Below are 115343 nucleotides of genomic sequence, written 5' to 3'. Positions count from 1 at the left end.
AATCAAGTGATGGTCCTTTATGGTGGCAAGAAATTGATGTGCCAGAAAAAGGGCTTAATGTTGAAGTGCCTATTAATAAAGAGTGGGCAAGACATGACCTGTATCTAACATCTGTTGTTGTTCGACCGGGTGATACTTCTAAGCAAGCTACAGTAAAACGTGCTGTAGGTATTTTGCATTTACCTCTACAAGATAAAAATCGTCGTATCGATATTTCTCTTGATGCGCCAGAAAAAATTCGTCCAAATCAGGATTTAAAAATCCGCATTAAAGCTAATCCAATTGCAGGTCAACCGTTACCAGAAAATATTAATGTGCTGGTTTCTGCCGTTGATACGGGTGTGCTAAATATTACCGACTATAAAACGCCAAATCCTTATGATGCATTCTTTGGTCGTAAACGCTATAGCATCGATCAATATGACGTTTATGGTCAATTAATTGAAGGTGAAGGGCGTTTAGCTAGCTTGCGCTTTGGTGGTGATGGTGGTGAAGCAGCTGCACTATCTCGTGGTGGTAAAAAACCATTAACAGATGTACAGATCATCGCTCAGCAAACGGCTCCAGTAAAATTAAATGCCCAAGGTGAAGGTGAAGTTTCTTTACCTATTCCTGAATTTAATGGTGAAGTTCGCTTGATGGCGCAAGCTTGGACTGCGGATAAATTTGGTAGCCAAGAAGGTAAAGTTGTTATTGCAGCACCATTAGTGACACAGCTTTCATTACCACGCTTTATGGCGGGTGGTGATAGTGCATTACTCTCTTTAGATTTAACTAATTTAACAGATGATGCACAGGCAATTACCTTAAATTATACCGCTTCTGGTTTAGTTGGTTTAGCGGGTGCAGAGAGTAAAACGGTTTCACTAACCAAAGGTGAGCGTACTCAAATCCAAATCCCAGTAAAAGCAAAACATGGTTTTGGACAAGGTGAATTCTCACTCTCTATCTATGGTATTAAAGTGCCAGGTGAAGAGATAAAACCTTATCAAAATACATGGAAGATTGGTGTGCGTCCGGCTTATCCAGCTGAAACGCTGCATTATGCAAGTACTTTGCAAGATGGTGAGACTTGGAGTCTACCAACAGAGATATTAAATCGTTTTAATACCTCTACATTAGAAGGCGAGCTTTTACTGACGAGTCGTCCACCATTACAAATAGCGCGTTATGTCAGAGAACTATTTGCTTATCCTTATGGGTGTTTAGAGCAAACAGTAAGTGGTCTTTATCCTTCACTTTACTCAACAGAGAAAGAGTTAAAGCAACTAGGAATAAAAACACAAACTGATGCTGACAGAAAATTAGCCATTGAAACGGGGATCACTCATCTGTTAACAATGCAAAAAGCAGATGGCGGTTTCTCTTTATGGAGTCAAAGTGGTCGTGAAGAGTATTGGTTATCTGCATATGCAACAGATTTCTTATTCCGAGCTTCTCAACAAGGTTATTCAGTTCCTGCTGATGCGCTAAAACGTGCTAATGACCGTTTATTACGCTACCTGCAAGATAAGAATCTGATTAACTATGAATACGCGGTAAACCAAGATGCTGCGCGTTTCTCTGCAAGAGCTTACGCTGCATTAGTATTAGCGAGTCAGCAAAAAGCACCATTAGGTGAGCTGCGTCGTTTATATCTTGAACGTAATCAAGCAGGAAGTGGTTTAGCGTTAGTTCAATTAGGTATTGCACTAAAACAGATGGGCGACAATAGCCGTGCTGAAAGTCTAATTGCTGAAGGTGTTACAACAGAGCGTAAGTATAATTACGGTTTGGGCGATTACGGTAGTACTATTCGAGATCAAGCATTGATTATTGCGTTATTAAGTGAAAACAACCTTGAAACACAATCACGTGATGCAAGTGTGGTTACGCTGTCTGATAACTTAACTGGACGTGAATGGTTCTCAACCCAAGAGAGTAATTCTCTCTATCTTGCTGGTCGATTCTTTATCAATATGGCTGAGCAGCCTTGGGAAGTTGCGGTAAATCGTCAAATTCCGGCTATAAGCAGTGATCGCGCCGTAAATGAAGCGTTAACTGCAACACAATTACAAGAAGGGCTAGAGTTAAATAACCGAGGTGGTGCGACGATTTATTCACGAATGAATGTTGTCGGATATCCAAAAGTTGCGCCAGCGCCTTACGCTAATGTGTTGAATATTCATCGTAGCTACTATGATTTAAAAGGTAATCGCGTTCAGCCAAATCGCTTACAAAGTGGTGAGATGCTGGTAGTAAAACTGGAAGTCTCAGCCGATAGAGATGTGCCTGATGCTCTGGTTGTTGACTTGTTGCCAGCAGGTCTTGAAATTGAAAATCAAAACTTGGCATCAAGTAGCGCAAGCTTAAGCGATAGTGCAGCTGATTTGCAGGAGTTGATTGATGATATGGGGCAAGCAAATATCAAACATCTCGAATATAGAGATGACAGATTTGTTGCTGCAGTTTCTGTTGATAAATATCGCCCAGTAACTCTGCTGTATTTAGCTAGAGCGGTTACACCGGGAAGCTATCAAGTTCCACCACCACAAGTAGAATCAATGTATGTGCCTTACTGGCGTGCATTAGGAAGAACTGAAGCTAAAATTGACGTTGTTCCTTAATATTCTTAGTATTCCTAGCCCTTTCTTTGGAAAGGGCTTTTTCTTTGAGTTATTGAATGAAAATAGGATATAAACGGTTTATTGCCGTCGTTATTGTTTTTGTGTTAGCTGCGCCTATTCTGGTGTGGATAGCCGATAAAATTTGGCCTCTTCCTGATCCTGAACCACAAATAGCCACCATTGTGACAGCACAAGATGGAACTCCACTTTGGCGATTTGCCGATAAAAATGGGGTTTGGCGTTATCATGTTAAGCTTTCTGATGTTTCTCCTGAATATTTACAAGCCTTAATCACCTATGAAGACCGTTGGTTTTACCAACATCCTGGTGTTAACCCTATGGCAATATTACGTGCTGTATGGCAAGACGTGAGCTCAGGGCGAATAGTGTCAGGAGGAAGTACCTTATCAATGCAAGTGGCTCGCTTAATTGATCCCCATTCGCGTACATTAGGTGGAAAATTAAAGCAACTATGGCGCACTGCACAATTAGAGTGGTATTACTCCAAAGACGAAATACTTGAAATCTATCTTAACCGAGCGCCTTTTGGTGGCACGCTTGAAGGTATTGGTGCGGCGAGTTGGGCATATTTAGGAAAGTCGCCCGCTGATTTATCTACGGGTGAAGCAACGCTAATGGCAGTACTTCCTCAAGCCCCTAGCCGTTTACGACCTGATCGCTATCCTGAACGAGCCCAAGCAGCAAGAGATAAAGTATTAGATAGATTGGCTGAATACAAAGTTTGGTCACAAGAAAAAGTAGATGAAATAAAAGAGGAGCAGGTGCTTTTAGCACCAAGGCAGACTCCTCAACTAGCACCTTTACTTGCGCGTAGGATGTATAACGAAAAGAAAGCACCTGTTATCACAACAACCATTGATATTAATATTCAAAGGCAGCTTGAAGATATTGTGAATCAATGGAAATACCAATTGGCAGATAAAACATCCCTAGCAATACTTGTTGTTGATCATACGGACATGAGTGTAAAAGGATATGTCGGTTCTGCCGATTTTAATGATAATAAACGTTTTGGTCATGTGGATATGATTAGTGCATGGCGTTCTCCAGGATCAACATTAAAACCTTTTATCTATGGATTAGCATTGGATGAAGGATTGATACATGCAGAATCGCTGTTACAGGATGTTCCTCGTCGGTTTGATAATTATCGACCCGGTAATTTTGATTCTGGATTTAATGGTGCCGTGAGTGCTAGTGAAGCGTTAAGTCGTTCATTAAATTTACCAGCAGTACAGTTAATCGAAGTGTATGGTGCGAAAAAATTCGCCGCCAAATTACGCCATAATCACTTAGAAATGCGTTTTCCTTATGGCTCTGAACCTAATTTAGCACTTATTTTAGGTGGCACAGCAACTCGAATGGATGAGCTTGTTGCGACATTTAGTGCATTAGCTCGACAAGGAAAAACCGCCTCTTTGCGTTTTAAACCTGAGCAAATAATAGAAAATAGAGTATTAATGTCACCGGGTTCAGCATGGATTGTGCGCCGTATTCTTGCTGGTGAAGCACGTCCCCGTCCTGATAATGCTATTTCACCTGTAGTTCCGTTAGCATGGAAAACAGGAACAAGTTATGGTTATCGTGATGCATGGTCAATCGGTGTAAATGCACGTTATACCATTGGTGTATGGGTTGGTAGACCAGATGGTACACCTGTTGTAGGGCAATTTGGTTTTGCAACAGCCGTACCTATTATGAACCAAGTAAATAATCTATTAACAGGCTATATTTACCAAAATAAACAGCGTCCACCAACAGATTTAAGACCTAAAAGTGTTACTGCTGCAACTATCTGTTGGCCTACAGGTAAAGCATTATTAAAAGAAGATAGCAACTGCCGAGTTAGCCGCCGCAGCTGGATCCTCGATAACACCATTCCACCTACATTACTTAATGAGAGCCAAGAAGGTATTTTGGGTATCAACGAAAAAATATGGGTAGATAAAGACGGTAAGCGCACAGGACCAAATTGTCCGAATTCAGAGCTAAAAGATATTGCATTATGGCCGATAGCATTAGAAGCATGGCTACCTGAAAAAGAGCGTAGAGCAAAGCGCTTGCCTCCGATTTCTGACACTTGTCCTCCCATTAAAGAAGACAGTATCCCTCTGTTTATTTCAGGTATTCGAGCGGGTGATTTATTACGACCTTTACCAGGAGAAACAAGTTTAGAGTTGATTGTTGCTACACAAGGTGGAAGTGGTACTCAGTGGTGGTTTTTAAATGGAGAACAGATAGGCAGCACTGATAATGGGCAAACTTTCTCTTATTTGTTAGAGAAACGAGGCAAATATCAGCTTTCTGTGCTCGATTTAAGTGGACAAACGGATATGGTTAATTTTACTTTCCGTTAAACTAATAATGCTCAATAAAATAGAGTATCGCCATTTTTATATCTATTTTGGCGTCATTATCATGGAATATGATTTGTTATTAATGGAATAAATTTGCTCTATTTTATTTTGATTCTCTATTCAGTGAAGCTAAATAAAGGCAAAAATGTGATTAGATCGATAATTTATAACTTTTTTGCCACAGTTTTTTAAAAAAAGAGGGGGATTAATATGGGAAATTTGTTTTTATCCTCCTATAATCGGGCACTATTTTTGCAGGGAATGCGGTTTTTGATTCGTTCTTCCATGATCTGCGATAAAAAGAGACAACAAAAAGTCGTAATTAATAAAATAATCTGAGGTAAGACATGGCTATTCAGCGCACATTTTCTATTATCAAACCTAATGCAGTAAAGAAAAACGTTATTGGTGCTATCTATCACCGTTTTGAAAGTGCAGGTTTCAGCATTGTTGCCGCTAAAATGTTACATTTAACTCGCGAACAAGCAGAAGGTTTTTATGAAGAGCACAAAGGACGTCCTTTCTTTGACGGATTAGTTGAATTTATGACTTCAGGTCCAATCATGGTTCAAGTATTAGAAGGCGAAAATGCAGTTCAACGCCACCGTGATCTGATGGGTGCAACTAACCCAGATAACGCATTAGCTGGCACATTACGTGCAGATTATGCAGATAGCTTTACTGAGAACGCAGTACATGGTTCTGACTCAGAAGCTTCTGCTGCGCGTGAAATTGCTTATTTCTTCACTGAAGGCGAAGTTTGCGCTCGCTAATTTATTAGCATCTATATACGAAAAACTGTACAATGCGGCGCCCTGTTAGTGAATTAACGGGGCGTCTTTTTTTATAAAGTATCCAGTTAGCTAATTGGCTAACACAGGCCGCATAGTGTAACAACGAGGCAATGTCATGTCCCAATCTATAACTCCAGCGCCAAGCGCTTCTGTCGCTGTTTCTAAAGAAAATACTGTGAATCAAAAAGCAAAAATTAATCTGTTAGATTTAAATCGTAAACAGATGCGAGAGTTTTTTGCCTCTATGGGGGAAAAACCGTTTCGTGCTGATCAAATTATGAAGTGGATGTATCACTACTGTTATGATGATTTTGATCAGATGACAGATATTAACAAAGTGCTGCGAACCAAATTAAAAGAAGTTGCTGAAATTAAAGCACCTGAAGTCTCTGAAGAGCAACGATCAACTGATGGCACCATTAAATGGGCAATAACCGTTGGCGATCAACAAGTCGAAACTGTGTATATTCCAGAAGATGATCGTGCAACATTATGTGTCTCTTCACAAGTTGGTTGTGCATTAGAGTGTAAATTCTGTTCAACGGCACAACAAGGGTTTAACCGTAACCTAAAAGTTTCTGAAATTATTGGGCAAGTTTGGCGTGCAGCTAAAATTATTGGCTCATTAAAAGAGACAGGGCGTCGTCCTATCACTAACGTCGTTATGATGGGAATGGGAGAGCCACTACTTAATCTGAATAACGTTATCCCTGCACTTGAAATCATGATGGATGATTTTGGTTTTGGTTTATCTAAACGCCGAGTTACTGTATCAACATCCGGTGTTGTTCCTGCATTAGATAAATTAGGTGATGCGGTTGATGTCGCACTTGCTATTTCATTACATGCTCCAACTGATGATATTCGCGATGAAATTGTGCCAATTAATAAGAAATATAATATTGAAATGTTTCTTGAAGGGGTTCGTCGTTATATTGCGAAATCAAATGCAAATCAGGGGCGAGTTACTGTTGAATATGTCATGCTTGATCATATTAATGACAGTACCGAACAAGCTCATCAATTAGCAGATCTTTTAAAAGATACACCTTGTAAAATCAATTTAATTCCATGGAACCCGTTCCCTGGTGCGCCTTATGGTCGTAGTTCTAATAGTCGTATTGACCGTTTTTCTAAAGTACTTATGGAATATGGTTTCACAACGATAGTTCGTAAAACGCGTGGTGATGATATTGATGCTGCATGTGGTCAATTAGCAGGCGATGTTATCGACCGTACTAAACGTACACTGAAAAAGCGTCAACAAGGTGAACCAATTTCTGTTAAAGCAGTCTGATACTGGTGGACGTCTCTTTGTGTTATGCATAATGATAGAATTATCATAATACAAAGAGTTACAGGGATGAAAATACGTAAGGAATAGGCCGATGATAAGGATATCATCATTAGTAACAGCTATTGGTTTGATGTTGTTGGTATTAGGTTGTCAACCATCAGCCAATCAAGAGCGTGTTGCCGTTTCAACTCGCTTGCAGTTAGGTGAAGCTTATTTAGCAGAGCAGCAGTACCAAATAGCACAATACCATTTTCAAAAAGTGCTTTCAGTGATGCCAAAACATCCGCAAGCTAATGTAGGAATGGCATTATCATTTCAATTATCAGGCTATAAGATACAAGCGCTAGATTATTACAAATTAGCAATGAAGTCGAAGCCAGTAAATGTTAATGTATTAAGACTTTATGGCAAATTCCTTTGTGAACAAAATCTATTAGATAACAATAGAGTAGTAATTGAGGATATACCGCCAGAATATTTGGTTTGCCAGCAAAGTGAGACTGATATATCACAAAATTCGCGGTGATAACGTTAAGGTACTGGGTGCTTTACGTATTCATCAATGTTAAACATCCCATAGCCACAGTGCCTAGATTGCTAATGAATACTGAAAACAAAACCGAAGAAGTGAAATTAACAGCTGGTCAACTTTTACGTGAAGCTCGTGAAAGAATGGGGTTAACACAACAAACTGTTGCTGATCGACTTTGTTTGAAGTTATCAACGGTTCGTGAAATCGAAACAGATAATGTTTCCTCAGATATTGCACCTACATTTTTACGCGGATATATGCGTTCTTATTCTAAATTAGTCGGTGTTCCTGAAAGTGAAATTCTTGGATTTATCAATCAACAAGCACCCGTTAAGCAAGTTAGAGTTACCACAACTCAAAATTACTCATTAGGCAAAAGACATAAAAAACGTGAAGGTTGGCTAATGAAAATCACATGGGTTATTCTCATTGTAATGGTTGCGTTAGTCGGTGTTTGGTGGTGGCAAGGTCATCAAGCTGATCAACAAGAATTAGTTTCTATGGCATCTCAGAACATAGAACAAAATAATCAGGCAGAAAGCTCAAATTCAATAGATTCTCCGGTGATTACTTCAGATAATACACCTGTATCTGAGGGTGAAAATTTACAAGAGCCTGACTCTACAATAGTAGATAATCAGACTAATAAGGTTGTTAAACCATCAGTTACAGAAATTACGTCAGCAGCTGAAGTAAGAACTGTTCCATTACCAGTATCACCTCTAACAACATCAACCACTTCTCGTGCTCATGCCACTGATGAAACAGCATCTACATCAGTAGCTGTCGCTAATCAGCTTGTAATTATGTTTGATGGTGAATGTTGGTTAGAAATTCGTAATGCTCAAAATAAAATCTTATTCAATGGTATTAAGAAAGCAGGTGAGCGTCTGGAATTTAATGGTGAGCAACCTTATAAACTAAAAATAGGCGCACCTTCTGTAACTCGCTTACAGTTTAATGGCGAATCAATTGATTTAAGTCGTTTCACTGGCAAAATAGCAAAAATAACAGTACCAAGCGCTTAATCTGACTACCTATTTGAGCAAGCATGGAAGCGTGGGAGAATTAATAATGCATAAAGAATCACCTATTATTCGTCGTAAATCGACCCGGATTTATGTTGGTAATGTACCTATTGGCGATGGTGCTCCTATCGCGGTACAGTCGATGACGAATACACGAACGACAGACGTAGAAGCGACTGTTCGCCAGATTAAAGCTCTGGAACGTGTAGGGGTGGATATTGTTCGTGTTTCTGTACCAACAATGGATGCCGCTGAGGCATTTAAACTTATTAAGCAGCAGGTTAATGTTCCTTTAGTTGCTGATATCCATTTTGACTATCGTATTGCACTAAAAGTTGCTGAATATGGTGTTGATTGTTTGCGAATTAACCCAGGTAATATCGGTAACGAAGAGCGTATTAGACAAGTTGTTGATTGTGCCCGTGATTACGATATTCCAATTCGTATTGGTGTTAATGGCGGCTCTCTTGAAAAAGATATTCAAGAAAAGTACGGTGAGCCAACGCCAGAAGCGCTAGTAGAATCCGCAATGCGTCATGTCGATATCCTTGATAGATTAAATTTTGATAAGTTTAAAATCAGTGTTAAGGCATCGGATGTTTTTCTTGCTGTTGATTCTTATCGCTTATTAGCGAAGAAAATTGATCAGCCACTGCATCTTGGGATCACCGAAGCGGGTGGTGCAAGAGCAGGATCAGTAAAATCAGCAATAGGTCTTGGGATCTTATTATCTGAAGGTATCGGCGATACATTAAGAATATCGTTAGCAGCAGATCCTGTCGAAGAAGTAAAAGTGGGTTTCGATATTTTAAAATCGCTGCGCATTCGCTCCCGTGGAATTAATTTTATTGCTTGTCCAACTTGTTCGCGCCAAGAATTTGATGTTATCGGCACTGTTAATGAGTTAGAACAGCGCCTTGAGGATATTATCACACCAATGGATGTTTCTATTATCGGTTGTGTGGTTAATGGTCCTGGTGAAGCAGAAGTATCAACATTGGGTGTGACTGGTGCAAAAACACGCAGTGGTTTTTATGAAGACGGCATCAGACAAAAAGAGCGTCTTGATAACACGAATATGATTGATTTATTAGAAGCTAAAATTCGCGCTAAAGCATCAATGCTTGATGGCAATATGCGCATAAATATAAATCAATTGGACAAATAATGTTCAATTTACGGGCTCATTGTTCAATGAGCCCGTATTACTATTGATTTCAGATTGAATGCTGATTGATTTCGCTTCTATAATCAGTCTATTGATCAACGAATAACTATTAGAGAAAAAAAGTGGCACAAAAAATCCAAGCCATTCGTGGTATGAACGACTATCTACCTGCTGATACACGCGTATGGCAGAAAATTGAAAACACGTTAAAACAAATTTTAGCGGGTTATGGTTTTAGTGAAATCAGAACGCCTATCGTAGAGCATACCCCTCTATTTCAGCGAGCAATTGGTGAAGTAACCGATGTTGTTGAAAAAGAAATGTATACTTTTGTTGATCGCGGTGAAGGTGAAGATGCTCAAAGCTTAACATTGCGCCCTGAAAATACGGCAGGTTGTGTACGTGCAGGTATCGAGCATGGTTTACTCTATAACCAAGAACAGCGTTTATGGTATTTAGGACCTATGTTCCGTTATGAACGCCCACAAAAAGGTCGCTACCGTCAATTTCATCAGTTAGGTGCTGAAGTTTTTGGTCTTCAAGGACCCGATATCGATGCTGAGCTTATTATGCTAACAGCTCGTTGGTGGCGCGCTTTAGGAATTTCTGAGCATGTTACTTTAGAACTTAACTCAATTGGCTCTTTAGAGGCTCGTGCTAATTACCGTGAAGCGTTAGTTGCTTTCTTAGAGCAGCACGTTGATAAATTAGATGAAGACTGCAAACGTCGTATGTATTCTAACCCATTGCGTGTTTTAGACTCTAAAAATCCTGAAATTCAGACTTTATTGAATGATGCGCCTGAACTTTTCGATTATCTTGATGACGAATCAAGAGCGCACTTTGATGGTCTCTGTGCATTGTTAGATTCTGTCGGCATTACTTACCGTGTTAACCAGCGTTTAGTTCGTGGTTTAGACTATTATAACCGCACTGTTTTTGAATGGGTAACTAGCGCATTAGGTTCGCAAGGCACTGTGTGTGCTGGTGGACGTTACGACGGTTTAGTAAAACAGTTAGGTGGACACCCAACGCCAGCAGTAGGTTTTGCGATGGGTATGGAACGCATGATCTTATTAGTTCAAGCTGTTAATCCTGATTTTGTTGCTGAAACTAATGTCGCTGATGTTTATCTTGCATCTTTTGGTGACAATAGCCAAAGTGCAGCATTAATCCTTGCTGAAGAGATCCGTGACCAATTGCCTCAACTGCGTCTCATGACGAATCATGGTAATGGTAACTTTAAAAAGCAATTAGGACGCGCTGATAAACAAGGTGCTAAAATTGCGCTGATTTTAGGTGAAGATGAAATTAATGCGGGTACAGTTGCAGTTAAAGATTTACGTTCAGGTGAACAAAAAATCATTGCTCGTAATGAACTTGCCCAGCAACTGTCACTGTTATTAGGTTAAGGAGAGACTTGTGGAAGTTTATAGCTCTGAGAATGAACAAGTTGATGCAATTAAGCAATTCTTCAAAAATTATGGCTTAACTATCGTTTTATCAGTAGTCATTGGCTTTGGTGGGGTATTTGGCTGGAAATATTGGCAGTCACATCAAGTTAATCGCCTGCAAGAAAGTGCTGATGCGTTTGCCACAGTCAATGAAGGCTTAAGCAAAGTAACACCAGAAAGTATCGCAGCAGCGGAAAAGTTTGTTACTGAAACTAACGATATTTATGGTGCATTAGCGGCTTTAGAACTTGCTCAAATTGCTATTGAAGCTAATGACTTAGTGAACGGTGAACGTCACTTAACCGCAGCGTTATCAAAAGTAAAGAATGATGCTTTTGCTGACATGCTTAATCTTCGTTTAGCTCGCGTACAATTGGCATTAGATAAAACAGATGCCGCGTTAGTTTCGCTTGAGCAAGTGAAAAGCAAAGCATGGAATGGAATGAAAAATTATATCCGTGGTGATGTGTTAGCGAAAAAAGGTGATAGTGCAGGTGCAACAGCCGCATATCAAACAGCATTAACTGATGAAAATGCAGGTGCTATTCGCTCACTGGTTGAACTTAAACTCAATAATTTATCCAATTAAAGGGATCTTCAGACATGCAACTGCGTAAAACTCTCCTGGTTGGTCTACTAGCATCTGCTTTATTGGCAGGTTGTTCTAGTGAACAGGATAATGTGACAATGTCTCCATTACCTGAGGTGCAGAGCCAATTTACACCAACGGTTGTTTGGGACAAGTCAGTTGGAAATGGTATTGGTAAATACTATTCCCATTTGTCACCAGCATGGGATGGCTCAGTTGTGTATGTCGCTGATCGCCATGGTTTAGTGAAAGCATTAGAACTTGATACAGGTAAAGAGATCTGGTCACAAGATCTCTCAACTAAAACAGGCTTCCTTTCTTCTAATGAATCAGCGCTGCTTTCAGGTGGCTTAACGGTTTCTGGGACTCGCATTTTTGTGGGAACAGAAAAAGCTAAAGTTTATGCACTTAGTACTGACGATGGCTCAATTGATTGGGAATCTGATGTGGCAGGGGAAGCTATTTCTCGTCCAGTTGTCAGTGATGGATTAGTTCTTATTCATACTAGTAACGGTATGCTTCAAGGGCTTGATCTACTCAGTGGTGAAATTACATGGACAGTTAACTTAGATACACCATCACTATCAGTTCGTGGTGAGTCTGCACCTGCAGTTGCTTATGGCGCTGCTATTGTTGGTGCAGATAATGGCCGTGTAAGTGCGGTTGTGTTATCTCAAGGTCAGCTAATTTGGCAACAAAATATCTCGCAGGTAAAAGGCTCGACAGAAATCAGCCGTTTAAATGATGTTGATATCACACCTGTTATTGATGAAAATACTGTTTATGCAATGGCATACAATGGTAATTTAGTTAGCTTAGATATGCGTTCAGGTCAGATTTTATGGAAGCGTGATTTAGGCTCAGTTAATGATATGGTACTTTTAGGTGATAATATTTACCTTGTTGACCAAAACGACCGAGTTTTATCTGTTCGTAAATCTGATGGTGTGACATTATGGACACAAGAAGATTTGCTGCATCGTAATTTAACAGCGCCAGCAATTTTTGATGGTTATTTAGTTGTTGGCGATGCAGAAGGTTATCTTCACTGGATTGATACCAGCACAGGAAAATTTATTGCACAAAATGCAGTAAATAGCGCTGGTCTACTCAGTCGCCCTCAAGTTGCAAAAGATAAACTAATGATCCAAGCGCGTGATGGTAAGCTTTATCTTTATAGTCGGTAATTTATTGCAGACTAACCTATTTATTTTACGGCTCCTTTAAAGGAGCCGTTTCGTCTTTTTAGTATTTACATGTAAAATACAATCATAGATTTATAATTGTATTTTTATGAGGCATCAAAGAATGATACCCGTTATTGCCTTAGTAGGGCGCCCTAATGTGGGAAAATCCACATTATTTAATCGACTAACACGCACAAGAGACGCATTAGTTGCTGACTTTCCTGGATTAACTCGCGACCGTAAATATGGGCGCGCAGAGTTAGAAGGGGAAGAATTTATTATTATTGATACTGGTGGTATTGATGGTGCAGAAGAGGGTGTTGAAACCCATATGGCATCACAATCATTACAGGCTATTCAAGAAGCTGATATTGTTCTCTTCTTAGTTGATGCGCGTGCAGGTTTAATGCCAGCAGATCAGGGCATTGCTAAACATCTTCGTGGTGTTGAGAAAAAAACATATTTAGTGGCGAATAAAACCGATGGTATCGATACCGATACTGCACTTGCTGATTTCTATTCTTTAGGTTTAGGTGAAATTTTCCCTATTGCTGCTTCTCATGGTCGTGGTGTTGCACAACTTATTGAACAAGCACTATTGCCTATTACAGGTAAAGTGGTTGAAGAAGAAAAAGAGCTTACTGAAGAAGAAGAAAATGCCGCTTATTGGGCAGCGTTAGAAGCAGAACAAGAAGAGCAAGAGTTAGAAGATGAAGAAGATGATTTCGACCCTTCAACGTTACCTGTAAAACTTGCAATAGTTGGTCGTCCTAATGTAGGTAAATCCACATTAACTAACCGTATGTTAGGTGAAGATCGTGTGGTTGTTTACGATATGCCAGGCACCACTCGCGATAGCATCTATATCCCAATGCAGCGTGATGAGAAAGAATATATTCTTATTGACACTGCCGGTGTGCGTAAGCGCGGCAAAGTTAAAGAAACGGTTGAAAAATTCTCTGTTATTAAAACACTGCAAGCAATTGAAGATTGTAATGTTGCATTGCTAGTTGTTGATGCAAGAGAAGGTATCTCAGATCAAGATCTCTCTTTATTAGGCTATATCCTTAATGCAGGACGCTCATTAGTTATCGCTGTTAATAAATGGGATGGCATGACACAAGAAGACCGTGATCAAGTAAAAGATATGCTTGATCTTAAATTAGGTTTTGTTGATTTTGCTCGTGTTCACTTTATTTCAGCTCTACATGGTAGTGGTGTTGGTAACTTATTTGAGTCAATCCAAGAAGCTTACGTTTGTGCTACGCGTCGCGTAGGGACTTCCATGCTTACTCGTATCATGAAAATGGCAGAAGATGACCATCAGCCACCAATGCTTCGTGGACGACGTGTGAAAATGAAATATGCGCACGCTGGCGGTTATAACCCACCTGTCGTGGTTATTCATGGTAATCAGGTTTCTGATTTACCAGATAGCTATAAGCGCTATTTGATGAACTACTTCCGTCGTACACTGAAAGTGATGGGTACGCCAATCCGTATTCAATTTAAAGAGGGTGAAAACCCATATGCGGATAAGAAAAACAAGCTAACAGTATCTCAAATGCGTAAACGTAAACGTTTATTATCACATTTGAAAAAATCTAAATAATATCGTTAGCGACCTGTATTAAATATAAAAAGCCACATTAACGTGTGGTTTTTTTTGAATAAAAATTGAGATATTTAATAAATGTTTTTTGACTCTTAGGAAATTGATATGCTGAGAATACTACTTCTTTCTACTTTACTGTTTTATCATGGCACTGCATTCAGTAGTGAAACACCAGCAGATTTTTCTATTGGACTTGTTTCAAATGAAGAAGAGGGGCTTTTCTTATATACGGATAAAGCTAACTTGGCAAGTCAGTCTGTATATACCTGTTTTAATGATCCGATAGATGAAAATAACAATCGCTGTTTATCATTAAACGGTGAAGATTTTACCATTAGCGATAAACATAATGTGGTTTATGATTCTATTGACGATAAAACAACTTACACATTTATTTATAATAAAAAACTGACTCAGCTTGAACAGTTTAGAGATGAGTTATCGATATCGGCTATTTATCACAATAATCCTAATCAAAAAGATACGGTTAAAATCACTGGTGCATTAAATCAATCTGAAATTATTTTCAATAGTAGCAAAGTGAATATTACCAACTGCTATAGTTCGGAAGGTATTCATATTTATGATAAAAATAATATAAATAAATTCCATTTATATTATTACTTGGGGTTTGATGTTATCTCTGATTGTCCTGATGAGTTATTTGAAGAGTAAAATAAAGCCACAATTAGGCATTGCGCCTATGTGGCTTTATCTTTAATTACCTAGAGGTTTTTTATACCCACTCTTTTTGAATCAGAAAGTCAGTATATAACTTTGCTTCAGGTGAATTAGGTTCTGGAGTATGACTATATTCCCAGCGCACTAATGGTGGCATCGACATTAAAATAGATTCAGTACGACCCCCACTTTGTAAGCCAAATAACGTACCTCTATCCCACACTAAATTAAATTCAACATAGCGACCACGGCGATAAAGCTGGAATTGACGCTCACGTTCACCCCATGGCATTGTTTTGCGTTTTTCTACAATGGGTAAATAAGCATCAAGGTAACCAAGTCCAACTTGCTGTACAAAGTCAAAACAGTGATCGAAATTTGGCGTGTTTAGATCATCAAAGAACAGACCACCAACGCCACGTGGTTCATTACGGTGTTTAAGATAAAAATAGTCATCACACCATTTTTTATAGCGAGAATAATAGTCGTCTCCAAAAGGTGAGCAAATGGATTTGGCAACTTTATGCCAAAGGATAACATCTTCTTCAAATCCATAATAAGGTGTTAAATCGAAGCCGCCACCAAACCACCATACGGGATCTTCTCCCTCTTTTTCAGCGATAAAAAAGCGCACATTGGCATGAGAGGTTGGAATATAAGGATTAAGTGGATGAATAACTAATGAAACACCCATTGCTTGAAAACTACGACCACTCAACTCAGGGCGGTGTGCCGTTGCTGACTTGGGTAAATTATCACCATAGACATGTGAAAAGTTAACGCCTGCTTGCTCAAAAATAGCACCATTAGTGAGTACTCGAGTACGACCACCACCACCTTCTTTTCTCTCCCAATTATCTTGCTGAAATGTTGCTTTTTTATCGGCAGACTCAATAGCCTGGCAAATAGTATCTTGCAGAGATAGAAAAAATTCTTTAACGCGATGAATATCAGGTAAACTCATAATAACCTACAATTTTTATCATATTTATTAAAAATAAAGCTTTATATTCTCTATGTTCTCATTTTCAAGTTGATTCATAAACCAAACAAGCGATAATAAATTAAGATTTATGTGACAGATAACAGGCAAAAACATGGAAATACGACTATTTCGCCAAGATGACTTTGAGGCAATCATTACACTTTGGGAGCGTTGTGATTTAATTTCACCCGATAACGATCCTGAAATTGATATTGAAAGAAAAATTAATCACTCACCTGATCTCTTTTTAATTGCTGAAGTTGCAGGGGAAATAGTAGGAAGCGTGATGGGTGGATATGATGGTCACCGAGGTTCTTTATATTATTTAGGTGTTCATCCTGATTTTCGTGGTAGAGGCATAGCTAATGCATTAATTTCTCGCCTTGAAAAGAAACTGATTGCTAAAGGTTGTCCTCAAATTACCTTAGTTATTCCAGAAGAAAATGATGCCACCATTTTTATGTTTGAAAAATTGCTGTATGAAGATCAAAACCAAGAAAGCACGACATATACCAAACGTTTAATTGTCGACCAAGATTTTGACCTTTAATGCAAGACTTTGACCTTTAAGATTGTTGCTAAAGTCCCTTATTGATTAGCGGGACTTTATGCGCTCTTCTCTCATTTTATTAAATCCCATCTATTTGTATTTTCAGTGTTTATTCTATTCGTCGCTATGATGATCATTAATGCTCTATTAATTCTTTCTGACTTACTGTTTTGGGGATATTAGACGATTTGGAACAAAAAGAGTTATAGGCGGTCGTAATTAGGCTCTCTTTTTCATCTGATAATCGTTGATTAAGTTTGCCTGTATTTTGTTATGCTGATTTATCGCTTAGCTATTAATCATTATCGCGGTGATATTAGTTTTATTTTAATGTGTTACGAGAAAGTTTAACGGAGAGCGTTATGATGCCTAAATTTTGGTTACCCTTGTGCTTAAGTACAAGTGTTCTATTACTAAGTGGCTGTTCATCCATGGGTGGAATGTCTTTTTCTGCACTAAATCCAATAAATTGGTTTTCTAGCGATAATCTCGTAGTTTCAGCCGATGGCTTAGGAAATATTACAGATTCAACGAAAGTAACGGAAAGTGAAATAAAGAAAGAGTTAGGAAATCGTTATCATTATCGTCAAGGTATGGAGATGCAAAATGGCGATATTATGGTGATTTTGCAAGGACTTGAAGATAGTAAAGTTCAAGTGGCTTTTTATGGCAAAGAAAACGGCACTGTTGATAAGATAGAGATCTCTGATCCTAAAGTAGAAACGGCTTGGGGAACGACAATAGGTACACCATTTAAAGATATTTATAAAAAAGCATTTGGTGCATGTAGTAAAGGGCAGCAAATTGACGAACAAAAAACTATTCTATGTCAGTCAGAACAAGCTAAGTCAATTAGCTATGTTTTTAGTGGCAAATGGGATGGCCCTGATGGATTAATGCCGCCAGACACAGCATTAACTGATTGGAAACTAATACAAATTATTTGGCAGAAAAAAGCAGTACCAAGATATTCGTTATAAAAAAGTCTGAATTTACAAAAGAGAGCAGCTGAAGTTTGTTAAAAGGCAAATCTTAGAAAATAAATATTAGATATAATAAGACATTATTCTGAGCGTTTTGATTATCGATTAGGGAAGCAATATGTCTCATGCACAAAGCGGCATTTTAGTCGCACATAGTAAATTTGGTCTTTTTATTGAAGCAATGGTTGTCGGTGATTTAGATCTTCTGCGTCAAGGATGTCAGAAATTTATGCAATCACTCAGCGATTTACAAAAACAATTTCCTGATGCTTCATTGGGTGCTGTGATTGCATTTGGTTCAGATCTGTGGAAAAAATTATCAGATGAAAATAGTGCACCAGAGTTAAAACCTTTTCGCCCATTAGGTAAAGGGTTGGCTCCTGCAACACAACGTGATTTTTTTATTCATATTCAATCAATGCGTCATGATGTGAACTTTACACTCGCTCAAGCCGCACTTGCTGCATTTGGTGATGTGATTAACGTTGAAGAAGAAATTCACGGTTTCCGTTGGACTGAAGAGCGTGATCTTAGTGGTTTTATTGATGGTACAGAAAACCCACAAGATGACGAGCGTTATGGTGTTGCACTAATTAATGACGGTGTTGATGCAGGTGGTAGTTATGTATTAGTTCAACGCTATGAACATAACCTGAAAAAATGGGCTCGCTTTAGCGAATCTGAGCAAGAGAAAATGATTGGACGCACTAAAAAAGATAGCGTTGAATTAGATGAATCAGAGCGTAATATAACCTCTCATGTTTCTCGCGTTGTGATTGAAGAAGAGGGCGAAGAACTTGCAATATTACGTCATAGCCTACCTTATGGTACTGCAAGCGGAAAACATGGGCTCTATTTCTTAGCCTATTGTGGTCGTCTATATAATATCGAACAACAGTTACTGAGTATGTTTGGTGAGTTAGATGGTAAACATGACGATTTACTTCGAATGAGTAAACCGGTCAGTGGTAGTTACTATTTTGCTCCTTCATATGAAGTATTAAAGGCGCTGTAAGGCTGTAAGTATTACGCGTTATAAAAGAGAGTTAATTGCAATGAACGCCAGTCTTATAAATAAGCTGGCGTTTTTTTATCGGTAAATTCTTTGATTGTCGTTTTCTTGCACTGAATTCTTTTCAAGTTAATTTCAAATGACGTTGTTGGGATTCATTAGCATGACTTTTATTCGTTTTTAATAACTAGTGGTTATATCAAATAACAAAAGCTAACTACACTGTTATAAATAAAGCCTATAGAGTAACCATCAGAACAAAACATACAATGATGGGTAACTTTTAATGAAGAAAAACACAATAAGAACTATTGCATTACAGGCAACCGCAGCATTGTCTTTGGTTGTTAGTAGTTATGTAGGCGCGGCGCAATTACTTAATAGCTCTTACGATATCGCAAGAGAGCTATTCACAGAACTTAATAACGATTTTAAAACACAATGGGATGCTCAACATCCTGATGATAAAATTACTATCAAACAGTCTCATGCTGGCTCATCTAAGCAGGCTCTGGCGATACTGCAAGGCTTACCTGCGGATGTCGTGACGTATAACCAAGTGACAGATGTGCAAATTTTGCATGATAAAGGCAACTTAATACCTGCTAATTGGCAACAACGATTACCCAATAACAGCTCACCTTATTACTCCACCATGGCTTACCTTGTGCGTAAAGGAAATCCTAAAAATATTACTTCATGGGAAGATTTAACCCGTGATGATGTCAAAGTAGTTTTCCCAAACCCTAAAACATCAGGTAATGGACGTTATACCTATTTAGCCGCATGGGGGGCTTTTGAAAAAGTGTATGGCAATGATGAAAAGACCCGTGAAGCGATGACCAAATTTCTCAAAAATGTTGCGGTATTTGATACCGGAGGTCGTGGTGCCACAACCACTTTTATCGAGCGTGGCTTAGGGGATGTCTTAATTAGCTTTGAGTCAGAAGTTAATAATATTCGAAAACAATATGGTGAAGATGATTACCAAGTTATTGTGCCTCCTGTTGATATTTTAGCTGAATTCCCAGTCGCTTGGGTTGACAAAAATATTCAACGTAATGGTTCTGAAGAGGCAGCAAAAGCTTATCTTAACTATCTTTATAGCCCTAAAGCCCAAGAAATTATTACGCAGTTTAATTATCGCGTAAACGATAAGAGCGTAATGACACAAAAAGCCGCGCAGTTTCCTGCAACCACACTCTTTACTATCGAGGAAGTATTTGGCGATTGGAGTAATGTGATGAAAACACATTTTTCAACCGATGGCACGCTTGATGAGCTGTTAGCTCAAGGACACAGATAATGTTTGCCACAACCAGTAAGCGAGTATTACCAGGATTTGGGCTAAGTTTAGGTGGCACACTATTTTATACCTGCTTGATCCTTTTATTACCTATGAGTGCGCTGGTTGTGCAGTTATCTGATATGAGTTGGGCGCAATATTGGGCGGTGATTACGCACCCTCAAATAATTGCGGCATATAAAGTCACACTATTAGCCGCTGGTGTTGCAAGTTTATTTAATGCGCTATTTGGTATGCTGCTAGCATGGATCATTACACGTTATAGATTTCCTGGTAGACAACTACTTGATGGTTTAATGGATTTACCTTTTGCCTTACCAACGGCTGTTGCAGGATTAACGCTAGCCACACTTTTTTCGACACAAGGTTGGTATGGCTTCGTATTAGATAAGTTTGATATCAAAGTGATTAATACCTGGATTGGTATTGCAGTGGCGATGTCATTTACTAGTTTGCCTTTTGTCGTAAGAACAGTTCAACCCGTTTTAGAAGAGTTGGGACCTGAATATGAAGAAGCGGCAGAAACCCTTGGCGCTGGTCGCTGGCAAACCTTTCGTAAAGTGGTATTACCTGAATTATCGCCTGCATTATTAGCGGGAACAGCGCTCTCTTTTACACGTAGCTTAGGTGAATTTGGTGCCGTTATTTTTATTGCTGGCAATATTGCATGGCAAACAGAAGTTGTTTCATTGATGATTTTTATTCGATTACAAGAGTTTGATTATCCTGCTGCTAGTGCTGTTGCTTCAGTAATTTTATTGGTTTCTTTAATCTTGCTATTTGCAATTAATGGATTACAAAGCCGCTTTGGGCAACGATTAAGGGGGCATTAATGGCTGATTTAAGGTCAGATATCGCACCACAACGCTCTGTGTATCGAGGTCAAATTAATTGGGTGAAGTGGGGGCTGATCCTCACTGGTATTGTGCTATCCATTTTATTTCTCGTGGTACCGATAGCGTGGATTTTTATGACCGCGTTTTCTAAAGGTATTGAAATTTTCACCCAAAATCTATTCGATAGCGACATGTTGCATGCTGTTTGGTTAACGGTGTTAATTGCACTGATAACTGTACCTATCAATATGCTCTTTGGTGTGAGTATGGCGTGGTTGGTAACCCGGTTTCGTTTTCCTGGACGTCAATTATTAATGACGCTGATTGATATACCCTTCGCTGTATCACCCGTTGTCGCAGGGCTTTTGTATCTTCTTTTTTACGGTAGTAATGGTTGGGCAGGTCAATGGTTAGCCGGTTTTGATATTCAACTAATGTTCTCATGGCAAGGAATGGTATTAGTTACCGTTTTTGTCACTTGTCCTTTTGTCGTCAGAGAGTTAGTCCCCGTGATGATGAGTCAAGGTAGCCAAGAAGATGAAGCCGCAGTGTTATTAGGTGCCAGTGGTTGGAAGATGTTTTGGCGTGTCACATTGCCTAATATTCGCTGGGCACTGTTATATGGCGTGGTATTAACTAATGCTAGAGCGATTGGTGAGTTTGGTGCGGTTTCTGTGGTATCAGGTGCAATTCGCGGTGAAACCTATTCATTACCATTACAAGTTGAATTGTTGCACCAAGATTACAATACAGTAGGTGCATTCACTGCCGCCGCATTATTGGCATTGATGGCAATTTTTACATTAATGATTAAAAGCATATTGCAATGGCATTTAGCGCGTCAGCAATAACATTATTATTATTATCATTAACACATGAGTAGAGGCAAAATATGAGTATTAAAATTAATAATGTCACCAAATATTTTGATCGCACTGAAGTGTTGCATGATATCAGCTTAAATATTGCTTCTGGTGAAATGGTTGCACTGCTTGGTCCTTCAGGCTCCGGGAAAACGACCTTATTGCGCATTATTGCGGGGTTAGAACATCAAACCCAAGGTAATCTCTATTTTCAAGAGCAAGATGTGAGTCGTTTGCATGCCCGTGATAGAAAAGTAGGTTTTGTGTTTCAACATTACGCCCTGTTTCGCCATATGACAGTATTTGACAACATTGCATTTGGTTTAACGGTTTTACCTCGTCGTGAAAGACCAAATAATGAGGTAATCCGTAAAAAGGTTGAGCAATTATTAGAGATGATCCAATTGCCTCATTTGGCACAACGTTATCCTGCTCAACTATCTGGAGGTCAAAAGCAACGAGTGGCATTAGCTAGAGCATTAGCGGTTGAACCACAAATATTATTGCTTGATGAGCCTTTTGGCGCACTTGATGCCAAAGTAAGAACGGAATTGCGTCGCTGGTTACGTGAATTACATGAAGAGCTTAAATTCACTAGCGTATTTGTCACTCACGATCAGCAAGAAGCGATGGAAGTCGCTGATCGTATTGTTATTATGGGAAATGGTAAAATTGAACAAGTTGGTACACCACAAGAAGTATGGCAATCACCAACAAGTCGCTTTGTGCTAGAGTTTTTAGGCGATGTAAATCACTTACAAGGTGAAATCAATGGCGCTCAACTACAAATTGGTGGTTATCATCTTCCATTATCAGTAACACCACTTTATCAAGGTGATATCGATGTGTTTTTACGTTCTTGGGAAGTGACGCTGAATGCTCATGAAAACAGTGTTTGTCGATTACCCGTTAAAGTGATAGAGGCTTCACCTAAAGGGCATTATTGGCAGCTTATCTTGCAGCCTATTGGTTGGGGGGATCTGCCTGTAACTGCGATTTGGAATAATATTGCGACTGTACCTATTAAAGGGGCGACTTACTATATGGGCGGTGCTCAAGCACGTTTATATGCGGGTGATACACCCTTGAATACGGTTTCATTGGCTTATACGGCATAGTTTTATCTATAACCAATAAATTATTTAGCTTATCAATGCCCATGTTAAATGTAGCGTGGGTATTTTTCATTGTGTGGATATTCATCTAATTTCGTTAATGTTATTGCGTTAATAAAGTAAATGTGATTTCTTCATAGATACAGACTAACAAATGATCAGGAACTTACTGTGGCTGGGTTAGAACAATTTATTGGTAATACACCGTTAGTAAAACTACAACGACTGACGCAAGGGTTAGACGCTGAAATCTGGGTTAAGTTAGAAGGTAACAACCCCGCTGGCTCAGTGAAAGATAGAGCTGCGTTGTCAATGATTGAACAAGCGGAATTACGAGGTGAAATCCAGCCTGGTGATACGCTGATTGAGGCTACCAGTGGCAATACGGGTATTGCACTTGCAATGATTGCAGCTGTAAAAGGTTATCGTTTAAAACTCTTAATGCCTGAAAATATGAGTAAAGAGCGTCAAGCTTCAATGCGAGCTTATGGTGCAGAGCTTATTTTAGTTAGCCGTGAAATTGGCATGGAAGGCGCACGTGATTTAGCACAGCAAATGCAAGAGAATTGCGAAGGAAAAGTGCTTGATCAATTTAATAATCCAGATAATTCACGAGCTCATTTTATTTCAACTGGACCTGAAATTTGGCAGCAAACCGCAGGACGTATTACCCATTTCGTTTCAAGTATGGGAACCACAGGAACCATTACTGGTGTTGCGGGTTATTTGAAAACACAATCTGACAGTGTTGAAATTATAGGGCTTCAGCCTGAAGAGAAGAGCCAAATTCCGGGAATACGACGTTGGTCGCCAGCTTATTTACCTAGCATATTTAAAAAAGAGCTGGTGGATAAGGTCATAGATATGTCTCAAAACGAAGCAGAAGAGACCATGCGCCTTTTAGCTACTCAAGAGGGTATATTCTGTGGTGTTAGTTCAGGTGGAGCTGTAGCAGGTGCGTTACGCATTGCAAAAGAAAATCCAGGTGCAGTGATTGTGGCGATTGTTTGTGATAGAGGTGATCGTTATTTATCAACGGGCGTTTACTCGTCATAATTCAAGTTGTAGCGTTGTGGCTACGTTCATTCGCGCTAGTTACAATACTCGTCATACTTCAAGTTGTAGCGTTGTCGACTGCATTCATTCGCACTAGTCACATACTTATGTATGCTCCTAGCGACTTATTCACTTGTCGCCTAGCTACATCTCGAATTATTTAGAGTGTTTTTGGTTTTTGGTTTTTGGTTTTTTGGTTCTTAAATATAAAAAAACCGCCACATTATCGGTGGCGGTTTAAGTAGATAACATCACAAAAGATTATTTTTTAATCTGAATAATAACGGTTTCACCAACAGTAACTGGACCTGTCATTTTGGTTAAACTTTGAATTTCATCCATATTAGAAATAACAACTGGTGTGAGTACAGATTTTGCTTTTTCTTCTAGCACAGCCAGATCAAATTCTAAAATAGTATCGCCAACTTTCACTTGTTGACCTTCTTCAGCGATACGTTTGAATCCTTCACCTTTCAGTTCAACAGTATCAATACCGAAGTGGACAAATAACTCGATACCATTGTCTGATTCAATAGAGAACGCATGGTTAGTCTCGAAAATTTTTCCGATAGTACCATCAACTGGTGCAACAATTTTATTACCAGCAGGTTTGATAGCAATACCGTCACCTACGATTTTTTCAGCGAAAACAACATCAGGAACATCTTCGATATTGACGATTTCACCAGAAAGTGGTGCAACAATATCAATCGTGCCACTGCCTTTCTTTTCCTCTGAAACCAGTGATTTTAATTTATCAAACAGACCCATGAATCTTCTCCTAATTATTTTAGTTGGGACCGGGCTCTGGCTAATGCAATTAGCACAGTGTTTTTTCTTTAGTAAAAGTCTCTACTAAGTCCATTAATTCCTTTGCAGTAGGTTGAGCAAGTGCTTGCTCTGCTAATGCTTTTGCATCATCGAAATTCGCATTGCGAATAATTTTTTTGATGCGAGGAATTGAAATAGCACTCATACTAAACTCATCTAATCCCATGCCTAAAAGCAACAGTGTTGCTCGTTCATCCCCGGCAAGTTCACCACACATTCCAGTCCATTTACCTTCTGCATGTGATGCATCAATGACCTGTTTTATTAGGTTAAGTACTGCAGGTGACATTGGATTATATAGATGAGATATCAGCTCATTTCCACGGTCTACAGCCAGAGTATATTGTGTTAGATCGTTAGTCCCAATACTGAAAAAGTCAACTTCTTTTGCCATGAGGCGTGCCATTACAGCTGCCGCAGGGGTTTCAACCATTACACCAACTTCAATAGATTCATCGAAATTTTTGTTTTCTGCGCGAAGCTGGCTTTTCAGTATTTCAAGTTCTGCTTTCAATGCACGAATCTCTTCAATAGAGATAATCATTGGAAACATAATGCGTAGTTTACCAAAAGCAGATGCTCTTAAGATAGCACGTAATTGTGAATGAAGGATCTCTTTACGGTCAAGACAAATACGAATTGCTCTCCAACCTAAAAATGGGTTCTCTTCTTTTGGTAGGTTCATGTAAGGTAAGTCCTTATCGCCACCAATATCCATAGTGCGGATAATCACAGCTGGACTTCCTACTGCTTGTGCAACTGCTTTATAAGCTTGAAATTGTTCTTCTTCTGTTGGAAATGAATCTCTATCCATAAATAAAAATTCAGTACGATACAGACCAACACCTTCAGCACCATTACGTTCAGCACCTGCAACATCACGAACTGTACCGATATTTGCACAAACTTCGACTTGATGACCATCAAGTGTAATTGCTGGCAAGTCTTTTAATTTTGCCAGTTCATCTTTCTCGTGCAGGTACTCTTCTTTGATAGCTTTAAGTGTATCAAGTTCATCTTCAGATGGATTAATAATAATTTTATTGTTAATTGCATCAAGGACAAGATAATCATCTTTTTTAATAGACTGTGTCGCGTTAGATGTTCCAACAATTGCTGGGATCTCTAAAGAGCGAGCCATAATGGAGGTATGAGAAGTTCTACCACCAAGGTCAGTAATAAAGCCTAATACATTTTCTAAATTGAGTTGTGCAGTTTCAGAAGGGGTGAGATCAGTAGCAACTAAAATCACTTTTTCTGCAATAGCACTTAAATCGATAATTGGCATATCGCAAATATTGCGCATTAGACGTTTGCCAATATCACGAACGTCAGCGGCACGCTCTTTTAGATATTCATCATCTAACGCCTCTAGCGCCATTGCTTGGTCTTCGATAACAGATTGAACCGCGGCTTCTGCGGTTTTCTTTTCACCTTTGATAAGGGTCACAATCTCTTGTTCAAGCTCCTCATCTTCAAGCAACATAATGTGACCTTCAAAAATTTCTGCTTTATCTGCTCCCAGATTTTTTTCAGCACGCGCTTTAATAATTTCTAGTTGTTGCGCTGATTTATTGCGGCCATCTTTAAAGCGTTCAATTTGATTTTCTATTTCATCACTTTGAATTTTACGTTGGCTAATGATAAGAGGTTCTTCTTTTAGAAGTAGAGCCTGACCGAAAGCGATACCTGGTGATGCTAAAATTCCTGAAATCATAATTTATCCTACGACTTGCTGGTGATAATTTTAAAAGAATAGGATCTTGTGACCCTGCTGTTTTAAAATCATCTTTAAATTATCCCCTGAAGGTCATTCAGGGGGTTATACAGTATTAATGGCTAATAAATAATTACTCTAATTCAGCCATTAATTTAACTAAATGTTCAACAGCTTGTTTTTCATCTTCACCTTCAGCAGAGATAGTGACGACAGTGCCTTGAGTTAAACCTAAAGTCTGTAACTTGAATAGGCTTTTAGCACTGGCAGATTTGCCACCAGAGATTAGGCTGATATCAGAAGAAAATGTTTTGGCATCTTTTACTAACTGCGCCGCTGGACGAGTATGTAAGCCGTTTGGTGCTGTAATAGTAACTTCTTGCTGGTACATAGGATTTTTTCCTTTTATAACTCAAGTTTTCACATTAAGTCAGGACTTAGTAAGTGTAGATGAAATTGTCCTGCTTTGCGTTGCAATATCAGATAAGATAAAACCTATCACCTCATCAGATAAAAATTTATCTCAGAAACTAATTTATCTCAGAAAACTAAATGAGCGTTGTTTCGTATTCTCGATTATTTTCTGATTAATTTCGACCTTCGAAATAATTAATTGATTAAATACTAAACTCGAAGGAATAAATCACCTGTCTGCATAGCAAAGTTTGATCTCTACCACAAAAAAAGCACCATATCGGTGCTTTTTTAATAAGTTGTTTACAATTGAGTGTGCTAAATTTAGCTGTCCGCAATGTCAGCAAAAAGTGGTGTACTGAGGTAACGCTCACCAGAAGAGGGTAAAATAACGACGATTTGTTTATCTGCAAATTCAGGTTCTTTTGCCAGTTTCACTGCCGCAGCAATTGCTGCACCAGAAGAGATACCGGCTAAAATTCCTTCTTTAGTCATTAATTCACGAGCCGTTTCAAAAGATTCTTCGTTGGTAATTTGTACAACACGGTCCAGTAATGCTAAATCAAGATTTGCCGGAATAAACCCAGCACCAATACCTTGAATTTTATGTGGACCTGGTTTAATTTCTTCACCGGCTAATGCTTGCGTAATAACAGGAGAACCTGTTGGTTCAACGGCAACCATTGTTACCGCTTTACCTTGTGTTTTTTTCAAATAACGACCAATACCAGTGATAGTACCGCCTGTACCTACGCCCGCAATGACCACATCCACTTTCCCATCAGTATCATTCCAAATTTCAGGACCTGTGGTTTTTTCATGAATTTCAGGATTTGCTGGGTTACTAAATTGCTGTAACAGCAGATAACGTGTTGGATCGCTATCACGAATTTCATTTGCTTTATCAATAGCGCCTTTCATGCCTTTAGCGCCTTCAGTTAATACTAAATTAGCACCTAATGCTTTAAGTAGCTTACGACGCTCAACACTCATTGTATCAGGCATTGTTAGGGTTAGTTTATAGCCACGAGCCGCAGCAACATAGGCAAGCGCAATTCCTGTATTACCACTTGTTGGCTCAACAAGTTCAACACCTTGTTTCAGGATACCTTTTTTCTCTGCATCCCAAATCATGTTTGCACCGATGCGGCATTTCACACTAAAGCTTGGGTTACGAGATTCTACTTTAGCCAAAATATTGCCATTTCCGAAATGTTTTAAACGGATAAGTGGGGTATGGCCAATGGTTTGCGAGTTATCTTCGAAAATTTTGCTCATTTTAATCCTCGGTACATCATTTTTATAAGGTCAGATGAAATTACCATACGCCATCAAGCAAAAGATGGAAATAAGCTTTATGAATATCCTTATAACTATTTCTGCCTTTTATTCCAAAAAAATCTAATCAATACATAGTGAGAAGTTTCACATATCAATTATTGTGATGAATGTTATTCTGATAAATAGGAAAAATGATTGATTTGTTTATTATAAACACTGAGGTAACCATGGAAACGATAGATGAGTTAATTGCGGTACTAGAGCAGGCAGTTCCTGAATTAGACGCCCAAGCATTACGTGAAAATATACCTGAATCAGATGCTCAAGAAGATGTGCTAAATTGGTTATATGAGTCGCTTTCAGCTCAAGGATTAATGGATTACGTTGAATGGACAGAATACTTTGGTGAAATACCAGAATTAAAATCTTTAGAACAGATCTCTCTTTCAGAATCACCTAGTGCACTAATTTTATCGCAAGTTGAAAATATAGAGTGGGCTGAAGTGAGTGCTGATCCCTATATGTTGCCTTATGAGCTACCCTATTTGGAGCACATCAACCACTTTTTAACTGAGAAAGGCTTACGATTAGTTGATCTTACGCCACTTGAAAATGGTTATATTTTCTGTATTCATGATGATGAAGAGCTTATTGAGAAGCTAAATTCTGTGTTAAATATCTTTGAAATGGGGATCAATGAACGTGAACCTATGGATAAATCACAGACATTGGAATATATCGATTCGCTTATTAATTCTGGCGAATAAGAAAATAGGGCTCCTATTAAGGAGCCCTATTTAAAGGTCTAAAAGTTTAAAGTCTAAAAAATTTACCACTGACCTTTCTCAACATGTTGATTGCGATAACGATCAACCCACATCGCGGTTGCTCCACAAATAGCCACAGGCATGATGACTAAATTTAAAATAGGTATCATGGTAAAAATATTGATTACAAAACCAAATTGTAGATTATTCCATTTATCATTTTTTAAAGATGATTTCATCGCAGCAAATGATATTTTGTGATTATCAAATGGAAAATCGTTATATTGAATAGCCATCATCCAAGCACCAAACACCAGCCATAAAATAGGCGCGACAGTTTGACCTACCACCGGAATAAAATAGAGTAATAACAACACAATAGCGCGTGGTAAATAATACGCGATTTTGGTTAACTCTCGTTTTAAAATACGCGGTACATCTTTCATAACACCCATCATACCGGTATCCGGTGCTGTGATACCCGTTATTTGACCTTCAAGTTTTTCAGCCAATAAACCATTAAAAGGTGAAGCGATAATGTTCGCTATGGTGCTAAAAAAGTAGGTAAAGACCAATAAAATAAAAATAACGGAGAGTGGCCAAATTAGATAGCTTAACCACTGTAGCCAATCAGGCACTTTTTCCATCATCCAGTTGACCATGTCACCAATTTGACCATACAACCACCAAAAAGCGCTACCGAGAATAATAATATTGGCAAGTAAAGGTAAGATAACAAAACGTTTTAGCCCTGGACGTGTAATTAAACGCCAACCAAGAGCAAAATAGTGAAATCCATTTAAATTTTTAGTCGTTTCTGTCATATTTGTCATACTTCCTATTCTCTCCTATGAGTGCAAGCTAGTATCATATAGAGAGATAATCAGCCTTACTAGTCACTAATTGTCTAAAAAACGCGCATAAGAGATTGAAGAGTGTGTCTTTGTGACAAGAAAATTAAGTATTGGCTTGCACTTATAAGCATTGGCAAATACTCTTAGTAAAAAGTAATATTTGCCAACGTGGCTATTAAACCTCAAGACAACAGAGATAGAAATGATGCAGCAAAATTTGCGTCTGATATTAATCGTTGTTGGTGCGATTTTAATCATAGCTTTGTTATTACACGGCTTATGGATTGGTCGAAAAGAGCGTTCCAAGCTTTTCCGTAATCGCCCAGTAAAACGTCAGAAACAGAATTATCAGTCAGATGAGAACGATGACGAGCCACAATATGAGGCTAGCCATCAGACATCCTCTTTATCAGCTTCTGAAAAAGAAGAGAATGTACCGCCGATAAAAGCGGAGAGTATATTCGAACCTGAAATTTCAGATGTCGGTAAAGATCCACTATTGTCTGGATCCCCAACACATGGGCATTCTAACGATACATCATCACAACAAGAACCTAATCTTGGTGTTTTTGATGTTATTGAAAAAGAAAATGTTACTGTTGTTAAGGATGAGTCAAGAGAAGCAGCAACAGTTAATGTTGAAGAGAAAGCACTTTTTTCTCATGCAGCTCATGCCAGCCATATTGCTGAATCTGATAATTCATTATCAAATAACGCAATGAATGCTGATATTACTCATTCAGAGACTAGCGCTTATGTTGACAATCAACCTGAAGAGTCTGAGGCTGAAAACAGAGCCGCTGCACATCCTCCGGCTGAAAAAGAGTTGGTCTTGGTGCTAAATGTGAGTGCTCATCATGGGCAAGTGTTAGATGGCGAAGTACTTATGCAAAGCATTATTCAAACCGGGTTCCAGTTTGGTGCTATGAATATTTTCCATCGCCATTTAAATCCATCAGGTAATGGTCCTGTTTTATTTAGTTTAGCGAATATGGTTAAACCAGGCACATTCGACATAGAGACAATGGCGGAATTAACCACGCCGGGTGTATCAATGTTTATGATGGTGCCATCTTATGGTGATGCTAACCAAAACTTCAAATTGATGTTGCAAGCCGCTCAGCGGATTGCTTCTGATGTGGGTGGTGTTGTGCTCGATGATGAGCGCAAGCTACTTACACCACAAAAAATCGAGCTTTATAAGTCTAGAATACGTAGGACACTAGATTTAAATCAGTAACTTTTGTTTGCAAAAAAAGCCCCCGCTTGCGGGGGTTTTTCTTCTTTGGTGATATAACTCATGAATAAAAATATCCAACAACGTATTGATAAACTTCGCGCTACCTTACGTCACCATGAATATCTCTACCATGTCATGGATGCGCCTGAAATTCCTGATGCTGAATACGATCGCTTAATGAATGAGCTAAAAGCATTAGAAATTGAACACCCTTCATTAATTACGCCTGATTCACCAACTCAACGAGTAGGTGCGCTGCCTCTAACGGCATTTGAACAAGTCAGACATGAAATACCGATGCTCTCTTTAGACAATGCCTTCGATGAAACAACTTATTTGGCATTTGATAAACGTGTACGTGATCGTCTAAAAAATAGTGAAGAAATCACGTTCTGTTGTGAGCTAAAACTCGATGGTTTAGCGGTAAGTTTGCTGTATGAAAATGGTGTATTAGTTCAAGCTGCAACGAGGGGAGATGGCACAACTGGCGAAAATATCACTGAAAACGTGAGAACGATTAAGGCTATTCCTCTGCGATTATATGGCGATAATATTCCTGTTCGTATTGAAATTCGTGGCGAAGTCTTTATGACAGAAAAGGGCTTCGAACATTTAAACGAAGAAGCAAGACGTACTGGCGGCAAAGTATTTGCTAATCCTCGTAATGCCGCAGCAGGTTCATTGCGTCAATTAGATCCTAGAATTACAGCAAAACGACCTCTTACTTTCTTCTGTTATGGTGTTGGTGTGCTTGATGGTGGTGATTTACCTGCAAGCCATTATGCGCGTTTACAGCAGTTTAAAAAATGGGGATTACCCGTTAGTGATGCCGTAAAACTCTGCACGGGTAGCAAGGCTGTTTTAGCATTTTACCAGCACGTTGAAGAAATTCGTCCTAACCTCGGTTTTGATATCGATGGTGTTGTTATTAAGGTTGATGATATTGCCTTGCAGGAAGAGTTAGGTTTTGTATCAAGAGCACCACGTTGGGCGATAGCTTATAAATTTCAAGCTCAAGAACAAATAACTGTCATAAAAGATGTCGAATTCCAAGTTGGTCGTACTGGCGCTATAACGCCTGTTGCTCGCCTAGAACCTGTACAAGTTGCTGGTGTAATTGTCAGTAATGCTACGCTCCATAATGCGGACGAAATTGAACGCTTAGGGCTTCGTATTGGCGATACCGTTGTTATTCGTCGTGCAGGTGATGTTATTCCACAAGTTGTTAGTGTGATTGAAGAAAAACGCCCTGAAGATGCTCAGGAAATTGTTTTTCCTACTCAATGTCCAATTTGTCAATCAGATGTTGAACGCATAGAAGGTGAGGCTGTTGCACGTTGTACTGGTGGCTTGATTTGTGGTGCACAACGTAAAGAAGCACTAAAACATTTTGTGTCACGTCGTGCAATGGATGTTGATGGCATGGGCGATAAAATCATCGACCAACTTGTTGAAAAAGAGTATGTGCAAACACCTGCTGATCTATTCCGTTTAGATGAAAAAATCTTAGCTGGTTTAGAGCGTATGGGTGAGAAATCAGCAGCAAAACTGATTAATGCTTTAGAACAAGCAAAATCCACTACGTTTGCGCGTTTTATCTATGCACTCGGTATTCGAGAAGTGGGAGAAGCGACGGCAAGTAGTTTAACAACACATTTTTTGACACTCGACGCACTTCGTCATGCAGATATTGAAGCTTTAAAAACAGTGCCTGATGTCGGTGATATTGTTGCCAAACATGTTGTGAATTTTTTCCAAGAAGAACACAACAAAACAGTTATTGATCAATTAATTAATGACGCAGGAATAACATGGGCGGCGCCTGTTATTGTGACTCATGAAACCGGTGATAATCCTTTTGCTGGTAAAACAGTGGTACTAACCGGATCACTTTCACAATTAACTCGTGATGAAGCGAAAGACAGACTTGTTGCACTAGGCGCAAAAGTCAGCGGCAGTGTTTCTAAAAAGACGGATATGGTGATTGCAGGGGAAGCGGCGGGCTCTAAATTAGTGAAAGCTAACGAGTTAGGTATTGCCGTAATTGATGAAGACGAAATGATAAGATTACTTGATCTATCGAAATAACCGCACTAGTATCTACGCAGTGTTACTGAGAAAGACTCTCAGTAACACTTCTTACTTAAGCTAAATTTACAATTCACAAATCTTCAAATACCTATAAAGTGTGATCAACCTATCTTATTTAATAAATAGTGTGTATGTGGTTTCATGATATTGTGACAATAGTCACATCCTAATGTTACGCGTTACATAAAATGCTCCTCAAGATTTGTTTTTATTTTTGGAGCATGCATGTCCTCTATCATTCACTTCGTTTTAGCACTTGCCGTTATCGGCGCATTAGCATTCATTGCGAGTAACAACCGCAAAGGGATCCGTGTGCGTTATATCGTGCAGTTATTAGTAATCGAATTAGCATTAGCATGGTTCTTCCTCAACTCTGATGTTGGTGAAGGCTTTGTTCGTGGATTCGCTGGATTATTTGATCACTTACTAGGTTATGCCGCACAAGGTACTGAATTCGTATTCGGTGGCATGATGAAAGGTGGTTTAGCATTCTTCTTCTTGAATGTTTTATGTCCAATTATCTTTATTTCTGCATTGATTGGTATTCTTCAACATATCAAAGTATTACCTTTCGTGATCCGCATTATCGGTACTGTGCTGTCCAAAGTGAACGGTATGGGAAAATTAGAATCTTTCAACGCCGTGAGTTCATTAGTTCTTGGTCAATCAGAGAACTTTATTGCCTATAAAGATGTATTGGGCAAAATGTCTCAACGTCGTATGTACACCATGGCTGCAACTGCAATGTCGACTGTATCAATGTCGATTGTTGGTGCATACATGACAATGTTAGATCCAAAATATGTTGTTGCTGCTCTAGTACTGAATATGTTCAGTACATTTATCGTACTTTCTGTAATTAACCCATATTCAGTAGAGAATGAAGAAGAAATTCAAATGGGTAACCTACATGAAGGTCAAAGCTTCTTTGAAATGTTAGGTGAATACATCTTAGCAGGTTTCAAAGTAGCACTAATCGTGGCTGCTATGTTGATTGGTTTTATCGCGTTAATCGCGGCAGTTAACGCCATCTTCAGCATGATTTTTGGTATCAGCTTCCAAGATTGTTTAGGTTACGTTTTCTATCCATTAGCATGGGTTATTGGTGTACCTGAGCAAGATGCTCTGCGTGTTGGTAGTATCATGGCAACTAAATTAGTTTCTAACGAATTCGTTGCAATGGGTAGCTTACAAGATGTTGCTGCTCAATTAACACCACGCTCTGTAGGTATTCTGTCTGTATTCTTAGTTTCATTTGCTAACTTCTCTTCTATTGGGATTGTTGCAGGTGCGATTAAAGGCTTGAACGAAATGCAAGGTAACGTCGTTTCTCGCTTTGGTCTGAAATTACTGTTCGGTTCAACATTAGTTAGCTTCTTATCAGCAGCTATCGCAGGTCTGTTTGTTTAATTAGAATCTAAATTAGATAAATAGCATGTGAATTAAATAACAATGTAAATCGCGTAACTTGTAAAGCAAGTAACAAAAAATAAAAGCAGCGCTTAGGGGCTGCTTTTTTTATTGTAAAATTACCTTATAATCGAATCTATGCTTATGGAAAAAAGTGAAAACAGACGATGTTAGAAAAACAGCACCTAATTGATATAGCTAATACGCAGATGCCATTTGGCAAATATAAAGGACGCATGTTAGTTGATCTACCAGAAGAGTATTTATTGTGGTTTGCTAAGAAAGGAGCGTTTCCAGAAGGTAAACTAGGGCAACTTATGGAGATGACTCTAGCAATTAAAATTGATGGCTTAGAAGAGCTTCTAAAGCCATTAAAGCAGAGCTGTTAATACCATTACTCTGTATTTTTGTAGAAACGTGCCGGTAGGTTTATAAAGGCATACAGTAAATTTAGACTATTAAAAAATTCAAAAATTTGTGAGAAATAAATAAAGAAAAACCCCGAAGATTTCTCTTCAGGGTCTTTAAATTTTGGTGGAGCTAAACGGGATCGAACCGTTGACCTCTTGCATGCCATGCAAGCGCTCTCCCAACTGAGCTATAACCCCACATAAGTGGTATGTTCTACAAGTATATTGGTGGAGCTAAACGGGATCGAACCGTTGACCTCTTGCATGCCATGCAAGCGCTCTCCCAACTGAGCTATAGCCCCAACATACTGGAACGGGCTTGATAATAGGCAACAAGCACAATACTGTCAATCAGTTAATCTCACATTATTTACCGATTGCTGAAAAAGAGTACAAAAAAAAGATACATCACTAAAACAAGGAATGTATCTTCATTAATCAGTAAAAAAAGCGTAAGTATTAAGCTTGGTTTTCTCGCTCAGAAATAAAACCTAACGCTTTATTAATACGTTCAATGCTTCGTGTTTTACCAATAGCGTGAACAGTGACATCTAAGCCAGGAGATTGACCTGCACCTGTTACTGCAACACGTAGTGGCATACCTACTTTACCCATACCGATTTCTAATTCATCAGCAGTGTTTTGAATTGCTTGATGTACGTTTTCAGCTGTCCAATCTGTGATTTCAGCTAACTTATCACGTACAACTTCTAATGCTTGACGAGCTACTGGGCGTAGATGTTTTTTAGCTGCTGCTTCTTCAAAGGTTTCGAAATCGACATAGAAGTAATGGCAGCTCTCAGCCATCTCTTTTAAGGTTTTGCAACGTTCGCCAAGTAATTTAATTAACTCAACGAGTGATGGACCATTACTGGTATCAATATTTTGTTGTTTGATATGCCAATCTAAATAGACGGCAACTTTTTCTGCTGGCAATGTATTAATATAGTGATGGTTTAACCAAAGTAGTTTATCAGTATTAAATGCACTGGCTGATTTACTAATCGCTTCTAAGGTGAAAGCTTCAACCATTTCATCAATGGTAAAGATCTCTTGGTCACCATGAGACCAACCTAAACGAACTAAGTAGTTTAATAATGCTTCTGGTAAATAACCATCATCACGGTATTGCATTACACTAACCGCATTATAGCGTTTAGATAGCTTTTTACCGTCATCACCGAGGATCATTGATACGTGAGCATATTCAGGTACTGGTGCACCTAATGCTTTTAGGATATTGATTTGGCGAGGTGTGTTGTTGATATGGTCTTCACCACGAATAACATGAGTGATTTCCATATCCCAGTCATCAATAACAACGCAGAAGTTATAAGTTGGCGCGCCATCAGTACGACGAATGATAAGGTCATCAAGTTCTTGGTTACTAAATTCAATTGGTCCACGAATTTTATCATCAAAAATGACAGAACCTTCTTGTGGATTTAAGAAACGAACAACATGAGGTTCGCCCTCAATGTGAACATGATCACTATGACGACAACGACCATCGTAACGCGGTTTTTCACCTTTCGCCATTTGGTCTTCACGCAGTTGTTCTAAACGTTCTTTAGAACAGTAGCAACGATATGCCGTACCCGCTTCTAACATTTGATCAATAACTTGATTATAGCGATCAAAGCGTTTGGTTTGATAGTAAGGACCTTCATCCCAATTTAGGTTCAACCAATTCATGCCATCCATAATTGCATCAATGGCTGGCTGAGTAGAACGTTCTAAATCGGTGTCTTCAATACGCAGTACAAACTCGCCCTTATTATGACGGCTATATAACCAGGAATAAAGTGCGGTACGCGCACCACCAACATGTAGATAGCCAGTAGGACTTGGTGCAAAACGGGTTTTTATTTTACTCATTGGGATTGCCTTAGTACGTCTTACTTATATAGATAAGTAATCGTGATTATCAAAAAAACAAAATTGTTGGCTTATTTTATCACTGGATGCTAATTCCTCAATGACATTAAGCTTTTAACAAGAATAAAAATTTAAAATAGCCATCTTTTTGTTTGACGAGTGTCTTTAAGCGGATTATTTTGGTCAATCAATGTGTAAGTATGGTGCTAAAAAACACATCTTGACTAAAAATAAAACGAACGAACGTTTTTACGATAAAAATCCGATAAAAATCGTTGACTCATAGCACAGTATCCCTATAATGCACCCCATCACGACGGGCGGTTAGCTCAGTTGGTAGAGCATCTCCCTTACAAGGAGGAGGTCGTTGGTTCGAGCCCAATACCGCCCACCATTATTTCTGTCGTGATAAGTTGTATGTTTAGTGTAATTGGGCGGTTAGCTCAGTTGGTAGAGCATCTCCCTTACAAGGAGGAGGTCGTTGGTTCGAGCCCAATACCGCCCACCAATTACATTAAAGCGTGGTAGTGAGAATTTAGTCATCATGAAGTGGGCGGTTAGCTCAGTTGGTAGAGCATCTCCCTTACAAGGAGGAGGTCGTTGGTTCGAGCCCAATACCGCCCACCACTTCATCCGGTTATTTTGCACAAAATCCACATTTAGGTATGGGTCGTTAGCTCAGTCGGTAGAGCAGTTGACTTTTAATCAATTGGTCGGGCGTTCGAATCGCCCACGACCCACCATTCCTAAAAATACAATATAAAGTAGTGAACATTGTGACGGGTCGTTAGCTCAGTCGGTAGAGCAGTTGACTTTTAATCAATTGGTCGGGCGTTCGAATCGCCCACGACCCACCATTCACAAAACTACTTTAAAGCATTACGCAAAATTATTAAATGGGTCGTTAGCTCAGTCGGTAGAGCAGTTGACTTTTAATCAATTGGTCGGGCGTTCGAATCGCCCACGACCCACCATTTAATAATCAAAGCGGGCGGTTAGCTCAGTTGGTAGAGCATCTCCCTTACAAGGAGGAGGTCGTTGGTTCGAGCCCAATACCGCCCACCATATCTGCACTTCATCTCTTCATCTCATTTCGATCAAAACATCCTTTAAGCCTCATCTCTTAATACCTTTTGCTGTAATCAAAACGCTATCTAAAATTTGTTGTTCTAGTCCTATGCTATCATGGCGCTTATTGCTTTTACTGTAAAAATATTTTCTAGCATTATCATTTCTATGCCTAAATGATATATATCCTCTGCTGTGCTACTTAAGTGCTCGGTATAGCTATATATGGCTAGGTTAAAGCATTGCGTGAAAAAGGTGCTTATTTCATACCACATCAATCATTAAGATCCACGAGTAATCCCATTATAAATAACGTTTCCACAGTAATAACGCACAGTTTTTCTATTATTTTTAGGGGCTAGTTGTTTTTGTTCGTAATATTTGGTTACAAAAATGGTTGGGTTTCTCGTTTTATCTCTCTTGCATACTGCTTTATCAATAATAAACAAATGCTTTTTAGTGAGTTTTGCTCATTTAATGATGGTTAAAAGCAGGTGTTATTTAAAATTTGATCTAATATTTGGTTGAAAAAATTCTTGTTTTTGTACTAAAAAGCTTTTTTATTCTAATTAATTACACATTGAGTTATTCAAAAAAGGTTAAAGCACTTTAATCATCTTATGCTGAGTCTCGTAAACGCTTATTGTAAGATGAATTTTTTATAAAATGAGCGATTTTCAACATTTTGGTCTAATTCATTGGTTTGAAAGTTCATTATTTTCCATTAAGAAACTGGATAACAAAATGAAGGATATAAATTGGTGTTCTGATTGATATTATTCAAATTTTTCTCCTCTTTCTTTTGCAGTAATGATTAAATTTAATTGTATATTTTTGTTTTTCTCTTAACTTAGATAAGGTCAATTCATATATTAATCCGCCATAATACATTGATTTTAATTGCATTATTTCATTAGTTTGATATTTATCAATATTTATATAATAATGGTCTTTAAAATAAATGATACAAAGCAAAAACGTCTTTTTCTATCAATTACTGATTTGTCTTTAAGTGGTAAATTTCATTTTTACCTATATTTAGAGGAAATTGCGTATATGGCAGGAATATAAATTATATAAAAATATTAATGTTTATCTAAGGGTAAGAATAACTCCTATATTGAATGAGTATATTTACTTAGGATTAAAATAAGTGTAACTCCTATTTTTTTAACAAAATTAGAACATGGTCAATAACACCATTAATAGACTAATATTTCATTCATTTCTCTTTAGTTGCGATAATTAATGACGTAAGATTTTTCTTATTGTTCGTCTGTGAGTGAAAAGGAAAGGCAAGTATCAACAAGAGGTATGATTGAGATAAATATCAATTCTGCTTACAAAAATACTAATAACTATATGATTAAAATGGTTATGTTTTTTCAATAACAAAGTCTTAGTTATTATCTGATAATGTTTTTTTATTTTATATAAAATGCAGTAAGCGAATTAAATAATATAAATTTAAAATTTAATTAGTGTAGAACTAATTACTAATTATTCAGAAATGATAATTATTATTCATTTTAAAAACTATTTACTCGAAGATCTAAGGGTTTATGCTTATATAAATTAATTAACAAATGTTTAAAGAGTGATTTCGATCTTGGTTAATTATGAAATTAATGTAATTTATTGTTTTATAAGTATATTTTTATTCATTTTTTAATATACATTAAATATATTGAGATTTCTTATATTCTTTTCTAAAAAAGAATAAAAACATGCCATTTGAGAGGTTAATTTATTATTTTAAATAAATTAAACTGACATAACTTGACTTATTTTTATCCTATATGAATTTTTATTCTGTAAATAATCTCTTATTTAGCGTTTTGCTCTAACTTATGAGTAAAGTTTAAGGGAAAAAAAGAGATTTTTTATAAGGTAATTATTTTAACTAAATGAAATTTAAGCATTAAATTACCTATCCTAGGTGTTTTTAACTATCACCTGCGAATTGACAACTTTGAATTGTCTTTTTATGACTAGTTGAAAGTGTTTAAATGCGTAGTATATTATTTACATATGATAAGTCATGTTATGAATTGTAATATTTCTTATCTACTAAAAATTATATTTCATTAAAACAAAAAAGTGCATTCGATAATATATGATTTTATATTTTATTGTAAAAATGCACATCATTATAAATTTAGATATCAATCAAAGTGAAAAGCGAGAAATATTATGAGTAGCAAGTATCCAGTTGCTTATGCTGTTGGACAAAAAATAAAGTCATTAAGAAAATCTCAAGGTTATACTGTATTTCAGTTAGCAAAAGAGATTGATATTAGTGAACAACAATTATTTCGTTATGAGCGTGGTGTTAACCGTATAGATATTGATTGCCTAGTAAGAGTGCTTGAAGTATTAGGTGTTAATATTGGTGGCTTCTTTGAAGAAGTTATGGGTGGTATGGTTCAAGAAACTGAACGTAATGAACAACATATTCCATCCCACTTTGATAGCAAAGCACTTTCTATATTCTAAGAATATTCTTAACTTAGAAAGTTAAATCATTTAAAAATAATTAGAACGAGTAAGACAATTCTTATATTGAAAGTTTAATCTGATTATTTATTAATAAGAATTATCTTATTAAATATAAATGATAGCCTCTAAATGAAATAAATGCCCTTATAGGGCATTTTACGTTTTTGTAGAGTCTCATTTTTAAATATTAATAAATAATGAAGTTATTTTATTCGAGTACATTGACGTTATTAAACCAAAAAGAAATAACCTACTGGTATTAGTAACTATGTACAAAAAAACAAGATGACACTTCTGCTATCCATTATTACTTACCTAGCATAATTACCTATATCACATAAGAACGCTTATTTATTGATAACATTTCAAATGTGACTATCGTTATAAATAAAACCCGTTGTATTGATAAAGACAAAAAATGCACACTTATTTATACGTAAGTGAAAAAACATCTATTTTGGTAAACATGGTGTTGCATCAATTTTTGGCTAATAGGTGAAATTTAAGTTTAAATTGAAATCTTGATTTATCACCTAATCATCGAACGGATGAAAAGGTGACAAAAATATTAAACCGCGTAGCACTGATTTGGGGGAGTAGCACTAATTTGAAATGGTAGTGCTAATCATTAGGCGGTGTAAGGATAAAACGGAGTTGTTCATCATTTAGTTTTATATTAAAAAAAGTTTGGTAGAACTGTTTTGTCTCGTTTGTAATATCAATCTGCTGAGTGTGCTCAGGGTAGAGCAATGTTGCCAACCAAACGAATTGTAAAGCTTCTTCTGTTGTTTCGCGACACCACCAAAACAATCCTTTAGGATTTGTGTAAACTCGTCCTTCACGTACTGCGGTTATAGATTGCCACTGAGGGTCATTTCTTATTGCCTCAGCATCTTTTGCATACATAGTAACAATGACGTCTGGATCTGCATGGATAATTTGCTCTAAAGCGACTTCACCCGCTCGACTAGGAACATTATCAAACCAATGCTCTGCAACGTTAACACCACCAGCAAGGGTTATCCAATCATGGTTAAGGGAAGGCGAACCAGAGGTTCTTAACGGCGCGCCAAAGGCATGATAGACCTTCATTGGTGCTCTCTTTGCAATATCACTTACGGCATTGCTAACTAATGTTTTGTTTCGTTCAAAGTAACTAAGATAATCTTGCGCCTGTAGATGACTCTTATTACCTAAAATTTCCCCTGTTATAAGCGTTCTTTCTAATAGAGCATCCATAGAGCCAGATTTTAGGGTTACTACAGCAATGCCTGCATTTTCTAACGCGATAGATTGTGAGTCTGATAGTTTACCTGTAGCAAAAAATATCTCAGGTTGACTAACAATCAGTGTTTCAATATTTAGCGTATCGTTATTACCTTTACTTGAGATTGATGCGGTTTTGATGGCAGGCACTATCTCTGTAAAAAAAGGAATGGTTTTGACTAAATCTGTGGTAGAGACGATTTTATCGCCAGCGCCTAACATAGCTAAAATAGCATTATGCGCATTCCAACTTGTTGCTACTTTTTCTGGTTCATCAGGAACCGTGACTGATTCATTCTGATAAAAATAAATTGTTCTATCAGCCTGTGCTATAAAAGAGATACTGAGGGCGAAAGCCCCCAGTAAACATGAGCACAGGGTTTTTAATAACCCGTTATACATGTTAATAACTCCTTAAAGTTCGATACTAACAGAAGCTGAAATTTGGCGAGGTGTACCTAAGAAAGCATTAGCGCCACCGATAGCCCCATTTTGGTTACCAGAGAAAATAGAAGCCCAGTAATGTTCGTTTGTGACATTATCTAAATTAAGACGAAAAGTGGTCTTTTTATCCCAATACTGAGTTTGGTAACGAGCGCCAAGATCAACCGTGGTATATGCTTTTGCCCACATCGTGTTGGTCGTATTAGCTGCACGTTTTCCTGTGTAATGAAGGTTTGCGCTATAGATAACATTAGGTAATGTTGGATAGTGATATTCAGCGAGTAAATTGGCTTGGTATTTTGGTACACCCACAACATCTTTATTCTCTGTTTTTGTATTTCCAGTGCTTGTTAATGTTGGGTTTAACCATGTCATACTGCTGAAAACAAAAAACTCATCGGTGACTTGTCCATTCGCCATGAGTTCTAATCCACGATTACGTTGTTTACCTTGTTCTTTAAAGATGTTGTCTTCACCCACATAAGCAAACGGGCGTTCTAATTGGAAAATAGCCGCATTTAAATTGAGTGCCCCAACTTGTGATTTCATCCCCATTTCCCATTGCTCACTACGATAAGGTTTTAACACTTCATCACGATTCTTTGCCGTATTTGGTGCAGAATCACCTTCTTCTAAAGAGTCTGCATAAGAGACATACGTCATTACTTCAGGAATAGGTTTAAACATTAAAGCAACCGCAGGGCTTAAACCATTTTCAGTATGATTTGAACCGCCATTACGGTAAGAGGTTTCTTTGATCCAGTTTTGACTTAGCGATCCCATTACTGACCATTGAGGATTAAAAGTAACCGTATCACCAAGAGTTATCGCTTGAACTTGTGAGCGACTGCCTTTAGTGCGAGCACTTCCAGTATAAAAACCTTCATTTGATGGATCGTCATAACGATGTGGATTATTGATATTTTGAGTTGGTAATGTAAATTTAAGATCATCACCATTAGCACTATAGATATCCCAACGATAGCCGCTGGTTGCCATCACTAAATCATGAGAAATTGCACCCGTCATCACATGACCATTTAAATTAATAGCGTTGCTTAGTACAGTAAAACGACCATAAGTAGAAGGTACAGATAAAGTTGGGGTAAATTGTTTACCATCATTACTTAATTGGTTAGATACAGAACGAAAACCGCGATCCGCTGTTTGATAACCTACCGCAGCACTGATTTGCCAATCTTGGTTAATGTCATGTTTTAAACGGCTGCTAACGGTTCGGGTATGTAGATCAACACCCGAAAAAGCTTGACCATAACCTGCTTTTGTTGGATTCGGTGCATCAGGTAATGTGGTGACTTTAGGACCATAAGAGAATGCGCCAGGATAGCCCATTTTCTTAAACCAATAGTCGCTAAAATTGACTTCTAATACGGTATCAGATGAGATATTCCAATCAAATGCAGTGCTGATTAATTGGCGACGTGTTTTACTGCCAGCAACGTAACCTTTGCCTTCGTCATGCAGTAAATTGATACGATAACCAAAGGTATTGTTCTCATCAACAAATCCACCAAGATCAAGATGCCCTTTAAATTGCCCATCATTAATATAAGCGGCATTAAGCGAAGTCAGTGGCTTTAAAGTAGGGCGTTTTTGAGTAAAATTAAATTGCCCACTTGGACTCGCTGGTCCATAGAGTGATCCGGTTAATCCATTGATAATATCAACACGTTCAAGCATTTCGATAGGGAACGCGGTAGTTGAAATAATATTCACGCCATCTAAACGAGAATTAGCAACAACATTACCTTGCATACCTCGATTTTGAGGACGACCGACATCCATGCCACCACGAGCTTGCATTTGTGATGATGCGTTATATTTTAGAATATCAGCAACGCTGGTGACTTGCTGATTTTCAATCATAGATTGAGTGAACGTATTAGTTGTATAAGGGGTATCTAACCACGCTTTATTGCCTAATGGACCCATTTCCACTTCACGAGTAACAAAGCCAGCGCCTGCCTCGCCGTTGTTAATAGGTTGTGCAATAACAACGATTTTCTCAGCGTCATCGGCTGCAATACTCCCTGAAATTGCTAATGTTTGTGCAACAGCACAAGCTATTGTCGAAATGATAAATTTCTTCACTATAAACTCCAAATATTTATTTTTTAATTATATAAATCCATCGTTATCGAAAAATTTATACAACGATGCGCATCGCAAATGTAAGGCAATGTGTTTCATTGTATAGGAATGTATATAACGAGATGGGTGCCGACTATACACCCAATAACATGTAAATTAAATGATATATATGCGAATAATAAAATTATGAAATTATTTCTGAATGGAGATCAAAAAAATGCCCGTTTAAACGGGCATTTGGAGAAAAGTGAAGCTGATTTGTAGTGAAAAATCAGAAATTAATGCTCTGCTTTTTCGCTATTAGCGGCATGGTCATCATGTTTTTGGTGACGGTGATGACCATCAACCATGCTGTGGAATGTTTGAGTAAAAGTATCACCCAAAGTACATAGGTAGAAGTGAGCACAAATAAACATCAGTGCCACAATAGCTAAGACTAAGTGAGCTTTTAGCATCCAATAACCTTCACCTAGCAGGTCAGGATAGAGACATAGCAATCCAGTGATAAGCAATAAAGGCACTAATCCAAACATCACACCTAAATAAGCCAGTTGTTGCAGTGGGTTAAATTTATCTGTTGTTGTTGCCGCAAAAGGATGTGGTTCGCCTTTCATAATGCCATACAGATAAAAACGTGCCTGCTTAATGCATCTGCCAATTAAACCACTAAATCTGATTTTGTAATGAACACCATTATTGGTTGTTAGGTTAATGATGATAAATCCAATCCAAAATGCGATAAGAATAAAGCCACATATTTTATGTAACAGCACCATTGATGTGACATTACCAATGGTGAAGTGACCTAAAAATCCACTGACTAGTAATAGGATAAACAGTAAAGCATTACCCCAGTGCCAAAAGCGAATTGCTTTAGAATAAAGATAAACACGCTCTTCTTCATAATGACCAGAATGTTTTGGTGCAAGTGCATAACGAAGAAAACCATGAAGTACTAGCACTGCTATCATTGCAACAATTAATAGACCGGCAGCCATTAACCAGACAGGCCAATAATCTGGCGTATAATGGAGCTCTGCTCCCCAGATACTTGTCATGCTTTATCTCCCTGATGAATTTCTTTACGACGGAATAAACTTGGTTTTCCGACATTGTCTAATTGGTACTGATAAACAGATTTTTGTTTGATCCAAGCTTGAATTTCAGGTGAGTCAGCGCGACCAAAAGCAAGCGCATCTGTTGGACATACTGAAACACAAGCTGGTAATTCACCTTCTGCCAATCGGGTATCAGAACAGAAATTACATTTATCAGCGATATGCGTCATTGGGTTGATATAACGAACATGGTAAGGGCAAGCACCAACACAATAATCACAGCCAATACAGAGCTCTTCTTTGACTTGCACAATGCCATTTTCATCAATAAAAGAGGCACCTGTAGGACAAACTGAAACACAAGGTGCATCTTCACAATGCTGACAAGAGATACGGAAAAATTGATAATGAGGATTTCCTGCGGCGTCATTATTGGGTCCTTGGATCTGAACCTGTAAACGACTAAATCCTTCAGGAATATCATTGATGACTTTACATGCGACGGTACACGCTTGGCATCCAATGCAGCGTTTTTCATCATGTAACATAACATATTGTTTATTATTGCTATTCATAGGTAATTTCTTCCTTAAGCCCGACTAATTCTGACACCTGATGTGTGAACATCAGTACCTGATACAGGGCTAATTTCATGAGGTAATAAGTTGCCGCAGTGAACGCCCGTGGTAGTCGCGGCTGTTTGTGCTCCTGCTTTTGCACCTGAACCCATATAAACAAATACGGTGTCAGGGCGAATACCTTCAGTGAGTAAGGCGTGAGCCTTTTCTTTACCTATGCTATTTTCTAAAATAATTTCATCGCCATGGTTGATACCGTGGCTTTTTGCTGTTTCAGGGTGTAACCAAACTGGGTTTTCCCACATCAATTCGGCTAATAGCGGAACATATTGCGTTGCACCATTAGTATGGACAGCAACTTTTCCTTGAATAAAGTAGAGTTCGTCTTTTTCTTTTAATGGGAAGTCATGAAAACGAGGAATACCATAATTTTCTAAACGGCTTTCTAGCTCTTCAGAATAAATTTCAATTAAACCACTTGGTGATTTGAATGAGAGTGATTTTTCCATCATGTTGTTACTATCAACGTGTTTAATAGCGTCTGGATATGTTTCAACAAAAGTTTTCACATAAGAAGGTTCACGTAATAACAGTGGAATACCATAAGATAAATAGCCTTTATTATGGATCTCTTTATACAGATTTTCATCACCATTAACCTGATAAAGCTGACGTACACCCATGTTTTCCCAAGGGAAATAAGCTTCTAATCCTAATTTTTTACCTAATTCCATCCAAATTAACCAACTTGGTTTAGTATCACCAATTGGCTCAACAACTTGTTGGCGTAATGCGTAAGCAGGGTTTAAACCAGAAACATCAGAAATCTCTTCATCACGTTCTAAATAAGTTGTTTCTGGTAATAAATAGTCAGCATAAGCCGCACTTTCACTTAAATAAACATCACAGCTGACAATTAAATCGAGTTTTTGTGCTGTTTTTTCTAATTCAGGACGGCAACTAACCGTTTGGAATGGATTATGACGCGACATTATCCATGCTCTTGTTTGGTAAGGTACGCCATTTAAGGTTGAATCGATAATTGCCTGAACAACACCACCACCTTTACTAATGTATTTAAATTGTGGTGCAGTCGCATCGATACGTTTTGCCGTAATTTCAGGCATCCCTTTAACACTTGGTTTAGCTAATTCAGGTGCGACATTAATGCCGGCTAATTTATTATATTTTGCAGCAGCTTTTTTCTGATACATTCCACCTTCACGTTCAATATTGCCAAGTAAGGCATTGAAGGTGAAGATCATTCTGCGCATATTAATTTCTTCTTTATTAAAGGTTGCGCGGTGACCCGGCATAATTAATGCGTGAGGTGCTTTAGCTGCTATTTCACGAGCAATACGAATAATATCTTGTGCTGGAACATCAGAGTGCGCTTGTGCCCATTCTGGTGTTGTGTCTTGTAATACTTCTTCTAATTGAGCAAAACCAACGGTAAATTTCTCAATAAAATCTTTATCGTAGAGATTTTCTTTAACTAATACATGGCACATAGCCATAAGAACAGGTAAATCACCACCAGGACGAATTGCAAACCATTCATCTGCTTTACTTGAAACGACAGATAAACGTGGATCAAAACTCACTAATTTTGCACCACGTTCTTGCGCTGTCATTAATTCATGAGTTTCTGCAACTTCAATACCTTCATAAAGGTTATGACCAAAAGAAAGAATATATTTTGAATTTGCTAAATCCATTGAAAGATCGCCACCCATCATTACGGATGCAGCAATGGCTTTACCTGCTGGACATGTTGTTGCGTGTGTAAAAGTATTTGGCGAACCAAACGCCGCAGCAAGATGAAAAAGATGAGAAGAGAGTGAACCTGATTTAGATGAAAAAGAGATTGTCTCTGCACCATAAGTCTGTTTTATGGCATTCATCTTTTCGGCGATTTCTTTATATGCTTGTTCCCAACTAATTACTTCCCATTCGCCAGCGCCTCTTGGACCTTTGCGTTTCATTGGTTTGACAATACGATTAGGATCGTTAACTAGGCTGACGCCACTACCGCCCCTTGCACAAACACGGCTACTTTGATGCTCTGCGTTTCGGTTTCCTTGAATAAAGACAGTCTTGTTGTTAACAACTTGTGCTTCTATCGGACAACGATAAGAACACATTTCACATAGACTAGGAGTCAATTTTGATTGACCCTTAAGAGAATCTATAGGATTAAATGCAAGTGCACCCGGTGGCAAACTGCTTACGGTACAACCCACACATCCTATCCCCATCCCCTTAATGAAAGAACGACGACTAATACTCATATAACCTCCAGTTTCTTCTTATAGCTAAATATTATATACAAGCAGTTAAATAAATATTTGATGGCGTCCCCAATTTATTAATTGATAAGTGATGGGTTAGTTGTAAATAATAAATATAAGAGAAAAAGAAGTTAATAAACGTAATAGAATTAATTAACAAAAATAGACAAAATTAAATGATAATTATTTTCTTCTACAGGTGTTATTAATACAGGGCTATAGCAAGGAGATGCAAAAACACCTTGTATAACAATAATTTTTTGTTCTTTGTATTTCATTTGTTTATGCGATTAATCTATTTTTCTAAAGTGTATTTTAAATATACTATTTATTATTTTTAAATTTTGACAAAAACAATAATCGATATATAATCGTTTATATATCGATGTGGGGTGTTATTGTAATTAAGTTGTTATTTTAAATTAAACTTAAATACTCAATTACACTATATTTTAAACCAGTTTCTTCTTTAGTTTTAAATTTATTAAAAATAGCTAACTTGTTATTTTACGTGTGAATACACGCATTAATTTGGTCGTTAAAGGTATCTAATTTGGATAAAAAAATGCTTATAAAAAGCAATAAAATTGATGTTTTAAATAAGACAATTTATAAATTATTGTTCATTATGTTCAAATATTAATTAACGATACTAATCGTTAATGTGCTGTATCTCGATTGTCAAATTGGGATATTTTTTACTGGATGTAATTTAACAACTAAGAAACTAAGCGAGATTTCGTAACGAAAGGACTAAGTGAAATGTTAAAAAATAGGGCTACTTAATGGCACAGGGAACACATAAAGTAGCCGAGATATGGTCATTGAAAGGTAAAAACTAGAGTAGCATCACGCCTAATACAAGGATCAATAGTAAAGGGTAGACCCTTGCATGCCATTTATCGGGAATGCGAGATAAAAAACGTTCTGATATTTTTAGCCCTATCCAAGTGCTACAAATCAGAATTAGTGCAGCTTTAAGCCAGATATATCCCACAAAACCAGCTTCATTATTTAATGGTGTCGTAAAGGAGAGGGAGAGGTAAGTTAATGTCGCTGTAAGCGCTAAAGGGAGAGTTAGTGTATTTGCCATAGCTGCTGATTGTGCCATGGATGTTCCTCTACGACGTAATAAAGGTACGGTCATCACACTTCCACCGACACCTAAAAAAGCAGCAACAACGCCAATTAAAGTACCAGTAATAGTCTCTTTTGTATTACGTACTTTTTTTACTGCATCTGTTGGTGCTATAAAACCGGGGCGGAAATAACAATCTAAAATAGTGATAAAGAGATAACCAATAAAAATCCATCTGATCCATTCTCCTTCTACTATTAAAGCAAGATATGCACCCAAAATTCCGCCAAGAGCGATCCCGATAAAAAGTGTTGTAATGGCCCTCCAAGCTATTCTTCCTGCTTTATGGTGTTTAAGTGTCGTGATGGTTGCTGAGAACAACATAATAAGTGCGGAAGTTGCCACTGCAATTTGCATTGCATGTTCCCCAGGTAGACTATCAATTCCCCATAATGTCAGAATAAGTGTATAAAGAAGTGGGACAGTGACAAACCCACCACCAAAACCAAATAGCCAAGTAGTAATACCTGAAATTAAGCCAAACGAAATCAGCCAGAGTATCATTCTCATTCTCCTGTTGAGTCAGGAGATTAACAATATACAATAAACGGGTGGCTGACCCACGCGATAAAGACAAGTTTATACGATTTTAGGACAATCTAACTATATGCGTAATATTGATATTAATAGTGTGGATCATCTTCCTAGAGATATTTTGGCATTAGGTTCAGATTATCCTTACGATACACTGCTTGAAGCCCATCAACATCGAAGGGCGCAATTTTTATATGCACCAAATGGCGTAATGAAGGTAAAAACAGAAGATGGACAGTGGATAGTGCTACCTTATAGTGGAGTATGGATCCCTGCTGAAAAAGAGCATCAAGTCTTAATGCTGGGAAGCAGTACTTATAGTCTTTATATTGAACCAAATAAGGTACTTCGATATTCAGAATGTTGTGAGGTTTTACAGGTATCACCACTCTTTCATCAATTATTGCTTTCAGCTAATCAACTGCCACTACTTTACGATTTAGATGGGCGAGATAGTGCATTACTAACGTTGTTATGTCATGAATTAGCATTAGCAAAACCGCTGCCTTATTTTACACCATTACCACAACATGCTTTGTTAGATAAACTTTGCACTGATTTTATCTCCCAACCTAATATTCACACCACGCCAGAAATGTGGGCTGAAAAATTAAACAAAAGCCTTCGCACTTTTACTCGTCTCTTTCATAAAGAAACGGGATTCTCTTTTCGAGTTTGGCGGCAAAAAGCGTGTTTAATGTATGCGTTAACAGCGTTAAAAAAGGGGCATTCAGTAACAGAGGTTGCATTAGAGTTGGGGTATGAAAATCCAAGTGCTTTCAGTGCGATGTTTAATAAAGAGATGGGATATTCACCCAAGCTATTTTTGAAGCAATTGAAAGAATTTTAGCTTATATGTTTTGACCTGTTTTAACTCAAACGATAGAGTATAAAAAATCAACAAAATAAATTTCCTCCAATATCAGTGCGTTAAAACTTGATTAAAACAAGGTGAGGGGGGTAAAATAAACCCTGTACACTATTGGTACTACACCTATCTAAGTAGGTTCCCTTAGTTAAATGGATATAACGAGCCCCTCCTAAGGGCTAGTTACAGGTTCGATTCCTGTAGGGAACGCTCTGAATCCATTCGCCTCAGTTCGCCTCAGTTCGCAAAATCCCACAAAAACCAATACACACAGTTATTTCTTTTCCGTTATAGTTCGCATTAGTTCGTTGACAACCGCCATCTTTATTGGGTAAATATTGGGTAAATTTTTTTACCCAGCGAGATTTTACCCAAAATGCTAACTGTAAAGCAGATATCATCATTTAAGGCAAAAGATAAACCGTATAGGGTTTCTGACGGTAACGGTCTTTATCTATTTATACCAGTAACTGGCGTCAAAGCTTGGCAAATGAGATATCAGTTTATGGGTAAAGAAAAGATATATTCTCTTGGCAAGTTGTCAGAACTGTCTCTGCAGGAAGCAAGAGAAAAAGCATTTGAGTTAAAGAAAGAACTAGCAAAAGGGATTGATATCAATCAAGCCAAAAAAGAAGAAAGCAACAAAGATCTGTTTGTTGATGTTTTTAATGAATGGTTTGATTATAAAAAAGACACATGGTCAGAAAAATACAGAAAAGAACTTCAATCTATGTTTTCATCCGACATCTTACCAATTTTAGGTAATTACAAAATGGATGATATCGCACCGACGTTGCTTCTAAGGGTAATAAGGAAGTTTGAAGAAAGGGGAGCAATGGAGAGAGCCAGCAAAGCTAGGCGTAGGTGTGGAGAAGTATTTAGATATGCAATTATTACAGGAAGGGCAAAGTACAACCCAGCACCTGATTTAGCTGATGCAGAAAAGGGATATAGAAAGAAACATTTCCCGTTCTTAACTAAAGAGCAGATCCCCGACTTCAATAAGTCGCTTCAATCTTTTACTGGTAGCATTATCAGTAAACTAGCCACTGAATTCTTACAATATACAGCAGTAAGAACAAAGGAAATGAGAAACCTATTGTGGTCTGATATAGATTTTGATGGAAAAACTATAAACATTAGACCTGAGGTAATGAAAAGTAGAAAGCCTCACATTGTTCCGATGTCAAAACAGGTTGAGTCGCTTTTGCTAAAAATGAGATCAATGACGGGTGATATATCAGATTTTGTTTTTGCTGGAAGAAGTGATAAAAGAAAGCCGATCAGCGAGAACTCTGTGTTAATGGTTATCAAACAAATCGGCTACGATGGTCTGGCGAGCGGTCACGGTTTCCGACATCAATTCAGTACAATATTGAACGAGCATGGTTTCAACCGTGATTTAATAGAAAGGCAGTTAGCGCACGTTGATAAAAGCACCATTCGTGGCGTTTATAATCATGCTGAGTATCTGGATAAAAGAAGGGAAATGATGCAATGGTTCGCTGATTACATCGATGATATATCACGATGACATCAACTTTCTTTTAAGCTCCAATACATCTGAATATAACCATCTTGACCTACCGTGTATCTTTGTTGATTCCGGTAGCTTTCCTTCTTTTATGCGATCATAAATAAATGTTTTCTTAAACCCAGTGTCTGACATAATAAATTTTAAATCGACTAGCGAGTCTGGTTGCAACCTATCCATTCTTCTCTTCCTTTTGTAATTTCCGCAAATAATACGATAGAACCATCTTGTCCTGATAGTTCATGTGATTTATAGGCTTAAACCTTGGTGTGTATTTATCGAGGATTTGAGTCATTAACTTATCACTTGGCACTCCGTGGCTTCTTATTTCTATGAGGCACTCCCTTGCTATTTGCCGCCGCGCGTTTTCCATTGCCTGTTCAGTCATAGTCTTTGCCTTTTATTACGCAAAGTAACCATATATGATTTACGACAGTTTTCTATTTCGACGGGATAGATGTCCTTTCCTATCTTTATTTTGTGGCTAACGATTATTCCTGTTCTATTATATTTCTTTTTATGGGCTTCCAGTGCCTTATTAATAGCAATCCGTTCTGTGGGCGTGACTTCACCGCGAATTATCAATCTCATAATTCACCTATGCTATTTTCTATTTATTTAATATTTGATTTGAGATGTTTGATTATTAAACTCGATAGCCTTTAACTGATATGTTTTCGTTTTTCTTTCTAACTATCCATACTTGCATATTATTAAGTGAATATGCGCATTCCTTATATTGAAGGTCAATAAAATTAGATAGGCACCAGTGTGAGTATGCAATTAATTCAATATCATCTTTATTTTTAACTGTTGTTGTTATTCTCATTCTCAGCATCCTTAATCATTAAGAATAATTCCATAGCTGCGCGATATGGGTTATCGTTTATAACTTGCGCTTTTTCTATAAACTCAATACCAGATGGATAAGGACGTAGAGTCCACTCTCCATATCTAGCGCACCAGAAATTACTGTCACCAGCAAGTAGGTTAATTTTATTCTCAATAATAATCGGCATTGCGTCAGTAGGGTTATTGCATGGGTCGAAAAAACGATAACAAAACGAGCCATCAACAAGGAATTGGATAATATCCATTGTTTGCTTAATTACATCGTATTGCGTTTCAGGTAAAACAAATTGCGTTACTAATAAATTAATCTCGAAATCAGATAGTTCGGTGTATTTACTCATTTATTAATCCTCAACAGTTATTTTGTAATTTCCTGCATGTGACTTCTTACCGTACGCCGTTTTTCCGTCACCAGTAGCCACAGCTAACGCATTAACGTCTGGTTTATTACTGATAATTGTTTTTGCTGCTTCAAGAGCAAATAAATACTCATTATCTTTACATTCAATTGTTATTTTCAAGAATCACCTCTCCACAAACAACCTCAACATTTCTCACTGACATTAAATATTCAGCACGTTTATTGCATTCCGATTGCGTGTATATATCTTCCGTTACAAGCACAGCAGAACCCTGTATTAGCATGAGTAATACATATCCGATTATTTGCATGGTTATTTAGTTTTATATGTGTGGGCTACTTTGAATTTAGAGTTTAGGATATTAGCTCTTTTTTCTGCATCTGAATATGAAATAAATCCTTTCTCAATCATATTCCCATTTAATAAAATAACTGGCTTTCCGTTAATTAGTTCGGCTTTGTATTTATTATTCATTTTTTATTTTCACTCCATTGCTGATTAATGCCTGATTAACTAAATCTTCGTCATAACACCAAGTTTCGCAATTTTCATTTGCAATAAATGGCTCTGGTAATTCAACCTCCAAACTCTCGCGTGATGCTTGCCATCCCAATTGAAACCCAGCCCATAAAGTGAATTTCTGGCTATCATATCCATGAGTATTTTCAATAAATACGGTTTGTTCTTTATATAGTTTCTCGAATACAGCACGAGCATCGGCTAATTTATCCATCACTTCACCTTTTTAATATTTTCGATTGCCAATTCCATTTTATGACGTGCTGACGAATTAGAAGAGTGAACAATAATTTCAGGCGCTTTAAATCCATTTAAATAAACCTGTTCTTCAATCCATAATAAAACGTCATAACCTGTACCGCGTTCATCATCACCTAAATCATGGTCTAGGCTAATTAGCTCAACCTCACTAGTTTCCAGTAATTTAATTGCTTCATTAGGCCAGTAAACGCGAACAAATCCCTCTGGCGTTTTACGCTCGTCGTCGAGATAGACTTTCATCACTCCACCTTTTTAGCTGAAAACACAGGGTTAAACTCAATCTCAACGCTAAACTTGCCTTTACACACATCGTCAATCCAAACAATAAAACACACTGGCCATGGAACTTCCCAGCCGTCGTGATGATTATGGTATTCTTCCGCACAATCACTGACGCAGCACTCTAAATCAACTCCACTGGAGTCTTTCTCATAGCTGTTATTATCAAGTGTGTATTTTTCATCATCGGTTATTTCGCATAACTCGGTTTCCATGTTCACCGGTTCTGCGTCAACGTAATATTGAACTATTGCCATTATTCATTCCTCTTCATTGCATCCCTGCGAGTTAAATTAAGCTGTCCGTAGCTTTTCGATTTCAGGGTAACGCGAGCGAATTAATTTAAATGCCTCATCTAAACTAATTTCGCCTTCCATTCGCTTATCGAACCAAGCTTGAATATCTTCTGAATTCCCGTCACTATCATCTAGGTCATCAAAGATGTTTACATCAGTTCCCCACTCTAACGCGCCAAGTAACCAGTCCTTAGCTTCAATTGATTTCCCTCTTTCTATTAAAAAAGATGCAATTTGAATAGTTAAGGAGAGCCTGACCATGATGCATACATCAATATTTGCCATTGCTGCTCTACCTTGAAGTGCGTTAATTTCTTCTTTGAGCTTATCTGTCATATCTATCTCCTGTTTGCATCCTTGCGTACTAAACTGCCAATTGCAGTTGGTAATCAAAGCGATCTCTTTCTTCACAATAATCAAGTGAACTTGCGCTATTGTGAGACTCAATTCTTTCTACCAAAATCGACGCTCTTGTTTCTTTTGAAGATGGTGAATATGCACCTTTCCACGCTTTATCTATTCCGATATTTCTTGCTACGTTTGTGCTGTCTGCTGAAGCTAGCGGGAGTTGGGTGAATATTTGCGGGTTAAGCATCCTAAGACCATGTAATTTAGTGATTGGGTACCCATTCTCATTGACAATATGACGCATCAAATCCTTCATCCTTGCGACAGCTGAGCGAGGGCGCTTGACGTCATACTCTCCACAACTGCCAATTGCGACACGCGGATATTCGTTACACAACCTGATAAAACGCTCGTCGCTTTCGTTCATGTGCCAAACCGGAACTCCGAAAAAATCACCGTGTGGCCATTCACCCAGAAGTGCTTCGTTTTCTTCCTCTCCTCCATCAATAACATCTGGGATAATCGCAAAATCGAAACGAGGGTGGTTTTTCCACTTACTCACAAATTCATAATAATCAGACCAATCAATTTTGTTGTTTCCCGCTGCTTTCCATGCAGTAAACGCACCATTGTCTACGGCAAAAGACTGACATATTTCAGACGCTAAATTTAATTGGGAGGGGTGAGCAAAACTGACAAATGCATGACGAGCTTTCCATGCTTTAATCGCGCATGTGTCAGGTGTAATAGGCCCACCGTGATAGTGAATCATATTTACTCCTTTATTGTTTGCATCCTTGCAAATATATCCTTTGGTTAAACGGGGAGGGGTCAAAAAGGGATATCGTCTGAGAAATCCATTGGTGGCTCAGGATATTGTGGAGTTTGTTGTTTGGGTTGTTGTGGCTGACCCCACCCTTGATTCTGCTGTGGCTTCTGGCTTCCTGCCTGATTACCACCGTTACCGCCAAAATCCAATTGGTTAACGATAATTACTGGTGCTGATTTTTTCTCACCGTTTTGACTTGTCCATTCTTCCATGATGAATTCACCAGTTACCGTAACCTTTATTCCTTTGGTTAGGTGTGGAGGTAGCTTTTCAGCTTTAGGACCAAACATCTTGCAGATAACCCAAGATACTTTTTCGTGTTCTCCGTAACCTTGTTTCACTGGCAAACTAAAAGATGCAATCGCCTTGCCATTTGGCGTCCATCGTTGTTCGCAATCTTTACCTAGATTTCCACTTGCCGTTATTGTGTTAATTGCCATTAAGCAGCCTCCAACTCTGATTTCCTAATGTCATAAACTTCTTTCGCTTTTGCTTGTTCTGGTGTGTTGTCAAGTAACTTCCATGTTTTACCAAATTCAGCCTTTAATGTTTTTATATTGCTAATATTCATGGCATTTCCAGTAAACTCAGACAAAACAGCATCAGGATTAAAATTTCTTTCTTGTTGTTTATGCTCGTTACTATCCGCATCCTTCGAATCATCAATTGCAAAAAGTCCATTTAAGCAATATTTACGAGCATAAGAACTTGTTGCCCCTGTCACCTGAGCGTCATCCATCCCTTTTTTTGACATTGGCTCTCTCGCCATCGCTGTTACGCTGTGAGAGTACTCTCCATCCGTTATAGTCGCAGTCGATTTGACATAAGTTCTGTCGCCAACAGCAACAACATCATCCGTAATGCTTAAGACTAACCCATCAAGTAATGGCTTAACTGATTCAAGAATTCCTTCGCAACTCCTGTATGCGTAGTTACCGAATGAGTTATTTAGGTTCTTAGGGGCCTTTAAGTTTTGCTGAATACCGGCTATCTTTTTGTAGAATTCTTTACTCATAATTACCTCCAATAAAAAACCGCCAAACTAGGCGGTTAATTGAAATGTCAGACGTTTATGAATAGCTCTAACTCTATCTACGTCTCCCTTGCAATACTCTGCTACAACTGAAATTTTGCCGTCCTTAACAAAATCCCAAACTTTACTACCATCTATATCCTCGCCTGTTTCAGAGCCTTTAGCGTCCAATCCAAGAACAGAGCAGAGCTTATCTAACGATACACGTCCATTATTACCAGCCCATACAGCCATCGTGTCGAATATAGCTTTATCCCATGGTCTAGCTCCGAAAGGGATCACTCTCGGAGGTTTAACTCCAAGAACAACAGCGCGTTGGAATAGGAATTTAAGATCAAACTCAGCTACGTTATGACCAATAAATACAGGTGGTATGTTTTTTGATGGGTCGTAATTTTCGTCAATTAACTCAAATAAATCAGTGATGATTCTCTTTTCATTAGCTAGATAATCTTCCGCGTAGAAAGTTTTGGTATCTCCGTCATTAATTGCTACACCAATTACGCAAACATGACCCAAACCACCATCAAAACTTGTTTTTTTCCAGTTTTCTTCACCAACAATTTCACGATTTTCAGCTAGCCACGCATCAATTGATTCTTGCTTCTTGTAATTACCAGGAGCGGTCACATCATCTATAAATTTTTGCCTAACCATTGGGTCTTGTGATGGTATAGTTTCGATATCAATATAAATATTCATTGCAGTTCCTTAATTAAATTCACCTTGAAAGTCTTTCATTGGTATCGACAATCCTTGTCGTCCTAGCACTTCCGTTTGATACATAAATTCATCGTGTTCGCGTTCCTGCGATTCTTTACGCTTCCTGCGTAATTCTTCTAACCATTGTTGACGTCTTGTCATGCAACCCTCCTTAGCAGAGCCATCTTAGAAACAGGTGCATCCTTGCTTACTTCATTGACAATCCTGTCAATCTCTTCCTTATCGAACTGCATAATCCATTGCAGGGCTTCCACGGGGTCAATTTCCGTTAATTTAGCCAGCTCAGCGAAACTTCCTGTCTCAATACTGAGTTGGCTACTTTCGTCAAATTCCATGACTGTTTTGCCGTCTGTGTTAACCCTCATTCCTTGAGCATTTTTGAAGGCTATTTGCATAAACCCTCCTGATAGCTTTCTTTGAGCAATTCCATTGCTAACCACCAGATATCCTCACATTTCTGGCGAATAGCTACCTGCGCCTGAGCTTGCGCCAGACGGAAAATATCTTGGTTAATTTTCATAATTTACCTTGCGATAATTAGACTTAATGAAATGACTGCGAATAGAAGTAGGGCGCTGAATATAGTGTCTATGTTCATGCGAAATTCTCACTATTGAGATAGCGATTGTTATTTGGTTTCTCTGGTGTTGGTGCGGTGGGTTAGTAGTGAATTTTTACGTTTGATACTAAGTTTTTAGCGATAGCGATAATACAGTTCTTGGCGCACTCTTCTGGAATGCCAGCATCAATTAAATCCTGCATAGCTTGATTGTTAATTGTTTTCTGATGTTCCTTATCAGCCTGACGCTTAGCATCTTCCTGACGCTTGCGTTCTTCTTCTGCTAGTCGTGCCGCTTCAATATCTGCCTGTTTTTTACGCTCGGCTTCAATAGCTAATTGTTTCTCGCGTTCGGCTCGTTCCTGAGCTTCTTTAGCGTCACGCTCAGCCTTTTCCTTAGCTTCTTTTGCTGCTTGTTCTGCACGTTGAATTGCTTCCTGCTTTTCACGCTCTGCACGTTCGGCGGCTTCTTTTGCTTCACGCTCACGCTTAGCTAATGCTTCAATTTCTTGCTGTGCTTTGCGTTCAGCTTCAAGCCTTGCCTGTTCCGCAGCTTGTCGCTTCATTTCTTCTTCACGAGCAATACGTTGGCGTTCTTCTTCAGCTTTGCGTAAATCAAACAGCTCGTTCATTTGCAGAGCCTCTTCATGATCAACTTCGATTTGCTTCTTAAGCGCTTCGGCTTCTTCACGAGCCTTTTCTTTCTCTTCCCACTCTGTTAATGGTTTGCGAATATCTGTGCTTAATGCATCTAGTTCGTCACGAAATAACTTACGACTAGCATCAACTTTTTTGGGCAGCTCTTTTAACTTATCGACAACTGCTTTACCTTCCTTGTCGATATACGTTTTTGTTTGAGCAACTTTGTACGCCAGAGATGCAAAAGCCTTTCGGTTTTTAGCTACTGAGAAATCACTGTCGAGTTCTTTACGCTCTTCTTCTGCAAGAGACTTAATGTGCTCTAGCATTTGATTTACTTCTTCTGGCGCTGTAAATAAATCTAGCGCCGTTACCTGTTCAATTACGACTAATTCATTTGCCATTTATTGGCTCCTTATGTGCGTATTAATCTGGTATTTTCATCCATTCGGTAGTTTTGAAGTGCTTAACTCTCCTATCGTCATGAAAATAGAATCCTAAATCACCACCCCAGCAATCCCCTGATAAATATCTAACGATAAGTTTTGTTCCTTTTGCATTTCTTATCAAAATGTCATCATGTGATATTGGTGGCTTCTCTTTACTGAAGTCTATCCACGCAATCGGATTATGAATTTCCATTTCCAATTTCTGCTCTTCTGGCTGTGTGCTTATGGCTTTTTTGTTTTTAAATGGCCACATGGGTTCCTCACTATTAATAGCGATATGAATGATTAAGCGGTGGGTTACTGCTGACCTAGGGCTTTTGCGATTGCTAAATTGGCTTTCTTGAATGTGCAGTCATTTGCCTCTTGCAAGAAGTGCTCCTGACATAATCCGTTATGGTCTATGCTGCATTTATCGTAAGACTGGACTAGCTCAATTAAAGCCTCTAATAACTCTGGTGCTGCTGCGATTAGATTGTCATCTTCTATATAACCGTAACTTTCAACAACGAGACTTCCATCAGAACCATATATGAATCCGTCTCGAGCTATCCATGGACTAGGTGTTCTCATATATCACCCCCTAGCCTTTAACATTGCATCTGCCATTTGATATGATGCTTTAGCAACCCATGCTGCGGATTGTTCAGTTACATTATCAATCATGCAGTGGTTGGATAAGATTCCATTCATAGCCTCAGCAGCTAGATAGTCTCTAAAAGAAATATCAGCCAACATCAATTCTTTAACTTCCGCTTTATCTTCCATCTCTATCTCCTATCTATTAATCAACTCACCACAGCCCACAGAATGGACTGTAATTAGTTAACTATTAGCAAGTAGACCTTGTTCTGTCGGTGTCAAATCACTGACTTTCTTCACTTCAAATCTTTTATCTAGGAAGTCGAATTTATCTTCATGACCCCAAAATGGAACAACTAACTTCTGACAAAATAAACCTCTCTCCATAGCGTCATCAGCTCTTGCGAAGTACATAAACGAGCCAGCCAACTCATTAGAGACACGAGATACTTGATCTGCTGTTCTATACATAATTTGAACTCTATTTGATTGAACCATATTATTCTCCTATCTCGCCGTTACCACGAACTCACTGCTCGGCTGTTTTGTTTTAACTCCTGAAAATACCGCTACATTAGGTAAGCAACAGTTATCTACCGATGGTTTGAATTTAGGTTCAATATTTCTAGTAACTGGTATGTGACTTAGTGACAGTGTTTTTTCTACTGATGTAAGTCTTTTTTCCTGAGGGAATACTGATTCTAATTTCAATTCAATATTCTTTTTTGCAATAGCTTCTGCTTTCCGTCTGGCGTGACGTCTATTTGCAGATGCTCCACGTAAAAACTCAGGCTTGCGTGACTTTTTAACTGTAATAGTTGCCATATATCCTCCAAACAGTTGGCTTTAGTGAGCACAGGGATCGAAACCATGTTATTTCTGTTTATACATGGGATATTCTCCATGTCGGGGCAAATCTCTCTATGGTGGGAGTGAATGCCCTGTGCTCATTAAAACCTTCTGAGAAGGTTGACGCTTTATCAGCGTCACCGTTCTGATAGCTAATACACAGCTCGCCATCATCGTTGTTAAAGAACATCAACGTGCTGTGTTCCGTTGATGAGTTAAATTTAAGACATCTTAAGTTTTAAGTCAATAGTAATTTTAGAAAACTTAAATATTTTTTCCAGAATACTTAAACTGAGAGGGTTATTTGAAAACAGGAAGCCCTCGGATGAGGGCTTTAGGTGATAGGGTTATGGTAACTTTTTTATTCTTGCGTCAACTACAACACCAATTATTTTAAAATTTCCATTGATTGGTATTAGTCTATATTGAGGGTTAAGAGGTTTTAAATACTTAGAACCTGCGTCAGAGATGTATTGTTTAAACGTTGCCTCATCATCCAGCTTAGCAACAACTAACTTTCCGCTGATTAGCTCGGCATTAGGGTCAACTAGGATCACCATCCCTTCAGGTATACTTAGCCCTGATGGTGATGTCATTGAGTCACCAATAACATCCAGCCAAAACGAATCCTCAGAGCAGCTAACCGTGGTTTCATACCAGTTATCTACTGATCTTCTATGGTAAGGTTCAATAGCCTCACTCCAATTTCCAGCACTAACCCAGCTAATAAGAGGGTACTCTCCTCTGGCGTGATGAAACTTAGAGAACTCAACGTTTCCTATGGATTCATTATTTCCATTAATTAGGTACTCAGGAGTGCAACCAAGAGCGCTAGCTAGTGCAATTAAGTTACCTCCGTCAGGTTCTGTTATCCCTCCCTCCCATTGCGATATAGCAGATCCACTAACTCCAACCTTCTTACCCAAGTCGGATTGCTTAAGTTTTAACTCTTTTCTTCGCAACTTAATGCGTTCGCTAATATTTGTCTTATTCATAATTAAGTTATCTTAAATCTTCTTGACTTAAGAGTCCTAAAAATACATAATTTAAGATGTCTTAAATGGAGGTTATAATAATGCTCAAAGATGAAGCAATTAAATACTTTGGTTCACAGCGCGCTATCGCTGAAAAATTAAATTTATCTGATTCTGCAGTTTCTCAATGGAAGGAAATAGTTCCAGAGAGGGTGGCGTTAAAGTTAAACAGAATCACGAACGGAAAACTTAAATATAAACCTGAGCTTTACAGCAGAGTTGCATAACTCAATTGTTCTTTAACAACGCAGGTTCTTGACTGCTACGGAGTCGCTGATAAAGCGACAGATTTACCCACCAAACAAACAATCCGCTCATATGGAATGAGCCACGGATCATTACTGCTGTTCCCAACATGGGAAGTAATCTAAGAAGGAATTTAACAAATGGAACTATCAAAAACTATCAAAGTTGAATGTTCGTCAAATGAATTGATGAGCTTCTATCTAAAACAAATGTATTCAGTCGGAAATAACGGGCTGGCAAAAATGCTAGGCGTTCATCCATCAACTTCAAGTCGTGATAAAAATCGAATATTTGAGCTTGCTTGCAAAGCAATAACAGAGCTTGGATTACCACCTGATTCAGTCGCTATTAGTGAGAAACCAACAAAGGTTGTCATTGAGGGTGATTACGCAGAGAGATTGATTCAAATGCTTGAAGGTAAGGGAAAGGTTAAAAGAAAAGCCCCAGCGGTAACTGAGGCTTCTCAACAAATGGACTTAACCATTTAAACTAACAAATACACTGTATCAATAACCAGTATTAAAGGGAAGCTGATTTTGAGCTTTCCTTTTGCTGATACAGCTTAGGAATAAGGGAATTATACCATGAAACAACGATTTAATCATAGTGCTGTGCACAAAAACAACGCTAGAGTTCGTGAATATCGTCTAGTCACTCAGGATGGTGTTAAGTGTCTAAGAGCAATACTTGAAGACGCAAAAATACGCACTGAACATCGTCAACAGGTACTAGGAGGTAAGAGCGATGAATAGCAATGTTGCATACGCTGACTTTGGTAATCAACGACGGCTAACAGAGGTAAAAGTGAATGACGGTGATGACTTCATTAAAACGCCTCGTCAGGTGAAGAAATACATGATGAGCATTAGCAATCAGTATCTTACTTACAGGCAGTATCGGATCATTGATGCGCTCATCGAGAAAACGTGTGGTTGGCACAAAGATTTTGACCGTATAACTAACACCCAAATAGCTCAGATGATAAATCTACACCACACCCATGTAAGCAAGGAAATATCACAATTAGTTGAAAGAAAAATTCTTGTTAAACAAGGTAATAAGGTGGGTATAAATAAAAATGTCAATGAGTGGGTTTTAGATATTAGCCAAACCAGCAAACCATTAGCCAAACCAGCTAATAAAAGGTTAGCTAAAACGGCTAATACAGATAAGCCGAATCAGCTAAACACAATAGATACTTATTCAATAGATAATAAAGATAAGATCCCCCTTACCCCCGTTGGGGAAAATATCGCTCTAGAAATTCTCGATTATTTTAATCAGCTAACCAATTCTAAATTTCAATCTACGGAACCCATCCTAAAAGCGCTTAACACCATCAAGGCAAAAGGCGAATGCTACACACCTGATGAAATTAAACTTGTGATGGAGTGGGCTGTTAAGACCTGGAAGAATGGAAAAGATTTAAAACCGCAGAGCTTGTGTCGAATGACTCGTTTCGATGGCTACCTTTCAGATGCGCTCAAGTGGAAAAATCGAGACGGTATCAATCCTGTCGATTGTCCTCATGAAGAATTAATCAAAATCTGGAACAAATACGTTCCTGAAAGAGCCATTGATTTTCATGAGTGGACATCACGCAGACCTGCTTACAAAGATTTGGAAGCTGTCTGGAATGGAAAAACTAACAAAGGGCAGTGGCGTGAAGTAAAACACATGGACACCTGCTTCAAGCTGATATCTCAATCAAGTTTATTCACTGGCTTGCAAGACAAGGGGTGGTTAACGCTTGACTGGATCTTAACACCGACAAGATGGTCGCAAACCTACGAACAAGCTAAACGAGAATACACCGAACGCAAAAAAGGGATTATTTAATGGAAAATAAATTCACGGATTATTATTCAGAGCAGGCTGTCATTGGTGGAATACTGATTGCTACATCTGAAACCGAAGAGATTGCTATCTCAGCTATCGAAAGTTTAGTTGCTGATGATTTCACTTCGTCATCTCACAAAGCCATATTCAATGCTATGCAGAGCCTTGTTAGAAATGGCTCTAAGATTGATTTGGTTTTACTGAATGGAGAGCTTGAGCAACAAGGCAACTCAGGCATTACTGGCGGGTTCGGCTATCTTGCTGAATGCACTAAAAACACATCAAGTATTCAAATGTTACCTGGTTATGTTCAGAAAATTAAGGATCTAACCACGGCACGAAAAACGCTTGCTGTTCTCAATGAGGGTATTGCGAAGATTAGCTCATCAAACGTTAGCAACCTTGTTGATGTTGTCGGTGAGGTTCAATCAACAATCTCATCAATGGACACAGGTAGTGTTGTTGAAACACAGCACATCATGGACGGTGTGAATGAGTCGATAAACATCCTTGAGTCGATGATCAACGGCGATATCTGGAAATATAAAACTCAGTTTGGCTTAGCCGATATCGATAAAGCATTTGGTGGATTTAATAACACCGATTTGATTGTTATTGGTGGACGTCCTGGTATGGGTAAAACCATGTTCAGTACAGCGATTTCCAAAGCAATCGGATTGAAGCAAAAGAAACCTGTTGTTTTTTATAGTCTTGAAATGCCGTCATGGCAGATATCAGAACGCATTTCATTTCATCACGCAGGGGTTAACAAGCAAGACTTACTTGGTGAAGATAAATCTAAGATCAACATGGACGAGGCTTGGGCTAAGTTATCTCATGCACTTGCTGACATTCAGGAATCACCAATTTATATCAATGACCGGCCATCAATGAGTATTCATGAAATACGCGCTGATGCTAGAAAAATGCACAAAAAAACGGGCGGTTTAGGTGTCATTATCGTTGACTACTTGCAGAAAATGAAAATGACCAACCCTGAAAATATGAATCAGTCAGTAGGTGAAATTGCAACAGGACTAAAAAACCTTGCGAAAGAGCTTAAGTGCCCCGTAGTAGCACTGGCACAATTAAACCGAAACTTAGAACAACGCACCAATAAGCGCCCCGTTAATGCTGATTTGAGAGAGTCTGGCGTTATCGAACAAGAGGCTGACGTTATCTTCATGATTTACCGTGATGAAAAATATCACCCCGACACTAACCTGAAAGGTATCACTGAGGTTATTTGCACAAAATCACGACACGCACCCGGTGCAGAAAAAACATATTACTTCACTAATGCTCGCGGTGGTTTAGATCAGGCAGTTTTAAGCAATCTAAGCAACGAATACGCAGATGAAGAAATTGAGTGTTAACACGCAAGAGGATTTTTAGATGAAAGGAACAACGTTAACAGCGCTGAATGAGGCCTACTTGCGCCAAGGTAGATTTATAGCTGGTCGATATATTCATGCGAACATTAAATATTTCATAGATAAAACAGATGCAATATTTTTTGAGCTTGAACTAGCAGCTGATAAGCATAGGCCGAGAGGCAAGGCGTATCAGAGAATCAATGATATTGAAAACGCCTCTAGAATGGCGAAATTTAAAGCGTTACAGCTAAAAGTAACGGTAAGAAAGGGAGGCATCTAATGCAGGGAACTAATTGGAAAGATAGCAAATGTCATTTTTGCAATTCAGAAAAGTTGGAAATCAAGACATTGCTCAATAGCACGTTTGTTCAGTGTAGAAAATGCTATGCAAGAGGGCCAGTGGCAATCACAGATGATGGCGCTGTTATTTTGTGGTTAAAAGGAGGTAAGGATGCAGGAAACTAATTGGGTTAAGGTGAGTGATAAGGAGATGTAATTGACAAATGATATCTGTCTCCACAAATCCAACCTCAAAGGCATTTTCAAAACCCTCTCAGAAGTAACAGAAACCGGTAAGCGGTACCGAATCAAAATCACCGAATGGCGTGAACTTAGAACAATACCAATGAACAAAACATGGCGAATGTGGGTAGAAACCACAGGCGACTGGCTACGTGCGCGTGGTGTTGTCATTGATATTAAAAATGGTGCTGGTGAAGTCGTTTTATCAAAACCAATCACTAACGAAGAAACCCATGAGTATTTTGTCGGTCACTGGTTGGGTCGTGATGAAAACGGAGAGCGCGAGAAAACTAGCAGGATGGATAAAGCGAGGATGCTCATCATGATGGAGAAACACGAAGCATGGTGTATTGAAAAAGGCATTCCGATCATCATCCCGAGTGACAGCGAATATATGAAACTTAAGGATAAACAAAATGAGTAAATACGACAGACCATGCAAAGGCGTAACAATCGATGTGTATGACGTTTTAAAAGCATTTGAAGTCACTAATCCAGCATTACAGCATTTAATTAAAAAAGCTCTCTGCGCTGGATTGAGAGGACATAAAGACAAAGAGCAAGATTTATGTGAAGTGCTGGCATCCGCACGACGGGCTATTGAGCTGGAGGCTGGAAGCAATGGCTAGAGATAACTTCCCGATAGAAAACGCAATCACAATTATTAAATCTGTAAGGCATTTAGAGTTATTTGACACCAAAACAGCTCTCTTAATGACAGGTTTAACGATTAATCAATGTCGAGAAACAATCATGCACCTCAAAAAGATAGGGGCAATAAGAAAATCTGATAAAAGTGCGTGGAAGTTTGTCGTTTGTGATAACGCGATACAACTAATTAAATCATACGCCGACGATAGAGCGGAGGTAAAGATAGTTAGACAAAAGGCGAGAGAGTTTAAAGCGCGGCCCATGAAATTTGTCGATAAAGCCAACGTATCAGGCATGGGTAATCCGATGCTGATGAAGTTTGATTCATTATTGAGTGGGGTGAGAGTGTGAAAACCAAGTCAACAAAAAATGGAACTGGTTAAGTTTGAAAGAAACGAAAATCTATTTCTTAAGGAATATAACGTTACTCACAATAGTGCGACTACAAAGTTAGAGCAGAAAATATCTATTGCCAGAGATAACTTTGGAAAGTTTGAGGTAGATATTGAAATGGATGGATTCCCTCGTATTAGTGATGAAACCGAAGCAATGCTCAAATACGGAGAGTGGATAGAGCGATTAGGTATTGCCATTAAACGTGAAGCTAAACGTGCGGTAAAGCGAGGCGTTCAATGAACTGCATGTCATGCAATAGACCACTCACAGATAATGAAATTTATGTGTGTAGTGGGTGTGCTGATGAATACGCTCATTTGGAAGTGATGGATAAAATCAAAGGAGAGGGAGATGAGTAGCGAATCATTACGAAAAGCACTTAAAGAAAATCCTGAATGGGTAAGGCGATACTTGAAGTTAGATAAGCCATCAAAAATACGAACCCGCCACGTAATTCTATTCTTTTCGATTGTCACATTATTGATGGGGATCGTGTATGGCTAACTTACGCAAAGAAGCTCGAGGCCGTGAATGCCAAATTAGAATACCGGGAGTGTGTAACGGTAATTCTGAAACTGTCGTCTTAGCTCATTATCGAATGTCTGGCATTTGTGGTACGGGAATAAAGCCTAATGATATTTTTGGCGCTTGGGCATGTAGCGCTTGTCACGATGAATCTGATAGGCGCACTCACTATGTTGATGCTGAATATGCAAAGCAATGTCACTTAGAGGGCATTATTCGCACTCAGGATATTCTCATCAAAGAAGGGAAGATTAAGGTATGAACGAGTATCACTTAAAATTGCCGTGGCCACCGCAAACAAATCACTTATACACAATAGCAAGAGGGAGAAAAGTAAAAAGCACTAAAGGTAGAAAGTTCAACGATGCAGTAATTACTCAAATCACCAAAGCAAATCAGCAGTACAACCTATCTGGCAAGTTAAAAATAAAGATTATTGCCAACCCTCCAGACCGAAGAAAACGCGACCTCGATAACCTCCTTAAAGCTCCATTAGACGCACTGACGCAAAGCGGTGTAATTGCTGACGACAGTATGTTTAAAAGCATAAAGATTGGCTGGGGTGAAAAAGTTAAAGATGGCTCATTAGATATCACGATATGGGAGATAGATGATGTTCACTGACTTAATCTCAGCAATTGAAGAAGCCAGATATTTAAAATCCAAATCAGGCGGTCGAGTTAACTTCTGTGTAATGCAGGTTATGGACTATATGGAAGTGGTAAGCGGGCTGATGGATGGTGTCAGGGTTTTATATACAACTGCGAATGATGATTATCACACAGTATTACCGGAGGCGAGATGAGACTTGCAGATTTGCCAAAATATTTTTCACCAAAAAGCATTATGTTTAGTGACTCTCCATCTGCAACAGCGACTGATAATCTAACAATCACTGATGTAATGGCCTCGCTTGGTTTGGCGACCTCTAAAGCGAGAATGGGGATTGAGTTGTTTTTGGCGAAACAAGGGATCAATCAACCAACTGAAGCAGTGGAGAGCATTCATCAATATGCAATAACTCAGGCTCACAAATATAGTGCTATTGGAAAACTTAGTGAGAATGATAGAGGAACACTTCTGCAAATACTCGCAAATTATGCATTTCAGGATTATGCAAGAAGTGCAGCTAGTAAAAAGGCATGCCCTGATTGTGACGGTGGGTTTATTGAGGTAGAGGTATTTACCACTAAACAGCACACTCACTTTGCAGCTAAAGAGATTATTAAATTCAGCAAGAAAATGGGAGTTAAAATAACTCCATCTGACTATTCAAAATACAGGGAGGTTAGAGAAAAAACTAAGGTGATCTGCAAAACCTGTAATGGGAAAGGTGAAGTGAGTCATTCGTGTCGATGTAATGGCAGAGGTGAAACTTTGGATAAGGTGGAAACGAAAAAACAAGGAATTCCAGTTTTTAAAACTTGCCCTAAGTGTTCAGGTCGTGGCTACTCAAGATTGCCGGCAGAAGATGTTAGGCGAGAGATATGCTCACAATTGTTTGCACTGCCAGAAACAACCTGGCGTAGAAACTTTAAACCATTCTACGAGATGTTGATTCAGGAATGCTTTAAGGAAGAGGCTAGCGCAGAAAAAGTTCTGCAAAATGTAACAAAAAGAGAAAATGAATACATAAATTAGCTTGTAAATAGAAATAAGTTGATCTTTTGGCGGAGATGGGCTATCGTGATTCTAACGATGGGTTATTGCCATTTCGTTAACGTTAAAAGAATTCAAGACCTCGCTTCGGCGGGGTTTTTTGCTATCTGCAATGGTAAGGTGTCTTTTGGTGAGTAAAATCACCCTTGCACTGCATGGAGAAGGCGCCTTAACCATTGTGGAGAATGCCAAGGCTGATTGGCTAACTCGCATGGGCTACTGCACTTATCAGGATAGAAGCACACACGCCATGGGGAACCTGAACGCATACACTCTCAGCGTATGCCTCCACAATTATTCCAACCATCCGGAATTACCGGATAGTTCACATTTAGAAGATCGCTTAGGCGGTCTTTTTTCGTTCAAGGTTTAATGATTTGTATTTTCAGTATAGAGGGTATAATTAATGCGCAATTTAATTATGAATAAGGATTATACATTTATGACTGAAATAGATTTCGAAGCTCTAGGTCGCTGCCATCACTTAAGGTCTAAGATTGCAGATGCGGCTCGCAAGCGTGACAATGCATTCAAAGGAATGACAGAAAAATACTGTCCAGACCCTAATCCATACGAAAGGGTTCATGAGGTAGATATTCAAGAGTTTCATCAAAAATCAAAAGAGTTTGAAATGGCTAATGATGAACTCACTGCGCTTGTGAATGAGTATAATAAGTGGGCGGAGAAGGCTGGTGAGCGACCAATGAAATGGTTTAAATCACGCTATTAATACTATTCAAATATAAAAGGTCACTTCGGTGGCCTTTTTCATTTCTGCCATATCGAGAATGTGCTCGAAATGGTTTCGTATATGCCGACCACAGAACAATTATCCTCGTTATCACATACACACAAGAGCTGTGAGTCGGCGTTCTATTAACTAATTCCTCCAAAAAGGAGGCGGTATGACACGAATGGACGAGAAAGACAAATTCAGTGCCACCGCATGGGGTGTCATATTCGCTATATCCCTATACGGCGGATTGGCTAGATACATTATTGACAATAAACGTAACGGTTATCGGTGGAGCTGGGTAGGAGCAATTATGCAAATGTTCGTATCTGGCTTTGCTGGGATGATGGGCGGTCTTATATCAATAGAGCTTAACGCTTCATTCTACTACACATTATTTACGGCTGGCTTATGTGGTTCCGCTGGCTCTTTAGCATTGGATTTCTTCTGGGATAAGTTTACAGGGGGTAAGAAGTGAGTAAATTTAGATTAAGCAGGCGCAGTGAAGAAAATCTCCGTGGAGTTCATCCTGATTTGGTTAAAGTAGTACATCGAGCATTAGAGATTACCGATATTGATTTTATGGTGATTGAAGGTAAGCGCAATGAAGCCCGTCAACGACAATTAGTTGCAAGTGGAAAAAGCCAAACGATGAATAGTCGTCACTTAACTGGTCACGCTGTTGATTGTGCCCCTCTGGTAAACAATCAGATCCCCTGGAACGATTGGTCATACTTTAAAAAAGTCGCTGATGCCATGATGCAAGCGGCGAAAGAATTCGGCGTCGATATCGAATGGGGCGGTAACTGGAAAACATTTAAAGATGGTCCTCACTTCCAATTAACCCATAAGACATATCCCGCATGAATACGCTAAATAAGGTATTAGCTGGATTACTGGCAATATCTGCATTCTGGCTATGGTGGGTAATAGATGACTACGACAAATTAAGCAAAGATTACAACACAGCAACCACTCAGTTATCTCGCCAGCAATCAATCACAGAAAACGCCAACCGAACATTCAGGATTATCAACAATGTCTCATCACTTAATAGCGAAGAGCGGAATAGGTCAGCCGTGGATTCTGAAAAAGTTAAAACGGTTATCAAAACTGTTCTTATCAATAATGATTGCGCCAATACTGCTATTCCTAATGATGCTCTTATCAGGATGCACGACTATTCAGAAAGAATACGTGCCAGTGGAGCACATAGCGATACCGGCACACCTAACCGCTGATTGTCTACTGCCATACATACCCGAACAAATGACATGGGGAGAATCGTTAATGTTAAACATCTCCCTGTTATCGGTTATTGAGCAATGTAACTCAGACAAGAAAGCAATACGGGAAATTGAACAACAACGAGCCTCGCAATAGCGGGGCTTTTTTAATGGAGAAACATCATGGCAGTAGAAGGTTCAGAGAATCCAGTTAAATTCCGTGAAGAACTGGATAAAAGCATTCCAAAAGAATAAAAAAGCCCAGCACGGGAGGCTGGGCAATACTAACAATATATCAATCAAAGTGTAGCGATAGCTACTTAGTATAGCTTAAGTAAATATATATATCAGCAATTAGATAAGTCGTTTATCCATTAAGGAGAGTGATCATATCTTGACTGCTAGGAACAGACTAGAAGCGACCAAAGTAACGTAGTGATACGTGATGATGGTTGCGATTAACTTCACACAGGAACATCAAATGACAGAAATTACAGCACAGAATCAAATGCGCTTAGAGCTACTCCGATTAGTTGGCAATGATACCGCAGCGGCTCAAGCTGCTATCGAGTTCGTAAAAGACGACGCTCTCAAGTTTGAGTTATTCAAAGACGCGTATAAGCAGTGTCAGACTGAAAGTGAGTTTGTATCACGAGCGCAGAAAGCAGCACGAGAAGCTCAAGAGGCACTGGACTTATTTGCAAAGTAGTTAATTACACAGCTCATTTACGAGTGGGCTGGATAATTGATTAAAGGAGGATATATGGCGCTGAAAGCAGTTAAGGAACTAAAGGTGCCGCTCTACGGAGTCAGGGTAATGGTTTTCTCCACCAAAGAAGCGGGCGATAAATTCCTTAAATATGAACGCGCATCGACCAACTACTCAGCCATGGTAAGCGTACTTCAGTGCTCACAGGGCATTGACTATATCGCCATAACATTCAGAACTATTGACGATTATTGTACTGAGACATTAACCCACGAGTGTGTACACGCGGCATGGCGGATTCTTGAGCTTGTTGGCATCACCGTATCGGTAGATAACCAGGAGCCTCTTGCTTATCTGGCGGGATGGCTGTCTCGTCAGGTTAACAATTTCATGATGAGCCACGTCGAACAGAAGAACAAAGAATCTACGGGGGAATAGATGGCCGCGCCAAAAGGAAACAGATTCTGGGAGGCTCGGAGTAGTCACGGAAGAAAACCTATATTCGAAAGCTCCGAGCAATTATGGAAAGCTTGTTGTGAATATTTCGCATGGGTAGAAGATAATCCGCTGTGGGAAGGCAAGGTATTTTCGTACCAAGGCGAAGTAATAAAAACAACGATACCTAAAATGCGCGCTATGACGCTGACAGGTCTTTGTTTGTTCTTGGATATCACCGATGAAACATGGAGAACATTCAGGGTCAGGGAAGATTTATCTGGGGTCGTAACGCAGGCAGAAAAAGTTATTTATGACCAGAAGTTTTCTGGCGCGGCTGCTGACTTGCTGAATGCCAATATCATTGCAAGGGATTTAGGGTTGCGTGATAAGCAAGAGCATGAAGTAACGGGCAGAGATGGCGGCGCAATTCAAATAGAAACGTCCCCCATGAGTTCATTATTCGGTAAATAGTATGACACAGATAAACCCTATCTTTATGCCATTCATTGAGGCGCACCGTTACAAAGTCGCTAAAGGTGGCAGGGGTAGCGGTAAATCTTGGGCGATAGCTAGGCTTCTCGTTGAAGCAGCAAGGAGACAGCCGGTACGTATACTTTGCGCTCGTGAATTGCAAAACAGTATTAGTGACTCAGTTATCAGGCTTCTTGAAGATACGATAGAGAGAGAGAGCTATAACAATGAGTTCGAAATTCAGCGCACTATGATTAAACATCTTGGCACTGGCGCTGAGTTTATGTTTTACGGCATCAAGAATAACCCGACAAAGATTAAGTCGCTTGAAGGTGTTGATGTTTGTTGGGTGGAGGAAGCAGAGGCGGTAACAAAAGAGAGTTGGGATATTTTGATCCCGACAATTCGAAAGCCTAACTCTGAAATATGGGTGAGCTTTAACCCGAAAAACATTCTTGATGACACCTATCAGCGTTTCGTTGTTAACCCACCTGATGATATTTGCTTGCTTACTGCCAACTATACCGACAACCCTCACTTCCCTGATGTATTGCGATTAGAGATGGAGGAATGTAAACGCAAGAATCCAACGCTATATCGGCATATCTGGCTCGGTGAGCCGGTAAGCGCTAGTGATATGGCTATTATTAAGCGTGAATGGTTAGAAGCTGCTACTGACGCACATAAAAAACTTGGATGGAAAGCTAAGGGCGCAATAATTGCTACTCATGACCCGTCTGATGTTGGCGGTGATGCCAAGGGGTATGTTTCACGCAGGGGATCAGTAGTTAACAAAGTTGCAGAAGGTTTGCTAATGGATGTTAACGAGGGCGCTGATTGGGCTACGGAGCAAGCTATTCAAGATGGCGCTGATCACTTCCTATGGGATGGTGACGGATTGGGTGCGGCATTACGCAGGCAAGTTACTGACGCATTCACTGGAAAGCAAACAACAGTAACCATGTTCAAAGGTAGTGAGTCTCCTTTCGATGAGGATGCGTTATATCAATCTGGCGCATGGGCTGATGAAGTAGTTAGCGGTGACAATAGTCGAACCATCGGAGATGTATTCAGAAACAAGCGCGCACAATTCTACTATGCATTGGCTGACAGGCTCTATTTGACTTATCGAGCAGTAGAGCATGGCGAATATGCAAACCCTGACGACATGATTAGCTTCGATAAAGAAGCGATTGGCGAACAGATGTTAGAAAAACTATTCGCAGAGCTTACGCAAATTCAACGTAAGTTTAACGGTAATGGCAAGTTAGAGCTAATGACCAAAGTTGATATGAAAGTGAAACTTGGCATCCCATCACCTAACTTAGCTGACTCCATCATGATGTCTATGTATTGCCCTGTGATTATTCATGACGATACAGAGATTTACGTTCCATCATCTTCTAGTTGGTAACTATGGCTGAAACACTACAACAAAGACATGAGCGAATAATGCTCAGGTTTGACCGTGCGCACTCACCGCAAGAAGATGTGAGGGCGAAATGCGTCGAAGCAACACGGTTTGCACGAGTGCCCGGAGGTCAATGGGAAGGTGCAACTACTGCGGGTACTAAGCTCAATGACCACTTTGAGAAATACCCTAAATTTGAAATAAATAAGATAGCCACCGAGTTAAACAGGATCATCAGTGAGTATCGCAACAACAGAATCACCGTTAAGTTTAGACCGGGTGACAAAGAAGCAAGCGAGGATTTAGCAGACAAGTTAAATGGCTTGTTCCGTGCTGACTACGAAGAGACTGACGGTGGAGAGGCTTGCGATAATGCGTTTGATGATGCAGCAACAGGTGGATTTGGTTGCTTTAGGCTAACAACAAACTTAGTCAATGAGTTAGACCCGATGGATGACAGGCAGAGAATTTCTATCGAGCCTATTTATGACCCGTCTCGTTCAGTGTGGTTTGACCCTGACGCCAAGAAATATGATAAGTCTGATGCCGAATGGGCTTTTTGCATGTACTCGCTATCCACCGAGAAGTACAAGGCTGAGTACAAAAAAGACCCAGCAACGTTAGATGTAGGTATTGATAGGTCGTGGGATTATGACTGGTTTGATTCTGATGTGGTTTATATCGCTAAGTATTATGAAGTAAGAAAAGAATCAGTTGATGTTGTCAGTTTCCAAAACCCAATTACTTCAGAGGTTGTTACCTATGACAGCGAACAACTTGAGCAGGTTGGTGATGAATTAATTGATATTGGCTTTGTTGAAGTTGCTCGAAGAACAGTTAAGCGCCGTCGAGTTTATGTGTCAGTGGTCGATGGTGATGGATTCCTTGAGAAAGCTCAGAGAATACCGGGTGAGCACATTCCTTTAATCCCTGTTTATGGTAAGCGATGGTTTATTGATGACATCGAGCGAGTCGAGGGGCATATTGCAAAAGCAATGGATGCTCAGCGCCTTTATAACTTACAGGTGTCAATGCTTGCTGATTCAGCAGCTCAAGACCCCGGTTCGGTTCCTATTGTTGGCAAGCAACAGATTAAAGGGCTTGAAAAACACTGGGCTGATAGAAACTCAAAAAGACCTGCATTCCTTCCTCTGAATGAAATAACCGATAAGCAAGGCAATGTTATTGCGCCAGCATCAGCAATTGGTTATACGCAACCACAGCCACTTAATCAGGCAATGGCTGCGCTGTTGCAGCAAACAAGCTTAGATATTCAGGAAGTAACTGGTGCTAGTCAGGCAATGCAGCAAATGCCTAGCAATATTGCCAAAGAGACCGTTAATAGTCTTATGCACCGATCGGACATGGCTTCGTTTATCTATCTGGATAACATGGCTAAGAGCTTGAAACGTGCTGGTGAGGTATGGCTATCGATGGCTAGAGAAGTATATGGATCTGATAGGCAAGTTCGCGTAGTTAATGAGGATGGTACTGATGATATAGCGCTGATGTCTGTGACGATACGAGATAAACAAACAGGCGAAATTGTAGCCATGAATGATTTATCTACTGGTCGTTATGATGTCACGGTTGATGTTGGGCCATCTTATACAGCAAGGCGTGATGCCACTGTTTCAGTGCTGACAAATCTTCTTGCTGGGATGCTTCCTCAAGATCCGATGCGCGCAGTTGTTCAGGGAATTATCTTGGACAACATGGATGGTGAAGGTCTTGATGAGTTCAAGGAATACAACCGCAATCAGCTACTTACTCAAGGTGTCGCCAAACCTCGCAATGCAGAAGAAGAGCAGATTGTTGCTCAGGCACAGCAACAGGCGCAACAGCCTAATGCTGAGTTATTGGCAGCGCAAGGTGTGTACTTGCAAGGACAGGCAGAAGTCCAGAAGACGAAAAATGAAGAGCTATCCATTCAGGTTAAAGCATTCCAAGCTCAAACAGAAGCTAGAGTTGCAGAGGCTAAAGTTGTCCAGCTTCTGGCATCAGCAGATAGCACAAAGCGCGCTGAAATTAGAGAGGCGCTTAAAATGTTACATAACTTCCAGAAAGAACAAGGCGACTCATCACGAGCGGATGCCGAGTTAATTCTAAAAGCAACTGATACGCAGCATAAGCAAAGCCTAGATGTTGCGAAAACCATTCAATCACAAAATAACCAACAGTCTCCTGCGGACTTCTCGCAGAGTTAAGGAGTAATAAATGGAAAGCGAACTGATCATTGATGGTCAGGCTGTACCTATGTCTGAAAATCAGGAATCACAACAGCAGGAAGCCTCAGAGCAATCAAAGCAAGTTAGTGAGAATAATGCCGCTAATAACGCCGAGACTGTTACTGATGATTCTGCTGAAGTAAAACCGGATCAGAGCGTCGAGCAGGAGCAAGATTACTCCTTGCAAATCGGCGATGAAGAAATCTCGTTGACTGATGAAGAAGATTTAATTGAAGACCAGTCTACAGCCAAATGGATTAAAGACCTTCGAAAAGGCTTTAAAGATACTCAGAAAGAAAACCGTGAACTAAAGCGCCAACTTGAGGAAATTACAGCCAAGCAAACGCAAGAGCCGGCGGTTAATCATAATGATGAAATACCTCAGAAGCCAACACTAGAGTCATGTGATTGGAGTGAAGAGACATACGAGAAAGCATTAACTGATTGGTATGAGAAAAAAAGCCGTGCTGATCAGAGCAAAAAAGCCAAGGAGAAAGATCAGCTCGACTATAAGGAAAAAATCCTTAAGCGACTGGAAGATCATAAGCAACGAGCATCTAAGTTACCTGTAAAAGATTACGCTGAGATGGAAGAGATTGTCACCAATGAAGTTCCTATCATCCATCAGGAAATCTTACTTAGAGCTGCCGATGAAGGTACAGAGCTAATTGCTTATGCACTTGGTAAGAATAAAGAATTGCGCCAGCGGCTTACAGCTGAGAAAGACCCAATACGTGCCGCATTCCTACTTGGTCAGCTTAGCCAGAAAGTTAAGTTAGCACCAAAACCAAAGAAAGCACCTAAACCTGAGCCGGAAGTTAAAGGTGGAGCGGGAAGCGTCACGACTGATGAATTAAACAAACTGTGCCCCGGCGCAATTATTGAATAAACAAGGTGTAAAACATGGCTAATAACTTAGATTCAAACGTAAGTCAGATTGTACTTAAAAAGTTTTTACCGGGCTTTATGTCCGACTTAGTTTTATGTAAGACAGTTGATCGCCAATTACTGGCTGGCGAAATTAACTCAAGCACTGGCGAAAGTGTCAGCTTTAAGCGCCCGCATCAATTCAGCTCTGAGCGTACGGCTGATGGTGACATTACTGGTAAAGCAAAAAATGGCCTTATTTCAGGTAAGGCTACAGGTCGGGTTGGTAATTATATCACTGTCGCTGTTGAGTGGGCGCAAGTTGAAGAAGCGTTAAAGTTAAATCAGCTAGACCAAATCTTAGCGCCAATTCATGCTCGAATGGTCACTGACCTTGAGACTGAATTAGCCCACTTCATGATGAATAATGGTGCATTGTCACTTGGCACGCCAAACTCACCAATTTCTAAGTGGTCAGATGTTGCTCAAACAGCTACATTCCTGAAAGATATTGGAATTAAAGCTGGCGATAACTACGCAGTAATGGATCCTTGGTCTGCTCAACGTCTTGCTGATGCACAAACTGGCCTACATGCGTCTGACCAATTAGTGCGTACAGCGTGGGAAAATGCACAAATTCCGGGTAACTTTGGCGGTATTAAAGCTCTAATGTCAAATGGCTTAGCATCTCGTGAGCAAGGTGATTTTGGTGGAACACTGACTGTTAAAACAGCTCCAACAGTGGATTACACTGCTATTAAAGATTCCTATCAGTTCACCGTCACTCTTACTGGCGCAACAGCAAGCAAGACTGGATTCTTTAAGGCTGGTGATCAGGTTAAATTCACTGCAACACATTGGTTAAATCAGCAAAGCAAGCAAGCTCTGTATAACGGTTCCACTGCTATCAGTTTCACTGCCACCGTTCTTGAAGATGCAAACTCTGATGGTACTGGTGATGTCACTGTTAAACTTTCTGGTGTTCCGGTGTATGACGCAGTAAACACACAGTACAACGCAGTTGATCGCAAAGTAGCAGCAGGTGATGAGGTTGTGGTGATCGGTACTGCTAAGCAGCAAATGAAGCCTAATCTATTCTTTAATAAAATGTTCTGTGGTTTGGGCACTATCCCACTGCCAAAATTACACAGCATTGATTCAGCAGTGGCCACATATGAAGGTTTCTCTATCCGTGTACACAAATATGCTGATGGTGATGCTAACAAGCAAATGATGCGTTTTGACTTGCTGCCTGCCTATGTGTGCTTCAACCCACACTTTGGCGGTCAGTTCTTCGGGAACGTCTAATATCCTCGTTGTTTATTTGGGGGCTTCGGCTCCCTTTTTTATTTGAGGTAAATATGGAACGTAAAAGCGTTTTCGCATGGGCTAACAATGAAAATGGTTATGTACAGGCTGTCATTGTGGCTAGTGATTTTCCTGCATTTAAGGAACTTGGCTTCGTCGCTTCGGTTGATGAGGTTGTTAAACCAGAGGTAAAGAAATCTAAGGCAACTAAGAAGGCAGAAACAAATGGCAGTGACACTGACTAAAGGTGAAATTGTTCTATTTGCGTTGCGCAAGGCTGGCGTTGCTTCCGATGCGACGCTAACTGATGCTGAGCCGCAATCGGTAGAGGATGGTATTCATGATCTAGAAGATATGATGTCCGAACTACAAATAACATTTGGTGATTTGGGTTATAAGTTTTCACTAGAAGATGAGCAACCAGCGCCGGGTGATGATTCTGGCTTACCTCGCAAATACAAACAAGCTATCGGCTATCAATTGTTACTCAGAATATTAACTGATTACGGGCTAGAACCAACACCAAGGCAAGAGGCATCAGCGTCTTCTTCTTATGATGCATTATTTCTTGATACGCTTAAGGTTCCATCTATTGATAGGCGTGGGGATATGCCAGTTGGTCAAGGTAATAAATACACAGCTTTATGCGTAGATAGCTATTACGTCGAAAGGGGGTTTAATGCCACAGGTAAAGATTCCACTGGCTAGGGGTTTGCGAAAAGACCCGAACACAGCAGATTACATCGATGGTCTTCCTGTTAATATGTTGGCAACACCGAAAGAAATATTGAATGCGTCCGGATATTTGCGTTCGTTCCCTGCACTAGAAAAGCGTCATAGTGTTGATGGTGTGTCTCGTGGTGTTCAGTACAACACGAAAAACAACACGGTCTATCGAGTATGTGGTAACAAACTTTATCGTGGTCAGAATGCCATTGCTGACATTCAAGGCAAAGATAGGGTAACTATGGCGCACTCTGGTTACAGTCAAGCAGTAGCATCAGGCGGTAAATTAAAACTTTATCGTTATGACGGTGAGGTTAAAGAGTTATCTAACTGGCCTGAGGAAAAGGTAATTACCGAAGGCTATAAACGTGACGTTAAAAAATGGACTCACAAAGAAGGTAATGATGATTTTGTACCGCTCTCAAAGGGTGATCTGGATGGGTTCTTAACGTTAAAAATCACGCCTAAAACTTCTGATGGTAAAACCGGTAATGAGATGCTTATTACTGAGCAAATGGTGGGCGTTAAATTATCTCAGCAGGAAGATGACGAGAAACCTTATCTTACTGACGTTCTAGTCGAAGGCATTAAGCGTGCAGGCGGTAAAATTACAGTCACGTATAAAATGAACCTTGCTAAATCTAGCGAACAAACAGCCAAAGACGTTACTGAATTTGTAATGACGCAAGAAGTGTTAGAGGTAGTTGAAAGATACCCTCAATACGAATTAGGTGATGTTGTCGATGTTGCTCGTAACCGAGGGCGCTACATCTGGTTGCAGAAAGGCGGTGAAAGGTTTGGTGTCACTGACTTAGAAGATGAATCAAAGCCTGATCGTTATCGTCCATTTTACACCGCTGAATCTCAACCTGATGGCATCATTGCTATCGATTCTTGGCGTGACATGGTGCTTTGTTTTGGTTCGTCAACCATTGAATACTTCACCATTACCGGCTCAACAAGTGCGTCACAAGTAATATATGCGCCACAGCCGTCTTATATGGTTCAGATGGGTATTGCTGGTCGTGATGCTAAGTGTAAGTTCGGAGAATCATTTGCATTCATCAGCAACCCAGCAAACGGCGCACCATCTGTCTACATCCTTGGCTCTGGTTCTGCTAGTCAAATATCTACTGCAAGCATTGATAAAATCATTCGTGGTTACACATCTGACGAGTTGTCACGGACGGTTCTTGAGACTATTCGCTTTGATGGTCATGAGTTACTCATTGTTCACTTACAGTGCCATACACTTTGCTTTGACGCAGCAGGAAGCCAGCAATATCCGCAGTGGTGCATTCTAAAGTCTGGACTGTATGACGAAACCTATCGTGCAATTGATTTTATGTATGAAGGTAATCAGATCACAGTTGCGGATAAGAATGATGATCTTGTTGGTAATCTTGCTTTCAATAAATCATCTCAGTACGACAAGCAGGTCGAGCATATCCTATACACACCTATGGCTAAAGCCGATAACGCAAGGGTGTTCGATTTAGAGCTTGAAGCATCAACAGGCGTTGCTCAGATTGCTGATAAGTTATTTCTATCTGCAACGACTGATGGCATTAATTTTGGTCGAGAACAAATGATTGAACAAAACTCACCATTCCAATATGACCGACGTGTGTTATGGCGACGGGTAGGAAGAGTGAGAAAGAATATTGGGTTCAAGGTTCGCGTCATAACCAAGTCACCTGTAACACTGAGCGATCTATCGATGAGGGTTGAATGATGGCAAATGAAAACCTTTCTAAACCCATAGAAATTCAATCCGCTTATATTGTTCCAGATATCCTGCCTAATAACTTTAGCGAAACCTATCGACGCATAGTGTTAAGTGGCGCTGATGATACGGCAAAGGTGGCTGGTCGTGCAAATGAGGCTGGTGCTGAGGCTTTTGATGCTCAATCTAGAAATGATGAGCAAGATATTGTTCTTGAAGATCATGAAGAGAGAATTGGAAAAGCTGAAACAAAGATAGAGATACATGAACAACGACTAAATGATCATGAATTAAGAATTACTTCTGCTGAAGAAAAGATAATTGAGCATGAAATCAGGCTTAATGACATTGACGTTAAAGTTGAAAATCATGAACAGCGAATAACAACCGCCGAAAGTGACATTGATTATTTAACCGAAAAAACAGCAGAGATTGATGCAGATTATGTGTCACTGTCGAAGTTGACCAAGCAAACTCTTAAATCTCCTATCGATGTTTCAGCATCCTACTCAGTAAACGGAACTAAAGTTGTCGGCACTCGCGTCACTGGCTTTACATCAGCAACGGGCACAGCACTTAAGGGATCGTTTAATGCTAACCAGTCCTACTCATTCAGTGCTGATTACACTCGGTCAGAAATACAAACCTTAGCAAATGGGCTAATTGAGACCAGACAGAGAATCAAGGCGCTCGAAGATGCACTTCGCTCACACGGATTAATAGACTAATGGAAATTAAAATTATTGATAATCCTATTCGACTATCTGAGTTTTTAAATGATAAGTCGAACACGGGAAACATCGTTGATAGTAATGATCAGTATTTCATTAAACCCGACGCGCTTTACTTGGGTATTTATGAAGGAGTTCTATTGGTTGGTGTTTTTGAGGTGCGTAATTTTTGGCATACAGTCGTTGAGTGTCACGCTATCTTTGATGCTGGATTCCGTGGTAAGTACGCCTTTGATGCACACAAGCTATTCTGCAAGTGGTTACTTGAAAACAGTCAATTCACTAACTCAGTAACTATGGTTCCAGATACCACAAAATACGGTCGCGTTATTGTGAAAATGCTTGGTGCTATACGTGTCGGTCATTTAGATGATGCATATATGAGTAATGGTAAACCAGTAGGTGTCACTATCTATCAACTCAAACGCGAACAGTACGAGGAGTTATTAAAATGCTGATTATTTCAGAGAAATTCAGAAACTCACTGCTACCAATGCATGGATATATGAAAGGTGGTGGTGATGGTGGTGCTGGCGCTCAAGCTGATGCCACTCGTGAAGCCACGGCGTTACAGCGTGAAATGTGGCAAACGAACATGCAAAACCTTGCACCGTTTACTCCACTCGCTCAGCAGTATATTGGTCAATTGCAAAACCTATCTTCTTTAGAAGGTCAAGGTCAAGCATTAAACCAATACTACAACTCTCAAGCATTTAACGATTTATCAAACCAAGCTCGTTATCAGCAATTAGCCAGTGCAGAAGCTACCGGTGGATTGGGTTCAACAGCAACAAGTAATCAACTTGCATCTATCGCTCCTACGCTTGGACAAGGTTGGTTGGCTGACCAAATGAATAACTACCAGAACTTAGCCAACGTTGGTCTCGGCGCTTTGCAAGGTCAGGCTAGTGCCGGTCAAAACTACGCAAACAATATGGGGCAATTGCTACAACAAAATGCAAACGCTCAAGCGGCTATGGCTAATCGACCGTCATCAATGCAACAAGGAATGATGGGAGGTCTTGGTGGTGCTATGGCTGGCGCTCAACTTGGTAGTGTTGTTCCTGGTCTTGGTACTGCATGGGGCGCTGGTATTGGTGCTGGCGTTGGTTTATTGGGAGGATTGTTCTAATGGCTACATGGCAACCATCAGTTAACTCAGGTGGCTTTCTTGGTTCGATAGGTCAATTTAATGACAACGCACCAAGAGCCAGTGATGCAAATCCTGTTATTAACTCAATCAATCAAAGTAATGAGCTGGCTCGCTCTGGTGCTAATAATATGGGCTTACAAGCATTAAATGGGCTTGTTGGGCTTGCTGGTATCTATCAAGAAAATAAAGCCAAAGAGCGTCTTGGCGAATTCCAAAAAGCATGGGGTGAGGCGTACGCGAATAGTGATCGTGATGGCATGAGGCAGTTACTAGCTACTTATCCTGAATACGCTCAAGCTATCACTGGCGGTATGCAAGGTGTTTCCGCTGATGTTCGCGAATCTTTGGGTAACTTATCATCTGGCTATCGCAATGCGGTAATGAATGGTAATGCCACTGATTACGTTAGACAGAATGCAGATACATTTCGTCGCCTTGGCATTGACCCTGTGGAAGCCGTTTCTATTGCAGAAAAAGACCCTAAAGCGGCTGTACAGTTAGCTGATCACATTGGCATGTCATCACTTGGTATTGATGATTACTTCAACCTACAAGATAAACAACTTGGCAGACAGATTGACCAAGGTCGTTTAGATGAGCAAATCAGAAGCAATCAAGCTGGCGAAGCACTAACAAGAGAAGGTCATCAGATACAGGTTCGTGGCCAGAATATTTCTAGGGCGAATGCACTAACATCAGCCTATGCCCCAACCTCTGCAATGCAAAACTACTCTCAATATGCTCAGATGTTAAAAACTGACCCAGAAGGAGCTAAGGCGTTTGCTCAAGCTGCTGGGATAAATCCATCAGAAAAGAAATTATTTAAAGTTGAAGAAGCTCCTGATGGAGGAATAATTAAATATTATTCAAATGGCGACGAGGAGAGAGGATCTATAAATCAACCTGTTCAAATTGATGGAATGGGGAATCCAATATCTGTAAATCAAGCCAATAGAATAATGGAAAAATCAACAGGTGAGCAAAGAAAGGCGGCTGGGTTTGCCTTTAGGGTTAGAAATGGTATTGATACAGCTAACTCATTAGTAGATTCTGGAAAAGTGTCACCGCAAAGAGCGGCGGCTATTAATTCAGCCCTAAGGGATGGAACATTTGCAAGGATGGCTTTATCTGGTGATGAACAGTCATACATAGCATCAATGCAGGATGCAGTTTTAGCTATTCTTCGTAAGGAGTCAGGCGCCGCTATACCTAATTTTGAAATGGAGCGTTATTTTAGAACATACACCCCCCAGTTAGGTGATGAAAGCGCTGCTGTGAAAACAAAGGCTAGACTTCTTGAAAATCAATTCAAGGCAATTAGAGCAGAATCAGGCAAGGCATTTGATGCCATGATGGTTATTAATTCTGGATATGAAACACCATCTAACCAACAAGGGGGTAATGCTAACGGTAAACAGCAACCCCAAAAAACAACCATTGTAAATCAACAGGGAGGACAGACAGGTTCAATCTCTGAAGGAACTACCGCAACTAACCCAGCAACAGGGCAAAAAATAATTTTTAGAGGTGGTCAATGGCAACCGATTTAGGATTACCTGATGGATTCGTTTTGGATGAGCCTGTAAATAATAGCTTGCCAGATGGTTTTGTTTTAGATGGACAACCAGAACAAGCAGACCAACCATCACAACCAGAAAACAGCTATATCGCTGGCATGAAGCAAACCAATCAGAACCTTTCACAAGGTTTACAGCAATCGTCTGATGATGCTAAAGGTTTCCGTGAAAACGTAATGGATGCCTTCACTGGTGAAAGCAAGATGACTCCTGAAGTTCAAGGGCTAGAAGGGATCATGTCTTCGCCAGAAATGAATGCATTTAATACTGATGCAATGAAAGCTGCTTGGGTGCAAATGTTTGGTAATGATAACGACTTTGTAAAAGTCATCAGCAATATGGGCGGGCAAGTATCTCAAGATGAAAAGGGAAATTTACTGGTTGATTTACCTTCTGGTCGCTACGCATTAAATAAGCCCGGTCTATCATCTGAAGATGTCATGCCATTTATCGCGAACGCAGTTGCATTTACCCCAGCAGCGAGAGCGCCAACAATTGTCGGTGCAACAGCCAGATCAGCAGGTACAGACTTAGCACTGCAGTCATCCGTTAATATGGCAGGTGGTGGTGATATTAACCCATGGCAAACAGCGTTGTCTGCCGGTATTGGTGGAGGAGGAAAAGTTATTGAGCGCGGGCTTAGTGGTCTATCTCGTGCAGCAAGTGGAAATATCGCGCCAGAAACTCAACAACTATTAAGGAATGCGGAGCAAAACGGAATAGATGTACTAACAACAGATGTTTTACCACCAAGAACGTCAGTAGGAAGACAGCTTCAACAAGCCGGTGAGCAAAGTATTGGTGGTACTGGTAACCGCAGGGCGATACAAGCAGAGCAAAGAGAAAACTTTGTCGAGTCTGTTCCGCAGATGATTGAGCAAGAATTCGGTATTTATGCTCCGCATGTTATGCAAGGAGAGGTTAACGCAGGATTGCGCAGGGCTAAAGACATGCATGGTGGCGTGATAAATAACATTACTCAGCAAATGACAGGTGTTCCGGTTAATCCAACCAGATCTATTCCAGCAATTGATGAGGCATTACAACGGATAGGAAATGGTTTAGCTCCAAATAATGCCGCCACTCAAATATTAGGCAATCTTAGAAATAGAGTCGCTAATGGTGCTAGCTTTGAAGAGCTTCGTAATTTGAGGACAGAACTTCGTCAAAGTTTGCAGGGCGATAACTTAGCAATGCCTACAGCCCTTGAATCTGCATACAACAGAATAAACACCGCCATGACAAATGACATGAATAGATCTGTTGGTCAGAATTTGGGTGCAGGTCAGTTAAATCAACTTCGTCATGCTAATAACGAATATCGAAACATAGCTAGAGGGATAGAAAAGACGGGGCTAAAAAATGCCCTAGAGAAAGGTGACATCACACCAGAACTAATCAACAATCTTGTTTACAGCAAGCGCCCTAGTGATATTGCTAGAATATTCAATATGGTCAATGAGAATGGCAGAAACCAATTACGGTCTGCTTATTTGACTCGCGCCTACGAAAAGGCAAATGGATCTCCTCAGCGTATGGTTACTCAATTAAACCAGCTAATCAATCAATCAAATGGACAGGTGTTTAATACGGTCTTTAATCAGCAACAGAGGAGAATGGTTGAGGGAATGCGTGATGTTCTAGAGGCAACAAGAAGAGCTAGCACAGCAAACCAAGTTACACAAACGGGTATGTCGCTAATAACGCCAACACGAACAGCGGCAACGCTATTAACTGGCGGCACTTCGCTTGGCATTGAAGCCGGAACCGGGTTAATTGCGCGCATGTATGAATCACCAGCAATAAGAAATATGTTGTTGCGGTTACATAACACCCCAAGAGGCAGTACAGCTAGAGATAGAGCGATAACCAATATCATTAATACTCTAACTGCGACAGGTCAATCCGAAAACAGAAATTAGCAGAATAGTAATTATATTTACTATTTTCATATTCGCTTCATAAGCCTATCTATTACATAATATAAACAGTAATTTTATTAACGTTGGAATTATGATGAATAGAAGGCAACTAATATCTAAATTATTTACAGGAACTTTAGCTTCTTTATTCGGAGTTAAGGTGTTCGGACATTTAAAGGAAAAAGACATGATTCCAAACGTTGTCGTCAGCATGCCATCACAATTATTCACTCTAGCAAGGAAGTTCCAGGCTGCTAGCAATGGAAGGATTTTTATTGGAAAGATTGATACTGATCCAGCATTACCAGAAAACCAAATTCAGGTTTATTTAGAAAATGAAGATGGGTCTCATATCCCTGTCGCACAACCTTTAATTATCAATCAGGCTGGGTTTCCTGTTTACAATGGGCAAATTGCTAAGTTTGTGACAGTTGAGGGTCACAGCATGGCGGTATATGACAGTTATGGAGAGCAGCAATTCTATTATCCGAATGTATTGAAGTATGACCCTGACCAGTTTGAAGAAAGAATAACCGCAGAGCTAAAGTCATTGTCAATTTATCACATACCCTCAATTGCAACCCTAACAAACCTTAACTATAAAAAAGGAAAGATATGGGAGAGCGGGCTAATTTCCAGCTCTGATAACTGGTTTGTATTCGACAATGGTGGCACGCCTGAAATATGGGATGGGGTTGGAACATTAGGGAATGAACCCGCTCATCCATTTCAGCGAATAGCAACAAAACCGCCTGTAATTAGAAAACCAGTTGTTACCAAACTATACATGCCTCAGCCAAAAGTTTGTTTCATTGATTTTCGCGCATCCAGTCAAATGAAATATATGGAGCTAGCATTCAGGGTTGGTGAGGTGGCGGAGGATATTAGCGTTGTATTGAAAGGCTTTTCATCATCAAAAGCGATAGAAATCAGTGAAAATCCTTCTGGTGTTGGCGTGATCTACGTTGCTCAGGATGATAAATCAGGAACTAATCCAGCCTATTTGAAAAGCGCAGTGACTACATCAATATCTAATGGCGAACTAACAGTAACCCTTGCTAAGTCATCAGCCCCTACTGGTAGATACTGCCGATTTTCTCTGCGCTGCGTTGATGCTGATGTGAGCTTTGATAAAGCTTATATGTATTTAGGGTCGAAAGTCGTCGCGCATTCAGCGTTATCTTGGATGGGGGTAGCAACATATCGCGAGTTCGTCGACTCTGATAGTAATTTTTCTGTTAAGTATCAAGTATCAGGAAGTAGTACTGTTGAACGAGATTCTTTACTAGCTATATCGATGCGAGGCGGTAATAGCTTCTTATCAGAGATAATGTCGCTAAGCAAAGCCTATGCGTATTACTCATCGGCTAAAGCGGTCATTAATAGATTTATGTTTGTCGATGGCGGGGCTTACTATGAGCCTTTACGCCAAAGACAGTGGATAATCCGAGGCGACTGTGACATTTGGGCTCCGAACGGAGCTACAATACTTGGGGGCGTTGAAATGAAAACTGGGGCATGGGTGCAGGTTGAAAATTCGAATAGGTCAACGCATTACTGCCCGTATGATGTTTCAACAAACCCAGACAGCGCAATCAGAAACGGAACTAAGCAGCCATTTGTCTATGTTGAGATGCAGACACGGTCAATTGAAAGTGCTTTTACTCGTGAGTTGAAAAACGTATCAAGTATTGATGCTGTTAAAAACACTGATTTTTCATACTACTTTGATCACTCTAACGGTAATTTATATTTCAGTTGGAATAAAGAAAACCAGAATGCCTATTTATATGTTTGTGAATCGGACTCAGTATTCTATAACGATGGAAATTTTAATGTAAACATTTGGGGGATCACAGCAAAAGCAGTAAAATTAAATTGCTTTGATTTTAGAAATGCGACGTATATTAATTCAGAATTTGGTGGTCCTATTGCAAAACTGTATGACTGTAATGCAAGCGTAGCATTTTCAGGTAACGGATTTAGCACAAATAACTATGACTGCGTCTTATACAACTGTAATGGAAAGTCTGTTGGCAATGATGGTGCTGGATTTCATAACAACGGGGTAAGTTATATCATTGGTGGAAGTTACTCGAATAACTCTGATGATGGTATTTCTCATCATGAAAATTGTGTAGGATGTGTCATTGGTTCTCATTTGAAATACAACGGAGCTGGTAACTCAACTCCAGCTTTTGGGGCTAAAGTATATCACTGGGATATTGTTAGCCGAAAAGCAAAAATGACGAAAACAAAACCTTACGCTGGAACCTTGGCTTGCATATCTGGTCAGGATTTTGACAAGACAGAGGCTTATTATTTTACATGTGATACTGATAATGGTTATTTTGCTGAATCTCAGCAGAGTGGAAAAATAGCCGATCTTCATGCATACAACAGATGTGGTGATGACATAAATATTACATCAACTCAATTCACAAATATTTTCAAATCGTAGTTTTAATCGATCATTAAAGTACGTTCTCAAATGTGCTGGTTGTTGTCGTTCAACTTCGGACGCAGCAACTGGCATGTTGAGGCGTTCTTTATATGCGACACCTGAAGCAGCCAAGTCGACATTAATCTTGTCTTTTTCTTCTTGAGTTAGGTTTGCGAGGTTCATAACGGGTCCAGTTAGTTTTTGGAGAGTATAGCAGGGTGTGGAATTAAAAAATCAGAGGTGGTATAAAAGTATCACCTTTCTCACAGATTCGATCTCCAAATCAATTTCATTTTCCCTAATTGGGTAAAATTATGGGTAAATTATTTAAAGTTTCGTAATTTATCGCTATAAATCAACGTAATAACCATTGATTGTGAAGTCTGTAGGGAACGCCAGTCGCTTTTCTCGCCTAACCATCAAAGATATTTATTTTTATCTTCAAGAAGATAATCCAAAATTTATTTTTTAATAAGTCTTTTATCTAGCCTTATGATAAAACTTATTGAGAATATAAAAAATCACACTATGATTAAGAAGTTTAAATAAAATAGTAGCTTAATTGCTGTAATAAAATAAGTAAAACCAACTAATATATGATGATAAATAAAATACATTCAAAGGGTTAAGTTTATATGGATATAAAATCAATTAATTGTGTTCGGTATTTAAAATTCTTTTTATTTGCTTATTTCTTTTTACTGATGGGATGCAGTTCTAGACCTACTGATATGCTTGTACCTCCTGAAAATTTTCATCAAGTTTCAGCGCAAGTTTATCGTTCTGGTCAACCAATGAAGGGTGAAATGAAGTGGTTAGCGTCACAGGGAATTAAAACAGTGATTAATTTACGCCAATACCACAGCGATAGCGATGATGTTGAAGGCACTCAGCTTGAGACGTTTCAAGTAAGAATGAATGCAAAAAAAATTACGAATGAAGATGTAATTACAGTATTACGTAAAATAAATAGCACATCAGATCCGGTATTAGTTCACTGCTGGCATGGAAGTGATCGTACCGGAACAATTATTGCGATGTATCGTCTTGTATTTGAAGATTGGACTAAAGAACAAGCAATTGCCGAATTACGAAAAAAAGAGTACGGATACCATGAAACCTTTTTCCCTAATATTATTCAATATATAGAAGAAGCTGATATTCCTACATTGAAACAGCAGGTTTTTGGTAACGATACATCTATAGATACCTCTATAAAATAGATTTTGATATCTATTAATGACGTGCTTTTTCTTAGTATTAAGAAAATAGCACTTATTATTGATTTAATATCAAACACCATAAAGAAAATTAGGGTAGATTGAGGCAATAAACAAGATTGGTAACAGCAACTACGGTAAGAATATGTCTAATAGCCAAATTACGTTAATTTCAGAAATTACTTGTCCAAAGTGTAATCATACCCAAGCAGAAACAATGCCAACAGATGCTTGTCAGTGGTTTTATGAGTGTACGCATTGCCACACATTATTAAAACCATTAGCAGGAGATTGCTGCGTTTTTTGTTCTTATGGAACAGTACCTTGCCCACCAATTCAAGAAGCAAAATTAGCAGGTAAACCCTCTTGCTGCTGCCAGCATAAAAAATAATGTCTTTACCTATAACAATGATAAAAAACAGTTGTTATTTCAAGAGGAAAGTAAGCTATTAAATAGTATGTATGGCTAAGTGAAGTGTAATGTAATAAAGGTGTTGATAAGTTTTATAAAGTAAAAACAAATGAAATAAGTAAACTATGACTTGTATAAAAAATATTTTATTGCTAGATTAAATTTAGTCTATTTATAAGGTTATTTATCTTATGTTATATATAACAACCTCTCCGAGTATTATTATTACCATCACTTAGTGGTGGGGATTGGTTGTATTTAAACCCGCCAGATAAGCGGGTTTTTTATTTACTCCTTGTCTGACATAAATTTATAGATAAGGAATAAAATATGTTTTCTGAATCTGAAGTAAATCAACATACCCTATCGCTGACTCAATTAATTACTGATGCAGACCGCGCTATTACAGAAGAGAACTTTGACTTCTTAATCCATTTCTACACCGAAAATGGCACTTTAGTCGTTAAAGAAGATTTAAATATTTCAGGAAAATCAGCACTAAAAAAAGCCTTTATGGCGATAGCGGAATTTTTTAATCACTCACTCTATGTGTCTCAAGGTAAGGTTAAGGTCATTTTTGGTGAAGATTGTGCATTAGTGCTCGCTGAAACGCTGTTGCATGCCAAAATGCCGAATGGCACTGATTTTGATACAGTAAGAGAAGCAACTTATGTTTTTAAGTTGGTTGATAATCGATGGTTATGTGTCATTGATAATTCTTATGGTACTGACTTATTAAAATCAACATCAGATGTACGCTTACATTTTTTATGTGGAAAAATAGCTTCAGGTAAATCAACCTTAGCTAAAGTACTTTCAAATCATCCAAGAACAGTATTAATTAATGAAGATGAGTGGTTATCGCAGCTTTTCCCAAATCAAATAAAAACAGTGGCAGATTATATTGAGAAAAGTGAGCTTGTTAAAAATGTTTTAGCCGTACATGTTGCAAATCTTCTTAATGCCGGAAACAGCGTTGTTATGGATTTTCCCGCGAATACTCCAAACCAACGTCGTTGGCTTAAATCTTTAGCAGATAATAAGGGAATACCTTATTTATTTCATGTGCTGAAGGTGGATAATAGTGAGTGTAAAAAAAGGTTATTGTTGCGTAACCAACACAATGAAAACCCATTTAAAACAACAGAAACTGAATTCGATCTTATTACTCAGCATTTTTCTTATCCTGATCCATCTGAAGGTTTGAATCAGAAAGAATATGACTGATTTAAAAAAATGTAGCTTATTTTTTATATTAGCCGAGATAACAGGGATAATATTGTAATTTAGCTCAATCGGATAAACTCAAAAACTGAATTATCTTATAAGATCAACACCTAATAAAAGTATCACTTATTGCCCGTTGACAGTATTATGTATAAAGTTAATGGATATGCAAAATATAATGCTATTCATAATAAAATAGCTAGCGGAGAACATTATGAAGTATCGCCTGTGCGGTGTTGCGCTTTCAATCGCCTTACTTTCAGGATGTGCAAGTTCCTCTAATAATGGGGATGGGCGTTCTGATCCATTGGAAGGATTCAACCGCCAGATGTTTGATTTTAACTATTATGTTTTAGATCCCTATATTTTGCGCCCGGTGGCTGTTGTTTGGCGTGATTATGTGCCACCACCAGCACGCAATGGTTTATCTAATTTTTTAGGTAACCTAGAAGAGCCAGCAAGTATGCTAAATAGTGTATTACGTGGTGATTTTGAGAAAGGCGCTAAACATTTTGGTCGTTTCTGGATTAATACTGTCTTTGGCATTGGTGGCTTAATTGATGTCGCGGGTATGTCTAAAGAATCGATGGAAAAAGAAGTTCCAATGCGCTTTGGTAGTACATTAGGACATTATGGTATGGATTATGGTCCTTATGTTGTATTACCGGGCTATGGTAGCCTTACCGTTCGTGAAGAGGGCGGTAATTTAGCTGATGTTACTTATCCTGTACTCAGTTATCTTACATTTTGGATGTCAGCAGGAAAATGGGCATTGGAAGGAATCGAAACACGTGCTCAATTACTCGATTCAGATGCTATTTTGCAAAATTCATCAGATCCGTATTTGATGATGCGCGAAGCTTATTTCCAACGAAATGACTTTATTGCCAATGGCGGAGAGTTAAAACCTAATGATAATCCTAATGCAAAAGCGATTGAGGATGATCTAGATTCTATCGACTAAGATTCAGTATGTTGATAAATAAAAAATGGTCTTTTTCAAGACCATTTTTTTCGGGTAAAAATAAAAAACGGATTAGAAGCGATAGTTAAAGTTCATACCGTATAACCATGCCTTACCTGTTGCATCAAATTCATAAGGTGGCAAAGGTGCATTTTCAGATAGTTTTTCTTTAATATTCACTTTACGTCCATGCATATAGGCTAAACCTACATCGACAGACATATCTTTGTTAAATGCATAGGTTGCTCCTGCACTTAACCAGAAACGGTCTTGGTCTGGAATAGAGATAGAGCGTTTGTTAGCGGGTACTGGGCTATCATCAAAGGCGACACCAGTACGGAATGTCCAATTATCGTTGTGATAATAGGTTGTCCCTATTGCCATACGCCATGCATCACGGAAACCTTCTTCTTTTATGAACAGTTGTTGACCATCACTTTTACGTGTTGCTCTTAACTCTTCAAAAGTACTCCAGCTAGTGTAAGCGAAGTTATAGTGAACCGCCCATTTTGGTGCTACACGATGATAAGCGGCAAATTCCCAAATTTCAGGTAAATTAAGGTCTAGTTTACCAGCAACGGTTTCACCATTGGTGCCAATGATACCAATGCCTTCAAGTGTAGGATGTGGTGGTAAATCATTTTGGTATTCACCATCGTTAAATTTCACTTTAACCTTAGAACGGTAAGTGAAGCTAACACGGTTATCTTCATCAAACTCATATAATAATCCCGCATTCCAACCAAAGCCCCATGCATCACCTTTTAGTTGAGCAACACGAGCGGATGGCGAAACAGGGAACCCGATTAAACCAGGTAATTCTCCAGCATGACGAGTGATTTCAGCATCAGCATACAGAGCATTTAAACCTAAACCGACGCTAAATTGGTTATTAACACGATAACCTGCCGCTAAGTTTAAGTTCATGGTTTTTAAATCCGTCTTTCCACCAATGACACCCGCTGGGTAATCTTTCTTGAAATCGGTCGCTAAACCAAAGTTAGTTGTGCCAGATGCACCAATTGCCCATTTGTCGTTAATTGGGGCAACAAAGTGAATGTTAGGGACTAATGCGCTTGGTGCAATATCATCCGCACTTGTATTTGCACCAGTTAGTGGTGATTTACCTTTGATATCGACGCTTGGGTTAATATGAATAGCACCCACTGAAAATTCAGGGCGGTCAAACATAGTGAGTGCGGCTGGGTTTCGGCTACCTACGCTTGCGTCATCTGCAATAACGCCTTCCCCTGAAAATGCACGACCTAGTGCTGAAGTAGAATATTCATTTAACTGAAAACCGGCAGCGCCTGCTTGAGAGGAGATAGCTCCTACAAAGGCAGCTAGTGCTGTGCGAGTAAACAGGTTTTTACGGTTCATGACCTAAACCCTCATAATTTTTTTAAGTTAGTGACTTCTGATTAGAAGCGCTGGATTTTAGGTGCGGTTGTCGTTATGACAAATCAGACCAGTTGCTTAAGTATAAAGTTGAACAACGTAAATGTTGCAAGCATGTTTTATTAATATTGCCATTTTGATTTCAAAATTGAGAAGTGATTAACATATTTTTTACAAAACGTGTCGATAAAGATGTTTTTGATTGTTAAATAAACAGTAGAATCAATTTTTTTTGTAAAAGTGTAAAATAATTTGAGCTAAAGCAGTTTATTTTATTTTTTTGCGATTATGATAGATAATTAACATTTCTTTCGTTGGGAGAGTAAAATGGCAGACGCAATTAATCGTTGTAGTGCAGAAGAAACAGCTGCTTGCTGTTGTGTAGATGTGGGAACCATTATCGATAACAAAAACTGTACTGCTTCATATGAACATATCTTTTCTGATAAAGCACAAGCTGAAGCAATGTTCGCGCAATTGAGTGCAAAAGCACAATCAACAGCTTCAGAACCTTGCCAAATAACGCATAAATTTTCTGACGTTGATGGTGGTGTTCAATTAACGGCTGACTTCACTTTCTCTTGTGAAGCTGAAAACTTAATTTTCCAGTTGGCATTACGTTAATCTACTGAAAGTAAATAAAACTAAGGCTGTTGAATATCAACAGCCTTTTTATATCCAGCCTTTTTATATCCAGCCTATTATTCACCCTATATTTCATCGTTATTTATCACTCCTTTTTACTATTATTTGAGACTTTCAGGCATTTGAAAGAAATAATGCGCGTCAACTCCCACTTCTCATAAAATGATGTTTCTGATAAGTGAAAAATTTGTTAACACTATTATCAGGTCAGACCTCTTTGGTGTTATGGGATCAATTTTCAGGAGTCGTTATGAAGTCATCAACTAACAGTGCTGTAAAAGATCGCATTGCTATTGTAAGTGGTTTACGTTTACCTTTTGCAAAACAAGCGACGACATACAGAGGGATCCCTGCTGTTGAATTGGGGCGAACAGTTGTACAAGAGTTAGTTCTTCGCAATGAAATTCCACCGGAGCTAATTGATCAACTGGTTTTTGGACAAGTTGTTCAAACGCCAGAAGCCCCCAATATTGCAAGAGAAATTGTTCTTGGTGCAGGGTTAAGTGTTAAAACTGATGCTTATAGTGTGACGAGAGCTTGTGCAACAAGTTTTCAAGCAATAGCCAATGTTGCTGAAAGTATGTTTGCAGGTCATGTTTCTGTGGGAATTGCTGGTGGTGCGGATTCCTCTTCTGTTTTACCTATTGGTGTTAGCAGAAAACTGGCTGATGTATTACTCAGTTTAAATAAAGCTAAAACGTTAGGTCAAAAATTAAGTTACTTAAGTCAGTTAAGACCTCGTGATTTATTACCTGTTGCTCCTGCTGTTGCTGAATACTCGACAGGGTTACGCATGGGCGATACCGCAGAACAAATGGCGAAGACTTATCATATTTCAAGGGTTGCACAAGATGAATTAGCGCATCGTTCTCATCAACTTGCAGCTAAAGCATGGGAAATGGGAAAATTAAATGATGAAGTCATGACCGCATTTTTTCCTCCTTACAGGGAAGGTTTTCATCAAGATAATAATATCCGCAAAAACTCCGTATTAGACTCTTATGCCAAGTTAAAACCCGCTTTTGATAGACGTCATGGCAGTGTTACCGCAGCAAATAGTACGCCGTTAACTGATGGCGCTGCTGCTGTGCTAATGATGAAAGAGTCGGTTGCTAAGAGTTTGGGGTATCAACCATTAGGTTATCTTCGTAGTTATGCTTTTACGGCAACTGATGTATGGAAAGATATGCTATTAGGTCCTTCATATGCCACACCTTTGGCTCTTTCTAGAGCAGGACTTGCTCTTAGTGATTTAACCTTAATTGATATGCATGAAGCTTTTGCTGCTCAAACTTTGAGTAACTTAACGTTATTTGCTAGCGAACGATTCGCCAAAGAGCAGCTTGGGTTATCTAAAGCAATTGGTGAGGTGGATATGGATAAATTTAACGTATTAGGTGGCTCAATCGCTTATGGACATCCATTTGCTGCAACAGGCGCTAGAATGGTCACACAGACACTACACGAGCTTAAGCGTCGAGGTGGTGGGTTTGGGTTAACAACAGCCTGTGCGGCTGGTGGATTGGGTGCTGCAATGATTTTGGAGGTGGAATAATGGACTTACAACAAACAAAAGAGACCACGCCAGAAATATTACCCGTGTTCCAATTTTCAGTACGTACAGACAAAGTCGGAATTATTAGCATTGATGTGGTTGGTGAAAAAGTAAACACCTTAAAAGCGGAGTTTGTTGAACAGTTCCAAGGTGTTTTAAAACAAGCACAACAACATTCAGGTGTAAAAGGGTTAATTATTACATCCGGTAAACCAGACTGCTTTATTGCTGGTGCAGATATATCAATGATTGCAGGGTGTAAAACAAAAGAAGAGGCAAGTGCTTTAGCAAAAGCTGGGCAAGATCTCTTTACTCAACTTGAGAACTATCCATTACCTGTTGTTGCTGCAATTAATGGTGCATGTCTTGGGGGCGGGCTTGAGTTAGCTTTAGCTTGTCATGGACGCATTTGCTCTGATAACAGCAAAACACGCTTAGGTTTGCCAGAAGTTCAATTGGGTCTGCTTCCAGGCTCTGGTGGAACACAGCGCTTACCTCGACTAATTGGTGTAACTGCGGCATTAGATTTAATTCTGACAGGAAAGCAAGTCAATGCTAAACGCGCATTAAAACTGGGTATTGCAGACGATGTTGTATCCCAAGATATTTTATTAGATGTTGCTGCAAAGTGGATTTTATCAGGCAAAAAAGGGCAGAAAAAACATTCAATGCTTGAGCGATTTTGGGCTAATACCACGTTGGGGCGTAATATTTTATTTGGGCAAGCTAAAAAACGGATTTTAGCGAAAACGAAAGGGCATTACCCTGCGGCTGAACGTATCTTGAGTGTGATAGAAAGAGGGCTTGAAAAAGATATCCAAGCAGGTTTTAAAGAAGAAGCAAATGCGTTTGGTGAATTAGCAATGACACCTGTTTCATCGGCGTTGCGACATCTCTTTTTTGCATCAACAGCACTAAAAAATGAAACCGGTGCTAACGAAAAGCCAGCTCTATTAAAGCATGTTGGTATTTTAGGTGGGGGATTAATGGGTGGTGGTATCGCTTTTGTCACTGCAACCAAAGGAAATTTACCTGCCAGAATTAAAGATATAAGCGACAAGGGTATTGCTCAGGCGCTTAACTATAGTTGGAAAGCACTCTCTTCAAGAGTGAAGAAAAAAAGATTATTACCTCGCGAACGTCAGCGTCAAATGGGGTTATTATCGGGTACGCTAGACTACAGTGGTTTTCATCAATCTACTATTGTGGTTGAAGCGGTATTTGAGGATCTTGCCTTAAAGCAAACCATGGTTGCTGAAATTGAAAAAATAGGTGAAGGAAAAATTATTTTTGCTTCAAATACTTCATCTCTGCCTATCCACAAAATTGCAGAAACAGCAAAATATCCAGAAAATGTGATTGGACTTCACTACTTTAGCCCAGTAGAAAAAATGCCATTGGTTGAAGTGATCCCTCATGAAAATACCAATGAAAAGACGATTGCAACCACTGTCGCTTTTGCAAAAAAACAAGGAAAGGTTGCTATTGTGGTGGGAGATAAGCCCGGTTTTTATGTTAACCGCATTTTGGCACCCTATATCAGCGAGGCGTTAACTTGTTTAGTTCAAGGTGAGCCAATTGAGAATATTGATAAAGCATTAGTCCAATTTGGTTTTCCTGTAGGACCCATTCAATTATTAGATGAAGTTGGTATTGATATAGGTACAAAAATCACACCTATTTTAGTTAACGCATTTGGTGAGCGGTTTACTTCACCACCAGCAGTAGACGCGATTATTGCTGATGATAGAAAAGGGCGTAAAAATGGTCGTGGTTTTTATCTTTATGCTCGTCATGGGTTGCCATCACTGTTAGGTAAAACGAAAAAACGTCCTGATCCTGCGATTTATCGACTATTAAATATTAAGCCAAAGAGTCAATTATCGGCTTCAGAAATTACAGAGCGCTGTTTATTGCTCATGCTTAATGAGTCTGTTCGCTGTTTAGAAGAAAACATTATTAAACAACCAAGAGATGGCGATATTGGCGCTGTTTTTGGTATCGGTTTTCCGCCTTTCTTTGGCGGTCCTTTCCGCTATATGGATAGCATGGGAACCACTAAAGTGGCAGAAAAACTCAATCAGCTTGCCGAACAATATGGTGAAAAATATCGTCCTTGTGAACGATTAATAGAAATGGCTAAACGTAATGAACGTTTCTATGACTAGACTATTCGCTATTTTTTTAATTTGTCACAATAGTTAGAATTAAGGCGCTTATGCGCCTTTTTTCTTTTCTCGTTTGAGTCAGATTAAGAATTGATGAATTTTTAATGGAAAATAGAGTCAAAACTGTTAATCATAGGGAGATATGGCAAAATAGTTTTTCGGCAATGTATTTAAAAATGATGTTTTTCAAAATAATATTCTGAAAAACAAAATTAGATGTTTAGATTAATGAGTGTAATTCAGCAATTAAAATAGCATTATTTCAAATTGTGGCATTCAATAACCTTTGTGGAAATATGTTAGTTTACGTCGATTGAATAACATCTTAGAGCTAATTAAAGCTCGTAATTACAAAAATAAAATAGGTTTAATAATTTACTATGCAAATTTTTATTATGCGCCACGGAGAAGCTGCACTTGATGCTGCAAGTGATGCAGTTCGCCCACTAACAGAGCGTGGGCAGCAAGAATCAATAAAAATGGCACAATGGATGACCCAGCAAAATCATAAAATTGATTATGTTCTTGTTAGCCCTTTTTTACGTGCTCAACAAACATTTAATGCAGTAAAAACAGGATTAGCATTACCTAATAAAGTTGAAACTGACGATGGGCTTATTCCTGGTGGTAATCCAGACCATGTTGCTCACTATTTACGAGCATTAGGTGATGCGGGTTATCAAAATATTTTGGTTATCTCACACTTACCTTTGGTGGGATATGTTGTTGCAGAACTTTGCCCTTCTGTGTGTGCACCTATGTTTTCTACATCAACCATCGCTTGTGTTGATTTTGACCTTACTAAAGGTGCTGGTGCACTATTGTGGCAAGTTTCGCCATCAGCACTAAATCAGTAATTTTGTTGGGTAAAAACGAATAAATTTAAGTTATACCACTTTGGGGTTTAGCGGCGAGCAGTATCATCATTTTCAACTAAGAGTAATAAAGCAGCATCGCCACCCCACTCTTTAGGGGCTTGATGAAAAGCAATAACATCAGGATGTTGAGCTAACCAAAGTGGCGTTTGTTGTTTTAAAATATGTTTACCGTGACCATGCATAATACAGGCGCAGTAAACATGTTCACGTCTACATGCTGCAATTAATGCACCAATTTCTTGTTTAGCAATAAGTTGGGTAAGCCCATGTAAATCTAAAAAGAACTCTGGTGCATAATCGCCTCTACGTAACTTTTTTAGTTCATAGGCATTTGCACCTTCTCGTAAATAGCGAGTCGGTCCTTCCGTTGCTAAATTAGGCTGAAACTCATCTGAAAAGTAGTATGAGGCATCCACTTGCTCTTGTTGCAATCGCTCAACGGCATAATGCATCACTTTTTTGCGTCTAGGTGAATGGACAATTTTATCTTGTGGTAATTTTTTAGTGCCTTTTACCATTTCTTTAAATAACTCAAGATCAGATGTTTGCAAAGTCAATTTTTTGTTCATTTTTTTCGGTGCTTCATAGTGTTATCTATTTTATAAGACAATAGTACATGAAATAGTTGCAGATATAAAAAAGTTATACGCTAAAAATTTGAACAAAAAAAGGCAGGGAATTTACCCTGCCGAAATAGTCACATAGCTAGCAAATATGGGTGTTTCATGAACATATATTGAGTTCATGGTGTTATCTGAACATAAAACAAGCTCAGTACTTCTATCTATCAATTCAGTTTGCAGTAAAGATAAAGTTTATTGATATCGTTAAGGACTCTCTTTTTCTTATATTTGCACTAGATGGCTGAATATAAGTGTAAATAACATAAAAAGTACCATTGGCGTATCTTAGTTACTACATAACGGGTTCTATTATTAGTATGGTCGCCATTTCTATATTTTCTAATGAAAGGTAAATTATAAGTTTATTAGGCTAATTATTGATGAAATTCTTGTTATCTAATTTGTTTTTTGTTGGTATTTTAGTTTTTAAATCTAATGGTGTTTTGTGAGATGTAATTCTGTTGTGTAAATAGTATGAAGTTGTATTTTTTTATTATTCACCGCTGATTTATCATCATCTTCATGGCAAACTACACACTTTCCATTTATTCAGAGGACAACGGTTTTGGATATAACAACAAAAGAAGAAGCGATAGCTGATTTAAGCACGATCCTAGATATGTTACGCTGGGCTATGAGTCAATTTAACTCATCTGATATTTATTATGGCCACGGTACGGATAACGCTTGGGATGAAGCCTTACAGCTAGTATTACCTACGCTTTCACTTCCTTTGGATGTGCCAGATGCCTTATTATCAACACGACTCACCACCTCTGAAAAGATAGCTATCATTGAGCTTATTGAAAGCCGAATTGAACAAAAAATTCCTGTGCCTTATTTAACTCATCGTTCATGGTTTTGTGGTCATGAGTTTTATGTAGATGAACGAGTGCTAATTCCGCGTTCACCAATAGGCGAATTAATTAATAATCATTTTGATGGGCTAATTCAAAACGAACCTGCACGTATTTTAGATTTATGTACAGGAAGCGCATGTATCGCAATTGCTTGTGCCCATGAATTTGAAGAAGCTGAAGTCGATGCAGTAGATATCTCTGAAGATGCTTTAGAAGTGGCTCAATTTAATATTGAAAACCATGGGTTAATTCATCGCGTCTATCCAATGCAGTCCGATTTATTCAGTGAGATAGTGCCAACACCTTACGATATTATTGTAACAAATCCACCCTATGTAGATGCTGAAGATATGGGTGATTTACCTGATGAATATCATATCGAGCCTGAACTCGCGCTTTCTTCAGGTATTGATGGTCTTGATATCACGCGTCAAATTCTATTAAACGCACCAAATTATCTTAATGAAAAAGGTATTTTAGTGTGTGAAGTGGGTAATAGTATGGTGCATCTTATTGAACAATATCCAGAAGTGCCTTTCACATGGCTTGAGTTCGAAAATGGTGGTCTAGGTGTCTTTATGCTGACTCGTGAGCAGTTAGTGGAGTTTTCAGACAGCTTTTCAACGGATAAACGTTGATGTAATAGTTTCTAGGCGTTAGATTGTTATTCTTGCAATAACATAATGATAACATCACACAGCTCAAGACAGGAATAACGGGATGGCAGGAAATAGTATCGGACAATTGTTTAGAGTGACCACCTTTGGCGAGTCACATGGTATAGCTCTCGGATGCATTGTTGATGGTGTACCACCAGGATTACCATTAACAGAAGCTGATTTACAAGGTGATCTGGATAGACGACGCCCTGGTACTTCTCGCTATACAACCCAACGCCGTGAACCTGATCAAGTTCGTATCTTGTCGGGTGTTTTTAATGGTGTCACAACGGGTACAAGCATTGGCTTATTGATTGAAAATACCGATCAACGTTCTCAAGACTACAGTGAAATTAAAGATGTTTTTCGCCCAGGACACGCTGATTATACTTATGAACAGAAGTATGGTTTACGTGATTACCGTGGTGGTGGACGTTCTTCAGCGCGTGAAACTGCAATGCGTGTTGCCGCTGGAGCCATTGCTAAAAAATACCTTAAAGAGAAATTTGGTATTGAAATTCGTGGTTGTTTAACACAATTAGGACCTATTGAGTGTGAGATTGTTGATTGGTCCATTGTTGAAACAAATCCCTTCTTCTGCCCTGATCCTTCACGTTTAGATGCTCTAGATGAATATATGAGAGCGTTAAAAAAAGAAGGAAATTCAATAGGTGCAAAAGTTACTGTTATTGCTGATGGTGTTCCCGCTGGATGGGGGGAGCCAGTGTTTGATCGTCTAGATGCTGAGCTTGCTCATGCATTAATGAGCATTAATGCCGTTAAAGGCATTGAGATTGGTGATGGTTTTGGTGTGGTGACGCTTAAAGGCACTGAAAATCGTGATGAAATCACAAAAGAGGGTTTTAGCAGTAATCATGCTGGTGGTATTTTAGGTGGAATAAGTAGTGGGCAACCTATTGTTGCACATATCGCTTTAAAACCGACATCAAGCATTACTATTGCAGGTAAAACCATTAATCGTGATGGTGACGAAGTCGAAATGATAACGAAAGGTCGTCACGACCCTTGTGTTGGTATTCGCGCTATTCCAATAGCCGAAGCAATGATGGCAATTGTTTTACTTGATCATGCGTTACGCCAACGTGGTCAATGCGGTGATGTAACACCACCATTAATGCAGTGGTAATGATAAATAATTTAATCCATATAATTATCAGTTATGTGGATTAACTTTTATTTCGCGTTTGGTTTTATGCTTTTTTATATTTAGTTTTCTGTTCTTTATATAGGTGTGAGCGCCTAAAATTATTATGCTCAGATCGTGTTGCTGTTCTTTTGTTTTTACATAATAAAACGGCAATATCTTCAGCAACACGTCCCCTTCATCTCTGATTAATTCGGATAGATAAATGGATTGGCTATTTTCAGAGGGCATCTACCTTCTCCTATTTTTTATTGCGATGATTGCAGGTTTTATTGATTCTATTGCTGGTGGCGGTGGGCTTATTACTATTCCGGCATTACTTTCAGTAGGAATATCTCCAGTACAAGCATTAGCGACAAATAAACTGCAATCTGTTGGTGGCTCTTTTTCGGCAACACTCTATTTTATACGTCGCAGAGTGATTGATTTAAAATCACAACGATTTGCCATTTTGATGACTTTCATCGGTGCTGTTTCAGGTGCCATGTTGGTGCAATTTATTAATCCAGAGCTCCTTAAACAAGCACTTCCTATTCTCACCATTGCTATTGGTCTCTATTTCCTACTCACACCTTCGATTGGAGCCCAAGACAGTAAACAACGAATTGGCTACTATACGTTTGGTGCTGTGCTTGGTGGTGGCGTCGGTTTTTATGATGGTATTTTCGGACCAGGAACAGGCTCTTTTTTCGCTTTAGGTTATGTCATGTTACTTGGATATAATCTCTCAAAAGCGACGGCTCATGCAAAGTTACTTAACTTCACCTCTAATTTTGGTTCCTTGCTGTTTTTTATTATTGGTGGGCAAGTTATTTGGACTATTGGTTTAGTTATGCTCTGTGGGCAATTTATTGGTGCTCGCTTAGGTGCAGGGTTAGTGTTAACAAAAGGACAAAAATTAATAAGACCTATGCTAGTCATTATCTCCTTTTTGATGAGCATCAAACTTATTCATGATAATCATGGCGATACTATTGCACTTTGGTTCTCTGCGCTTTTTAAATAGGAATAAATGGTTTTTAAATGTCAGAACATCATTATCAGCAGTTAATTGATATATTTAATCAATGCTTTAGCGATAGCTATCAAACCCGTTTAGTTAAAGGGGATGATGAACCTATATATTTACCAGTAAGTGAAGCGTCTCCTTATCACCAAGTTGTCTTTGCGCATGGTTTCTATGCAAGCGCATTACACGAAATATCTCACTGGTGTATCGCAGGAAAAGAGCGCCGCCAGCAAATTGATTATGGTTATTGGTATTGCCCTGATGGGAGAGATGCTGAGACTCAAGGGCAATTTGAAGTTGTTGAAATAAAACCTCAAGCATTAGATTGGTTATTTTGCCAAGCCGCAGGTTATCCTTTTAATGTCAGTTGTGACAACTTAGAGGGCGATTTTGAGCCTGACCGCTATGAGTTTAGAAACAAAGTAAGAGAGCAAGTTCTTAGCTATTTAGGTGAGAAAAACATCCCACCTCGCGCACAGCTATTTATTAATGCGTTACATTTGTTTTACAATACGCCAGAATTAACTGAAGCGCAGTTCCCTTATCAGGACAATCCTTTAGTTGTTTAAGGGTATTGAGTGAGTTATTAGCCAATATCCATTGCGAAGGTTTTGCCCAAAGTAGGGCGGAGTCTGAGGTAATAAGGTTGCTGTCTCACTCTTATTGATATTAAAAATTAGATAAGAGTCTGTATGTGGCAACATTATATATTGAGGATAAATAATGCTTTCTGAGTATGAAACGTACTTATTAGACCAAATAGACAGTCGTGTTGAACATGCTACTGATGATGAATTATTTGCAGGTGGATACCTACAAGGTCACATTACATTAGCAGTGGCTGAGTTAGAACAAGAAAACAACATGCAGTTAGAAGCGCTGAGAGTGCGTGTAGAAGAGAGTATTGAAAAGGCAATTAAGGCTGGTGAGCTTTCTCCTCCTGATCAGGCTTTAGTTATATCTACATGGCGTGATTTAGTTAATTCAATTAATTAATTTAAGCTATCTATTCCAAAGAGCAGCCGGCATCGTTCGGTTGTTTTTCTTTCTTAAGTGTATATTAAAAATTCCATTACTTAACTCATATTTAGGACATTTGATGTTGAAATGGATGATTTTTTAGACAAAAATTGATCCTTACTATTTATCAATTGTTTTTATTTGATTTTTCAAAGTCTATGTATCTCTAAATGATTGAGCATATTAATGCTATCTTTTGTAACGCCTTGCCATTTCTGCAAAATTACTTTTAAATGTTTTTAGGAATGTTTCTCGGGATGCAAATGATTTGCATAGAATATTTATGATAAGGATAACGATACGATGAAAAATTTCTTTAAGGTAGGCTTACTAACAAGTGCGGTATTTATTTTATCAGCTTGCGACCAATTCGATTTAGATAGTAAAAAGAATAAATTTTATTACAGTAATCCTAGTGAAAATTTGATTAGTTTTAGTGTTGATGGCAAAAATTATCAACTAGAACCGGGTAAAAATGGGTATTTAACGCTGGAACCTGGTGAGCATAGTTTACAAGATAGTGCCGGAAATAAATCCACATTTATGGTTTATGAAAATAATAACGGTGGAATATTAAATCCTGATAATTTTATGTACTATCGATTATCTGAAGTTTATGCCGTCAAAGGGCAAGCAGATAAATTTAAACCAACCGAATATAAAGTAGTTATCAATGGTTATCAGTTAGAGTTACCACTACAAAGTACTAATGCAACATTGATTGATGGTAATATTTTTGAATGTACCTATGCATTAGGCGAAGCTTTTCCAGCTGAGATTAGAAGCCGTAACAGAAATAACGACGGCAATATAAAAAGTAAATGTTTTGATAAACCTGAAATTGTTAACTATTTTCTTACTGACTATAGTGAAAATTTACAGCCTCAATCTAAAGAAGATGAATACAGCGACTCGGTAAATATCAACATGGATTATACCTTACCGTTACCCGAATTTACTGATCCCGATATTCAGGCTGAGGCGGAAAATTTAACGGCACTGTTAAATCAAATCAATGAAAGTAGCGATCCTAAAATTCATGAAAAATTAAAAGAAAAGCTTCATGAAAGTATAATTAATCTATCTAAAGCTTATGGTGATAGGGTCGAAAAATCATCGGTTGAAGATAATAAATACTACAATCAATTTATAGAAGAGAGTACGGTGTTTCAATCTTATGGTATTTTACCTAAAGAATAACATGAGTTGCTTTAGCTATTTATTTTATAAGCCATCCAATAGGATGGCTTTTTAAATAGAGTAAAATAGCGATTACTGGAAAATAATAATGAAAAATAAACAAGTTAAATTACGCCAAACACAAATTGATGATGCAATTAAATTGCCTGAAATAGAGCGTTCAGCAGGACAGCTATTTGCCACATTAGACGATTTAAGTTGGATTAGTGAACATGGCGTACAGGGTGTTGAAAATCACTTGAAATTTATTGAAAAACAAGCTCATTGGGTTGCTGTTGATGCACATAACGAGCCCGTTGGTTTTATTATGACGCAAGACTTGCCTGAAAGTCTGTTTATTCATGAGTTATCTGTCAGTGAAGCATGGCAAAACCAAGGTATTGGTAAACTATTAATTCAAAAAGTGATTAATAAAGCGATAGAAAATCAATTCTCTGCTGTTACTCTGACAACATTTCGTCATGTACCTTGGAATGAACCTTTTTATCAGCGACTAGGTTTTGTTATTTTGCCAAATAACGAGATCCCTGCATCATTACAAGCGATTTTAACACATGAAGTAACCCGCGGTGGTTTTGCAGCAGAAACGCGTTGTGCGATGCGATATGAAATTAAATAAAAAGCCTTCGGTTAACATGACTCAAGCAAGCAAGGTCGGTTGCTTGCTTATTGCATTACTATCTCTACTCTATTTTCTACCTCTAGCTGTAAAAATACGCCTATGAAATATTAATCCTGAAACTAGATATTCTGCTGTTTTACCTCAATAGGTTTTCCACGTAGTAACGGTCTTACCCAAAAGCGATTAGGGTGTAATGCGTGTAAGACGTCATCTTCAACAGGAAATGGTTCATCAAAAATTTGGCTCGCTAATATTTCAGCAGATAAAGGCGCTGAACATAAACCTCGTGAACCTAATGCACTAAAAACATAGAGTTGATGAAATGCTGGAGCCAATGAAGGTGTTTTTTTTCTACGTTTAAATCTATCTAGATGCTTATATTCTACAATTAATCGATCAAAGTCAGGGACTTCACCTAATAACGGAAGATGATCTCTAATCGTACAACGAATACCCACGCGAGCCTGATTTTGGCTGAAATCAACCTCTTGAGTCCATTTGGCTTGTGCTAAACAGTGAGTAAGATGCCACTGATTATCTTCTTGTTCTTGACGTGAAACCTCTAAATCTAATTTATCACGACGAAAACTAGCCCCGACACAATGCAAATTATCTTGTTTATCGACCGGAGTAAAATAGCCGTCGTAACATAATACGGTGTTGAGTTTTGATAAGTTTTCTGTGGTTGGAATATGACTGACTTGACCGCGTACTGCACTAATAGGGAATTTCGCACTTTGGCTAAAATCAGTGATGTGCTGGCCATTGGCTAAAATAATACAATTATGCTGAGCGAAATAGTGTGAATGCTCATCATTATGTTTATGGCTAATAGTTAAATTCCAACCACTATCGTGTTCTTCTATTTGAGTTACTTGTTGGTTAAATAAGAGCGTCGCGCCGCGTTGTTGTGCAAGCTGTAGTGCACTAATGGTTAATTCCGTTGGTGAAAGCCAACCTGCTTGGGGATAAAAAAGCCCATCGCAATTGATATCAAGTCCACATAATCTATTTATCTCTTCTTTTGAAAGATAACGTGCAAGATGAGTAAAAGGCAGGGAGTGGTTGATTATACGTTCAGCTTTTTTACGGACTCTATCGCTATAAATAATTTGAGCAACCCCTGACCATTGGTGGGAAAACGCTACGCCAGCTTGATTTAATTGTTTGTAATAGCGGTGAGAAAAGAGAAAGGCTTGAGTGAAAAATTGCTCTAACTCATCTGATTTACCATTAAGTAATGGATATAAAACACCTTGCCGATTGCCTGATGCATTGGTTGCAGGTTGTGCATCTTTACAATAAACAGTGACCTTAGCGCCTCTTCTTAAACAAGAAAGCGCCATTAAAGCACTTGCTATACCACCACCAATAATAGCGATATCTTTGTGCTCAGTAGCGCTTGGACGTGCATAGTAAGGAATAAATTCAGTTGAAGGTTGATGAGGAAACACACCGGTGAGCATCTCTTTTTTCTCACCAAATCCTTTTACTTTTTTGATTTCAAAACCGACATTTTGTAACCCGCGTCTTACCAAACCAGCAACGGTAAATGTGGCGAAAGTGCCATTTTCTCGCATTGAGTCAGCCATTGCTTGAAATAGGGTATTACTCCACATTTGTGGATTTTTAGAAGGCGCAAAACCATCAAGAAACCAAGCATCAATTTTATTGTGCAGTGTTTGGCGAGTTTGAGGTAGGAGTGTATTGATATCGCCAAACCATAAATCAAGAGTAATCGCACCACCCGCAAGAATAATACGATGGCAGCCAGCAATAGGTTCTGGCCATAAAGAGCACAACTCTTGAGAATATTTTTCAAGCTCATGCCAGTGATTATGAGCGGAATGTAAATCGTCTTTGGTGAGTGGGAATTTTTCAAAACTGACATAATGTAAGCGTTGTAATTTTGCACTGGGTGTTGTTTGACGAAACTGCTCAAATGCTTGCCAAAGTGTAAGAAAATTCAGTCCTGTGCCAAAACCCGTTTCTGCAATAACGCATTCAGAGCGTACATGTGTACCAAAACGTAATGGAAAATGATTTCCTTGTAAGAACACATGTCGAGTTTCTTCTAGCCCATCTTGGTTTGAAAAGTAAATATCACCAAACTGTTCAGAGATAGGGGTACCTAGTTCATTCCAACTAAGGGATGCGGTATTAATAGGAGTGTTTTTCACGGAACTGCCTGTATTTCTCGAAAAAATTATTAGGTATCTTAGCGCTGTTCTATAGGTTGTTCCAGCCGTTAACACCCTGACTATTTTTCTCGTTATCTTTATTTTTGTAAAAAAGCCCCTGATCGGACTTGTTCAGCGTACAAGTGTACGCTAAAGTGCTAGTCAGAAATCCCGCAGCTACAACTATTATTGTAAAGAGGTATAAATGAAGCGCGCAGTGATCACGGGTCTGGGTATTGTTTCGAGCATTGGTAATAACCAGAAAGAAGTGCTGGATTCTTTAAAAGAAGGTCGTTCCGGGATAACTTTCTCCGAAGAATTTAAAGAGATGGGGCTTCGTAGCCACATTTGGGGCAACGTTAAGCTTGATACTGAAGGTCTTATCGACCGTAAAATCCGCCGTTTTATGAGCGACGCATCAGTTTATGCCTATTTATCTATGCAAGAAGCGATAGCAGACTCAGGTTTAAGTGAAGACCAAGTTTCTAATATTCGTTCTGGCTTAGTCGTAGGCTCTGGTGGTGGTTCTCCACGTAACCAAGTGTTAGGTTCTGATGGCATGAGAGCTAAAGGTCTACGTGGTGTAGGTCCTTATATGGTAACTCGTGCAATGGCATCAGGCGTTTCTGCTTGTTTAGCAACACCGTTTAAAATTAAAGGTGTTAACTATTCAATTAGCTCAGCATGTTCAACTTCAGCGCACTGTATTGGTCATGCGGTTGAACTTATCCAATTAGGCAAACAAGATGTTGTTTTTGCTGGTGGTGGTGAAGAGTTAAGCTGGGAAATGACCTGTGAGTTTGACGCAATGGGCGCACTCTCAACGAAATATAACGACACACCTGCTAAAGCTTCTCGTACATACGATAAAAACCGTGACGGTTTTGTTATCGCAGGCGGTGGCGGTATTGTTGTGGTTGAAGAGTTAGAACATGCATTAGCACGTGGTGCACATATTTATGCTGAAATTGTCGGCTATGGTGCAACTTCAGATGGTGCTGACATGGTTGCACCTTCAGGTGAAGGCGCCGTGCGTTGTATGCAAATGGCGATGCAAGACATTGACCATGTTGACTATATCAACACTCATGGTACATCAACACCCGTTGGCGACTTAAAAGAGCTTGAAGCAATAGCGGAAGTCTTTGGGACTAAAACCCCAGCAATTTCTGCAACAAAAGCAATGACAGGTCACTCATTAGGTGCCGCAGGTGTTCATGAAGCTATTTATAGTTTACTGATGCTAGAGCATGGCTTTATTGCACCAAGTATTAATATTGAAGACCTTGACGATAAAGCTAACGGTATGAATATTATTACTAAACCAACAGAGCAGAAACTTGAAACAGTAATGTCGAACAGCTTCGGTTTTGGTGGTACTAATGCTTCATTAGTAATGAGTAAATATAAGAACTAGTTAATAATACTTATATTAAATATTAGAAAAGCAGACTTTATTTTATAAAGCCTGCTTTTTTTTATTCTAACTAGTAAAATAATTTAATTCGATAGTCTGAATAAGTAAGTTTTCAAATAAAAACTATTAGAAAACGACTATTTAAAGTGGGGAAAAATAATAACACAGATAATTACTTGGTTTATTATTCTAAATTAATAGACAAAATGAGAAAATCACCATTTATACTTATATAAATAATAAAATATTCTTTCTTATTCAATCGTTTAATTTAGTTTTAATAATAATAACGAAATGTATTATTTTATATGTAGTTAGGTTAACGAGATTATCAATAACTGAAGTATTGAGCATTAAAAATTGATCTGGGTTATTTTATATTAATAAAATAGAAGCTATTTAATATAAAAGTTGATAGTGTCTGTCCCCGGATACTTGTATTACTTTTATATTTTATACTTTGGTTCTAATGTTAGTTTAGCACTATCTAAACTAACATTATGAAATGACCGGCTAATCACTTAGCCGGCATTTTTTTATTATTGTCTTTTTGACATTGACTCACATTTCCTGATGACAATCTGCTTTTTTATTTGCAGGCTGGCGTCGGAAATTCAGCGGTGTTCGTAGCTGTTGAACTAAAATCACACCAAGTAACACTATCCCTCCTCCTACTAAATGATAACTATGCATCTCTTCTCCCAAAAAGCTGATAGCAATCATTGCTGTAAACAGAGGCATTAAATTCATAAATATTGAGGTAGTATTAGCTCCCAACTTCATTACACCTAAAATCCACAAATAAGGTGCAAGAATGGATGCACCAATACCCGCAAATGCAACTAGCCAGATATTGTCTTTTGTTAAAGCAACACTCTCAGCAAGTAAAAAGTTTGGCAATAATAACAGAACACCAAAGGCAATTTGAACATAAAGTGATTGCCAACTTGGTAATGGAATAGACCAACGTTTTGTTAATACACCATAAAGAGCATAAGAAGCAGAGGCAATAAACATCATTAATTCGCCATAACCCAACCCTTGTGAAAGCAAGTGAGAAGGTTCTCCTCGGCTAATTAACCAGACTAAACCACCAATAGAAAGCAATGTACCTAGTAAAATTCCGACGGTTGGAATAATACGTAATACAAAAATACTAATTACAACGGTGAGCAGAGGAATAAGTGAATTCAATATTCCCATAAAAGTTGCACTAACATAATGAGCGGCATAATAAGCAAGGCTTTGGTACATTACCATTCCCAATGCACCCAAAATAAATAGTTTCCACCAATACTGTTTTATCGCTTTACGATGGTGCCAAACGGGCATAATGAGAAAAGGCGTCATTATTAAGAAGGCGAGAAACCAGCGATAAAAAGAGATAGCCGCCGGATCAATAACAGAAGCTGCTGCTTTATTCACAACCGCATTAATAGACCAAATCAGTACCGCTAACAGCGGAAAAATCGCATTTTTCATTATTCTCACATCTATTTTTAAACCAGATGACTATTGTATGCTTGTCTGATTAGATATATATAATGAAAATCAGACAACAGATAAGCCAATAAAGACAACATAGCAGGAGAACAACATAAAGATGACAATTGAACAACAGATCCAATGGTTACTTTCTGATCCTGATACGGTTCGATTTCGTGACGAGCAATTATTGGCTGAAACAGAATTTCATTATCATCAACATGATTTTGGACAGTTACTCTATGTTGTTTCTGGTGTGATGGATCTTGAAGCAGGGGGGCAGCGCTTTTTAGCACCACCTGAATTTAGTGTTTGGATCCCTGAAAAAGTCGGTCATGCAAGTTATAATAAAAAAACATTATCTTTTAAAGTGTTAGATGTTTCTCCTGCGTGGTCTAAAGAGCTGCTAGATAAGCCTTGTTTAATTCAATTAAGCCCCATTTTTTCGACTATTTTTTCTGATTTCTTCCACCGAGGTGTGTGTAAACCTCATACCGAAGAAGATTTTCGCTTAGCTCAGGTGCTTATTGATCAATTAAAAGTCTCTCCTGTACATCATACTTATCTCCCTTCTTCAAAAGATAAATTATTAGCACCAATATTAGCTGCATTAGAACAAGAACCCGCGAATAACACCTCATTAGAGCAGTGGGCTAAAAAACGCTATACCTCAGAAAGAACGCTTTCACGCCGTTGCCAGCAGGAATTAGGGATGTCATTTAGTGAATGGCGTAAGCGTTTAAGGTTTTTACATGCAATATCATTATTAGAGCAGGGAAAAAGTGTTAATGAGATAGCTTTTGATATTGGCTACAGTTCATCTTCTTCATTTATTGCTATGTTTCAACAATTTGCAGGAACAACGCCAGAGCGTTTTCGGCGATTACCCAATTGTTAATTGTTCTTTTCATATATTTACTTAAAAAATTGGCATATCTTGTCGCCAATAATAGGCTTTACATTCAATAAGTGGCAAAATAGACCGCTTAATTTTATTTTTTGTACATATTGTTTACACACATAAATATCAAATCAGTGAGATAAAACCGTGAAAATTCTGGTTGATGAAAACATGCCTTATGCGGAACAACTCTTTCGCCAATTAGGTGAAGTAAAAGCGGTTCCCGGTCGTCCTTTACCTACCGATGAACTGAATGACACCGATGCGTTAATGGTGAGATCAATTACTAAAGTCAATGAATCTCTATTATCAGGCAAGCCAGTTAAATTTGTTGGAACTGCAACGGCGGGCTTTGATCATGTCGATTTAGCCTGGTTAGAACAACAAAAAATTGGTTTTTCATCAGCTCCAGGTTGTAATGCTATCGCTGTTGTTGAATATGTTTTTTCTGCATTAATGGCTCTTGCAGAGCAAGACGATTTTCAATTAACCGATAAAACAGTGGGTATTATTGGTGTCGGTAATGTGGGTGGTCGATTAGCAACGCGGCTGCGTGCACTTGGTGTTAATGTGCTGCTTTGTGATCCACCAAGAGCAGATAACGGTGATGATGAAATATTTCATCCACTAGAAAAATTACTTAAAGAAGCGGATATTCTTACTTTCCATACACCTCTTAATAAATCGGGTCCTTACAACAGTTATCATTTAATTAATGAGAGCAACCTCGACAAATTATCAGAAGGGTGCATTTTAGTTAATGCAAGTCGTGGTGAAGTTATTGATAATAAAGCGCTACTTTGCGCACTTGAACGCGGTAAAGCATTACGCGTGGTGTTGGATGTTTGGGAACCCGAACCTGATCTCTCTTTAGCGTTACTTGATAAAGTCGATATTGCGACACCTCATATTGCTGGCTATACCTTAGAAGGTAAGGCTAGAGGTACAACACAAGTTTATGAAGCTTACTGTGATTTTATTGGTCAACCACAACATGTTGAACTATCAACATTATTGCCAGCACCAATAATCTCAACAATTTCTGTACAAGGTGAGTTAACGCAAACATTACTCAAACAACTTATTCACCTTGTTTATGATGTACGCCGTGATGATGCACCATTACGCCAAGTTGCAGGTATAAAAGGCGAATTTGATAAACTGCGCAAGTTTTATCCTGTACGCCGTGAATGGTCTTCATTACAGGTTATTTGTGATAACAAAGCGACGGCTAGCATACTTAATGCCATCGGTTTTAATGCAAAACACCAGTAAACGGCGACATCATTTTTAAAATTTTATTGTATTGGAGGATATCTCATGGGAGACGGTTGGAATATTGCGCTAGTTGGTGCAACGGGCTCAGTTGGTGAAGCCATTATTGAACTTTTACAAGAACGTGAATTTCCGATAGGTGAATTTACTGCTATTGCTAGTGAAGACAGCATCGGAAAAGTATTACGAGTAAATGGTAAAAGTGTTTCCGTACAAGGTATTCATAATATTGAGTGGTCTGATATTCAATTAGCATTCTTTGCAGCGCCCGTTGAAATTAGTGCGCAATATGCTCAGCAAGCGGCTGATTCTGGGTGTATTGTTATTGATTGCAGTGGCTTATTTGCCTTGGACTGGGACGTGCCTCTTGTTGTTCCTGGCGTTAACACCTCAATGCTAGGAGAGTACCGCACTCGTAATATCGTCGCTGTTGCTGATAGCATGGTGTGTCAATTACTGCGTGCAATTAATCCATTAACAGAATCTGCTGGTTTGACTCGTCTTAATGTAACCAATTTAATGTCAGTTTCTCGTTTTGGCAAACAAGCTGTTGATGAGCTAGCAGGGCAAAGTGCCCGCTTATTAAATGGTATTCCACCTGAGTTAAGTCGTTTTAATAAACAACTGGCATTTAATATTTTACCGTTACTAGTTGATAACGAAGGCTCTATTAAAGAAGAGCGTTTAATGGTCGATCAAATTCGTAAAGTATTACAAGATGAAGGTTTACCTATTTCTATTACGTCATTACAAGCGCCCGTTTTCTATGGTAATGCACAAGCTGTTCAGTTAGAAACTACCCGTCCAATGGGCAGTGATGAAGCGCGTGAAACGTTACAAGAGAGTGAAGACTTAAATATTAGTGACGAAAATGATTTTCCAACCCAAGTGACGGATGCATCTGGAAATGTAAGCTTAAATTTAGGCTGTTTCCGTAATGATTATGGTGTACCTGAAGCACTGCAATTTTGGTCAGTTGCTGATAACGTGCGCTTTGGTGGTGCATTAATGGCAGTAGAAATTGCAGAAAAATTAATGCAGGAGCAGTTTTACTAATGAACGCTGAAGTAACAGCAGCGCCTGTTATCAATACGCAAGTAACACCTCTAAAGCTTGCTTTAGAGGTGGAGTATGACGGTAGTCATTATTATGGCTGGCAACGGCAAAACGAAGTGCGTAGTGTGCAAGAACGGTTAGAAAAGGCGCTTTCTCAAGTCGCAAATGAACCAATAACCGTTTTTTGTGCAGGTCGAACGGACGCTGGCGTCCATGCAACAGGGCAAGTTGTCCATTTTGAAACTACGGCTCATCGTAAAGATGCAGCATGGACAATGGGCGTTAATACCCATTTACCCAGCGATATAGCCGTTCGTTGGGTAAAAAATGTTTCTGATGATTTTCATGCGCGCTTTAGTGCAACGGCTCGACGTTATCGCTATGTGATTTTTAATCATCGTTATCGCCCCGCAATATTATCAGCAGGTGTTACACATTTTCATTATCCATTAGATGAACGACGTATGCATCAGGCTGCGCAATGTCTATTAGGCGAAAACGACTTCACTTCATTTCGAGCAGTACAGTGTCAGTCGCGTACACCATGGCGTAATGTGATGCATGTTAATGTCTCTCGTTATGGCGATTATGT

At 38.9% G+C, this 115343-nt stretch carries 125 protein-coding genes and 10 tRNA genes (2 of these 135 running past the window's edge); 92 read left to right on the top strand and 43 right to left on the bottom strand.

Annotated elements, in window-relative coordinates; all coding sequences use genetic code 11:
* The 12 genes from ABN099_RS06955 to ABN099_RS06900 all read left to right on the top strand — a co-directional run.
* A protein-coding gene (locus ABN099_RS06955) for an alpha-2-macroglobulin family protein (protein ID WP_349462923.1) crosses the window boundary here: on the top strand, window positions 1-2606 show its 3' portion. Its footprint begins 2482 nt before the window's first position; the window shows 2606 of its 5088 coding nt (coding positions 2483-5088); its start codon lies beyond the left edge, outside the window; the stop codon is at window positions 2604-2606.
* Window positions 2607-2662: 56 nt separating this feature from the next.
* Complete coding sequence (gene pbpC, locus ABN099_RS06950) at window positions 2663-4984, top strand: peptidoglycan glycosyltransferase PbpC (RefSeq protein ID WP_349462922.1); 2322 nt, start codon at window positions 2663-2665, stop codon at window positions 4982-4984.
* Window positions 4985-5331: 347 nt separating this feature from the next.
* On the top strand, window positions 5332-5757 hold the full coding sequence (ndk, locus tag ABN099_RS06945; protein WP_349462921.1) for a nucleoside-diphosphate kinase: 426 nt from the start codon (window positions 5332-5334) through the stop codon (window positions 5755-5757).
* Between the two features lie 136 nt (window positions 5758-5893).
* Window positions 5894-7075, top strand: a complete 1182-nt coding sequence (locus ABN099_RS06940) for a bifunctional tRNA (adenosine(37)-C2)-methyltransferase TrmG/ribosomal RNA large subunit methyltransferase RlmN (RefSeq protein WP_349462920.1) — start codon at window positions 5894-5896, stop codon at window positions 7073-7075.
* Between the two features lie 91 nt (window positions 7076-7166).
* Entirely contained in the window at window positions 7167-7601 is a 435-nt protein-coding gene (locus tag ABN099_RS06935; RefSeq protein WP_349462919.1) for a hypothetical protein, read from the top strand.
* A 74-nt stretch (window positions 7602-7675) separates the two neighbouring features.
* Window positions 7676-8635: a cytoskeleton protein RodZ gene (rodZ, locus tag ABN099_RS06930; protein WP_349462918.1), complete on the top strand. Its 960-nt coding sequence runs from the start codon at window positions 7676-7678 to the stop codon at window positions 8633-8635.
* 46 nt (window positions 8636-8681) lie between these two features.
* A complete protein-coding gene (gene ispG / locus ABN099_RS06925; RefSeq protein WP_349462917.1) occupies window positions 8682-9803 on the top strand; it encodes a flavodoxin-dependent (E)-4-hydroxy-3-methylbut-2-enyl-diphosphate synthase in 1122 nt (373 codons plus the stop codon).
* 122 nt (window positions 9804-9925) lie between these two features.
* Window positions 9926-11215, top strand: coding sequence for a histidine--tRNA ligase (gene hisS, locus ABN099_RS06920; protein ID WP_349462916.1), 1290 nt, complete (start codon window positions 9926-9928; stop codon window positions 11213-11215).
* A 10-nt stretch (window positions 11216-11225) separates the two neighbouring features.
* A complete protein-coding gene (locus ABN099_RS06915; protein WP_349462915.1) occupies window positions 11226-11846 on the top strand; it encodes a YfgM family protein in 621 nt (206 codons plus the stop codon).
* A gap of 14 nt (window positions 11847-11860) precedes the next feature.
* Window positions 11861-13033, top strand: coding sequence for an outer membrane protein assembly factor BamB (gene bamB, locus ABN099_RS06910; RefSeq protein WP_349462914.1), 1173 nt, complete (start codon window positions 11861-11863; stop codon window positions 13031-13033).
* A 121-nt stretch (window positions 13034-13154) separates the two neighbouring features.
* Window positions 13155-14645: a ribosome biogenesis GTPase Der gene (der, locus tag ABN099_RS06905; RefSeq protein ID WP_349462913.1), complete on the top strand. Its 1491-nt coding sequence runs from the start codon at window positions 13155-13157 to the stop codon at window positions 14643-14645.
* 108 nt (window positions 14646-14753) lie between these two features.
* Window positions 14754-15323, top strand: coding sequence for a hypothetical protein (locus ABN099_RS06900; RefSeq protein WP_349462912.1), 570 nt, complete (start codon window positions 14754-14756; stop codon window positions 15321-15323).
* A gap of 61 nt (window positions 15324-15384) precedes the next feature.
* Here the strand turns inward: ABN099_RS06900 and hemF are convergent, their stop codons facing one another.
* A complete protein-coding gene (gene hemF / locus ABN099_RS06895) occupies window positions 15385-16293 on the bottom strand; it encodes an oxygen-dependent coproporphyrinogen oxidase (RefSeq protein ID WP_349462911.1) in 909 nt (302 codons plus the stop codon).
* 133 nt (window positions 16294-16426) lie between these two features.
* Between hemF and ABN099_RS06890 the strand changes: the two genes are divergently transcribed.
* From ABN099_RS06890 to cysM, 8 genes are all read left to right on the top strand, one after another.
* Entirely contained in the window at window positions 16427-16864 is a 438-nt protein-coding gene (locus ABN099_RS06890) for a GNAT family acetyltransferase (RefSeq protein ID WP_064720550.1), read from the top strand.
* 362 nt (window positions 16865-17226) lie between these two features.
* The gene (locus ABN099_RS06885) at window positions 17227-17844 is read left to right on the top strand and encodes an RpoE-regulated lipoprotein (RefSeq protein WP_349462910.1); all 618 of its coding nucleotides are present in this window, start codon (window positions 17227-17229) and stop codon (window positions 17842-17844) included.
* 121 nt (window positions 17845-17965) lie between these two features.
* Window positions 17966-18862 (top strand): Dyp-type peroxidase, encoded by an 897-nt coding sequence (locus ABN099_RS06880; protein ID WP_349462909.1) that lies wholly within the window; start codon window positions 17966-17968, stop codon window positions 18860-18862.
* Between the two features lie 283 nt (window positions 18863-19145).
* The gene (gene cysP / locus ABN099_RS06875) at window positions 19146-20165 is read left to right on the top strand and encodes a thiosulfate ABC transporter substrate-binding protein CysP (protein WP_349462908.1); all 1020 of its coding nucleotides are present in this window, start codon (window positions 19146-19148) and stop codon (window positions 20163-20165) included.
* Complete coding sequence (gene cysT, locus ABN099_RS06870; protein WP_349462907.1) at window positions 20165-20998, top strand: sulfate/thiosulfate ABC transporter permease CysT; 834 nt, start codon at window positions 20165-20167, stop codon at window positions 20996-20998. Before cysP ends, cysT begins: the two co-directional genes overlap by 1 nt.
* On the top strand, window positions 20998-21852 hold the full coding sequence (gene cysW, locus ABN099_RS06865; protein WP_349462906.1) for a sulfate/thiosulfate ABC transporter permease CysW: 855 nt from the start codon (window positions 20998-21000) through the stop codon (window positions 21850-21852). Before cysT ends, cysW begins: the two co-directional genes overlap by 1 nt.
* 41 nt (window positions 21853-21893) lie before the next feature.
* Window positions 21894-22982: a sulfate/thiosulfate ABC transporter ATP-binding protein CysA gene (cysA, locus tag ABN099_RS06860; protein ID WP_349462905.1), complete on the top strand. Its 1089-nt coding sequence runs from the start codon at window positions 21894-21896 to the stop codon at window positions 22980-22982.
* A 168-nt stretch (window positions 22983-23150) separates the two neighbouring features.
* Window positions 23151-24035, top strand: a complete 885-nt coding sequence (gene cysM, locus ABN099_RS06855; RefSeq protein ID WP_349462904.1) for a cysteine synthase CysM — start codon at window positions 23151-23153, stop codon at window positions 24033-24035.
* Between the two features lie 261 nt (window positions 24036-24296).
* Here cysM and crr read toward each other — a convergent pair whose 3' ends face one another.
* From crr to cysK, 4 genes are all read right to left on the bottom strand, one after another.
* Window positions 24297-24806, bottom strand: a complete 510-nt coding sequence (gene crr, locus ABN099_RS06850; RefSeq protein WP_023581647.1) for a PTS glucose transporter subunit IIA — start codon at window positions 24804-24806, stop codon at window positions 24297-24299.
* A 49-nt stretch (window positions 24807-24855) separates the two neighbouring features.
* Window positions 24856-26583 (bottom strand): phosphoenolpyruvate-protein phosphotransferase PtsI, encoded by a 1728-nt coding sequence (ptsI, locus tag ABN099_RS06845; protein WP_349462903.1) that lies wholly within the window; start codon window positions 26581-26583, stop codon window positions 24856-24858.
* A gap of 133 nt (window positions 26584-26716) precedes the next feature.
* A complete protein-coding gene (gene ptsH / locus ABN099_RS06840) occupies window positions 26717-26974 on the bottom strand; it encodes a phosphocarrier protein Hpr (protein ID WP_064720542.1) in 258 nt (85 codons plus the stop codon).
* 347 nt (window positions 26975-27321) lie between these two features.
* A complete protein-coding gene (gene cysK / locus ABN099_RS06835; protein WP_349462902.1) occupies window positions 27322-28275 on the bottom strand; it encodes a cysteine synthase A in 954 nt (317 codons plus the stop codon).
* A gap of 230 nt (window positions 28276-28505) precedes the next feature.
* On the opposite strand from cysK, the gene ABN099_RS06830 reads away from it, so the two are divergent.
* Entirely contained in the window at window positions 28506-29045 is a 540-nt protein-coding gene (locus ABN099_RS06830; RefSeq protein ID WP_349462901.1) for a hypothetical protein, read from the top strand.
* Between the two features lie 62 nt (window positions 29046-29107).
* On the opposite strand, the gene cysZ is transcribed toward ABN099_RS06830, so the two are convergent.
* Entirely contained in the window at window positions 29108-29878 is a 771-nt protein-coding gene (gene cysZ, locus ABN099_RS06825; RefSeq protein ID WP_349462900.1) for a sulfate transporter CysZ, read from the bottom strand.
* A gap of 223 nt (window positions 29879-30101) precedes the next feature.
* Here cysZ and zipA point away from each other — a divergent pair, with 223 nt between their 5' ends.
* The 4 genes from zipA (at window position 30102) to ABN099_RS06805 (ending at window position 35029) form a co-directional block, all read left to right on the top strand.
* Window positions 30102-31139, top strand: a complete 1038-nt coding sequence (zipA, locus tag ABN099_RS06820) for a cell division protein ZipA (RefSeq protein WP_349462899.1) — start codon at window positions 30102-30104, stop codon at window positions 31137-31139.
* Between the two features lie 60 nt (window positions 31140-31199).
* On the top strand, window positions 31200-33227 hold the full coding sequence (gene ligA, locus ABN099_RS06815; RefSeq protein WP_349462898.1) for an NAD-dependent DNA ligase LigA: 2028 nt from the start codon (window positions 31200-31202) through the stop codon (window positions 33225-33227).
* A 228-nt stretch (window positions 33228-33455) separates the two neighbouring features.
* Window positions 33456-34640, top strand: a complete 1185-nt coding sequence (locus tag ABN099_RS06810; RefSeq protein WP_349462897.1) for a NupC/NupG family nucleoside CNT transporter — start codon at window positions 33456-33458, stop codon at window positions 34638-34640.
* A gap of 167 nt (window positions 34641-34807) precedes the next feature.
* The gene (locus ABN099_RS06805) at window positions 34808-35029 is read left to right on the top strand and encodes a DUF3820 family protein (RefSeq protein WP_349462896.1); all 222 of its coding nucleotides are present in this window, start codon (window positions 34808-34810) and stop codon (window positions 35027-35029) included.
* A gap of 143 nt (window positions 35030-35172) precedes the next feature.
* On the opposite strand, the gene ABN099_RS06800 is transcribed toward ABN099_RS06805, so the two are convergent.
* The 3 genes from ABN099_RS06800 to gltX form a co-directional block, all read right to left on the bottom strand.
* Window positions 35173-35248: transfer RNA gene (locus ABN099_RS06800), tRNA-Ala, on the bottom strand.
* A 28-nt stretch (window positions 35249-35276) separates the two neighbouring features.
* Window positions 35277-35352: transfer RNA gene (locus ABN099_RS06795), tRNA-Ala, on the bottom strand.
* Between the two features lie 157 nt (window positions 35353-35509).
* Window positions 35510-36928 carry a glutamate--tRNA ligase gene (gltX, locus tag ABN099_RS06790; RefSeq protein ID WP_349462895.1) on the bottom strand — a complete coding sequence of 473 codons (1419 nt, stop codon included), beginning with the start codon at window positions 36926-36928 and terminating at the stop codon, window positions 35510-35512.
* Window positions 36929-37246: 318 nt separating this feature from the next.
* On the opposite strand from gltX, the gene ABN099_RS06785 reads away from it, so the two are divergent.
* From ABN099_RS06785 to ABN099_RS06750, 8 genes are all read left to right on the top strand, one after another.
* Window positions 37247-37322 (top strand) — tRNA-Val (locus ABN099_RS06785).
* 38 nt (window positions 37323-37360) lie between these two features.
* Window positions 37361-37436, top strand: a tRNA-Val gene (locus ABN099_RS06780).
* 43 nt (window positions 37437-37479) lie between these two features.
* Window positions 37480-37555, top strand: a tRNA-Val gene (locus tag ABN099_RS06775).
* A 40-nt stretch (window positions 37556-37595) separates the two neighbouring features.
* Window positions 37596-37671 (top strand) — tRNA-Lys (locus ABN099_RS06770).
* 38 nt (window positions 37672-37709) lie between these two features.
* A tRNA-Lys gene (locus ABN099_RS06765) sits at window positions 37710-37785 on the top strand.
* Window positions 37786-37826: 41 nt separating this feature from the next.
* Window positions 37827-37902 (top strand) — tRNA-Lys (locus ABN099_RS06760).
* Between the two features lie 15 nt (window positions 37903-37917).
* Window positions 37918-37993: transfer RNA gene (locus ABN099_RS06755), tRNA-Val, on the top strand.
* Between the two features lie 2196 nt (window positions 37994-40189).
* Entirely contained in the window at window positions 40190-40492 is a 303-nt protein-coding gene (locus ABN099_RS06750; protein WP_064720533.1) for a helix-turn-helix domain-containing protein, read from the top strand.
* 624 nt (window positions 40493-41116) lie between these two features.
* Here ABN099_RS06750 and ABN099_RS06745 read toward each other — a convergent pair.
* The 6 genes from ABN099_RS06745 to ABN099_RS06720 all read right to left on the bottom strand — a co-directional run bounded on the left by ABN099_RS06745 (window position 41117) and on the right by ABN099_RS06720 (window position 49886).
* Complete coding sequence (locus tag ABN099_RS06745) at window positions 41117-42163, bottom strand: ABC transporter substrate-binding protein (protein ID WP_349462894.1); 1047 nt, start codon at window positions 42161-42163, stop codon at window positions 41117-41119.
* A 12-nt stretch (window positions 42164-42175) separates the two neighbouring features.
* Window positions 42176-44317 carry a TonB-dependent receptor gene (locus tag ABN099_RS06740; RefSeq protein WP_349462893.1) on the bottom strand — a complete coding sequence of 714 codons (2142 nt, stop codon included), beginning with the start codon at window positions 44315-44317 and terminating at the stop codon, window positions 42176-42178.
* 278 nt (window positions 44318-44595) lie between these two features.
* Window positions 44596-45375, bottom strand: a complete 780-nt coding sequence (gene phsC, locus ABN099_RS06735) for a thiosulfate reductase cytochrome B subunit (RefSeq protein ID WP_349462892.1) — start codon at window positions 45373-45375, stop codon at window positions 44596-44598.
* The gene (locus ABN099_RS06730; protein ID WP_349462891.1) at window positions 45372-45950 is read right to left on the bottom strand and encodes a 4Fe-4S dicluster domain-containing protein; all 579 of its coding nucleotides are present in this window, start codon (window positions 45948-45950) and stop codon (window positions 45372-45374) included. Before ABN099_RS06730 ends, phsC begins: the two co-directional genes overlap by 4 nt.
* Before the next feature lie 14 nt (window positions 45951-45964).
* Window positions 45965-48244: a thiosulfate reductase PhsA gene (gene phsA, locus ABN099_RS06725; protein WP_349462890.1), complete on the bottom strand. Its 2280-nt coding sequence runs from the start codon at window positions 48242-48244 to the stop codon at window positions 45965-45967.
* Window positions 48245-49082: 838 nt separating this feature from the next.
* Window positions 49083-49886 carry a sulfite exporter TauE/SafE family protein gene (locus ABN099_RS06720; RefSeq protein WP_349462889.1) on the bottom strand — a complete coding sequence of 268 codons (804 nt, stop codon included), beginning with the start codon at window positions 49884-49886 and terminating at the stop codon, window positions 49083-49085.
* A 103-nt stretch (window positions 49887-49989) separates the two neighbouring features.
* Here ABN099_RS06720 and ABN099_RS06715 point away from each other — a divergent pair, with 103 nt between their 5' ends.
* The 3 genes from ABN099_RS06715 to ABN099_RS06705 all read left to right on the top strand — a co-directional run bounded on the left by ABN099_RS06715 (window position 49990) and on the right by ABN099_RS06705 (window position 52318).
* Entirely contained in the window at window positions 49990-50766 is a 777-nt protein-coding gene (locus ABN099_RS06715; RefSeq protein ID WP_349462888.1) for an AraC family transcriptional regulator, read from the top strand.
* A gap of 156 nt (window positions 50767-50922) precedes the next feature.
* A tRNA-Arg gene (locus tag ABN099_RS06710) sits at window positions 50923-50994 on the top strand.
* A 166-nt stretch (window positions 50995-51160) separates the two neighbouring features.
* Window positions 51161-52318 carry a tyrosine-type recombinase/integrase gene (locus tag ABN099_RS06705; protein ID WP_349462887.1) on the top strand — a complete coding sequence of 386 codons (1158 nt, stop codon included), beginning with the start codon at window positions 51161-51163 and terminating at the stop codon, window positions 52316-52318.
* On the opposite strand, the gene ABN099_RS06700 is transcribed toward ABN099_RS06705, so the two are convergent.
* The 23 genes from ABN099_RS06700 to ABN099_RS06590 form a co-directional block, all read right to left on the bottom strand.
* Window positions 52310-52498 carry a helix-turn-helix transcriptional regulator gene (locus tag ABN099_RS06700; protein WP_129037156.1) on the bottom strand — a complete coding sequence of 63 codons (189 nt, stop codon included), beginning with the start codon at window positions 52496-52498 and terminating at the stop codon, window positions 52310-52312. The genes ABN099_RS06705 and ABN099_RS06700 overlap by 9 nt on opposite strands.
* Before the next feature lie 204 nt (window positions 52499-52702).
* On the bottom strand, window positions 52703-52909 hold the full coding sequence (locus tag ABN099_RS06695; protein WP_349462886.1) for a DUF4060 family protein: 207 nt from the start codon (window positions 52907-52909) through the stop codon (window positions 52703-52705).
* 215 nt (window positions 52910-53124) lie between these two features.
* Window positions 53125-53511 (bottom strand): phage protein NinX family protein, encoded by a 387-nt coding sequence (locus ABN099_RS06690; RefSeq protein WP_349462885.1) that lies wholly within the window; start codon window positions 53509-53511, stop codon window positions 53125-53127.
* A 3-nt stretch (window positions 53512-53514) separates the two neighbouring features.
* Window positions 53515-53691: a hypothetical protein gene (locus ABN099_RS06685; RefSeq protein WP_349462884.1), complete on the bottom strand. Its 177-nt coding sequence runs from the start codon at window positions 53689-53691 to the stop codon at window positions 53515-53517.
* 153 nt (window positions 53692-53844) lie between these two features.
* Window positions 53845-54006, bottom strand: a complete 162-nt coding sequence (locus ABN099_RS06680) for a hypothetical protein (RefSeq protein ID WP_349462883.1) — start codon at window positions 54004-54006, stop codon at window positions 53845-53847.
* Window positions 53999-54265 (bottom strand): hypothetical protein, encoded by a 267-nt coding sequence (locus ABN099_RS06675; protein WP_349462882.1) that lies wholly within the window; start codon window positions 54263-54265, stop codon window positions 53999-54001. The genes ABN099_RS06680 and ABN099_RS06675 overlap by 8 nt, the downstream gene beginning before the upstream one ends.
* Window positions 54265-54552 carry a cyclic-phosphate processing receiver domain-containing protein gene (locus tag ABN099_RS06670; RefSeq protein ID WP_349462881.1) on the bottom strand — a complete coding sequence of 96 codons (288 nt, stop codon included), beginning with the start codon at window positions 54550-54552 and terminating at the stop codon, window positions 54265-54267. Before ABN099_RS06670 ends, ABN099_RS06675 begins: the two co-directional genes overlap by 1 nt.
* Entirely contained in the window at window positions 54552-54848 is a 297-nt protein-coding gene (locus tag ABN099_RS06665) for a hypothetical protein (RefSeq protein WP_349462880.1), read from the bottom strand. The genes ABN099_RS06670 and ABN099_RS06665 overlap by 1 nt, the downstream gene beginning before the upstream one ends.
* Window positions 54849-54884: 36 nt before the next feature.
* A complete protein-coding gene (locus tag ABN099_RS06660; RefSeq protein ID WP_349462879.1) occupies window positions 54885-55223 on the bottom strand; it encodes a hypothetical protein in 339 nt (112 codons plus the stop codon).
* 28 nt (window positions 55224-55251) lie between these two features.
* Complete coding sequence (locus ABN099_RS06655) at window positions 55252-56007, bottom strand: hypothetical protein (RefSeq protein WP_349462878.1); 756 nt, start codon at window positions 56005-56007, stop codon at window positions 55252-55254.
* A gap of 59 nt (window positions 56008-56066) precedes the next feature.
* On the bottom strand, window positions 56067-56504 hold the full coding sequence (locus ABN099_RS06650; RefSeq protein WP_349462877.1) for a single-stranded DNA-binding protein: 438 nt from the start codon (window positions 56502-56504) through the stop codon (window positions 56067-56069).
* A complete protein-coding gene (locus tag ABN099_RS06645) occupies window positions 56504-57079 on the bottom strand; it encodes an ERF family protein (RefSeq protein WP_349462876.1) in 576 nt (191 codons plus the stop codon). The genes ABN099_RS06650 and ABN099_RS06645 overlap by 1 nt, the downstream gene beginning before the upstream one ends.
* 27 nt (window positions 57080-57106) lie before the next feature.
* The gene (locus ABN099_RS06640; protein ID WP_349462875.1) at window positions 57107-57799 is read right to left on the bottom strand and encodes a hypothetical protein; all 693 of its coding nucleotides are present in this window, start codon (window positions 57797-57799) and stop codon (window positions 57107-57109) included.
* A gap of 9 nt (window positions 57800-57808) precedes the next feature.
* Window positions 57809-57961, bottom strand: coding sequence for a hypothetical protein (locus ABN099_RS06635; RefSeq protein WP_349462874.1), 153 nt, complete (start codon window positions 57959-57961; stop codon window positions 57809-57811).
* The gene (locus ABN099_RS06630) at window positions 57958-58215 is read right to left on the bottom strand and encodes a hypothetical protein (RefSeq protein WP_349462873.1); all 258 of its coding nucleotides are present in this window, start codon (window positions 58213-58215) and stop codon (window positions 57958-57960) included. The genes ABN099_RS06635 and ABN099_RS06630 overlap by 4 nt, the downstream gene beginning before the upstream one ends.
* Window positions 58206-58340: a hypothetical protein gene (locus ABN099_RS06625; RefSeq protein ID WP_255310961.1), complete on the bottom strand. Its 135-nt coding sequence runs from the start codon at window positions 58338-58340 to the stop codon at window positions 58206-58208. Before ABN099_RS06625 ends, ABN099_RS06630 begins: the two co-directional genes overlap by 10 nt.
* A gap of 140 nt (window positions 58341-58480) precedes the next feature.
* Complete coding sequence (locus ABN099_RS06620; protein ID WP_349462872.1) at window positions 58481-59422, bottom strand: cell envelope biogenesis protein TolA; 942 nt, start codon at window positions 59420-59422, stop codon at window positions 58481-58483.
* 22 nt (window positions 59423-59444) lie between these two features.
* Window positions 59445-59720 carry a hypothetical protein gene (locus tag ABN099_RS06615; protein WP_349462871.1) on the bottom strand — a complete coding sequence of 92 codons (276 nt, stop codon included), beginning with the start codon at window positions 59718-59720 and terminating at the stop codon, window positions 59445-59447.
* Window positions 59721-59764: 44 nt separating this feature from the next.
* Complete coding sequence (locus tag ABN099_RS06610) at window positions 59765-60037, bottom strand: hypothetical protein (RefSeq protein WP_349462870.1); 273 nt, start codon at window positions 60035-60037, stop codon at window positions 59765-59767.
* Between the two features lie 3 nt (window positions 60038-60040).
* On the bottom strand, window positions 60041-60232 hold the full coding sequence (locus ABN099_RS06605) for a hypothetical protein (protein WP_349462869.1): 192 nt from the start codon (window positions 60230-60232) through the stop codon (window positions 60041-60043).
* A 57-nt stretch (window positions 60233-60289) separates the two neighbouring features.
* Window positions 60290-60544: a hypothetical protein gene (locus ABN099_RS06600; RefSeq protein WP_349462868.1), complete on the bottom strand. Its 255-nt coding sequence runs from the start codon at window positions 60542-60544 to the stop codon at window positions 60290-60292.
* A gap of 9 nt (window positions 60545-60553) precedes the next feature.
* Window positions 60554-60871 (bottom strand): hypothetical protein, encoded by a 318-nt coding sequence (locus ABN099_RS06595; RefSeq protein ID WP_349462867.1) that lies wholly within the window; start codon window positions 60869-60871, stop codon window positions 60554-60556.
* Between the two features lie 371 nt (window positions 60872-61242).
* Entirely contained in the window at window positions 61243-61890 is a 648-nt protein-coding gene (locus ABN099_RS06590) for a LexA family protein (protein WP_349462866.1), read from the bottom strand.
* Window positions 61891-61970: 80 nt separating this feature from the next.
* On the opposite strand from ABN099_RS06590, the gene ABN099_RS06585 reads away from it, so the two are divergent.
* The 36 genes from ABN099_RS06585 to ABN099_RS06415 all read left to right on the top strand — a co-directional run bounded on the left by ABN099_RS06585 (window position 61971) and on the right by ABN099_RS06415 (window position 88830).
* The gene (locus ABN099_RS06585; RefSeq protein ID WP_349462865.1) at window positions 61971-62156 is read left to right on the top strand and encodes a Cro/CI family transcriptional regulator; all 186 of its coding nucleotides are present in this window, start codon (window positions 61971-61973) and stop codon (window positions 62154-62156) included.
* Between the two features lie 159 nt (window positions 62157-62315).
* Complete coding sequence (locus ABN099_RS06580; RefSeq protein ID WP_349462864.1) at window positions 62316-62663, top strand: hypothetical protein; 348 nt, start codon at window positions 62316-62318, stop codon at window positions 62661-62663.
* A 256-nt stretch (window positions 62664-62919) separates the two neighbouring features.
* Complete coding sequence (locus ABN099_RS06575; protein WP_349462863.1) at window positions 62920-64014, top strand: replication protein; 1095 nt, start codon at window positions 62920-62922, stop codon at window positions 64012-64014.
* Window positions 64014-65390, top strand: coding sequence for a replicative DNA helicase (locus tag ABN099_RS06570; RefSeq protein ID WP_349462862.1), 1377 nt, complete (start codon window positions 64014-64016; stop codon window positions 65388-65390). The genes ABN099_RS06575 and ABN099_RS06570 overlap by 1 nt, the downstream gene beginning before the upstream one ends.
* A gap of 19 nt (window positions 65391-65409) precedes the next feature.
* Window positions 65410-65670: a hypothetical protein gene (locus tag ABN099_RS06565; RefSeq protein WP_349462861.1), complete on the top strand. Its 261-nt coding sequence runs from the start codon at window positions 65410-65412 to the stop codon at window positions 65668-65670.
* Between the two features lie 216 nt (window positions 65671-65886).
* Window positions 65887-66336: a hypothetical protein gene (locus tag ABN099_RS06560; protein WP_349462860.1), complete on the top strand. Its 450-nt coding sequence runs from the start codon at window positions 65887-65889 to the stop codon at window positions 66334-66336.
* Window positions 66329-66541: a hypothetical protein gene (locus ABN099_RS06555; RefSeq protein WP_196571716.1), complete on the top strand. Its 213-nt coding sequence runs from the start codon at window positions 66329-66331 to the stop codon at window positions 66539-66541. The genes ABN099_RS06560 and ABN099_RS06555 overlap by 8 nt, the downstream gene beginning before the upstream one ends.
* Window positions 66534-66914: a hypothetical protein gene (locus ABN099_RS06550; RefSeq protein WP_349462859.1), complete on the top strand. Its 381-nt coding sequence runs from the start codon at window positions 66534-66536 to the stop codon at window positions 66912-66914. Before ABN099_RS06555 ends, ABN099_RS06550 begins: the two co-directional genes overlap by 8 nt.
* An 18-nt stretch (window positions 66915-66932) precedes the next feature.
* The gene (locus ABN099_RS06545; protein ID WP_349462858.1) at window positions 66933-67199 is read left to right on the top strand and encodes a hypothetical protein; all 267 of its coding nucleotides are present in this window, start codon (window positions 66933-66935) and stop codon (window positions 67197-67199) included.
* Window positions 67200-67310: 111 nt separating this feature from the next.
* On the top strand, window positions 67311-67463 hold the full coding sequence (locus ABN099_RS06540; RefSeq protein ID WP_196573799.1) for a hypothetical protein: 153 nt from the start codon (window positions 67311-67313) through the stop codon (window positions 67461-67463).
* Window positions 67456-67746 (top strand): DUF1364 domain-containing protein, encoded by a 291-nt coding sequence (locus ABN099_RS06535; protein ID WP_211838584.1) that lies wholly within the window; start codon window positions 67456-67458, stop codon window positions 67744-67746. Before ABN099_RS06540 ends, ABN099_RS06535 begins: the two co-directional genes overlap by 8 nt.
* A complete protein-coding gene (locus ABN099_RS06530; protein WP_211838583.1) occupies window positions 67743-68108 on the top strand; it encodes a RusA family crossover junction endodeoxyribonuclease in 366 nt (121 codons plus the stop codon). Before ABN099_RS06535 ends, ABN099_RS06530 begins: the two co-directional genes overlap by 4 nt.
* Entirely contained in the window at window positions 68095-68289 is a 195-nt protein-coding gene (locus tag ABN099_RS06525; protein WP_349462857.1) for a hypothetical protein, read from the top strand. The genes ABN099_RS06530 and ABN099_RS06525 overlap by 14 nt, the downstream gene beginning before the upstream one ends.
* A complete protein-coding gene (locus tag ABN099_RS06520) occupies window positions 68286-69125 on the top strand; it encodes an antitermination protein (protein WP_349462856.1) in 840 nt (279 codons plus the stop codon). The genes ABN099_RS06525 and ABN099_RS06520 overlap by 4 nt, the downstream gene beginning before the upstream one ends.
* 148 nt (window positions 69126-69273) lie before the next feature.
* On the top strand, window positions 69274-69516 hold the full coding sequence (locus tag ABN099_RS06515) for a hypothetical protein (protein ID WP_349462855.1): 243 nt from the start codon (window positions 69274-69276) through the stop codon (window positions 69514-69516).
* A gap of 33 nt (window positions 69517-69549) precedes the next feature.
* Window positions 69550-69873 (top strand): hypothetical protein, encoded by a 324-nt coding sequence (locus tag ABN099_RS06510; RefSeq protein ID WP_161750384.1) that lies wholly within the window; start codon window positions 69550-69552, stop codon window positions 69871-69873.
* 175 nt (window positions 69874-70048) lie between these two features.
* Entirely contained in the window at window positions 70049-70354 is a 306-nt protein-coding gene (locus tag ABN099_RS06505) for a phage holin family protein (RefSeq protein WP_049199107.1), read from the top strand.
* On the top strand, window positions 70351-70743 hold the full coding sequence (locus ABN099_RS06500) for a M15 family metallopeptidase (RefSeq protein WP_215941846.1): 393 nt from the start codon (window positions 70351-70353) through the stop codon (window positions 70741-70743). The genes ABN099_RS06505 and ABN099_RS06500 overlap by 4 nt, the downstream gene beginning before the upstream one ends.
* A complete protein-coding gene (locus tag ABN099_RS06495; protein ID WP_349462854.1) occupies window positions 70740-71117 on the top strand; it encodes a hypothetical protein in 378 nt (125 codons plus the stop codon). Before ABN099_RS06500 ends, ABN099_RS06495 begins: the two co-directional genes overlap by 4 nt.
* Window positions 71005-71259, top strand: a complete 255-nt coding sequence (gene lysC / locus ABN099_RS19045; protein WP_110229449.1) for an Rz1-like lysis system protein LysC — start codon at window positions 71005-71007, stop codon at window positions 71257-71259. Before ABN099_RS06495 ends, lysC begins: the two co-directional genes overlap by 113 nt.
* Window positions 71260-71547: 288 nt before the next feature.
* Window positions 71548-71811, top strand: coding sequence for a DUF2560 family protein (locus tag ABN099_RS06490; protein ID WP_432807492.1), 264 nt, complete (start codon window positions 71548-71550; stop codon window positions 71809-71811).
* A gap of 54 nt (window positions 71812-71865) precedes the next feature.
* Window positions 71866-72249, top strand: coding sequence for a hypothetical protein (locus ABN099_RS06485; protein WP_349462853.1), 384 nt, complete (start codon window positions 71866-71868; stop codon window positions 72247-72249).
* Window positions 72250-72720: a DNA-packaging protein gene (locus tag ABN099_RS06480; RefSeq protein WP_349462852.1), complete on the top strand. Its 471-nt coding sequence runs from the start codon at window positions 72250-72252 to the stop codon at window positions 72718-72720.
* A gap of 1 nt (window position 72721) precedes the next feature.
* The gene (locus ABN099_RS06475) at window positions 72722-74134 is read left to right on the top strand and encodes a PBSX family phage terminase large subunit (RefSeq protein ID WP_349462851.1); all 1413 of its coding nucleotides are present in this window, start codon (window positions 72722-72724) and stop codon (window positions 74132-74134) included.
* A 2-nt stretch (window positions 74135-74136) separates the two neighbouring features.
* Window positions 74137-76338, top strand: a complete 2202-nt coding sequence (locus ABN099_RS06470; RefSeq protein ID WP_349462850.1) for a portal protein — start codon at window positions 74137-74139, stop codon at window positions 76336-76338.
* A gap of 10 nt (window positions 76339-76348) precedes the next feature.
* A complete protein-coding gene (locus ABN099_RS06465; RefSeq protein WP_349462849.1) occupies window positions 76349-77248 on the top strand; it encodes a phage capsid protein in 900 nt (299 codons plus the stop codon).
* Window positions 77249-77262: 14 nt separating this feature from the next.
* The gene (locus ABN099_RS06460; protein ID WP_349462848.1) at window positions 77263-78534 is read left to right on the top strand and encodes a P22 phage major capsid protein family protein; all 1272 of its coding nucleotides are present in this window, start codon (window positions 77263-77265) and stop codon (window positions 78532-78534) included.
* A 53-nt stretch (window positions 78535-78587) separates the two neighbouring features.
* Complete coding sequence (locus ABN099_RS06455) at window positions 78588-78779, top strand: hypothetical protein (RefSeq protein WP_161681495.1); 192 nt, start codon at window positions 78588-78590, stop codon at window positions 78777-78779.
* On the top strand, window positions 78760-79242 hold the full coding sequence (locus tag ABN099_RS06450; protein WP_349462847.1) for a packaged DNA stabilization gp4 family protein: 483 nt from the start codon (window positions 78760-78762) through the stop codon (window positions 79240-79242). Before ABN099_RS06455 ends, ABN099_RS06450 begins: the two co-directional genes overlap by 20 nt.
* Window positions 79214-80995, top strand: a complete 1782-nt coding sequence (locus ABN099_RS06445; RefSeq protein WP_349462846.1) for a packaged DNA stabilization protein — start codon at window positions 79214-79216, stop codon at window positions 80993-80995. Before ABN099_RS06450 ends, ABN099_RS06445 begins: the two co-directional genes overlap by 29 nt.
* Window positions 80992-81714, top strand: a complete 723-nt coding sequence (locus tag ABN099_RS06440) for a phage tail protein (protein WP_349462845.1) — start codon at window positions 80992-80994, stop codon at window positions 81712-81714. Before ABN099_RS06445 ends, ABN099_RS06440 begins: the two co-directional genes overlap by 4 nt.
* Window positions 81714-82175 (top strand): DUF2824 family protein, encoded by a 462-nt coding sequence (locus tag ABN099_RS06435; protein ID WP_349462844.1) that lies wholly within the window; start codon window positions 81714-81716, stop codon window positions 82173-82175. Before ABN099_RS06440 ends, ABN099_RS06435 begins: the two co-directional genes overlap by 1 nt.
* Entirely contained in the window at window positions 82169-82849 is a 681-nt protein-coding gene (locus ABN099_RS06430; protein WP_109401474.1) for a DNA transfer protein, read from the top strand. The genes ABN099_RS06435 and ABN099_RS06430 overlap by 7 nt, the downstream gene beginning before the upstream one ends.
* Window positions 82849-84420 (top strand): phage DNA ejection protein, encoded by a 1572-nt coding sequence (locus tag ABN099_RS06425; protein ID WP_349462843.1) that lies wholly within the window; start codon window positions 82849-82851, stop codon window positions 84418-84420. The genes ABN099_RS06430 and ABN099_RS06425 overlap by 1 nt, the downstream gene beginning before the upstream one ends.
* Window positions 84405-86369 (top strand): hypothetical protein, encoded by a 1965-nt coding sequence (locus ABN099_RS06420; RefSeq protein ID WP_349462842.1) that lies wholly within the window; start codon window positions 84405-84407, stop codon window positions 86367-86369. Before ABN099_RS06425 ends, ABN099_RS06420 begins: the two co-directional genes overlap by 16 nt.
* A 187-nt stretch (window positions 86370-86556) precedes the next feature.
* Window positions 86557-88830, top strand: coding sequence for a phage head-binding domain-containing protein (locus ABN099_RS06415; protein WP_349463122.1), 2274 nt, complete (start codon window positions 86557-86559; stop codon window positions 88828-88830).
* Here the strand turns inward: ABN099_RS06415 and ABN099_RS06410 are convergent.
* The gene (locus ABN099_RS06410; protein ID WP_349462841.1) at window positions 88798-88995 is read right to left on the bottom strand and encodes a DNA polymerase III subunit theta; all 198 of its coding nucleotides are present in this window, start codon (window positions 88993-88995) and stop codon (window positions 88798-88800) included. The genes ABN099_RS06415 and ABN099_RS06410 overlap by 33 nt on opposite strands.
* Before the next feature lie 452 nt (window positions 88996-89447).
* Here ABN099_RS06410 and ABN099_RS06405 point away from each other — a divergent pair, with 452 nt between their 5' ends.
* The 4 genes from ABN099_RS06405 to mlaA all read left to right on the top strand — a co-directional run bounded on the left by ABN099_RS06405 (window position 89448) and on the right by mlaA (window position 92635).
* Complete coding sequence (locus ABN099_RS06405; protein WP_349462840.1) at window positions 89448-90035, top strand: fused DSP-PTPase phosphatase/NAD kinase-like protein; 588 nt, start codon at window positions 89448-89450, stop codon at window positions 90033-90035.
* A 142-nt stretch (window positions 90036-90177) separates the two neighbouring features.
* Window positions 90178-90423, top strand: a complete 246-nt coding sequence (locus ABN099_RS06400; protein ID WP_349462839.1) for a GDCCVxC domain-containing (seleno)protein — start codon at window positions 90178-90180, stop codon at window positions 90421-90423.
* 351 nt (window positions 90424-90774) lie between these two features.
* Window positions 90775-91671 carry an AAA family ATPase gene (locus tag ABN099_RS06395; protein WP_349462838.1) on the top strand — a complete coding sequence of 299 codons (897 nt, stop codon included), beginning with the start codon at window positions 90775-90777 and terminating at the stop codon, window positions 91669-91671.
* A 214-nt stretch (window positions 91672-91885) separates the two neighbouring features.
* Window positions 91886-92635: a phospholipid-binding lipoprotein MlaA gene (gene mlaA / locus ABN099_RS06390; protein ID WP_349462837.1), complete on the top strand. Its 750-nt coding sequence runs from the start codon at window positions 91886-91888 to the stop codon at window positions 92633-92635.
* 72 nt (window positions 92636-92707) lie between these two features.
* Here mlaA and fadL read toward each other — a convergent pair whose 3' ends face one another.
* Entirely contained in the window at window positions 92708-94015 is a 1308-nt protein-coding gene (gene fadL, locus ABN099_RS06385; RefSeq protein WP_349462836.1) for a long-chain fatty acid transporter FadL, read from the bottom strand.
* A 345-nt stretch (window positions 94016-94360) separates the two neighbouring features.
* Between fadL and ABN099_RS06380 the strand changes: the two genes are divergently transcribed.
* From ABN099_RS06380 to sixA, 4 genes are all read left to right on the top strand, one after another.
* On the top strand, window positions 94361-94657 hold the full coding sequence (locus tag ABN099_RS06380) for a YfcZ/YiiS family protein (RefSeq protein ID WP_349462835.1): 297 nt from the start codon (window positions 94361-94363) through the stop codon (window positions 94655-94657).
* Between the two features lie 271 nt (window positions 94658-94928).
* The gene (gene fadI, locus ABN099_RS06375) at window positions 94929-96233 is read left to right on the top strand and encodes an acetyl-CoA C-acyltransferase FadI (RefSeq protein WP_349462834.1); all 1305 of its coding nucleotides are present in this window, start codon (window positions 94929-94931) and stop codon (window positions 96231-96233) included.
* Window positions 96233-98401 (top strand): fatty acid oxidation complex subunit alpha FadJ, encoded by a 2169-nt coding sequence (gene fadJ, locus ABN099_RS06370; RefSeq protein WP_349462833.1) that lies wholly within the window; start codon window positions 96233-96235, stop codon window positions 98399-98401. Before fadI ends, fadJ begins: the two co-directional genes overlap by 1 nt.
* A gap of 380 nt (window positions 98402-98781) precedes the next feature.
* The gene (gene sixA / locus ABN099_RS06365; RefSeq protein ID WP_349462832.1) at window positions 98782-99258 is read left to right on the top strand and encodes a phosphohistidine phosphatase SixA; all 477 of its coding nucleotides are present in this window, start codon (window positions 98782-98784) and stop codon (window positions 99256-99258) included.
* Window positions 99259-99305: 47 nt separating this feature from the next.
* Here sixA and smrB read toward each other — a convergent pair whose 3' ends face one another.
* Entirely contained in the window at window positions 99306-99848 is a 543-nt protein-coding gene (gene smrB, locus ABN099_RS06360; protein ID WP_349462831.1) for an endonuclease SmrB, read from the bottom strand.
* A 619-nt stretch (window positions 99849-100467) separates the two neighbouring features.
* Here smrB and prmB point away from each other — a divergent pair.
* The 7 genes from prmB (at window position 100468) to ABN099_RS06325 (ending at window position 106434) form a co-directional block, all read left to right on the top strand.
* Window positions 100468-101400 carry a 50S ribosomal protein L3 N(5)-glutamine methyltransferase gene (gene prmB, locus ABN099_RS06355; protein WP_349462830.1) on the top strand — a complete coding sequence of 311 codons (933 nt, stop codon included), beginning with the start codon at window positions 100468-100470 and terminating at the stop codon, window positions 101398-101400.
* Window positions 101401-101482: 82 nt separating this feature from the next.
* Window positions 101483-102568: a chorismate synthase gene (gene aroC, locus ABN099_RS06350; protein WP_349462829.1), complete on the top strand. Its 1086-nt coding sequence runs from the start codon at window positions 101483-101485 to the stop codon at window positions 102566-102568.
* A gap of 223 nt (window positions 102569-102791) precedes the next feature.
* Complete coding sequence (locus ABN099_RS06345) at window positions 102792-103592, top strand: sulfite exporter TauE/SafE family protein (RefSeq protein ID WP_349462828.1); 801 nt, start codon at window positions 102792-102794, stop codon at window positions 103590-103592.
* A gap of 17 nt (window positions 103593-103609) precedes the next feature.
* Window positions 103610-104164, top strand: a complete 555-nt coding sequence (locus ABN099_RS06340; protein ID WP_349462827.1) for an elongation factor P hydroxylase — start codon at window positions 103610-103612, stop codon at window positions 104162-104164.
* Between the two features lie 154 nt (window positions 104165-104318).
* Window positions 104319-104591 (top strand): YfcL family protein, encoded by a 273-nt coding sequence (locus ABN099_RS06335; protein WP_349462826.1) that lies wholly within the window; start codon window positions 104319-104321, stop codon window positions 104589-104591.
* A 327-nt stretch (window positions 104592-104918) separates the two neighbouring features.
* The gene (locus ABN099_RS06330; RefSeq protein WP_349462825.1) at window positions 104919-105815 is read left to right on the top strand and encodes a hypothetical protein; all 897 of its coding nucleotides are present in this window, start codon (window positions 104919-104921) and stop codon (window positions 105813-105815) included.
* Between the two features lie 88 nt (window positions 105816-105903).
* Window positions 105904-106434, top strand: a complete 531-nt coding sequence (locus tag ABN099_RS06325; protein ID WP_349462824.1) for a GNAT family N-acetyltransferase — start codon at window positions 105904-105906, stop codon at window positions 106432-106434.
* Between the two features lie 122 nt (window positions 106435-106556).
* Here ABN099_RS06325 and mnmC read toward each other — a convergent pair whose 3' ends face one another.
* A complete protein-coding gene (gene mnmC / locus ABN099_RS06320) occupies window positions 106557-108617 on the bottom strand; it encodes a bifunctional tRNA (5-methylaminomethyl-2-thiouridine)(34)-methyltransferase MnmD/FAD-dependent 5-carboxymethylaminomethyl-2-thiouridine(34) oxidoreductase MnmC (protein WP_349462823.1) in 2061 nt (686 codons plus the stop codon).
* A gap of 205 nt (window positions 108618-108822) precedes the next feature.
* On the opposite strand from mnmC, the gene fabB reads away from it, so the two are divergent.
* Window positions 108823-110034 carry a beta-ketoacyl-ACP synthase I gene (gene fabB / locus ABN099_RS06315; protein WP_349462822.1) on the top strand — a complete coding sequence of 404 codons (1212 nt, stop codon included), beginning with the start codon at window positions 108823-108825 and terminating at the stop codon, window positions 110032-110034.
* A 561-nt stretch (window positions 110035-110595) separates the two neighbouring features.
* On the opposite strand, the gene ABN099_RS06310 is transcribed toward fabB, so the two are convergent.
* The gene (locus tag ABN099_RS06310; RefSeq protein ID WP_349462821.1) at window positions 110596-111516 is read right to left on the bottom strand and encodes a DMT family transporter; all 921 of its coding nucleotides are present in this window, start codon (window positions 111514-111516) and stop codon (window positions 110596-110598) included.
* Window positions 111517-111637: 121 nt separating this feature from the next.
* Between ABN099_RS06310 and ABN099_RS06305 the strand changes: the two genes are divergently transcribed.
* The 4 genes from ABN099_RS06305 to truA all read left to right on the top strand — a co-directional run.
* On the top strand, window positions 111638-112417 hold the full coding sequence (locus ABN099_RS06305) for an AraC family transcriptional regulator (protein ID WP_349462820.1): 780 nt from the start codon (window positions 111638-111640) through the stop codon (window positions 112415-112417).
* Between the two features lie 150 nt (window positions 112418-112567).
* Window positions 112568-113695 (top strand): 4-phosphoerythronate dehydrogenase PdxB, encoded by a 1128-nt coding sequence (gene pdxB, locus ABN099_RS06300; RefSeq protein ID WP_349462819.1) that lies wholly within the window; start codon window positions 112568-112570, stop codon window positions 113693-113695.
* Between the two features lie 45 nt (window positions 113696-113740).
* Window positions 113741-114751 carry an aspartate-semialdehyde dehydrogenase gene (locus ABN099_RS06295; RefSeq protein ID WP_349462818.1) on the top strand — a complete coding sequence of 337 codons (1011 nt, stop codon included), beginning with the start codon at window positions 113741-113743 and terminating at the stop codon, window positions 114749-114751.
* Window positions 114751-115343: the 5' portion of a tRNA pseudouridine(38-40) synthase TruA gene (gene truA, locus ABN099_RS06290; RefSeq protein WP_349462817.1), read on the top strand. Its footprint extends 253 nt past the window's final position; 593 of the gene's 846 nt are visible here — the first part of the coding sequence; it begins with the start codon at window positions 114751-114753; its stop codon lies off the right edge, out of view. The genes ABN099_RS06295 and truA overlap by 1 nt, the downstream gene beginning before the upstream one ends.

This window comes from Proteus hauseri, from assembly GCF_040139125.1.
Taxonomy (GTDB): domain Bacteria; phylum Pseudomonadota; class Gammaproteobacteria; order Enterobacterales; family Enterobacteriaceae; genus Proteus; species Proteus hauseri_B.
This window is presented reverse-complemented; position numbering and strand designations above follow the sequence as displayed.

Excerpts from the sequence above, each read along its gene's own strand:
- ABN099_RS06450 (WP_349462847.1), top strand. The coding sequence starts at position 78,760 with ATGGCAGTGACACTGACTAAAGGTGAAATTGTTCTATTTGCGTTGCGC.
- ABN099_RS06470 (WP_349462850.1), top strand. The coding sequence starts at position 74,137 with ATGGCTGAAACACTACAACAAAGACATGAGCGAATAATGCTCAGGTTT.
- cysA (WP_349462905.1), top strand. The coding sequence starts at position 21,894 with ATGAGTATTAAAATTAATAATGTCACCAAATATTTTGATCGCACTGAA.
- ABN099_RS06830 (WP_349462901.1), top strand. The coding sequence starts at position 28,506 with ATGGAAACGATAGATGAGTTAATTGCGGTACTAGAGCAGGCAGTTCCT.
- ABN099_RS06485 (WP_349462853.1), top strand. The coding sequence starts at position 71,866 with ATGGCGCTGAAAGCAGTTAAGGAACTAAAGGTGCCGCTCTACGGAGTC.
- ABN099_RS06935 (WP_349462919.1), top strand. The coding sequence starts at position 7,167 with ATGATAAGGATATCATCATTAGTAACAGCTATTGGTTTGATGTTGTTG.
- ABN099_RS06295 (WP_349462818.1), top strand. The coding sequence starts at position 113,741 with ATGGGAGACGGTTGGAATATTGCGCTAGTTGGTGCAACGGGCTCAGTT.
- ABN099_RS06605 (WP_349462869.1), bottom strand. The coding sequence starts at position 60,232 with ATGGAAGATAAAGCGGAAGTTAAAGAATTGATGTTGGCTGATATTTCT.
- ABN099_RS06615 (WP_349462871.1), bottom strand. The coding sequence starts at position 59,720 with ATGTGGCCATTTAAAAACAAAAAAGCCATAAGCACACAGCCAGAAGAG.
- ABN099_RS06620 (WP_349462872.1), bottom strand. The coding sequence starts at position 59,422 with ATGGCAAATGAATTAGTCGTAATTGAACAGGTAACGGCGCTAGATTTA.
- phsA (WP_349462890.1), bottom strand. The coding sequence starts at position 48,244 with ATGAGTATTAGTCGTCGTTCTTTCATTAAGGGGATGGGGATAGGATGT.
- ABN099_RS06430 (WP_109401474.1), top strand. The coding sequence starts at position 82,169 with ATGCTGATTATTTCAGAGAAATTCAGAAACTCACTGCTACCAATGCAT.
- ABN099_RS06325 (WP_349462824.1), top strand. The coding sequence starts at position 105,904 with ATGAAAAATAAACAAGTTAAATTACGCCAAACACAAATTGATGATGCA.
- ABN099_RS06590 (WP_349462866.1), bottom strand. The coding sequence starts at position 61,890 with ATGAATAAGACAAATATTAGCGAACGCATTAAGTTGCGAAGAAAAGAG.
- ABN099_RS06880 (WP_349462909.1), top strand. The coding sequence starts at position 17,966 with ATGTCTCATGCACAAAGCGGCATTTTAGTCGCACATAGTAAATTTGGT.
- ndk (WP_349462921.1), top strand. The coding sequence starts at position 5,332 with ATGGCTATTCAGCGCACATTTTCTATTATCAAACCTAATGCAGTAAAG.
- pbpC (WP_349462922.1), top strand. The coding sequence starts at position 2,663 with ATGAAAATAGGATATAAACGGTTTATTGCCGTCGTTATTGTTTTTGTG.
- ABN099_RS06440 (WP_349462845.1), top strand. The coding sequence starts at position 80,992 with ATGATGGCAAATGAAAACCTTTCTAAACCCATAGAAATTCAATCCGCT.
- ABN099_RS06940 (WP_349462920.1), top strand. The coding sequence starts at position 5,894 with ATGTCCCAATCTATAACTCCAGCGCCAAGCGCTTCTGTCGCTGTTTCT.
- ABN099_RS06600 (WP_349462868.1), bottom strand. The coding sequence starts at position 60,544 with ATGGTTCAATCAAATAGAGTTCAAATTATGTATAGAACAGCAGATCAA.
- fadJ (WP_349462833.1), top strand. The coding sequence starts at position 96,233 with ATGGACTTACAACAAACAAAAGAGACCACGCCAGAAATATTACCCGTG.
- ABN099_RS06415 (WP_349463122.1), top strand. The coding sequence starts at position 86,557 with ATGATTCCAAACGTTGTCGTCAGCATGCCATCACAATTATTCACTCTA.
- ABN099_RS06445 (WP_349462846.1), top strand. The coding sequence starts at position 79,214 with ATGCCACAGGTAAAGATTCCACTGGCTAGGGGTTTGCGAAAAGACCCG.
- ABN099_RS06625 (WP_255310961.1), bottom strand. The coding sequence starts at position 58,340 with ATGAAAATTAACCAAGATATTTTCCGTCTGGCGCAAGCTCAGGCGCAG.
- ABN099_RS06550 (WP_349462859.1), top strand. The coding sequence starts at position 66,534 with ATGGCTAGAGATAACTTCCCGATAGAAAACGCAATCACAATTATTAAA.
- ABN099_RS06490 (WP_432807492.1), top strand. The coding sequence starts at position 71,548 with ATGATGGTTGCGATTAACTTCACACAGGAACATCAAATGACAGAAATT.
- ABN099_RS06555 (WP_196571716.1), top strand. The coding sequence starts at position 66,329 with ATGAGTAAATACGACAGACCATGCAAAGGCGTAACAATCGATGTGTAT.
- ABN099_RS06410 (WP_349462841.1), bottom strand. The coding sequence starts at position 88,995 with ATGAACCTCGCAAACCTAACTCAAGAAGAAAAAGACAAGATTAATGTC.
- fadI (WP_349462834.1), top strand. The coding sequence starts at position 94,929 with ATGAAGTCATCAACTAACAGTGCTGTAAAAGATCGCATTGCTATTGTA.
- ABN099_RS06745 (WP_349462894.1), bottom strand. The coding sequence starts at position 42,163 with ATGTATAACGGGTTATTAAAAACCCTGTGCTCATGTTTACTGGGGGCT.
- ABN099_RS06465 (WP_349462849.1), top strand. The coding sequence starts at position 76,349 with ATGGAAAGCGAACTGATCATTGATGGTCAGGCTGTACCTATGTCTGAA.
- ABN099_RS06695 (WP_349462886.1), bottom strand. The coding sequence starts at position 52,909 with ATGAGATTGATAATTCGCGGTGAAGTCACGCCCACAGAACGGATTGCT.
- ABN099_RS06340 (WP_349462827.1), top strand. The coding sequence starts at position 103,610 with ATGTCAGAACATCATTATCAGCAGTTAATTGATATATTTAATCAATGC.
- ABN099_RS06610 (WP_349462870.1), bottom strand. The coding sequence starts at position 60,037 with ATGAGAACACCTAGTCCATGGATAGCTCGAGACGGATTCATATATGGT.
- ligA (WP_349462898.1), top strand. The coding sequence starts at position 31,200 with ATGAATAAAAATATCCAACAACGTATTGATAAACTTCGCGCTACCTTA.
- ABN099_RS06510 (WP_161750384.1), top strand. The coding sequence starts at position 69,550 with ATGCGCAATTTAATTATGAATAAGGATTATACATTTATGACTGAAATA.
- ABN099_RS06885 (WP_349462910.1), top strand. The coding sequence starts at position 17,227 with ATGATGCCTAAATTTTGGTTACCCTTGTGCTTAAGTACAAGTGTTCTA.
- ABN099_RS06425 (WP_349462843.1), top strand. The coding sequence starts at position 82,849 with ATGGCTACATGGCAACCATCAGTTAACTCAGGTGGCTTTCTTGGTTCG.
- ABN099_RS06520 (WP_349462856.1), top strand. The coding sequence starts at position 68,286 with ATGAGACTTGCAGATTTGCCAAAATATTTTTCACCAAAAAGCATTATG.
- ABN099_RS06680 (WP_349462883.1), bottom strand. The coding sequence starts at position 54,006 with ATGAATAATAAATACAAAGCCGAACTAATTAACGGAAAGCCAGTTATT.
- lysC (WP_110229449.1), top strand. The coding sequence starts at position 71,005 with ATGATTGCGCCAATACTGCTATTCCTAATGATGCTCTTATCAGGATGC.
- ABN099_RS06730 (WP_349462891.1), bottom strand. The coding sequence starts at position 45,950 with ATGAATAGCAATAATAAACAATATGTTATGTTACATGATGAAAAACGC.
- ABN099_RS06665 (WP_349462880.1), bottom strand. The coding sequence starts at position 54,848 with ATGGCAATAGTTCAATATTACGTTGACGCAGAACCGGTGAACATGGAA.
- ABN099_RS06575 (WP_349462863.1), top strand. The coding sequence starts at position 62,920 with ATGAATAGCAATGTTGCATACGCTGACTTTGGTAATCAACGACGGCTA.
- ABN099_RS06380 (WP_349462835.1), top strand. The coding sequence starts at position 94,361 with ATGGCAGACGCAATTAATCGTTGTAGTGCAGAAGAAACAGCTGCTTGC.
- der (WP_349462913.1), top strand. The coding sequence starts at position 13,155 with ATGATACCCGTTATTGCCTTAGTAGGGCGCCCTAATGTGGGAAAATCC.
- ABN099_RS06645 (WP_349462876.1), bottom strand. The coding sequence starts at position 57,079 with ATGAGTAAAGAATTCTACAAAAAGATAGCCGGTATTCAGCAAAACTTA.
- ABN099_RS06565 (WP_349462861.1), top strand. The coding sequence starts at position 65,410 with ATGAAAGGAACAACGTTAACAGCGCTGAATGAGGCCTACTTGCGCCAA.
- ABN099_RS06690 (WP_349462885.1), bottom strand. The coding sequence starts at position 53,511 with ATGAGTAAATACACCGAACTATCTGATTTCGAGATTAATTTATTAGTA.
- fadL (WP_349462836.1), bottom strand. The coding sequence starts at position 94,015 with ATGAACCGTAAAAACCTGTTTACTCGCACAGCACTAGCTGCCTTTGTA.
- ABN099_RS06720 (WP_349462889.1), bottom strand. The coding sequence starts at position 49,886 with ATGATACTCTGGCTGATTTCGTTTGGCTTAATTTCAGGTATTACTACT.
- ABN099_RS06750 (WP_064720533.1), top strand. The coding sequence starts at position 40,190 with ATGAGTAGCAAGTATCCAGTTGCTTATGCTGTTGGACAAAAAATAAAG.
- ABN099_RS06310 (WP_349462821.1), bottom strand. The coding sequence starts at position 111,516 with ATGAAAAATGCGATTTTTCCGCTGTTAGCGGTACTGATTTGGTCTATT.
- ABN099_RS06480 (WP_349462852.1), top strand. The coding sequence starts at position 72,250 with ATGGCCGCGCCAAAAGGAAACAGATTCTGGGAGGCTCGGAGTAGTCAC.
- ABN099_RS06435 (WP_349462844.1), top strand. The coding sequence starts at position 81,714 with ATGGAAATTAAAATTATTGATAATCCTATTCGACTATCTGAGTTTTTA.
- gltX (WP_349462895.1), bottom strand. The coding sequence starts at position 36,928 with ATGAGTAAAATAAAAACCCGTTTTGCACCAAGTCCTACTGGCTATCTA.
- ABN099_RS06570 (WP_349462862.1), top strand. The coding sequence starts at position 64,014 with ATGGAAAATAAATTCACGGATTATTATTCAGAGCAGGCTGTCATTGGT.
- sixA (WP_349462832.1), top strand. The coding sequence starts at position 98,782 with ATGCAAATTTTTATTATGCGCCACGGAGAAGCTGCACTTGATGCTGCA.
- ABN099_RS06635 (WP_349462874.1), bottom strand. The coding sequence starts at position 57,961 with ATGACAAGACGTCAACAATGGTTAGAAGAATTACGCAGGAAGCGTAAA.
- zipA (WP_349462899.1), top strand. The coding sequence starts at position 30,102 with ATGATGCAGCAAAATTTGCGTCTGATATTAATCGTTGTTGGTGCGATT.
- ABN099_RS06715 (WP_349462888.1), top strand. The coding sequence starts at position 49,990 with ATGCGTAATATTGATATTAATAGTGTGGATCATCTTCCTAGAGATATT.
- ABN099_RS06630 (WP_349462873.1), bottom strand. The coding sequence starts at position 58,215 with ATGCAAATAGCCTTCAAAAATGCTCAAGGAATGAGGGTTAACACAGAC.
- ABN099_RS06525 (WP_349462857.1), top strand. The coding sequence starts at position 68,095 with ATGATGTTCACTGACTTAATCTCAGCAATTGAAGAAGCCAGATATTTA.
- ABN099_RS06540 (WP_196573799.1), top strand. The coding sequence starts at position 67,311 with ATGAGTAGCGAATCATTACGAAAAGCACTTAAAGAAAATCCTGAATGG.
- ABN099_RS06400 (WP_349462839.1), top strand. The coding sequence starts at position 90,178 with ATGTCTAATAGCCAAATTACGTTAATTTCAGAAATTACTTGTCCAAAG.
- phsC (WP_349462892.1), bottom strand. The coding sequence starts at position 45,375 with ATGACAAGTATCTGGGGAGCAGAGCTCCATTATACGCCAGATTATTGG.
- ABN099_RS06455 (WP_161681495.1), top strand. The coding sequence starts at position 78,588 with ATGGAACGTAAAAGCGTTTTCGCATGGGCTAACAATGAAAATGGTTAT.
- ABN099_RS06890 (WP_064720550.1), top strand. The coding sequence starts at position 16,427 with ATGGAAATACGACTATTTCGCCAAGATGACTTTGAGGCAATCATTACA.
- ABN099_RS06395 (WP_349462838.1), top strand. The coding sequence starts at position 90,775 with ATGTTTTCTGAATCTGAAGTAAATCAACATACCCTATCGCTGACTCAA.
- ABN099_RS06335 (WP_349462826.1), top strand. The coding sequence starts at position 104,319 with ATGCTTTCTGAGTATGAAACGTACTTATTAGACCAAATAGACAGTCGT.
- ABN099_RS06655 (WP_349462878.1), bottom strand. The coding sequence starts at position 56,007 with ATGATTCACTATCACGGTGGGCCTATTACACCTGACACATGCGCGATT.
- ABN099_RS06530 (WP_211838583.1), top strand. The coding sequence starts at position 67,743 with ATGAACGAGTATCACTTAAAATTGCCGTGGCCACCGCAAACAAATCAC.
- ABN099_RS06535 (WP_211838584.1), top strand. The coding sequence starts at position 67,456 with ATGGCTAACTTACGCAAAGAAGCTCGAGGCCGTGAATGCCAAATTAGA.
- ABN099_RS06650 (WP_349462877.1), bottom strand. The coding sequence starts at position 56,504 with ATGGCAATTAACACAATAACGGCAAGTGGAAATCTAGGTAAAGATTGC.
- ABN099_RS06580 (WP_349462864.1), top strand. The coding sequence starts at position 62,316 with ATGGAACTATCAAAAACTATCAAAGTTGAATGTTCGTCAAATGAATTG.
- ABN099_RS06330 (WP_349462825.1), top strand. The coding sequence starts at position 104,919 with ATGAAAAATTTCTTTAAGGTAGGCTTACTAACAAGTGCGGTATTTATT.
- cysK (WP_349462902.1), bottom strand. The coding sequence starts at position 28,275 with ATGAGCAAAATTTTCGAAGATAACTCGCAAACCATTGGCCATACCCCA.
- ABN099_RS06545 (WP_349462858.1), top strand. The coding sequence starts at position 66,933 with ATGGAACTGGTTAAGTTTGAAAGAAACGAAAATCTATTTCTTAAGGAA.
- ABN099_RS06475 (WP_349462851.1), top strand. The coding sequence starts at position 72,722 with ATGACACAGATAAACCCTATCTTTATGCCATTCATTGAGGCGCACCGT.
- ABN099_RS06675 (WP_349462882.1), bottom strand. The coding sequence starts at position 54,265 with ATGGATAAATTAGCCGATGCTCGTGCTGTATTCGAGAAACTATATAAA.
- ABN099_RS06805 (WP_349462896.1), top strand. The coding sequence starts at position 34,808 with ATGTTAGAAAAACAGCACCTAATTGATATAGCTAATACGCAGATGCCA.
- ABN099_RS06460 (WP_349462848.1), top strand. The coding sequence starts at position 77,263 with ATGGCTAATAACTTAGATTCAAACGTAAGTCAGATTGTACTTAAAAAG.
- ispG (WP_349462917.1), top strand. The coding sequence starts at position 8,682 with ATGCATAAAGAATCACCTATTATTCGTCGTAAATCGACCCGGATTTAT.
- ABN099_RS06705 (WP_349462887.1), top strand. The coding sequence starts at position 51,161 with ATGCTAACTGTAAAGCAGATATCATCATTTAAGGCAAAAGATAAACCG.
- ABN099_RS06345 (WP_349462828.1), top strand. The coding sequence starts at position 102,792 with ATGGATTGGCTATTTTCAGAGGGCATCTACCTTCTCCTATTTTTTATT.
- aroC (WP_349462829.1), top strand. The coding sequence starts at position 101,483 with ATGGCAGGAAATAGTATCGGACAATTGTTTAGAGTGACCACCTTTGGC.
- ABN099_RS06700 (WP_129037156.1), bottom strand. The coding sequence starts at position 52,498 with ATGGATAGGTTGCAACCAGACTCGCTAGTCGATTTAAAATTTATTATG.
- rodZ (WP_349462918.1), top strand. The coding sequence starts at position 7,676 with ATGAATACTGAAAACAAAACCGAAGAAGTGAAATTAACAGCTGGTCAA.
- ABN099_RS06640 (WP_349462875.1), bottom strand. The coding sequence starts at position 57,799 with ATGAATATTTATATTGATATCGAAACTATACCATCACAAGACCCAATG.
- ABN099_RS06305 (WP_349462820.1), top strand. The coding sequence starts at position 111,638 with ATGACAATTGAACAACAGATCCAATGGTTACTTTCTGATCCTGATACG.
- fabB (WP_349462822.1), top strand. The coding sequence starts at position 108,823 with ATGAAGCGCGCAGTGATCACGGGTCTGGGTATTGTTTCGAGCATTGGT.
- cysZ (WP_349462900.1), bottom strand. The coding sequence starts at position 29,878 with ATGACAAATATGACAGAAACGACTAAAAATTTAAATGGATTTCACTAT.
- ABN099_RS06585 (WP_349462865.1), top strand. The coding sequence starts at position 61,971 with ATGCTCAAAGATGAAGCAATTAAATACTTTGGTTCACAGCGCGCTATC.
- hemF (WP_349462911.1), bottom strand. The coding sequence starts at position 16,293 with ATGAGTTTACCTGATATTCATCGCGTTAAAGAATTTTTTCTATCTCTG.
- bamB (WP_349462914.1), top strand. The coding sequence starts at position 11,861 with ATGCAACTGCGTAAAACTCTCCTGGTTGGTCTACTAGCATCTGCTTTA.
- mlaA (WP_349462837.1), top strand. The coding sequence starts at position 91,886 with ATGAAGTATCGCCTGTGCGGTGTTGCGCTTTCAATCGCCTTACTTTCA.
- ABN099_RS06420 (WP_349462842.1), top strand. The coding sequence starts at position 84,405 with ATGGCAACCGATTTAGGATTACCTGATGGATTCGTTTTGGATGAGCCT.
- ABN099_RS06670 (WP_349462881.1), bottom strand. The coding sequence starts at position 54,552 with ATGAAAGTCTATCTCGACGACGAGCGTAAAACGCCAGAGGGATTTGTT.
- ABN099_RS06810 (WP_349462897.1), top strand. The coding sequence starts at position 33,456 with ATGTCCTCTATCATTCACTTCGTTTTAGCACTTGCCGTTATCGGCGCA.
- ABN099_RS06660 (WP_349462879.1), bottom strand. The coding sequence starts at position 55,223 with ATGACAGATAAGCTCAAAGAAGAAATTAACGCACTTCAAGGTAGAGCA.
- cysP (WP_349462908.1), top strand. The coding sequence starts at position 19,146 with ATGAAGAAAAACACAATAAGAACTATTGCATTACAGGCAACCGCAGCA.
- ABN099_RS06900 (WP_349462912.1), top strand. The coding sequence starts at position 14,754 with ATGCTGAGAATACTACTTCTTTCTACTTTACTGTTTTATCATGGCACT.
- ABN099_RS06505 (WP_049199107.1), top strand. The coding sequence starts at position 70,049 with ATGACACGAATGGACGAGAAAGACAAATTCAGTGCCACCGCATGGGGT.
- ptsI (WP_349462903.1), bottom strand. The coding sequence starts at position 26,583 with ATGATTTCAGGAATTTTAGCATCACCAGGTATCGCTTTCGGTCAGGCT.
- ABN099_RS06405 (WP_349462840.1), top strand. The coding sequence starts at position 89,448 with ATGGATATAAAATCAATTAATTGTGTTCGGTATTTAAAATTCTTTTTA.
- ABN099_RS06595 (WP_349462867.1), bottom strand. The coding sequence starts at position 60,871 with ATGGCAACTATTACAGTTAAAAAGTCACGCAAGCCTGAGTTTTTACGT.
- crr (WP_023581647.1), bottom strand. The coding sequence starts at position 24,806 with ATGGGTCTGTTTGATAAATTAAAATCACTGGTTTCAGAGGAAAAGAAA.
- smrB (WP_349462831.1), bottom strand. The coding sequence starts at position 99,848 with ATGAACAAAAAATTGACTTTGCAAACATCTGATCTTGAGTTATTTAAA.
- cysT (WP_349462907.1), top strand. The coding sequence starts at position 20,165 with ATGTTTGCCACAACCAGTAAGCGAGTATTACCAGGATTTGGGCTAAGT.
- cysW (WP_349462906.1), top strand. The coding sequence starts at position 20,998 with ATGGCTGATTTAAGGTCAGATATCGCACCACAACGCTCTGTGTATCGA.
- ptsH (WP_064720542.1), bottom strand. The coding sequence starts at position 26,974 with ATGTACCAGCAAGAAGTTACTATTACAGCACCAAACGGCTTACATACT.
- ABN099_RS06495 (WP_349462854.1), top strand. The coding sequence starts at position 70,740 with ATGAATACGCTAAATAAGGTATTAGCTGGATTACTGGCAATATCTGCA.